This window comes from Paenibacillus barcinonensis (assembly GCF_003217495.1).
Taxonomy (GTDB): Bacteria; Bacillota; Bacilli; order Paenibacillales; family Paenibacillaceae; genus Paenibacillus; species Paenibacillus barcinonensis.
Genome location: NZ_QJSW01000008.1, coordinates 1 through 115,343, shown reverse-complemented (window position 1 = coordinate 115,343; position 115,343 = coordinate 1). Strand labels below are relative to the sequence as shown.

Below are 115,343 nucleotides of genomic sequence, written 5' to 3'. Positions count from 1 at the left end.
TGCATCAGCAATCTTGCGGATTGTTGCCGGTTTAGGCACTCCGCGCACACCATTTTCAATGCGTGAAATCTGTGAATTGCTTATTCCGGCTGCTTCGGCGAGCTGGTTGATGCTGAATCCTTGCTGTTCGCGCAGCTGTTTCATATAAGGACCAAAAGCGTGCTCCACAATTCATGCCACTCCTTCGACTCGTCACAAGTGCTTGTCATTATGAAATAAGAAAATGGTGCTGCACAGAACACTCCGCTGCCAGAACAACCTTCCGATCGCTGTTATCCCCAGATTTCTGATGAATTTTCTCCTAAGGGAGAAGTCAGAGGATAAAGGCGAACGCTTCGCTTCTTCCGGTTTGTTCTGTCCTCTTCGTTAAAGTGCTGCTCTAAACATTATCTTAATTCATAAACCACAATGGACTTATGCGAGTTCAGTAATTATCTGTACTATATCGTATATATACCATTAGGTAAAGATATTTGAATCAATTATGCCAAAAGGTATAGGAAATGAAAGCTTGGGTTTTATTTTATCGTCTAAACGAACCAAAATGAAGGTTTACTCCAATCTCCAGAAAGTGGTATCCTCTAGTATAAATACGAACATAATACGAACAAAATGTAAATGTGGATTGTTTCCAAAAGGCAATAAAACAGAAAACGTTAAGATTTATTGAATTGGAACAATTCTATAAAAGAGTCTGGTGTTGCTTTGAAGGCAGGACAAGCTGCCGCAATGCTGTGAGATGAATGGGCGAGATTTAGGAGATGAATGGTTGAGACATAAATGAACGTACACTTGGGAGGAGAACAATGATGACAAATATGGAGTTGCTATTACCGGAACTGGATCGTCGTAAAACGCAGGCTGCTGTCGAAGCTGTATTGGAAAAGTACCGGATTTACAAAACGATTGCCTTTGAAGAACGGGAGGTGCAGGTGACGGCGAGTTATACAGAACGTTTGCATGGTGCCACGAATATCACTGGAGATTCAACAGCAAGAACGGCGATTTTTAATGTGGACGTGCAGCGTGCGCGCCGGGCTTATTGTGATACCATTGACCATATCGTGTCCAGGCTTAGCGAGAAGGAACGTGTACTTGTGTCCGAGCGATACATGAAGGATGATGATGTGTTTGACTATAAAATCTATAACCATGTGTTTGATCCGCCTGTGAGCAAGGATACGTACACCAAGATTCGAACCCGTGCTTTTTATAAAATGGCGCTGGCCTTGTCCGACCGTGGACTGATGAATATGGAGCCACTATCGTCCAAGAGAAAGGAGCGGCAGAAGCTCGGCTGAGCTTTGGCCTCGAAGTTGAAGCTTTCATATCACTCAGGGATTGGTTACAATAGTTTGGACAAAAATCACGGATTGCCGCAGCGGAAGGGGAGAAGCATATGCCTGAAGAGGTTGGAATGCAAGAGATGGTAACGCTGAAAACCATTGCGGAAACGTTGAATACCTCTAACGACCTGAGTCTGATGCTGGATACGACTGTTGGCAAACTGCTTGAACTGACCGGACTAACGGCTGGCTGGCTTTTTCTCATTGACGAACGCGGAGAATACACCTGTGTCTCAGACTATAATCTGCCCCCGGCGCTGATGAGACATGGTAAAGAGCCGATGCGCGTAGGGACGTGCTGGTGTGTCAATCGTTTTCGGGATGGCCGATTGCAGTATGCGGTCAACATTATTAACTGCAAGCGACTGGAGGATGCTGTGGAATTCCAGTGGGGAGATACAGCCGATATTACTCATCATGCGACGGTTCCGCTGCGTTCAGGTGAACGAATGCTGGGACTGCTTAACGTGGCTGCCCCTGGCAAAGAGCATTTCAGCGACAATGAGCTGGCGCTTCTGCAGGCGGTGGCTTACCAGATTGGCAGTGCGATGGAGCGGATGCGCCTGTATCGTGCAGAGCAACGGCGTGCTGATCTCTATGCACATCTGGGAGAATTTGGTTCTTCATTAAGTCTTCGGGTGAACGAATGCACCGAGGCGGAAGCATTGCCGGGTACTGTTGCAGGACTGCTTGGCAAGCATTTTGACTGGCCGTTTGCTGCGCTCGTGCAGCAGATGCAAGGGAGCTTTCACTTACAAGCGGTATACGTAGAGGGCAAGGTCTGGCTGGATTCAGGAGCTCCCTTCTCAACAGAAGGTATTCATCTCCTGAAACGGGTTGTTGAGCATCATCGGGCGGTCACGCTGTCAGCAGATGAACTGATTGAAATGTTTGGTCAGTGTGTGGCGGATACGAAGTGTAGTGAACTATCATCGGGAATTGGCGTGCCAATCCCTTATCATACACCGAACGAGCCGGGGGTGCTGGTGATTGCCACAGGGATGTGCTCCCCGAATCTGCTCAGGGCAGACAGTGAGGTGCTGGAGGCTTTAACAGAGCATATTGTGGCGGCCAGAGAAAGTCTGAAGCTGGCTGATCACCGGCGCGAACTGGCAAGGCTGGAAGAGCGAAATCGACTGGCGCGTGATCTGCATGATTCCGTGAACCAGATTTTGTTTTCCTTGTCTTTAACGGCAAGAGGTGCCGAGAGTATGTTTTTAGGCACAGAGCCTCTGCACCCTGCCGCAGATGTGATGAAGGATATACGGGCGTTATCTCAGGAAGCGCTCAAGGAAATGCGTGCTCTTATTATGCAGCTTCGTCCAGCTGGACTGGAGGGAGGACTGTTAAGTGCGTTGCAGGAGTATGGGACAAAGCAAGGGCTTCAGGTGATTGCTGACCGCAAGGGGCTGCGCTCTATCCCGCGGTCAGTGGAAGAAGGACTGTGGCGTATTGGTCAGGAGGCGCTGAACAATATTCGCAAGCATGCGGGAGTAAATTCGGCTAATCTTTTGCTGGAGTTCAATGAACATGAAGCAATGCTCACCATCTCGGATCGGGGAAAAGGTGGGGCCAAGAGACGAAAGCCAGCCTCTGAAAGCTCACTTGGACTGTCCATTATGAGAGAACGTGCTCAATCCTTGGGAGGCAAACTGGACATATGGAGTTCTTCACGTAAGGGAACAACCATAATCGCTGTTATTCCACTTCCGTTTGAATCCGAATAAAGTCAGGGGGCAGGCAGCAATGCCGATTACAATATTACTTGCCGATGATCATGTGATGGTCAGACGGGGATTGCATGTTTTTCTGAGTACACAGCAGGATATGACGGTTGTTGGTGAAGCATCGAACGGGCGGGAGGCCTTGGAGCGCGCACAGGAGCTGCAGCCGGATGTTGTTCTGATGGATCTGCACATGCCAGTGATGGACGGCATTGAAACAGCCAGGCATTTGCGTGGTTTACTGCCAGGTACACGCATCATCGTGCTGACCTCATTCTCCGATCAGGATCATGTCGTGCCTGCTGTTCGAGCAGGAGTGAAGGGGTATCTGCTCAAAGATATCGAACCTGAGGATTTGGCGATGGCGATTCGCAATGTGTACTCAGGACAGGTCGAGCTTCACCCAGCGGCGGCAGGCCAACTCATGCATGCTATGGCATCAATGGATTTGCAATTGGATTCTCTGCAGGCAGGGCAGCAGGAGGGGGAAGCGCCCTTTCTCCAGCGTCTGTGTACAGAGGAAACGATTCGACAGGAGCCACAAACGCTGGACACAGTGCGAACGAGTCGGTCCCATGAATCCAGTGCTCGATCCAGTGCAGCAGGTCACAATGTGCTTACCCGTCGTGAACGGGAAGTGCTCGGGCTGATCACCGAAGGGCTTAGCAATAAGGAAATTGCAGTCCGGCTGGTGATTACGGAGAAAACGGTAAAAACACATGTAAGTCATCTGCTGGACAAGCTGGGATTTGCTGACCGCACACAGGCAGCGCTTCATGCCGTAAGGAATGGCTGGGAACTGTGAAATGGCCTGTGCTGTGCAGCTAATCCAATGTGCCCACTTGAAGCGGCTTCCGACAAATTCAGACTAAAGTCGTAGAAACTCAACCCAAAGGTTGAGTTTTTTTGTGCTCAAGTTAAGTCCATTAGCTGACGAATTACGCAGTGTTTACAAGGTAAAATAAGGATAGCAGAGAAAACAGGGCAAGAGCCGCTGACAGAATCAAATTAGAACGAAATTAATCCGACATTGGAGAGTGAAGATCATGAACATCGTTATATTGGCAGGCAGCAACCGAAAAAATGCAACCAGCACAAGACTGGGTGAATACGCTGCGGAGGTGATTCGAGGGCAGGGACATGAGGCTGTACTGTTTGATCTGTATGAGAAACCGTTACCCTTTTATGCCCCGGATGAAAAACAGGAAACGGATGAACACCTGGCTGAATTAAATACGATATTGCTCGCAGCAGATGCGATTATCCTGTCCACGCCAGAATACCATGGCAGCATCAGCGGCGTACTCAAAAATGCGCTGGACCATCTTGGTCAGGCACATTTCAGCGGCAAGCCGGTTCTGTCGATCAGCTCTGCTGGCGGGGCAGTGGGTGTAAGCTCGCTTACCCAGATGCAAACCATGGTACGTAACCTGCACGGCATCAATGCCCCGGAATGGATCTCGATTGGCGGCGCGCAGCGCAGACGTTTCGAAGCAACGTTTGACGGATACGAGGAATATGAGGGCAGTCAGGATATCGAGGAGCGGGTACAACGGGTGCTGGGATCATTTTTGAATTTGGCCCGGACGCTCACAGCAGCTAGAAAAGCATAAAGCAGTGATAAGCAAGAGATAAGAGGTGATTTGCCATGATTAAAGGCATATATGAAACACATGTGAACGTGAGGAATCTGGAGAATTCAAACCATTTTTATGAAAAGGTACTGGGTTTAGCTCATGCTTATGGGCAGCCGGAGCGAGGCAACTCCTTCTATTGGATTGGCGGGGAACGCCATGCCATGCTGGGGCTTTGGGAAAAGGAGCCTGCACAGGTGCAGCGTCAGCACTTTGCCTTTCACATCTCCCTGGAGGATATGAAACATGCAGTTGAATACCTGGAAAACAAGGGCATAGCCACCCGGAATTTTCACGATGATGATACTGGAGAGCTATATGTTTTTGGCTGGATGCCTGCGGTTTCCGTCTATTTCACCGACCCGGATGGTCATTCGCTTGAATTCATCGCTGTGCTTCCAGACGAGGCAAAGCCCGAGCTTGGGCTGATCCCTTGGAGTGAATGGGAAAGGATGCACGGGAGAGGCGTATAATCATTGCGAAGTTGTGAGCATACGAATGATTAAATAGGGGTAGAGGTAGGATTATTGAGAAGGTGTTAAAAGATGATTGTTGATGAGGTGTTATTTTATACAGCGAGGCTGGAGGAGCTGCATCATTTCTATCGAAGCACGTTGGGTATGACGGTGTCTGCTGTTGATCCTGTCAAGCAAGCTTTCACAGTACAAGCAGGGGAAACCAAGCTGATATTCAAGCAGTGGAACGCTGAAGTTAGTCAAGGGGGATACGACACTGAGCCGTTCTATCATTTTGCCTTGATGATTCCCCAGAACCGATTCAAGGAAGCGAAGCAGTGGGCGGCGTCACGAGTAACTTTGAGCAGCGATGGAAAACGGGATGAAGCCTATTCGATCAATTGGGATTCTCATTCACTATATTTTGAAGATCCGGCTGGAAACATTGTGGAGCTGATCGCACATCATCCGTTAAATAATGAACAAGAGCACACCTTCTCGGTGGCAGATATATTGCGGGTGTGTGAGATCGGACTGGTCTCGGAGGATGTGTCTGCTACCGTGAATGAATTGCAGGAGGCTGGTTTGTCGCGTTGGGGTGAGGGAAGTGATACATTTTCTCCGGTCGGTGACCGTAACGGTTTGTTTATTGTGGTGAAGAAGGAACGAGTCTGGTTTTTCTCTGAGCAAAAGGCACAGATATTTCCGCTGGAAGCAGCAATTCGTGAGGTGGGCAGATTTCAGCTCTAGGAGGAAGGTCGTGGAGCCGCGGGTTCTCTCGTAACCTTGGTGCTCGTATAAAAATTTTGTTTTATTAATATCCTGCAAAAAGGGCATAAGTGTCTGCTCTTCATCATGGTATAGAAGTAAACGCTTTATTGGAGGAAGATCAGGCAGGGCGCTTGTGATTGACGCTTTCATTAGTTAAAGGGGGATGGCAGACTTGGATCGACGTTTGTTGGAAGAGGGACTAGCGACAATGGCATCCAGTCGGGAGCGCACAGGAGATCTGTGGCATGCCCATTATGGGGCGGGCGCGATTGCAGCTTACTTCTGGGTACGGGAAAATCATCTTACGGCCCTTGCCGCCGGCAGCGTCACCGCCGAAGCCAAAGCAATGCTACGTCAGCATGGAACGCGTCCCGCACAGACCGTTGTGCCGGATGATTGTATGCCGCTGGAAGCGGCAGAAGAGCGTATTGCAGGCGCACTGGAGCGAACGATTGGAGAGCTGCACTGGGTCGGGCATCAGGCCATCTACGGAGCGATCAGTCTCAAAGCCATTCGCGAACTGGAGGGATGGGGCACAGCACAAGAAATTGAGCAGATTGCTCAATTAATCGAGTCGTTTGAACGCACAATTCCGGGCAGGTCCTGGATGAACACAACAGTGAAGGAAATTCGCCATATGTCTGTGGAAGAGAAGGATGGTTTTCCCGAGATACAGAATCCGATCCAGTTATCCCGTTTGATCCTGAAGGAGCTAGGTGCTTTTCGCACCATCTATCAGGCGGAAGCCCATCATGATCTGATCGGTCATATGCTCACCTACGGGCATGCGCTGAACATGCTATACGAGCTCGGTTATCCGGCCCTGTTCTTCAAAGGCATCCCCCCTTTTCTCAAAATGGTAAAGGCTCTGCGGCTCAGTCGTGATGTAGATAACACGCAGGCATGCACTACACTGCAATCTCCTGTGGATGTGCTGCCGCTAACACAAGCCCAGCGGTCATGCGCACTGCCGCATGAACTGGAATACTGGTTAACCGACAGGCGTTGTCGTAACTGGTATGAGGGACATGTGTTCAAGTTTCCATTCAGCTTCTACCACCATGCGAAGAACGGGCAGCCTGAGCCCGAGATTTGGGAAAATTTTCGTTACATCATTGCGTAGACTACAATTAAACGAGCACTTGCCGCTATGGCAGGTGCTCTTTCGCGATTTTCTTTTCATTAAACCGACCATAATCCAGCCTAATTCATCCCTTAACCCGTCCGCATGAGGGAGATCAGACGGTAAGATGGTAGTATCGGATCAGAAGCAAGAACAGCAGATCGCGGCCAGCGAAAAATAGCTTGCATACGAAGGATGAGACCAGCGAACGGCTGGTTTTTGCAATTCGGTGATTGTAACCTTGCTCTGATCGGGTATTGAAGAATATCAAAAACAGGAGGCTACATGATATGAAAACAGTATTGTATGTTCCACTGGACGATCGTCCGGCGAATCTGGATGACGTTATTGTACAAGGAAAAGCAGCCGGTCTTCACATCGTTACACCCAACCTGAAGGATATCAAGAATCGTCTGGATACGGAAAAAACAACCGATGGCACAACGCTGCTCGGCACTTCTACGCCTATTTACGGGAATACATCAAAGGTTCATGATTTTATTCTGAAACATGCGGCCAAGGTGGAGGGCTTCATTATTTCTACCGATATGCTGGCTTACGGCGGCCTGATCGGCAGTCGTCAGCTTCGTGACAATGGTGGGGGCACATATCCGGCGTATGATGAGCAAACGACCCGTCTGCTCGATGTCATTCGCATCATCAAAACAAAGTATCCGCGCAAACCGCTGTTTGTCATGGATACCATTATGCGGCTGGCAACGACCTCCTTTGCAGGTGGGCTGGCGCTGGATGCATATAATGAATCCCGCTCTCTGATGCAGCAACCGCGTCAGGTATATACGGAGTTCGATGATATTATTCAAGGATATAACGTTTCTCCAGATGGTGAAGAGTACGGGGAAACGACGTATTTTGATAAACAAAAATACTACAACACAAGACAGCACAAATTCAAAACCAATCGTTACATTCTGGATCAGCTGGCCCGCACGGGTTACATTGATTTCCTTGCTGTAGGTGTAGATGATGCCAACACCCAAGGAGTGCAAATTAACGAGATCAAGTATGTTGAAGCACGGATTAACGAATGGCTGGGCGGTACGGATGGGCAGAATCCGGATCGTGCCATTATTTTGCCGGATGCAGATGGCTTGGGACATGCTCTGGTCGCCCGGATGGCGAATCAGCTGCTGAGAGGCGGGGCGAGGACGAAATATGGCGTGAAGTATTACGGCCCGCACGGATCTACGATTATCAACACCTATGAATATATGGATGTACATCGGAATGTGGTGCACCATGTTGATATTGTCGGCGGTGTATTGCTGGAGGATGAAGCAGCTGCCGCAGTAGACATGGAAATTATCGCGATTACAGCACTGGATCAGGTGCAGGCGGCAGTGGAGCGCTTGGCGTTGAATGGAGAGCAGGGACTGCCTTCAATTCTGATTGATTTTGTGGGAAAAGGGCCTGCGAATGTGGATGTGGCTGAAGCGCTGCTGAACAGCTCATATACCGGGCGGTTGCTTGGTTACAGTGCCTGGAATACACCGGGGAACAAAATCGGTCTTGCCGTAGGTATGGCCCAATCCAGATATGCACTGATCACCACGGAAAAGCATGAACACAGGCTGCGGGATGCCATGAATGCTCACGGCTCGCTGTTATTCAAACGTTTCCTGAAGGACTACAGCTACAAAGCGGTAGCTATTGCTGACATTCGTACCTATTCACGGGCGCATGCACTATATACCAATGTAGCAACACTTGCGGATCAAAATATGGCATTGTTTAACTCACAAGAGGATTACACGCATCTGCAAAGTTTACTCCGTGATCTCATGCAGACGCACACTGCTGAACTGGCAAGTAAACCTGCCTTCCAGCAGGGGAATCCGGCGATTCGACAGATCTGTGACGGGCAACTGACGTATGCTGCTTATAACGGTGCCCTGCTGGAATACAACAACCCTGATTTCATCTGGGGCCGTGCCTTCGAGATTACGCTGAGTCCGCAGGTGAGATTGGAGTAGGTAGATCAGATAGCCGGTAAGGATATAAGCCATATTTGCTCGTCTTTTTACCACCCAAGCTCATGCTTTATTCACGCTGAAGTCAACCGAAGCACCATCCGCGCTAGGGGAAAAAGGCTGTAAGATAGTATTATCGGATGAATCGCAAGGGACACACCGAAAGCACATACGCTAATGTACAGACCAGCCTAAGGGCTGGTCTTTTTGATGCGGTGAAGTTGTCCCTGCATTGATCCGGTGCCCACATGGACTGTTGGGAAAAGGGGGAGGTCCCTGGCTGCCCCATGGCTGCTGCACCATGGGGATTGAATTCACTTTTGCAGCAGAGGGGGGCGAAATGAATGTGTCGATGAGTTATCAAGCCAGTAATGGAACAAATAATGAAGCAAGTAATGGAACAAATAATGAAGCGAGTAATGATACGAACCAGGATGCTAGCAATGAACAAGGAAGACGATTCAGCAATAGTGCTGGGGATACCAGTCTCAGTACACGTATCAAAAAGACGTTAAAGCATAAGCTGGTCGCCCTTGTGCCTGCGTGGGTAGGACGGGTGCAGGATGTTCCTGCTTCGGGGGAAGTGCTGTCAGGTCCGTGTGCCGTACTTTCTTTTGCCGAAGAAGTGCCCAAGTCTGCATGGGCAGGGTACCGCCGCATCATCAAAATTTCGCCATATGCCCGATCAGAGGACGGTGGAGCAGAGCAGGTGGAGGTCTGGTCGGCTGACTTGATCACAGGTCTGCATCAGGTACGTCTGGAGGATGGAGAAGGCGGGGCCTTTACCTGCATCTATCTGGGCTCCACAGACAGCGAACGTAGGGAAACCGAATCTGGGCTGGTTACGCGCAGCTTGCGTTTTGGCGTGTATGTTCCTGAACCTCAACGTGCTGCTGAATATGCTGATGCTGCGGGAGAACCTTGGCTTGCCGCCCTGAGAGAGTGGACAGCAGAGGAATTAGGCCCGGACTGGTCTGTATATACGGCTTGCTGGCCCGGAGGATACACAATGCCATCCGTGTTATGGCGCTTGACCGGGTACAGTACTGCGGTTGCGGGCACCTCGGCACTTGAAGTACGCAAACAGTGGGTCGGGCATGTTCTCACGGGTCACACAGGTCTGACCGATCAGACGGTAGGCCGTTTGGTCGAGCAGTTGGCACTTCAATCACGGCTTGCCATAACTCCGGCGGTCGAGCAAAGTAGCGGAGCTAACACAAGGGATGAAGGCAATACTCGTTATGTGACGGTAGATGAGGTGACAGCGGATGTGCAGGCAGATGCGTATTTGAACGGTCAGATCCGACTGACATTGTCGCAGCGGATTCGTCGTCCGATGACGACTTCACCGCTTATGCGAGAGATTCACCATAACAAGGAGATTCAGTAACAGGAATGCGAGAGAGGCTGCTATATACGTTTTGCGAGTGGCTTCAGATTGTGTTGATTAGAAATTTCATAGATTTACAGGATCAAAAATTCATAGGTCAACAATAGTGTGTCTTTGAAGTTAACCAACGAGGTGAGAAGCAGATGCCAGGCTCGGTGAAAAAAAAGCTGACAGTTCTCCCGCAATATACGCGGGCTGAACTGATGAATCATTCGGAAGCCCTCTTTGCCGTCAAGGCAGAGGTGCTGGCTGGTGCGCTGCACGAAGCGGCGCAGCAGACGTTTTCCATTGCAGAAGCACAGATCAGAATCAATCAATTTTTGAAAGCGAAGGTGAAGGAATAATGGCAGGTGGAACTTGGGAGCAAACGAATCGTCCGGTCCTTCCGGGCTTATATATGAATTTTCAGGCGGCAGCATCGTCGGCTATTCAGGCGGGTAGTCGCGGCACGGTTGTTGTGCCGGTGAAGGCGAACTGGGGCCCGGTGGGCACGTTTGTGGAAGTAGGCAGTGAAGCAGCGATTGAGCGTACGTTTGCGGCAAGTGCGCTGGACAATGGTACGGCATATACGTCGCTCAAGCTGGCTTTGCTGGGTGGGCCGAAGAAGCTGCTCGCTTATCGGGTAACGAGTTCATCCGCTAAAGCAGCAACGTTGACGTTGAAGGACAGCGACGGAGCTGATGTGGTACAGCTCGATGCGAAGTATCCGGGTGACCGCGCGAACGGGTTCTACGTGACGATCCAGCCTGGCGTACTGGATAACACGAAATTTGAAGTGCGTCTATTCGAAGGCAATCGCATGCTGTATGCGCTCCTGACGGCAGATGTTACGGCAGCGGCTCTTGCCAAAGAGATTAACGCCGACGAGCAAAACCTCTGGATTACCGCACAGGCGATTGGAGACGGTGCAGGTAAGGTTGCGAACGTATCGGGTGCAGCATTCAAAGGCGGCGCAAGTGGCAATGATGCACTGACCAATGCGGAATATATTGCTTTGCAGGGCGCGCTTGAAGGGGAACAGTTCGATGTGCTGGCCCTGGATCATGCGGCGGATGCGGCACTGCTTGCCAGCTTTGCGGCATGGGTGAAGCGGGTCCGTAATGAAGGCAAGCCCGTGATGGCGGTGTTCGGCGGCTCCGCAGCGGACGATACTTCCGCTACGGCAGCTCAGAAGGCGGCGGCACGTTCACTTACACTGAACCATGAAGGTGTGATTAATGTCGGTACAGGCGTACGCTTGGGGGATGCTTTCTATAGCTCTGCGCAGACTTCTGCCTATGTGGCGGGTCTTATTGCCGGACAACGTCTGAATGAATCCACAACCTATGCGGCCACACCGTTTGACGATGTGACACGCCGCTGGACGCGTGCGGAGCAGGAGCAGGCCGTGCAGAACGGCGTATTTATTTTCTTCCACGACGGTCGCCGGGTCAAGGCACTTCGGGGTGTGAATACACTGGTTACGCCAGCTGCCGGACAGAATAATGCATGGAAAAAAATCCGTTCCATCCGCGTAATGGACGCGATTAATACGGACCTGCAGCGCTCCGCAGAGGATACGTATATCGGGAAAGTGAACAATACCGAGGAAGGTCGTCAGGCACTGATTGGTGCGATGAAGGCCTATTTGGCGTTGCTGGCACAGAGCAATGTCATTGAAGCCGAAGGCTATGACGTTGTTCTGGACCCTGCATACTACGGCGCTTCACCTGTGCTTAAACCGGAAGCGGATCAGGTATTCCTGCAATGGAATGTGAAGCTGACGGATGTGATGGAGCAGCTGTTTGGTACGTTTTACGTGCAATAAGGAGATGGCCTGGAAGTAGAAGCAGGCGAGTAGATTCAGGCAGCTTTATAAAATGAAATATCTCATGTTGAGCGGTTGCGCTCAATCATCATAAGGAGGAAATATACATGTTGGATGCATCAAGAGTCATTCTCGGTACCCACGGTCAGCTGCATATCGACGGAGTGTGGCAGACGAACATTAACAAGCTGGAGGCCAGCGTTGAGATTGAGAAGCGTGAGCTGAATCTGGTCGGCAACGACTGGAAGGTTCACAAAAACGGTGCTAAAAAAGGCACAGGCACAATGACCGGTTACAAGGTAACGTCGGATATGATCCAGCGTGGGTTCACCAAATTTCAGATTATCTCCAAGCTGGATGACCCGGAATCATACGGACATGAAAGCGTGCTGCTGAAGGGCTGTATGGTGGATAAAATCCAGCTGGCGAACTGGACGGCAGGCGAGGAAGTGCCGGAGGAGACCGGGTTTACGTTTGAAGGCTTTGAATTGCTGAATCCGATTGTGGCGAATTAAGTGTTGTGAACCGATGTTGAGCTTGTTAAAAGCAAGCAAGGACATTGAACTAGGCCGAGAATCTCTCGGTCTTTTTGGTGTCTTTAAATGTTGGTGACAACCGGGGAAACACAGGCAAACGCGGAAGCAGACGACAGAAGAAAATACAGGAAAACCAAAGGAGATTACGACCGATGAGTATGAACGAAAATATGTCCGAGGAACAGATTCTGGATCAATTGTTTGAAGCGGCAGAACGCCTGCCGGAAGAAAATGTGCGCATTCAGCGCCTGGACCTGCTGCTTACGCTGCGTGGGCTTACATCCTCCAAAGTCGATCAGATTCGCGAGCGCTGTACGATTCGCAAGACCACAAAGGGCCGCACTGAGGAAAAGGTGGATACCGAAACGTTTAATGCGCTCCTGATTTCCGAGGCCACGGTAAAAATGAATGTCCGCGGACTGGAACTGTCCGGCTGGGGAGACAGCCGGATCACGGGCCGGATGAAGCTGTCGGGTGGAGAACAGGCGGTTCGCCGTATGCTTCTGGCGGGTGAGCTGGATGCTGTGGGCGATAAAGTGTTGGAGCTGTCCGGCTTCGGTGTGGAGATTGAAGACCTAAAAAACTGATTCACTCCGGCGGGATGACCACGTTCCTGTACCACATGTGGGTGCGTCATCATCTTCGTCCCGGAGAGTTCTGGTCTTTGCCGCGAGGGGAACGCTCGCTGCTGCTTGCTTTTTCGGAAGAGGAGATGGCAGCGCTAAGCGCCCAGATGAATCGTTAATTCAAACAGGCAGGAGGTGAATAACATGGCAGAAATGATTATCGGTTTATCCCAATCGAATACACAAATGAAGACCACCCTTCGTTATCTGGATCAGATTCAGCGGTCTACGGATCGTTTAAACCGGGTTCGTTATCAGGGCCTGATCAAAGTGAATAATGAGCTGAGAACAACCGGGCGTAGATTGGAAAATATCTATAGCACCGCTGTAAGGTTGAGCCGTTTGCACATCACACCGAGAATCGGATTGGATGACCAGCTAAGCCCGGCACTGGATCGCGCACTGACCAAGCTGAACAGCTTCCGCAATCAATTGGTGAAGGCGTCCGGCACGGTATCTGTGGAGGTGAAGCAGAAGGTTGAAGTGGCGATGGGGAAAATGACTCCGGCGAGTGCCTCTTCCATGTCCGTTGTGATTGGGAGTCATAATACAAATACAACGATAAATAATGTGGCTAAAGAAGATGATAATGGTCTCTTGGAAGAGATCGACACATGGTTGAATCTTGCTAACAATGCTACTGATATCGGAATGAAAATTAAAGGAGTATGGTCTGCTCTTAAAAATAAAAAAAACAAAGCCGCCAATCCAAGCGCAAGTACAGAAGTGGCAGAGAATAAGAACAGAAACCGCCCGATTCGCTCGTCCTCAAGCTCAGGAGGAGAAACGAAACGGAGTGCACCTAGCCGAAGATCAGCTGGTGGAAGAGGAAGAAGAGGGGGGATTTCCAGAGCATCCACTCCTGAATCTGCGCCGACCCCGAAGATTACTACAGATACGTCAGACCGAGCATTCAGAGAATCCCTGGATATGGATCGAAACCGAAGATTCGGGAGTGGAAAAAATTCCAAACTAATATCAGGCATCATGTCTTCTTCACCCATGGGCATGTCCAACCTTTTCTCGGGTGATGGCATGATGGGTAAAATAGGCGGAGGCTTTGCCAAAGGGGCCAAGAGATTGCTTGGTCCGATCAGCATGCTGGCGGATGTGGCTAACATCGCAAATGCACCTGCCGAGGAAAGAGGCCGGGCCGTTGGTTCGATGATTGGCGGAACTGCCGGTACGGCGATTGGCAGCGCGATTGGTAGTTTTATTTTGCCAGGAATCGGTACTTATATTGGTGGTGCAGTTGGAGGCTGGGCTGGTGGTGAAGTGGGAGGCTGGATTGGAGATAAAGCGAAGGATATCGGAAGCTTTGTATCCAATGCATCGGAAGGATTAGGTAACGCGTTATCGGGTGCTGCTGATTTTGTCTCTGAGAAAACAAAGAGTCTCACCGAAGGCATCTCCAATTTCTTCGGCTTTGGTTCGAATAAAGAAGAACAGACGGCTCCGGCTGCAACAGTCGCTGCATCACCTTCCGTACCTGCAGCACCGCAAATGCCGCCGCCATACAGGCCAGCCGCTCTGTCGATTACCGGGCCCGAAGCTTACATGAACAATCGACTTGGCTCATCCACCTCAGCGGGTCTTACAGGCACAAGCATGATGCAGTCCCAGGCTATGACGCTGAATAACAATGCTCAGTCCAATGGCAAAGCATCTCCGATGACAGTGCATATTTCGGAAGAGCAGATGAGCAGTCTGTCGGGTTACCTCAAGGATTTCAAAACCGAAACGACCAACCAGATCGCAGTGAATATCGCGCCAGGTACGGTACAGGTGACGGTGCGCGAGAACGCCATTGATTATGATGCTGTGAGCCATCAGGTGGGGCAGCGGATTAGCAACGAGTTCCGCAAAGCAATGCAAAATCGCAAAACGATTATGGCCTAAGCAGAAAGGAGGCCGCAAAGATGTCTGTACTTAAAGATGAAGCAGGACCTAACGAAATGACATTTACATTGAAAGACGGCAGCACTTCATTTCAATTCCCGGTGAACCCGGAAGAGGTCAATATCTCCAGATCAAAGGGCTACGAAACGATCCAGATGCTGGAGCATGGCGAGTTTGATTTTGCGCAGGGAGAGAAGGTGAAGGAGATCACCTTTTCTTCTTTTTTTCCTAAAGAGTATGACGAGTCCTATTGTATGGTATCCCCGGTTCCCGATCCGCGCGTAGCCATGAACATTCTGAACACCTTTCTTATCTCGAAAAAGCCGCTGCGTTTCATCATTTCGGGAACCGGCGTGAATGTACCCGTGTTTCTCGTTTCGCTGAATTCGAGCTTTCGCGGCGGGGAGACGGGCGATATCTCTTTCGACCTGACGCTGCGAACCTGGCGGGATTCCAAGGTAGAGAAGGTGGGTTCGGGTGCTGCGGCGAGCAAGTCTGGTTCACGTACGGATCTGAAAAAAACGAGCAAGACCTACACCGTCAAAGCCGGGGATTCTCTGTCCAAAATAGCCAAGCTTGAGCTTGGAAACAGTTCCAAATGGAACGAAATTTACAAGCTTAACGCCAAAATCATCGGCAGTGATCCGAATCGGATCAAGCCGGGGCAAAAGCTGGTGATGCCATGACCTACAAGGTCATTGTCGATGACAAGCATGATATCACCAAGCTGGTGGAGACGATAACACTCAAGGATTCACTCGACCAGATCGCCTATCAGGCGAATATCCGGCTGGCGGTGTCGGCATCCTCCGGGCTGCCTGCCATCTCGCCGGGAATGGCGGTACGAATCAGCGGGGTTCCTTTTGGCGGGAAATCCTTGGTGCATCTGCTGCACCCTGCTGTCATCTGGGAAGCGGAAAGCTCGAATAGCGGGACGAAACGGCTGTCCCTCACGGTCTATGACCGCATGATCTATCTGGAGAAATCAGAGGACGAATTCCTGTTTCCCAAGGATCAGACTGCCACGCAGCGGCTTAAAGCGTACGCCAAGGAATGGAAAATTCCTCTGGCTACGTTGCCGGAGGTGAAGACCAAGCTGGGTAAGGCGGTGTATCGGTCGCAGACGATTTTTTCGATGATGTTTGCCGATTTGAAGGAAACGGCCAAGTCCGGGGGAGACATGTATCATCCAAGGATGACGCCCGGCGGGCTACAGCTGTTCAAGGTGGGTAGCAATACGAAGGTGTATGCACTGGATCGGCTGATCGACTTGACACAGATGCGTACACTTGAAGGCGCGGTTACCAAAGTGAAGGTAATGGCAGCGTCGGAATCCGGGGGCAGTGGGAAAGAGGTGCCTTCAAAGGTGCTGGCTATGGAGCAGAGCGGTACAGAGCAGCTAGGCACATTGCAAAAACTGATCGAGGACGATCAGGTCAAAACAGCCGCCGCCGCGAAGAAGCTGGCAAAAAGCAAGCTGACAGGTGTTCAGGAGACGTTTACCATCTCGGCCCCGGACATCAATACGCTTCGCGCCGGAGATGCAGTCACGCTCAAAGGTCTCAAGCTCATCGTCATGTCGGTCAGCCGCGATCTGTCGACTGGGCCAGGTACGATGACGCTGGAGCTAGGCACGGCGGAGCTGGTGAAAAGGAGGTTTTATCTTGAATAATGAAGATCCGTACGGACATTTTGCCGATGTGATGCGGGGAGCGATGAGTACACATTCCCGTCAAGCCGTGAGTGGTCTGGGGGCGGTGCTCGGTACGATTACGGCGTCCGGCGTGAAGCTGGATGACTTCAAGCATGAAGTGCAGGATTATCTCGTGGCCGAGCTGCCTGGGACATTACATTTGCCCGAGCGTGAGCTGGCTGGCGCAATTTCCGGCATATCTGACGTGGCAAACGGCGGTACGACGGGCACGGGACGGTTTCTTTTGCAAAAAGGGGAAGTGGAAGAAGCGGTTTGGTCCTTGGGAAAAGGCCTCAAGGCCGGGGATCGCGTGCTGGCGATGCGTGTGAATGGTGGGAACGATATTGTGGTGCTGTGTAAGGTGGTGAGTGCCCATGCCTAGTTTGTTTCCGCAAACAGGAATGATCTGGGGAGATGAAGAGGATTTGTCTGGAGTGGCTTCGGAGGAGGTACGCTTTGGACGGAGCTGGCGTTATGACTATGATGCTGGTGATTTTGTGCTGACCCCCAGTGGCAAAGTGGCTACGGCAGATGCACATGAAGCATGGGTGCAGTGGTGTATCAAGGCGGTGAAGACGCCACGGTACAGACATGTGATCTATTCTCGGGACTACGGCTCGGAGCTGGAGGACCTGGTGGGTCAGGGGGATAGCCGTGGTGTGATGGAAAGTGAGATTGCCCGGATGGTTACGGAAACGCTACAAGCGGACCCGCGTACGGATGCGGTAGACCAGTTTACGTTTGATTGGGACCGGGAGCAGTGTGTATTTACGTGCCGGGTGACGAGTGTGCAGGATGAGATGTTTATTCTGGAAAGTGAGGTGATCTGACGGGATGGCTGAGATTCCGCGTTATTTGGAGGACCAGACGGAGGAACAGATTATGCAGCGGTTGCTGGATCGTCTGCCCGCGGATCTGGATAAGTCGGAAGGGTCGTTTTTGTGGGATGCGGAGGCCCCGGTAGCCTTTATGCTGTCTGAGGCGGCGCTTTGGGCACAGGAGCTGCTGCGGCGTGGATTTGCCAGTACAGCGGCGAGCCGTGATCCGAATTTCCGTTCGGAGGAGCTGGATTTGCGTGCTGGAGAGCACGGGATTACGCGCAGGGCAGCGGTGTATGCACAAGGAACAGTTAGATTTGCAGGTACACCGGGAAAGGTCGTGCCCTCGGGCACGGTTGTGGCTACGCTCGCAGATGAGGTGTCCGGAGAAGCATCGCTCGAATATGAAACCGTCGGTCGTGTGGAGCTTGGTGAGGATGGTTTCGGGAGTGTAGGTGTACGTGCGCTTGTTGCCGGAAAAGAGAGCAATGTGCCCGCAGGCACGGTAACCGTGCTGTCGACACCACTGAGCGGCGTAACGTCTGTGGTGAACACGGACGTGATCAAGGGCGGTGCGGACGTGGAGGCGGATACGGCGCTGCTGGAGCGCTTTTATGCCAAAGTCCGCAACCAGGGAACCAGCGGCAACAAGGCACAGTATGTGCAGTGGGCCAGTGAAGTTCCGGGCGTCGGTGCGACGCGGGTGATCCCGCTGTGGCAGGGGCCGGGTACGGTTGGACTGTATCTGCTCGATACGGACAAACGTGCGGCAGGCTCCGATCTGGTAGCCGCGGTGCAAAAGTATGTTGATCCAACGCAGGATGGACAGGGCGAAGGTGTTGCCCCGGCAGGGCCAGTGGTGACAGTGATGCCGGCAGAGGAAGTGCCGATGAACATCCAGGTGAAGCTGACGCTGGCAAGTGATGCCACGCTGGCGGATGTCCGGGCATTAATCAATCGCGGGGTGACCGCGTATCTGAAGCAGCTTGCTTTTGCCGACCCGCTCGTACGTTACACCCGCATTGCCGCGATCCTGCTCGACATCCCGCCAATTATCGATTATTCGGAGCTGACTGTAAATGGAGTAAGCGACCAGAATATCGAGATGACCGCCAGCCAGGTGGCTGTGCTGGGGACGGTGGATGTGCATGAGTAGTATGGGGGTAGAGGTTAAGAATGCTGTAGATGTTGGACTGACGAGTGAGAAAGGGCGGGAGCTGTTCTCGTATTTGCCTCGGTATTATGAAACTTCGCGTGTCATGCAGGCCGATATGCAGGCCAAAGGCGTGGAGATGGATCTGTTGTATCAGGCACTGGACGAGACGCTGGAGCAGTTTTTTGTCCGCACAGCTACGTGGGGGCTGGATTACTGGGAGCAGGAGCTTGGTATTGAGACAGATCGTCTCAAGCCTGTGGAGCAGCGGCGTGCGGTGGTAGAGTCGAAGCTGCGCGGAGCAGGCAAGTTTTCGGGAAGTCAGGTTGCAAACGTTGCTGAGGCGTATGCCGGGGGCAAGGTGGATGTTACATTCCAGCCGGAAGCGTGGAGTTTTACGGTGAGCTTTGTCGATACGATGGGCATTCCGCCCAATATGGATGATCTGAAACGAGCCATTGATGAACTGAAACCGGCCCACATGGCCGTGGAATATAAATACCGTTATCTGGTCTGGGATGATCTGGACAACAAGAAGATGACATGGGATGAACTCGATGCCGCGTCCTTGACGTGGAATGAACTGGAGGTGTGGGCGTAATGCCAAAAGATACAGATCGATTAAATCTCCCCCTGCCTTTGGGGAATGAGAATGTGACCCGAGAGAGTATTAATGCGATTTTTGAGAAGATTGATGCAGGTGTTGCAACGCAAGACGATTTGGATGCGCTTCGCGAAGCGGTGAGCAAGATGGATATCCCCGATGCGTCCTTGATGCAAAAAGGGAAGGTGCAGTTGTCGAACAAGACGGACGGGACGTCCGAGGCGGTGGCGGCGACGGAGAAGGCGGTAAGGGATGCAGCTACAGCAGCTGAAACAAATGCGAAAAATGCGAGTCTTCCGCGTGCGGGTGGTGAAATTTCAGGCCCTCTTACGATTAGTTCGTGGGGAAGTATCTCGGCAGGTACATCTGGCTTTTTCTTGATGGGGCATAACTGTTATATCCACCCGACAAACAATAAGTACTATTATAAACAAACTCATTCTAACTTGGGTGCTAGAGGTATCATTTTTAGATTAGGTCAGGCGGGTGTGTATACCTTTGAAACTGGGCCGATCTCAACGGTGAAGGATACAGAGTTTACACCAAGTTTAGTTCGAATGCCTACACAAACGGACTATGACACGCTTTTTCAATCTGGCGTTAATGCTAAACGTGGTATTGTGGACGCGCTTAACGCACTGGGAGTATCAGCGTCCACAGATGACACATGGAGTAGCTTGTCTTCAAGATTAAGTGAGGGGAACTTGTTTGGTGTGAACACAGGTATTCCAATAGAACGTATAGCAGAAGCAGAATTGAAAAGTACAATGACATTAAATACTGGGATTATAAGTAGTGATGTGTGTTTATGTCAAGATAAAGAAGGGAATATCACTTATATTTATAATGATGGAGCAAGTAATTTATATGAAATAAGAAACATATCAAGAGACGGTTTACTACGTTGGAAAGTTTCAGATCAAAGTGGTTTCTCAAAATGTGTAGTTAACGATGTTACTAATACTGTATTGGTATTGGCTTCAACCTATACAGATTCTTGGAAGTATGCGTTGCGAACTTTTAATAAAGACACAGGAGCATCTTTAGGAACGATTCCAATTTCTGCTATTGTTTCTGATATGTTGGAGCTCGATGATTATGGTAACGCTTATTTTCATTCTTGGGGAGTCTTTTTTAAATACAGTACCACTAGTGGTCAGCTTATATATAAAGTTGATACAGGGAATTCTTCTTCAAATAGGCCTTGGTCATTAGATAGAAAACTAGGTGCTTTGTATACGCATGGTTCAGGGCTAATTCGAAAAATTAATTCTAATGGAGTAGTTGATTGGGCCTATTCAATTAATGATTCTCAAATATTAGGTTTGTGTGCTGGTGAATACAATGGAAAGCGTGTTTTGTATGTGCGAAATTCGGTTTTTTTATCAGCAGTGGCTATAGGAGCAGATAGCGGAGTTTCAATAGCCAGTTTTAGTAATGCTTTTTCAGGAGGTATTTCCCATTCAAGTGAGAGGAACAAAATAAATAATTTTGTTGTTGATAATCAAGGTGGCTTTACATCCTATTCGACTTCTCCAAACCCAGAATATACTGGCAGACATATACCTACCTTGACTAGATCTAAGGAAAATAGACGTAAATTACTTACATTTACTAATCCTATTGGATGGGAGTCATACCATTACAGGGGTTCAGGTATTTTTAATGCAAGGGATATGGATGTGTCTAAAGAATTGATATTTTACTTATATGGTATTATTTATGTATATAAAATAAATTATAGAATAATATAGGGGGAATTAAATAATGTATATTATTTACGAAGAAGTAGCGAATAAGGTTGGAAAAATTAGTGTTATTGTGTATGAAGATCACGGAAGTAATCCACCAGATAATAGTATTACTGTAAGTAGTGTTCCTGATCCTCAACAAATTGATGGTAAATTGAGCGTGCCATACATTAATTTGGATTCACATGAAATTTATTATGAGTATATAGATGCTCCAGTTGTACTCGATTTAGAAGAAGAAGTAAATAAGTTGAAAAAAGAGATTATGGAAATGAAAACTATTTTGTTAAATGTTTCTTCAGAGAATAAAAATAGAATACAAGCTAGTAACTAATAGTTGGATTTTAATAATGTGTTGAAGGAACAGATAAAGGTAATTGACAATATCAAAGCATCCGAAGAGATATTTTAATTTGAAGATTTAGTGCTTTTTAAAGGAGGTGAACCATGACCACAACCCAACTTACCAACTCCATTGTCGCAACACTATCACATCACCTCCCTAATATCCCGATTCATCCCGCCACAGAAGTTAGCCCAGAAAGCCAAGGCCTAACCTACCGCTTACTCGCAGCAAAACTCACACGTGAGCGCAGTGATCGATTCGTGCAATCTCACATCTACGAGATTCGATGGCTGGATAGCAGCAATATCCCAGAAGACTTGCCAGACAAGCTCTTCGAAGCACTGGAAACAATTGAAGTGGATGGGACTCCCTATCGGGCAACGGAGTTGCGATGGAAAGCGTGGGGAGAAGCACCCAAACTGTGGGTGTATTACACGATGCGAACCACCAAAGTGTCGGAGTCCTCCAGTCCAATGCAACAGCTGGAACAGCGACCAACTGCATTGAAAACCACAAAGTAATAACTTTAGTGTTCAGACTAACGTACACACAAAACGGAGAGAAGAGAAAAAACTGGAAAAGCGAAGCGTTCGCCTTTATCACCGGATTTTCCCTTCTGAAAAGGGAGCCAAAAAAATCTGGGGATAACAGCGATTGAAGGTTGTTCTGTTCTTGGAGTGGTTAGTGTGTGTATATTGTGTAGCTGAAACCATTTAAGGAGGACCAACATGAAAGGAATAGGAGGCGCACTCGCGATGTTCACCAAGAAAGAAACAGATCGAAAGAACCATGAAGCAGATCAGCAACATAACGATACCAAATACAACAAAGCACAGTTCGCCGAAGCCCGGCAGTTTAGTCGATTGGAGAAGGATATTTTGGCAGCGGTGCTGCTGGAACAACAAACGTACACTGTGCAAGAAGCTCAGCAACACATCCAACAATTTATGAATGGGGAGGCACAATAATGGCTGGAGGAACATGGACAACTCAAAATAAGGTACGCCCTGGCGTATATATGAATTTTGCATCGGAGGGCACATTGCCCGGAACTGTTGGAGAGCGGGGAACAGTCGCCTTGGCACTTCCATTGTCTTGGGGACAAGCGGGCACAATTCTGACGGTACAAGCAGGTGAGGATGTACAAGCCAAACTCGGTTATGACTGGACAGCACCACAATTGCTGCTGATTCGTGAAGCGCTGAAGCGCGCACAAACCCTGCTTTTATATCGTCTTAATGCAGGAACGAAAGCTAAAGCAACATTGGATACCCTTACAGTAACAGCACAGTATGGCGGTGTACGTGGTAATGACCTCACTATTGTTATTTCCGCTAATATGAATGAGCCTGAGCGATTCGATGTATCTACCTTGCTCGCTGGTAAAGAAGTACACAAACAGACGGTGTCCAACATCGGTCAGCTGCAATCCAATGCATTTGTTACCTTCACTGGTGAAGGGTCCCTTACAACCACAGCTTCGCTTCCACTAACAAGTGGAGAGGATGGCACATCTACGAACCAGGAGCATGCCGATTTCCTGAGCAAACTGGAGGTGCTTGATATCAACACCGTTGGTCTGATCTCGGACGATGCCACACTCAAGTCTGTTTATTCGGCATACATCAAGCGATTGCGCGATGTGGAGGGCAAGAAGGTACAACTGGTGCTTTCCAATTATCCGGCCGCGGATCATGAAGGTGTCATTAGTGTGAAAAATGGCGTTGTGCTTGCGGATGGTACCGCGCTTACACCGAAACAAACTGTTGCGTGGACTGCCGGTGCTACCGCAGGGGCTAATATGAATGAATCTCTAACCTTCCGTGCGTACGACGATGCCGTGGATGTAAACGGACGGCTGACACATACCGAGACTGAGGCGGCACTTCGCAACGGCGAGTTTGTGTTTACAGCGAGCAGCAACCGTGCGCTGGTGGAGCAGGATGTGAACACCTTCCGTTCCGTGACACCAGATAAGGCGCGTCATTTTGCCAAAAACCGTGTGGTGCGTGTTCTTGATGGCATCGCAAACGACATGAAACGTATTTTCGAATCCTATTATATTGGCAAAGTGAATAACAATGAGGATGGACGCAGCCTGTTCCGCTCGCAATGTGTTACGTATCTGAAGCAGCTTCAGGATATTGGAGCGATTCAAAATTTCGATTCCAAAACGGATATTACCGTGCTTCCGGGCAATGAAACCGACAGTATTATGATTGAAGTGCAGGTGCAGCCTGTGGATTCCGTTGAAAAAGTATACATGAAAGTGAAGGTGGTTTAAGATGGCATTTTTAAAAGCAAGCGACACGATCTCCGGCCAAGAGGGCCGCGCATATGCAACGATTAACGGACAGACAGAAGAGATGTTCTACGTGAAAACGCTGGAAGCAACCGTGGAGAAGCAAAAAGCAGAGGTCAAAACATTGGGCCGCCGCGGCGTGCAGCACAAAGCAACAGGCTGGTCAGGGTCTGGCTCCATGACGATTTTCTACACAACTTCCCGTTTCCGTGAGCTGATGCTCCAGTACATGCAAAATGGCGTAGATACCTACTTTGACATTGAAGTGACCAACGAAGATCCATCGTCCACTATTGGCAAACAGACCGTAACCCTCAAAGGCGTCAACCTCGACAGTGTGATCATGGCATCCCTGGATACCGAGGCAGAGGCGCTGGAGGAAGAAGTGAGCTTTACGTTTGAAGATGTGGATATGCCTGTATCCTTTAATCTGCCGAAGTAAGTGAAGTGCTTGTGTAGCGCGTAAACCAAGATAAATAATCGAGCATCGGTTTTATAAAAGAAACCAGTTCAACTTGCCTGTGTTACGGGCTATTTGGCGTTCTCATATTCTTCGAGCAGATGCTCCTGATTCTTGGAGTGATGCTTTTTGTAATTTTATAAAGCCAATATTAATGGCTCTTCGCCGCTCTATGCGGCGGGGGAGTCTTAACTTATGAGGAGGAATAAACATGAGTGGATTGAGTATGTTTTTTGCACAAAACGCAGCAGCAGATACAACGGAGGAGTTTGTCGTCTCTCCACGTTTTAAAGATGACAAGGGAGCACCGGTAGCATGGAAGCTGCGCAGCATGACGGAGGATGAGAACCAGGAATGCCGCAAGGCGGCTACCCGCAAAATCAAAGGGAAAAACGGTGTCTACACACCGGACATTGATGCGAATGATTACATGGCTCGTCTGATGACGGCAAGTGTGGTGTACCCGGATTTGAAAAATACCGAACTTCAACGCTCCTATGGCGTGATGGGTGCAGAATCGCTTTTACGAAAAATGCTGTTGCCTGGAGAGTTTGCTTCGCTTGGTGAACAGGTTCAGAAGCTGAACGGCTTCAACCAGGACATGAACGAACTGGTGGATGACGTAAAAAACTAATCAAAGAGGGCGATTCCGAAGCCAATCTGGCGTATTACGCTCTCCATGAATTAAAGATATTGCCGCATGAGCTGATGGCTTTCTCGATGCGAGAACGTGCAGCTATCTATGCGATGATTTCCATCCGGGTGGAGGAAGAGAAGAAAGAGCGCACGAGAAGCCGCACACGGAAGAAATAAGAGGAAAGGAGGGAGAACTGAATGTATGCCATGTTTGCAAGGTTATATGTAATGTCCAACCGAATGATTCAGCAATTTCAACGGATGCCTGCGGCGATCAATACTGCGTTTAATTCTGCGCGTTTAAATAGTATTGCTGCTGCAGGTAGTTTGCTTCGAGAAGTATCTCAGGAGCAAGCTAAAGTGAATGCAGCTTTTGCTGAAGGGACTCAGCGAGTCAGAGCCTGGATCGGTATGATCAAGTCAGCAGGACAAGCCGTTCTGGCCCCGGCAGCGCAAGAGGAGGATCTGAAGCATCGGTATATGGCTGCAACGGGCAATGATGCTCAGGGAGAGACGATATTTAATCGTTATCGCGCGGAAGCATTCAAGAGTGGGCAGAATGTAACGGACGCTCTGCAAGGTGCGCTGTCCCTTATCCCCTATGCACAGAATACAGATCAGATGGACAAGCTGCGGGACATGGCTAAACGGATGAGCATGTTATCTCCGGATGGCAAAAACATGTCGGATGCAACTGGAGCCTTGGTTGCCGCCATGAATGGAGATAATGGCGATCTGGCTAAGTCTTTTAATATTCCAGAAGAGGTGTTAAATGGGGCAGGGCTGCAACAAACAATTGATTCATCCAATCTGGACGGGTTTATCCAGAAGCTGGACGTTATTTTGCAAAAGCAAGGCTACACCCAACAGGCCTTTGACACTATGCTGGATTCACCTCTTCAGAAGTGGAATATGCTTGTTAATCAGTTCAATGGGGTTCTTGGTCAGATTGGACATGCAGCGCTTGTTGCATTGACACCATTATTGGATCGATTAAATGAAGCTTTCGCCAACGGAGAATTCACGGGCATAATTGAATGGATTAGCAATGCATTTACGGTAGCTGCTAACGCGCTGACGATGCTTGTAGATGGCATTCTTTATATTGCGAGTGTGGTTCAGCAGAACTGGGATATTATTCAGCCGATCCTGATGGCGTTAGCGATCGTGGTTCTGGCTTTGGTCATAGCACAAGTATACAGTCTCGTTGCTGCTTGGTTGTTGCTGAATTGGCCGATTCTGCTCGCTATTGCTGCCATCGCGCTAGTTATAGGCATGCTCAGCATGATGGGAGTGTCAGGAACCGAGATTTTGGGAGCAATTATAAGTACATTTTTGCTACTTGGTGAGATGGTGAGGGTAGTCATTGCCACGATGTGGAATGCCTTCGCTGTTTTCGCAGAATTTATAGGTAACTTGTTTAAAGATCCATTCTACGCTTTACAAAAATTACTTTATGATCTGGGAATGTTCGCTTTGCAGACGTTTTACAATATTATCGTAGGCATTGATGATTTTCTCGGTAGAGCAATTGGAGCCATAGGGAAGGTGGCTTCCTTTATTAACGACACTTTTGGTACAAACTTGAGGGTGTTGTCCGAGTCCGATGTTACCATTGGTAGCAAGAGTATCGAGGGCTGGATGAATACTCTAAAAACAATGGAACCAAAGAGTGATAAAGAGGTATTTCACATTAAACGGATGAACCAGGAGTTCGATCCTAAAGTTTCTGACAAAGGACAAGGTATGGCGCAGGATCTTCTTTCAAAAATCCCTACTCCACCTTCTCCAAACTCCACAGAAAAAGATTTACCAGGTAAATTCGGTAATGGATTCGGTAAAGATTTAACTCCCAAAACACCTTCCCTACCTTCCATCCCAACGGCACCTGCTCCCGCAAACATAAACAATATGGGCAACCTAAACAAGATTAACAATATCGGACAGGTGGACAAGATCGGTGATGTGGATGGGACGGTTGACGTAACCAGTGAGGACCTGAAGCTGATGCGTGAGCTTGCCGAGATGCAGGCGATTCAGCGTTTCGTCAGTTTGACGCCAACCGTGCAGGTGACGACAGGTGATATCAACAGCGGACATGACGTGGACAGCATTATCAGCAAAATTACCGAGGGCCTGAACAGCCAGATCGTCTCCAGCGCCCAGGGGGTGTATGGATAAGTGAGCTATTCGATACAACTTAGCTTTAACAACCGCGCCGAATATATCTATTTCCCGGTTATACCGGAGAGTATTGAGTTTTCAGATGCAGGGGATGGGAGCACATTTAACGTTAGTCGCCTAGGGGAGATCAATGTGATCAAGTCCCCCAAACTTCGTGAAGTGAGCTTCAGCGGCATTTTTCCAGCGGATTACAGTCCGTATCATTACAAATACGATGTAAGGGACCAGGGAGCACAGAACGAGTTATACCGTGATCCCTATGAGTACGTGAAAGACATCATACGCTGGATGCAGACAGGACGACCTGTCCGGCTGATCTTTACGAGTGCAAGGTACACGGTCAACATGGCCGTCTCCATTGAGAGCTTCGACTGGAAGGAGACAGCGGGTACGGTGGGAGATATCCAGTATGATATCAAGCTGAAGCAGTACGTTTTTTATGCTGCCAAAAAAGTAGTACCGGTGAAGAACAGTCAGAACAAGGCTGAAGCTTCAAAAACAAAAACCAAAGCCTCCCGGCCGGATGAAAAAGTGAAACCGAAGACTGTCACGCTGAAAGCCGGGGACTCCTTATGGTCTGTTGCCAAAGCTCACTTAGGTGACGGAGCACGCTGGAAAGAGTTGCAGAAGCTGAATGGCATCAAAGACGCACAGCTCAAGAAGCTGCCCGTTGGACTTGTCATCAAGCTTCCGTGAAAGGAGTGGTGATATGCAGCAGGAGATCCATCTGGACAAAAGGCAGATCAATGAGAAGGAACAGCTACTGCTGGATGACAAACAGGGCAACATCTGGGACATCAGCGACATTGCTGGCGAGATTACCTATAAAACCTCACGAATAGGCAAGCCGTCTTCTCTGGAATTCACGTTGATCAAGGGCAGCTTGTTTCAGAATAGGAAGTTTAGCTATGAAAATGGATATGTGGTGAGGTACACCCGTGGGAATCAGGGGATTTTCTACGGATATATCTTCTCGGTGGACAGCGGCAAGGACGAAAATGTGAAGATTAAAGCCTATGACCAGACACGTTATCTCACCGCAAATCAGACGTACCAGTTCGTTAATGCAACGGCAGCGGATGTCATCAAGCGGATTGCAACGGACTTCCAGTTGAAAATGGGAGATTTGAAGCAACCAAGTTATGTCATTCCGCGTATGCTTTTTGATAATAAAAAGCTGATTGACATGATCTGTGAGGCTCTGGATCGGACGCTGATTTATGGCGGCAAAAACTATATCTTTTACGATGATTTCGGCAAGCTTGCCCTTCGGGATGTCGAAGAGATGCCCTATGGATTTGTCATCGGGGATCATAGTCTGCTTTCGGATTATAGTTATACACGGTCGATAGACGACCAGACGTATAACAAGATCAAGCTGTACCGGGATAACAAGGAAACGGGCAAACGGGATACGTTTGTGCATCAGGATTCAGGCAGCATCCGTCGATGGGGGCTGCTTTTTTTGTACCAAAAAGCGGACGATGGTCTGAATAAAGGTCAGATTGATGACATGCTGAAAACGCTGATGACCTTACGCAACCGGGAGACGCAAACGTTAAAAGTCGATGCCCTTGGCGATTTCAAGGTGAGAGCCGGAAGTTTCGTCAACATTCAGATCGAGGAATTGAAGATCAATCAATATTTTCTGGTGGACGAGTGTACGCACAAGGTACAGGGAGGTGTGCACACGATGGCACTGGATTTGAAGGTGGTGTAACCAGTTATGATGCTTGATGTGATTAAAAAGGCGGCGGTAGCCGCCGTAGATGCCAAATCTCCCGTGCAGATTATGTACGGAAGCGTGACGGATACACAGCCTTTGGAGATTACTGTGGAACAGCGGCTTGCGTTGAGCGACCCTTTTCTTGTGCTCACGGAATCCGTAGCTCAAAGAAATTGGATGCTGGGTGACACGGCTTTGTTGCTGCGTGTGCAGGGCGGGGACAGTTATATTGTACTGGATCGGCTGGTGAAGCCATGATTCCACAAGGGGCTCAGATTGGTGGAGAAGAACAGGAGGAGGTTTCCGTGCTTCCAAGCTTGACCTATGTGCTTCAAGCATCTGGACAACGGATCGGCAGACTTCAGTTGGATGGCAAAGAGGCCGTTAAACAGGCGGTGTACAAAGCTTTATGCACACGTCGTTATGAGCATTTGATCTATTCGTCCGATTATGGCATGGAATGGTCATGGGAAGGCATTGCAGGCAGAGCCATGGTGGAATCGGAACTGGAACGATGGATTCAGGAAGCTTTGCTGCCAGATGATCGAATTTCGGAGGTTTCCGAGTTTGATTTTGTGCATGAGTCGGATGGCGTCAAGGTTTCTTTTACCGTGGCAACTGATTTCGGCAATTTCAGGCAAGAGACGGAGGTGAACGTGAATGTATGAACAGGAGACATTTGAGGTCATTTTGAACCGAATGCTGGACAAAGTGCCCGATGGCGTGGATAAACGGGAGGGGAGTATCATCTATGATGCGCTCGCGCCAGCAGCGGTGGAGATGGCTCAGATGTATATTGAGCTGGATGTCAACGCCAATCTTAAATTTGCGGATACTGCCTCGGGTGAGTATCTGGATCGAGCGGTAGCGTGGTCAGGCATTACTCGCAAAGCGCCAACCAAGGCGCGTTGGTCTGCCAGCTTTCAGGATCAGGATGGCAAACCTGTGGAGATTCCATTGGCGAGCCGTTTTTCGACAGGAGAACGAGTGTATCAAGCGGTGGAGCGGATCACCGCAGGGCAATTTTTGCTCGAAAGTGAGATTGCTGGTGCAGAAGGTAACGAGTATACCGGGACCCTGTTACCCATTGATTACATTGCAGGTTTGACCACCGCCGGATTAACTAAATTGCTTGTTCCAGGGGAGGACGAGGAAACAGATCAAGCCCTGTATGATCGTTATCAGGACAAAGTTTCTCGCCCGATCACAAGTGCCAACAAGTATCAGTATGAGCTGTGGGCGCGGGAGAATTCGGGAGTTGGCAAAGCGAAGGCCTTTCCGCTGTGGAATGGGCCGGGCACGGTGAAGGTGTCTTTACTGAACAATGAGATGCACGCTCCTGCAGAGGGAGTGATTGAGGCTGTCCAGCAATATATCGATCCTACGCAGGATGGCATGGGCAAAGGAGCAGCCCCTATCGGTCCAGTTGTTACCGTCGTGGGGGCAGAAGAAGTGCCTATTGATATTGAAGTACAGGTCACGCTTGCTTCAGGATCAACTTACGAAGGCGTGAAATCCTTAATCGAGACTGGGGTAACGGCGTATCTGAAAGAGCTGGCTTTTGCTGATCCATTAGTACGCTGGACACGGATTGCTAATGTCATTCTGGATATCCCGCCTGTGATAGACTACAGCAATTTGCTGGTGAATGGCGGCATGTCCAATCTGGAAATTGCACCGGGTGCTGTCGCTGTGCTCGGGACGGTGAGGGTGACATGAGTAAATCAGATGCACTGATGAATCTATTGCCCCCGCTCTACGAAAATGTGCTGGAGATGCAGTTGCTGACACAGACCGAAGGTGCTGAATTAGACCAGCTTGCGGCTGGTGTGGAAGATGTATTACAGCAGTTTTACCCGGAATCCGCAACATGGGCATTGGATCGATATGAACAGGATTTACAGATTCAGACCAACCGTGCCAAACCGAACGATCAACGCAGGTCAGTCATCATCTCCAAAATGCGTGGCAGCGGCAAAGTCTCAGGCTCCATGCTCAAGAATGTTGCTCAGGCTTACGAAAGTGGGGGCATTGATGTATCCGTTGATTCGAGTAAGTATCGCATATTAATTCGATTTATCGACACATGGGGCTTGCCACCCAATCTGAATGATCTGAAAGCTGCGATTGAAGATATTAAACCGGCACACATGACTGTCGAGTACCGTCTACGCTATTTGACGATTGCCGAGATCGAGAGCATGACCCTGAGTGAGATTGAACAAATTCGGCAGGATAAATTTGCAGGAGGTGGAGCTTAATGAGTGAACCAAAAACACCCAATCTGGGGTTGAATAAAATTGATCGTTCTTCGCCATCGACAACCTATTTTGATCTGGATAAGTATCTGGATCAGAACTGGGAGAAGATTGATGGATTTACGGAGCAGGTGGAGGAAAAGGTTGAAGAAACGGCAACGAAGGTAAGTGGTATTCAGGAACGTTTGGATGTGGAGAAGAGAAAATCAGTAACGCTGGAGCCCGGGCTACAGATTATTCATGCGGAACGCGCTTCTGCCTTTAAGTTTGAAGGAATGAGGGGGCGTACGCTTGTAAACTTGTTGGGTCGTGATGGTGGTTTTGAGAGTATGAATGGTTGGTTTACAACAGCAGGCGTGTCGTCCGAATTGGATTGGTCACTGAGAACACAAGGTAATCAAAGTGTTAAAATTTCTTTAAAAGAAGGCAGCACCGGGGGCAGTTTATACAAATTATTAGGGCAAACTCTATCAACGAGTAAAAACTATATTGCACTTGCAGATTTGAAAAAGGGCACTTCGACGAGTATTTCCCTTTCTTTATGGAATGGCACATCAAACGTTTCGGGGACAGTTGTTACAACTGATCAGTTCTCAGCAGCAGTCTTATTGATCCCTGCTGGGAGTCTAGGGACAACGACGAACAATTTGCAGATTTCGCTTGTGGGAAGTGCAGCTGGACAATTTGGTCATGCGGATGCAGTGAGGGTATATGAGATTACATCAGAAGAATTAAAGGTTCTTTCTAATATGTCTGCTGAAAAAGTTGCAACAAAATATCCGTATGTTGATAGTGTTCAACCTGTGCATAATCCATATGTAATTCGTTATGGTGAGAACCTGTTGCCGCCGTTTTATGAATGGGAGCACACTGGACATATTTTTGGGGAGACCTCTCCGTATACCGCAAAAGGTGAGCTGATATCCGCTTCAATGGGGACAGATGCATATGCTGTAACTTATTTAAATATTTTACCCAATCAAAACTATACAATAAGTAATCCATCCAAGAGTACAGGTAAAATACGAGTAAGCGTATATGATTCATATGCAAGACTTCAAGGTATGTTTATTAATCCTGGAGAAACTAAAACAATCAAGACATACACAACTGCAGTAAGGATGGGTGTCAATTGTAGTGGAGTTACCCAATATACTGATGATTTTGATGTGAGTAAGTGGATCTGGTCTGCTGGGAACAATGCAACATTTGTACAGCCGATCATGACTTTAGGTGAAACAATTACATCGCATAAAGTACGAGAAGATGCAATTCTTGCTTTGCAATCAAGTCTATACGCTGATCCGGTAACTAATGAAAATGCTGATGAAGTATTTGAGAAAAATGGCCAGCTCTACAAAATCTCAATGTGGTCTAAAGTAAGTTTGGATAATAATCTAACTTACCGTTCAGTAGCCTCATCACCAGGTTACAAGATAGTGGGATGTACTCTTTCTCAGCCCGTTGCGGCTTATAACAGATTAATTGTTACGAAGTACAATGGGCATATACTTACTAGAAATCCTAATATGACAGGGGCTGATAATGCCTATTTCCGTATCGCCGATTTGTCAGATTTTAATATATCCATCTCAAACGCAGATAGTGGATGGGGAGACTCTTATACACCATCAATAGACGAAATCAAAGCTTATTTCATGGGGTGGGTAATGTTCAATGGATCCGCAGGTACGGGTTCGGGTAACAGCCCAGATGTTCCATCTAATAATGTATATAACGGTCTAGGTACAAAATGGTGGGTGTGTCGTTCAGACGGTAGGTCAAATAATTGGGTCAGTTCAACTAATTTGCTACCTACCCAGCCAGCCAAAAACTACACCTCGTATCAACTCGTATACCAAGTTTCCAAACCAATTATAGAGCCAATTCAAACAGAGGGATACCTCACATTTTTTGAGGGGGATAATCAGATTGAAGTAGGGTCAGGCTTGGAATTTAGGGAAGATGTTAGACCAGTGTTTACATCGAATGATTACAACTCGTACAACATTAATAATTATAATCAATCTTCTAAATTGAAGAACAAAGTAAAAAAAATAATGTCCATCTATAAAAACGATATTCAGGATTATTGGGACGTGCTTCGATTTAGTCCTGAGTCAGAAATTTATGGGAGAGAACTAGCCTCTTTACCAGCTTTGCAATTTGATTCATCAGCGCGATACTCAGTCACATATCAGAGTTTAGGTGATTTCTTTTCAGTGCCAATGACTGGATCAGTTGGAGTAAGCGAAAAAACAGTAATAGATCAATTAATAAATGATTCTTCTGGTATTTCTAAAAAGTTATCAGTGTTAGAAGGTAAAAGTAACGACAAAGAATTAAAGAATTTTGTAGAGAAGAATTATCTTAGTAAGTCAACAAGTATCATTCAAAATGATGATTTAAATAATTTCGTAAAAGAAGGTGAGTTCTATTGTCAACTTAGTAGTGTTGCTGAGACAATAAAAAATTGCCCTGTAGGAATAGCCTTCAGTCTGAAAGTAAGTAAAAATGGAACTCAGGATACAGGGAACATACCAGGAGTGACACAAACTCTAATCACTTTTCTTCCGGTAGGATTTACTACTTGGCAACGGAATCTTTACGATACATGGGGAGCGTGGGTTAAGGTTCCTTCTAGAGAGGAATTTGAGAGTTTAAAGTCCTCTGTCAGTGATGGGAAGACGGCTATCGCTGCCGCTATTACTGGCAAAGGTGTAACAGCATCAGGCAGCGATACATTTCTACAATTATCAAATAGCATTGCTAAGATAAGAATTGGTGTTAATTATAATAAGATGTCATATTATAAATCGCAGAAAGGAACTGTTCAGGGGACAGATGGTTTTTTCACTACTGATAATATTTTTACATTTCCATCAAGAACTGAAAGGATTACTTACATTACTAAACAAAAAAAGAGTTCTATAGCTTCTCTCTCTCATTCTTCTGATACTTTATTACAGGTGATAGTAGCTCTAAGAAATGTTGGTTCTAATGCAAATCCATATTCTTCAGGAAATACTGAACTGTATTCATATAATGGTTATCAAGGCAGTGGGCTAAGGTTTTTTGATATTGATTTTGTGAATCGCGAGATAACTATTCAATACGACGATGATTATCAATATATTTCAACTAATAAGATGGAAAAAAACTTAAATAATGATTCCCCTATAATTATGTACGTTGCTTTTTATTTTAGGAATGCTGCGGGTGGTTCCTATTATGTAGATCGCAGCATGTCGGTTTCATTAAATGGGCATCTTTATTATAGTTAAAGAAAAGAGTTTTTTTAGTTATATTACATCTAACTAAGATTCAAATGCTGCATGCAAAATTTTCATTAGCCATGATCTTAGCTCTAATTGGACAAATTCAATTGCTTATTATAAAACTTATCGTGATAAAAACAATCCAATTTTCAACTCTAAAAGATTGAAAAATTAGGAATGAATTGTGCAGGAGGAAAATGTTAATTCGCCGATTCATTAAAATAGGCAGGTCACCCATGTGAGCTCAGTGCAATCTTAACAGAAAAAATCAACTACTCTCGCAGAGACAAACATTCAAAATAACAAAAGGAGGTGAAACCATGGAAAGATGGGACAACCTATGGAGATGGGGGATTGCGCTGATGAGCAGCTCGGCAAACTACTTCTTTGGAGGCTGGTCAGGGGTGCTCGGCGTATTGCTAGTCTTCGTCATTCTTGACTACCTAACCGGGATTGCGGCGGCGGGCATGACGGGTAAGCTTGAAAGTAATGTTGGCATGTTTGGCATCGCACGAAAGGTATTTATATTTGCAATGGTATCGGTGGCTCATCTGGTGGACGGTGTTCTGGGAGACGGACATTTGTTCAGGGATGCGGTCGCCTTTTTTTATATCGCGAATGAGCTGTTGTCTATCATTGAAAACGGGGGCAAGCTGGGCGCTCCGATTCCACCAGTCATTCGGCAGGCGATTCAAGTACTCAAAGGAAAGGCGGGAGAGGATACATTATCTACGCCATTGCCACATCCCCCTCCATCGCAGGCTGATAACATAAGTGGAAGTGATCGCCCATCAGAAAATGAACAGTCCAACGAAAAATCCACAGATCAAGAGAATTCCGATGTTAAGAATGAAGAACAAACAAGAGATAGAATTGCTAAGTAGCGCAACAATGAGAAAAGCACCCGTTCTGGGTGCTTTTTTGACTTTCAATCATCACTTATGTTTATGCTTTTTATCTTGTAAGCCGTGTATCTCTGTCGTCTGATATCATTCATGAACTAAGGGACACGCACACAAGCACTCCCTAACCCGTCCGCATTTACTATATACAAACGGCAATTGGCCGCATAAAGGGTGTGAGAACTTTGCAAAACAGAACCCCGGGCAACACGCAGGGCATTGACGTTTCCCGGTACCAGGGCAATATCGACTGGGCCAAGGTGAAGGCAAGTGGTATAACGTTTGTGTTTATCAAGGCTACCGAAGGGCGAACCTATGTCGATCCGAATTTCGAGAAAAATGTAACAGGTGCGCTGGCGGCGGGCATGATGGTGGGAACCTATCATTTCTTCCGCGGAACAACTGTCGAGATCGCAAAGGCAGAAGCGGCGCATTATGCCAATACGCTGAACAAGGTCGGGGGAGCCAAGGCGATGCAGCTGCCGCCCGTGATGGATTACGAGAATAACCCCGGCAATCTGAGCAAAGCACAGATGAATACGGTGGCGAAAGCCTTTTTAACAGAACTGCAGCGACTTACAGGTGTTAAACCGATCATATACACAGGTAACTCCTTTGCCGGGAATTTTGATGCTTCCTTGGGCACCTACGATCTGTGGATTGCACGTTACAGTAACTCACGTGTGCCCGATGATCAGCCAGCGTGGAAGCGATGGACGTTCTGGCAGTATACGGATTCAGGGAAGGTAAACGGCATAACCGGTAACGTGGATATGAATGAATTTGAGGGGACGGCAGCACAGCTCAGGGCCAGATATGCAGCGGCTACACCGAACCCGACCAATCCAACGAACCCCACCGAGCCATCCAACCCAACCAATCCTGGCAATCCATCGAACCCAACGAACCCATCCAATCCGAATCCACCGAAAGGGGGCGAACCGATGACAGCTGAAGAGAAGGCCGCGTTTGATGCGCTTAAAGCACAGGTTGATCGTTTACAGGCACGTCAGCAGATGGAAGTTCCGGTTTGGGCAAAAGCCGCAGTCGATGCGGCACTGGCCTACGACACCAAAAATCCGCTGTTTAGCATCGATAACGGAGCAAGCTACGATTTTTATCGTTTTATAACCGTCATGCATCGTAGAGGATTGTTTAAAAAATAAATCGAATCAGCACATCGTGGTGTAAGCATATTTATTCCAAACTTATATAGAACAGAACTGAAATGTGGGGAAGCAAATGCAAGGAGCGCAGGCGATTATTGTCGAGCTGTGTTCCTTTTTTGTACATAATGTCAGTAAAAATAACGTGTCTTACAAAGTTGAAGACATAAGACTCTAAATCTCTTGTTTAATTCGTAAATGTAATGTAAAGTAAATTACACCAAAATGTTTTTCACCACGATTTTAACGATAAACCTCCCTCATCATGACAAAACCATAACATTCGAAGTTATTGTAGTGTCGTCAATCTGTTCTGTTTTTCTACTCGTATTTCTATGAATCAGACACCCATGAAAATCACTCTGTGTACATAAACAGCCCATTTCAATGAATTGTACTTCAGCGAAAGAAAACCGGTTACATGTCGTGGATCATCTATTGTCCACCTGTACGTGTGTCTTTGGTTTTTTAAAGGAGCACCTATGGATAGGATAAGGTCATAGATCAGCCATTAATTGACCTTAGTTTGAATAGGGCAACACTCAATACCTCTAATCCGTCACGATTGGAAGGGGGTTATATGTGAGTCTGAATTCAATAACGATCTGGGCTGCAATTTTTCAAAACTCTAAATCGGGTATCAAAGGCATATAAAGCCTTTAATATATAAGTCGAGCTATGTATTTACACGCGTGAACGGAGGGGACAGAAAAAACCTGAAAAAGCGGAGCGTTCGCCTTTATCACCGGATTTTCCCCTTTGGAAAAGGGGATCAAAAAAATCTGGGGATAACAGCGATTGGAAGGTTATTCTGTCATCGGAGTGGTGTGTGTAAAATCCTAACTTCAACTTATATAGATACAAGTAACCGAGGCACTCAAATTCTACGAAGATATTACCTCATGATTGGCTACAAGTTGAACTGCTCATTTACACAAAGCATCACCATCACAACATCATTGCTCACACTGCCAGAGTTGCCGTTTTTTGACGCAAGCTTCACACACATTATGAGACAGGGAAGGGTGTTGTACGTATGCGAATGAGAAAAAAATGGATGTCCGGTTTACTGACGTTGGCACTGAGCACGGTACTTGTATTGTCTGGCTGCTCCAGCAGCAAGGATGGCGGTGAGGGTACGCCGGCACCAGCGGAAGGCAATAATCCTCCTACGGAAGCAGCCGCTCAGGATACGATGATTATGGGACGTGGTGGAGACTCGGTTGCGCTTGACCCGGCTATTGTTACCGATGGGGAATCGCTCAAAATCGGGCATCAGGTGTTTGATTCACTTCTCGATTACAAGCAGGGTGGAACCGAGGTCGTGCCAGGATTGGCAGAGAGCTGGGAGATTTCGGCGGACGGACTGAAGTATGTGTTCAAGCTGAAATCCGGGGTCAAGTTCCATGATGGTACGGACTTTAATGCAGATGCGGTTGTGTTCAATTTTAATCGCTGGAGTGATTCGGCAAGTGAATATAAATTCGAAGGCGATTCCTTCGATTATTACGATTCGATGTTTGGGCCAGAGGGCAGTCGTGTGATCAAGGAAGTGAAGGCGCTGGATGAGACAACGGTTGAGTTTACCCTGAACCAGCCGCAAGCCCCTTTCCTGCAAAATATTGCGATGACCTCATTCGGGATTGCCAGTCCAACCGCAATTCAGGAGAAAAAGGAGAACTTCAAGAGCGAGCCTGTAGGCACCGGTCCATTTGTATTCAAAGAGTGGAAGCGGAATGACTCTATCACGCTGGAGAAAAATGCAAATTACTGGAGGGAAGGACTGCCGAAGCTGAACAAGGTGATCGTGCGCTCTATTCCGGATAACACCGCTCGTTTTAACGCATTGCAAAATGGCGAGATTGATGTGATGGAGGATCTGAACCCGGATGATCTGTCTATTCTGGAGAGCAACAGCGAGCTGCAGAAGATTGAGCGTCCACCGTTCAACGTGGCGTATCTCGGGTTTAATTTTAAGAAAAAACCGTTTGATAACGTCAAAGTCAGACAAGCACTGAACCATGCTGTGAACAAACAGGCTCTGATCGACGCCTTCTTTGCGGGACAGGCGAAGCCAGCGGTCAACCCGATGCCTCCAACGTTATGGGGCTACAATGATACGATTGAAGATTATACCTATGATCTGGAAAAGGCAAAAGCTTTACTGGCCGAAGCGGGCTACCCTGACGGATTGCCTGATCCGGTGACATTTTATGCGATGCCTGTATCCCGTCCATACATGCCGGATGGCAAAAAGGTAGCGGAGGCCATTCAGGCGGATTTTGAGAAAATTGGTGTAAAAACAAACATTGAATCCCCCGAGTGGGCAACCTATCTGGACGATTCCAAAGCCGGGGAGAAAGACGATATTTACATGCTCGGTTGGACGGGAGACAACGGTGACCCGGATAACTTCCTCTACACCCTGCTGGACAAGGACGCTATTCCGGGCAACAACCGCAGCTACTATGTGAATGAGGAACTGCACGGTTTGTTGACGAAAGCGCAGCAGGAGACGGATCAGGACAAGCGTGCTGAACTGTACAAACAGGCTCAGGTAATCATCAAGGAGGACGCGCCGTGGATTCCGCTTGTGCATACCACGCCGATTTTGGCTGGAAAAGCGAATCTGAAAGGATTTGTGACGTCTCCGCTGGGAACGGAATCGTATGCGGGAGCTTATTTTGAGTGAAACGAAACCAAACCAAATTAAAATCAAACAAAGCTAAGGCACAAATGACAGTGTAACCAGGGCAAATGCACTGGTGGACATGCAATGCTTGTTAGATGATTCTGCATCCTGGAAGTGACGCTCCAAAGCATGTGTGTTTGCCAGTGCTTTTTCTTATCTCGCTTATATGAATCATACGCATGATACGTTTAGGGCAGGTGATCTGGAGTTGAACAGCTATATTGTCAAACGTGTGCTGGTACTGCTGCCCGTTCTGCTGGGCATGACGCTAATCGTTTTTTCGATCATTCATGCGATACCTGGTGATCCGGCCGAGACGATTCTGGGGCAAAAAGCAACCGAACAGTCCAAGCAGGCCCTCCGGGACCAACTCGGACTTGATAAACCCTGGTTCCAGCAATACTTCGCTTATCTGGGCGACTTGCTGAAAGGGGATCTGGGCACTTCCATTCGCACCAAGGTGCCTATTGCCCAGGAAATTGGCCCTTATCTGACTGCAACGCTTGAACTCACGATGGCGAGTATGCTGTTTGCCATTATTATTGGGGTGAATGCTGGCATTATCAGTGCCTGGAAGCATAACTCCTGGTTTGATTATTGCTGTATGGTCATCGCTCTTGTCGGGGTATCCATGCCCATTTTCTGGCTGGGTCTCATGGAGCAGTGGCTGTTTGCGAACAAGCTGCAGTGGCTCCCGTCGATCGGACGCATGAATGCGCGTGATCCGGTGGATGCGATTACAGGTTTGTATGTGCTGGACACCGTGCTTGCGGGACGCTGGGATCAGCTGTGGACGGTGACCAAACATCTGATTTTGCCAAGTGTGGCACTGGGCACGATTCCGATGGCTGTTATTGCGCGGATGACCCGTTCCAGCATGCTGGAAGTGATGAGCTCGGATTATATTCGTACCGCCAAGGCGAAAGGCTTGGGGCCGTTTTTTGTCGTATACGGACATGCACTCAAAAATGCATTTATTCCCGTGCTGACCGTCATCGGTATACAGACCGGGTCGCTGCTGGGCGGTGCGGTGCTGACAGAAACGATCTTTGCCTGGCCGGGTGTTGGACGTTATATATATGAAGCAATCAGTTCGCGGGACTATCCCGTGATTCAGAGCGGAATTCTGATTGTGGCTTTCTTTTTCGTGGTCATCAACCTGATTGTAGATCTGCTGTATGCGGTGTTTGATCCGAGGATCAGTTATAAGTAAGGAGTCGAATTTGCGGGAAGAAGCTCATGTGCAGGCAGACCGCTTGAAGTAAGAAAACGGTACAATACGTAGTTCAACTTATATAAGTTCAGCAAAGGAGAACCTGTATGGCCAAATTGTCGACCAATACTGGACAAACTGTTGACGCAGTACGCACGATCAGGTCAGGCCCCTGGCGTGAGGCATGGAGGACTTTTCGGCGGAATCGACTTGCTTTGGCGGGTTTGCTTATTATTGCTTTTTTCATCATTGTGGCCTTTCTTGCACCGTATATCGCACCATATGACTACAAAGAGCAGGTGCTGAAGGACCGACTTCAGGCCCCTTCGGCAGCGCACTGGTTTGGAACGGATGATCTGGGACGAGATGTGTTCTCCCGTGTGCTGCATGGGGCACGAATATCGCTGTGGGTCGGTTTTTTCTCGGTCATTGGTTCCATCATCGCGGGAGCGCTGCTGGGGCTGGTTGCCGGGTTTTATGGTAAATGGGCGGATATGCTGATCTCCCGTCTGTTTGATATTTTGCTGGCATTTCCAGCCATTCTGCTGGCGATTGCGATTGTGGCTATTCTGGGGCCCTCACTCCAGAATGCGCTACTCGCGATTGCCATTGTGAACATTCCAACCTATGGACGGCTGGTGCGGTCACGGGTGCTCAGTTTGCGTCAGGAGGAATTTATTACCTCGGCACGCACGCTGGGAGCGGGTAATGCACGTATTTTGTTCCGGCATATATTACCGAACAGTCTTACACCGCTTATTGTGCAGGGCACGTTAGGCATTGGCACGGCGATCATTGAGGCTGCTGCACTCGGGTTTCTTGGCATGGGAGCACAGCCGCCAGACCCGGAATGGGGCAAAATGCTGTCCGATTCCCGTCAGTTTATTCAAAAGGCTCCGTGGACCCTTGTTTTCCCTGGTCTTTCGATTATGCTGACCGTGCTGGGATTCAACCTGATGGGCGATGGTCTGCGTGACACCCTTGATCCCAAGATGGCGAAGAAGTAAGTCGTGCACTGGAGCTTTAACAGTCAGCGTCTCTGGCGATCGTTAGCGAAAGTCTCCGTTTCATTGTCAGGTCTTCTGCGTCAGGTCTGGTGGATGATCTCGGCGCTAGAAGATAGAAGTATTGCTACGGATTCAGGCATAGTGCTAGAAGCTAGACAGCAAGGCTTGGAACATTGGGACCAGCCCTCGAAGCTATGCAGTAGCTCTTGAATCTAGGCAGCAGCGCATGAAGCTCTGCTGACAGCATTTGAAGCTCTATACCATTATCGCAGTTTTGCTGTTAGATCAGTAAAGCAAGTTGTTTTGCAGCCGTGTACCAGCATTGCTGCTAATGCCACTCGGTTTTACACGAACACGCTGGCTGCTCTTTCGATTATCTAGTTTTGCCATGCCGTCCCGGACTTCGCTCCGTGGCGGTTTTTGTGCTACTGAGGCAAGTGCGTTACACTGGGATATAGGATGGAGTTCGATCCACCAATGTCATGGACGGTGAAGCCCTCTTATAGGGAGGGAAGCCGGGATGAAGGCGATCAGACGGTAGTTTTCCGTCCAGTGGCACCAGTAAAATCTTAATCATTTTGTTAAAATAACCTCAATCGTATTGACACCCAATTTTCCCATATGTTATATAAAAAGAAGGGTTTAGCACTCTGGTCATTCGAGTGCTAACAGGATAAGCAAATACACCATTACATATGGAATGATATTGTTGGGAAGGCGAACGTGCTGTGCATGTCGTTATTGTCAACCTGGTCATTCGATACCCAATTCTGAAAGGAGCACTTCATTCATGGCGATTAAAAAAGAGTTTCAAGCGGAATCCAAACGTTTGCTGGATATGATGATCAACTCCATTTATACCCAAAAGGAAATTTTCCTCAGAGAGCTGATCTCCAATTCCAGTGATGCGATTGACAAAATCTATTACAGAGCACTGACCGACGATACACTCGTATTCAACAAAGAGGATTACTTCATTAAACTCACGATTGACAAGGAAAACCGCACGCTCACTCTTACTGACACCGGGATTGGTATGACACAGGAAGAGCTTGAGAACAACCTGGGTGTGATCGCGAAGAGTGGTTCCCTGGCATTTAAAAAAGAAAACGAAGCCAAAGACGGCCACAACATCATCGGTCAATTCGGCGTTGGTTTCTACTCTGCGTTTATGGTAGCGGACAAGCTGACTGTAACCAGTAAAACGCTGGGCAGCGACGAAGCATGGAGATGGGAATCTGAAGGTGCCGACGGGTATACAATTACACCTGCTGAGAAAGACAGCGTAGGTACAGAGATTGTTTTGACCATCAAAGCAAACACCGAAGAGGACTCCTATGACGAGTTTTTGGAAGAGTACCGCCTGAGATCCATCATCAAGAAATACTCCGATTTTATTCGTTACCCGATCAAAATGGATGTGACCAATCATCGTCCGAAGGAAGGTACGGAGAACGAGTTCGAGGATTACAAGGAAGAGCAAACCGTCAACAGCATGGTGCCAATCTGGCGTAAAAATAAAAGCGAGCTGACCGAAGAGGACTATACTAATTTCTATATGGAGAAACGGTACGGTTTTGACAAGCCGCTCAAACACCTGCACATTAGCGCGGACGGTGCGGTGGTATACAATGCAATTCTGTTCATCCCGGAGAACACGCCGTTTGACTATTACACCAAAGAGTATGAAAAAGGTCTGGAGTTATACTCCAATGGCGTATTGATCATGGATAAGTGCGGCGACCTTCTGCCGGATTACTTCGGTTTTGTGAAGGGCATGGTGGATTCCGAGGACCTGTCCCTGAACATCTCCCGCGAGATGCTGCAGCATGACCGTCAGCTTAGCCTGATTGCCAAAAACATCAAGAACAAAATCAAAGGCCAGCTGCAAAGTCTGCTCAAAGACGAGCGTGAGAACTATGAGAAGTTCTATCAAGCGTTTGGTCGTCAGCTGAAATACGGCGTATACAGCGATTATGGCGCAAACAAGGATACACTGCAGGATCTGCTGCTATTCACGTCCTCCAAGGAAAACAAGCTGGTGAGCCTGGATGAGTATGTTTCCAGAATGCCGGAGGATCAGAAGTACATCTATTATGCTGCGGGTGAGTCCATCAGCCGAATCGAGAAGCTTCCACAGATCGAGGGCGTATTGGAAAAAGGATACGAAGTCCTCTACTTTACGGACGATATTGACGAGTTCGCGATCAAAATGATCACGAACTATAAGGAGAAAGAGTTCAAATCTATCTCCAGCGGAGATTTGGGTATTGAAGATAGTGCCGAGAAGGAAGAGAACGAGGCACAGGATAATGACAACAAGGCATTGTTCGAAGCGATGCAGGAGCAATTGGCAGGTAAAGTCAAAGCGGTGAAGGCATCCAAACGTCTTCGCAGCCATCCGGTATGTTTGTCCACAGAGGGTGAGCTGACGATCGAGATGGAGAAGGTGCTCAAAGCGATGCCGAACAGCGGCGATGTACAGGCGGATAAAGTGCTGGAGATCAACGTGAACCATGATGTGTTCAAATCGTTGAAGGATGCTTTTGCACAGGATAAAGAGAAATTGAGCTTGTACACCAGCTTGCTGTACCATCAAGCGCTACTGATTGAGGGCCTGCCGATTCAGGACCCGGTTGAGTTCACAAACGATATCTGCAAAGTGATGGTGTAAGAAGTTAAACCCGACAGGATGTTAGTTGCCTGCCGGGTTTTCTTGCTTTTTAAATGTCAAAGCTGGCTTAGCTTTGGCTTCCAGCTTTATTTTTAATTCACATTGCGCTAACGATCCCCAGAAACGCTATTTGGCACGTTTTAGCCGATTCTTTATTCTAACGATCCGTAGAGACGTTATTTCTCTTCATAGCTCTATTTTTCTGGAGTTTTTGCGGGTTTGATGCGAAATAGAGTTTGTGGGGATCGCTAGAATCATCAACGTGTTATAAATGGCTAAATAAGCTCTCTCAGGATCGTTAGCGCTGGACAGCTGCTGGATTAGTTGCTTTCTCATATTTTGCCGCGACTTGCGAATGATCGGATTTCTTCTGCTTCTGCTCGCACACATCGTTTCTTCTACGAAACAGCGCAGTGTTCTTAATTCCATGCACAGACCATAGTCTTGCAGGGTATAATAGTTAAAGAGAGGGCTGTACATCACCAGTTGATGTAAGAAGAGATGACATGACGGTCAGGTTTTGCTTTTCGAAACCGCAGATGTTGTGTATAATCACTCAAAATAGAGACAGTCGGCTAGGAGTGATTCACATGCAATGGAATGATCTGAGAGAACATAGACAATATCCTGAATTAACGAAACTGGAGGGCGCGCGTGCTGCGTACGAACGGGACTACTCCAGACTGATACATTCACCGACCTTCCGGCGGCTACAGGGCAAATCACAAGTATTTGGAGCAGGCACCGGGGATTATTATCGAACACGTCTGACCCACTCCCTGGAGGTTGCGCAGATTGCCCGGGAAGCGGCCAGAAGTCTGCTGCGCCGTTACCCCGAGGTGGACTTTAGCAAGGCAGAGAGCCCGGGGCTCATCATTGATTCGGAAGTGGTGGAATGTGCTGCGATTGCGCATGACTTCGGTCATCCACCCTTTGGACATAAAGGAGAAGAAGTGCTGGATGGCATTCTGGATGAGCTGATCCATACAGAAGCCAAGAAGATCATGAAGAAAAGCCGTAACGCCAAAGTGCCCAAGGCCGAATCCGAGGTACGTGCGGAGCTGAAGCGGAAATACGAGCATTTTGAAGGTAACGCACATAACTTCCGTCTTATTATGTATCTGGAGAAGCGGGAGGATATCGACGGACTGAATCTCTCCGATGCTGTGCTGCTGGGCATTAACAAGTACCCTTATCCGGGAACGGAGAGCAAGAAAGGCATGTACCATCATGAGTGGCAGTATATCCGCGAGATTCGGGACCGCTGGAGCATCCCTGCTGGCAAGAAGACACTTGAAGCCCAGCTGATGGACCTCTGCGACGATATTGCGTATTCTGCACATGATCTGGAGGACGGCATCAAGGCTGGCAAAATCGAGGTGCATGAGCATTTTCTGCAGGACCAGCATATCAACCGGCTTATCGTAGATAAAGTAACCACACTGGAGGACTTGTTCTGGAAGGGCTGGACGAGGGAAGCAATTTCGGAAAAAGTGGAAGAGGTCCTTGCGTCGTTCCTGCGTGTCTGGAATGAGAAGATGCCTTTCTGTGAGCATGATTACTCGCGTACCCGTCGTGAGGTGAAGGCGTATTGGGTCAGCCTTTTTGTGGGCAGTCTTGGCGTCATTGATGATGGCGATTGGAAAAAAGTAACGTTCGTACGCGAGGGCGTGGAAGACCTCGACATGCTGCGCACGGTGAGTGTGCTCAAGAGCTTCGCGTGGGTAACGATGATTCGGGATCTGCGTGTACAGCGGCTGCAAAAACGCAGTGAATGGATGATTAAGCGCTTATGGGATGCATTCCTTGATCCGGAAACGTCCAAATCCATCATTCCATCCGATTGGTTGCAGCGTTATGAGAAGGATCAGGCCAAATCTCAGCCAATCTGGACCTGGGAGCATATGGTGATTGATTATATCGCCGGCATGACGGATGCGTTTGCCGAGAAAATTTATAATGAACTGTATGGTCTGAAGGTGGGCTCGATCTATGACCTGGATTAGTGGGTTACATCTATAATCCGGGTGATTAGGCTCATTGATGATCTGAATGAATAGAAGAAATGCTGCGCTCATAAGGAGTTGAGGGTTTGACGTTAGAAGAAAATATCAGTCTCGGCGTGCTGGATCTTGTTCCGAGGCTGAATGGTGCGACCGCTGAACAGGCGCTTCAGCAAGCTGTGCTTCTGGCTCAACGTGCCGAGGCGTGGGGATACGCCAGATATTGGACATCCGAGCATCATGACATGGCTGAGCTTGCCTCGGCTGCTCCAGAGGTGCTGCTGGCACATATTGGCGCAGTTATTCAGCTTGGTTCGGGAGCCGTCCTGCTGCCACACTACAGCCCGCTGAAGGTGGCGGAGTCGTTTCGACTGCTGGCGTCGTTGTATCCGGGCCGAATTGAGCTTGGATTAGGACGGGCTCCGGGTGGGGGGCCTCACGCTGCTATGGCGCTCAGCGGCAATTATTTGCAGCATGTTTCGAAACTGCCTGAATCCCTTGCTTCATTGACAAGGCTGCTGGAGGATCGTTATACGTATGAGGATGTTCCGGTTGTAGCTCGTCCAGTTCCCGAAGCACCGCTATCCCTGTGGATGCTGGGCACCAATCTCAAAAGTGCAGACTTGGCCGCACAGTTTGGTATGGGGTATGTGTTTGGTCAATTTATGAGCGATTCGGATGGAGTGGAGGCGGTTCGTCGTTATCGGGATCAATTTGTTCCGAGTGCTCATCTGAAGCATCCTGTGGTCATGGCGGCGATTAGTGTGATCTGTGCTGCATCAGAGAGCGAAGCTTTAGGCTGGAGCCGTGAGATAGCGGACCAACGCAGAGAGAATCAGCAGGAGCAGTCACATGGCGAGCGCCCGGATGGTTCGGATTTGAGCAGTGCGCGTGATTCAGAAGATCAGGGTGGTTCAAGTAATACTCATGTGCTGAAGCATATTGCGGGCACACCCGAACAAGTGTGGCAGCAGCTTGATCGGCTGGCGCAGAGGTTAAATACCGACAGAATACTTGTTGTAACGGCGGGGCCTGATTATGAACGCAGGTTGGAATCCTATCGCTTGCTTGCTGCGGCCAAACAGGATTGCCTGATTCGCTTTGCAAAAGTGTGAAAGTTGAATTGAAGGATTTATATAAGAAATCAAGAGCTGCAAGTCTGAGAAATATCGGATGTTGCAGCTTTTTTAGTTCGATAAATTTCAACATGATTTTACAATTTACAGCGTCAACCTGACAAAAGAATGCTATAATATTCATGGCTATTAAAAGTGTAGCTATAATATAGATGAGTGCGATTTGCAAGAGGCCGATAGAATGGTTAACCGCTTAATAGCACTGGAATTGGATTTGATGTGAAAGTTGTCATGAGGGGGAAGTTCATATGTTTAGCAGATTCAAAATCAAGAGTATCGGTCTGCGTATCAGCATCGCGTTTTACTTGTTAATCCTCTGTTTAATCATTCTAAGTGTCACCATTATTGGCCGGATGAATTCAATTGAAACGAACACAAATGATATTACCGGTAACTGGATGCCATCCATTCAGGAGATCAACCGCTTGAACTATACAACAGAGCATGTACTGTCTCTAAGTTATCGTTACTTTGATGCCGATGCATCCGACAGAGCCGCGATTAACGAAGAACGTACCAAATTTATTCGTGAAACAGCACAGGCTATTACTGCTTACGATAAATTGAGCAAGTCTGCGGAAGAGGAGGAGAACTGGTCGTCATTTAAGGACAAGTGGGAAGGGTATCTGAAAATCAACACGCAAGCGATTCGACTGAAAGACGAAGGACAGACGGGGCTTGCCAAAGAAGTTGCTATCAAAGGAGCGGAATCCTTTGATACCATGCAGGTGAATCTGGATTACCTCGTCAATTACAGTCAGCAGCAATCGGATATATCGGCAGCCCAAACGATCCGTTCTGTTCAGGATGGCAGGTTGTCGGTAATTATAGGTGTGCTGGTGATTATTCTTATCACGGCTATATTTATACCGATTATACGTACACAAGTTGTTAAACCGCTGCTTCGTGTCATCAGTGCTGTGAAATTGATCGCGGAAGGTCAGTTGAACGTACAGGATGTACATACGAAATATGAAGATGAGGTTGGTACTCTGGCCAAAGCGGTCAATGAGATGAAAGGTAATCTGACTTCAATGGTATTAAATGTGAGGCGAGTGGCCGAAACGGTGAATCGGCAAAGCAATGAATTGGCCATCGCTTCCGAAGAAGTCAAGATTGGCAGTCAGCAGATTGCGATTACAATGGAAGAGTCGGCAAAGGCTGCTGAAAGCCAGGCACAGACTGCAGTTGAATCAGCTCGCGCTGTTGAAGAACTCAATAATCATATTCAGAAACATGCGGAGCAGGGGAATCAGCTTCGGAATATGTCTAATCAAGTGCTGGAGCAAGGACAAAGTGGCCGTAGGGCGATGGAAGGCTCCGTACAACAGATGCAGCAGATTGCCAGTGCAGTGTCATCCTCTATGAGCAAGATGGAGCAGCTCAATCGTAAGAACGAAGATATCTCCAAGCTTGTGCTGGTTATTCACGACATCGCACGTCAAACCAACCTGCTGGCACTGAATGCTTCAATTGAAGCAGCGCGGGCCGGAGAGAGCGGACGTGGCTTTGCAGTTGTAGCATCGGAGGTTCGGAAGTTGTCCGAGGCTGTACAGGCTTCCGTTGAAGAGATCACAACTATTACGCAGGACATTCAACAGGACTCTCAACGAGTGGTGGACGAGCTGCGTGTGGGTGTTCAGGAGACACAGCTAGGACAGGAGCAGGTGCTTGCTTCAGGTCAGTTGTTCAGAACAATTAATCAATCGGTTGAAGGCATGGTTGAAGTCATTGGCGTCATGACAGATGGACTTGCTGGTATGGAAGAGAGCAGTGGTCAAATGAATGATTTCAGTCAGCAGATTTCTGCGGTGTCCGAGCAATCGGCTGCAAGTGTGGAGGAAGTCTCTGCTTCCGCAGAGGAACAGGTAAGCTCATTGGAAATGATCAGCAGTAATATTCAGACGTTGAAGGAGCTGTCTGACGATTTGGTTGTTTCTATCGAAAAACTGAAAGTTTAATCTGTTCTGTATACGCTGTTGTATTTATATAGAAGAAACAGGGTAAAACGGTTGTTTGAACCATGCTTGTAATGAGCAAAAAAATGCTTTTTAGGAGCAGGTACTAATCATAATATTCAGAGGGATTTCCGATGCTGGAGGTCCCTGTTTTTTTATTTTTGGATTAAAAGTAAGCTTTGTCCATTGTCTATGGAGTTGTCACTCCGCCTGACTTTGGATACAATGACTACCGAAGCTTGACGATGCTCGAAGAAGCGAAAGTACTATAAAAGCTGGGAAAAGAGAGGCATTATGGCGAATAATCTGAACAAATTTGAGGCGTATTCTGCAAGCTCTGCTGTAAATGGACGTATCGGCGAAGGAAAGAGTAAGGGACCTCAACATGTTCATGACCTGTATATTTTTGCGTGTCATGAAAATGAGATGCAATTGTGTGAGATGGAACTAAGCACCCTCCTTCAAACGGATGTAACGATATATCGTGAGGGTACCTCGTATGTGTGGTCTGAACGACGTATTTCACCGGGGAGAAGTCCCTTTATTCATGGACGGCTGGATGTGCTGGGCCAAGGTGCATCGGTTGCCGAATTGCTTCCCGTGGCCCGAGAGATTCGTTTGATGCCTGATGAGACGTTTAAGGTGGTTTGTTTAAAGGCGGGAGACGCTGTACCGGATTATGCTCAGGCTCGTAAGTTAGAAAGAGACATCGGGATGTGTATCCGGGGAACAGCACAGATGAAGCAGCCTAAAGTGACTTTCGGACTAATCAAAACAGGAGAAAAATGGCTCCTGGGTCGGTGGACAGAATCGGACAAGTCATGGCAGGTTCATCAGCAGAAGCCCCAAAATTACTCGACAGGGTTTGGGGTTGCTCTTGCGAGAGCACTTGTGAATATCGCTGTTCCAGTAGTGGAGGGACATCGTTTGCTTGATCCTTGCTGCGGAATGGGGACGGTTGTTATTGAAGCCTTGTCCATGGGCATTGATGCAAGAGGTAATGATCTGAATGCACTTGCTGTGCGGGGAGCCCGTGTGAATTTACCGCATTTTGGATACGATGCACATCGAATTACGCTGGGAGACATGAAGGAGCTTGAGGGAAGGTATGATTCGTCAATATTCGACATGCCGTACAATCTTTGCTCTGTTCTTCCCGATCATGAGCAGCGGTTAATGCTGACGAAATTACGTGAATTGTGTGGGCGAGCTGTTATTGTCTCTACAGAGTGGGTGCAGGAGCATCTATTGGAAGCGGGCTGGACCATTGAGCGGTATGGAACAGTTCGTAAAAGTGCATTTGTAAGGCACATCTGGGTGTGTTCCTGAGCGTTGAAAGCAAACTGAATGCTATGAAAAAAACTCCACCAAGGAAAAGAGTTCCTGATGGAGTTTTTTCGTTTATATGCTGGAACTATTAGCAACATATTTTGTGCCATTACAATGATGTGTCATTTAAATTATATTGCATGGGAACGTGCGTTTGTGTTAGTATTTATGACTATAATCGACAAGATTGAGCGGTAGAGTTTTGCCAGCAACGTAGGCTTCCAGATTTTTAATAAAAATATCAAGGGCGCGTTCCGTGTACTGCTCTGTACTTCCTGCGATGTGAGGTGTAATTAACACATTGTCCATTGCCCAGAGCGGGTGGTCTGAAGGAAGGGGCTCCTCTTCAAATACGTCCAGCGCTGCAAAAGCGAGTTTCCCGCTGCGAAGAGCGTCTAGCATGGCTTCTGTCTCTACACTGGGGCCACGGCCTACATTGACGAAACAAGCTCCCGTTTTGAATTGATCAAATGTATTTTGATTGTAAATATGACGTGTTTCATCGGTCAGTGGCAAAATGTTGATGACATAATCGCCTTGACGGAGAGCCTCATGTAGTCCAGACATATCGTACATAGTATCTATATTGGGCACATCCTTGCCTGAACGCCGGACCCCGACAGTGTGCATACCAAGAGCTTTCAGGATGCGTGCTGTCTCGGTGCCGATCTCGCCAACGCCGACGATCACTGCTGTTTTGCCATGCAGTTCCGGTAGCGCTTTGCCGGGTGCCTTCCATTCGGCCTGATGCTGATACAGCATGGCTTGTCTCAGCCAGCGGCTGTGGGATAACATCATGCCCAGAATAATTTCCGTAATGGGGATGGCATGAACACCATTCGCACTGGTTATTTGAATCTGTTTATGCTGAAGGTCCTCCATCGGAAGATGATCAACACCAGCCGACCAGACCTGAATCCATTTCAGTGGACTGTCCTCATTCAGTACATGTTCGCGTATAAGGGAAGACCATCCCAGTATAATCTCTGCTTTTTTTAATTCAGCCGGATCGAGGTCCTTGGCCTTGCCAATCTGGATGGTGTACCCTGGTGCGGCTTGCTGTATCCGCTGTTGCTGCTCTTCAGATAATGTTGGAAAACATATGATTTTGCCCATAAAGTGTATTCCTCCTGAGATCAATGGATTCGTCTTTTCAAGTGTATCAGATTAGGCATACGGCGTGCACAAAGATAGAAAATGCAGGAACGAAGCCTTATATGCAAATGATGCTCTTTGTGTCACTCTATATTTACCCAGCTTGAAATGCTATGCATATTTATGAAATAATAGAGCGAACTTTAGAGAGGTGTATGGAATGAATACTCAAGTACTTCAAGAACATGCATCCCGGCGGGAACGTCTTTTTATCGCTGTGCGGTTGCCTGAAGATATTCAACAGTTTCTTCAGATGCAGGTACAGCCCATACGGAACAAACTGGATTTTCGCAAATGGACGGACCATAGGGATTATCATATTACATTGCAGTTTCTGGGAGATACGTTGATGAGTGATGTGGGTCATCTTCGAGCAGCCCTGCGTACGGTTGCTGCTGAATTCAATGCATTTGCTCTGCGGCTTGATACCTGGGGCACATTTGGTCTGGAACATTCGCCCAAGGTTCTATGGAGAGGTGTTAGCGGAGAGGTAGAGCGCTTACATCATCTGCAAGAGGCTATTGTTCAGGCGACGAAGGAACTGGGCTTTGAAGCAGAGCTGAGACCGTATCGTCCACATGTGACCGTAGCCAGAAAATATGTTGGACACCTGCCTGAAATGGATAATAATGGATTATCGGGCGTTGTTACAGAACCTGTTTCTTATGGGGATTCATGGACTGTAGAAGGGTTTGTACTTTATGTGACAAGGCTTGCACAATCGCCCATGTATGAGACGCTGGATACGTTCTCATTTTCCTGAAAAACTTTTATATACCATAAAATCACATTGACATTGTGTTTATCCCTATGTAATATTAGCCATCGTTATTCAAATTCTTTTTTTTGGGTTACTTAGTTTAGGGAATTGTTTCGACAGGAGGAATCTTCGAATGGAAATTATAAGCAAGAATCGTTGGGTAGCACCGATGTTATCTGTGCTGCTTGTATGTATAGTGGGGGTAAATGTCGTTCAAGCGACTGGGAAGTGGAACGAAGCGAGTGATAGCAAACAGATGACGGAGCTTGCGGCTTCGGCACATAATAACCCGGCTTTGTCTCAGGAGCAGAGGCGAATGACTGAAGATGGGACAAGTCTATCTTCTTACACGTCTAAATCATCGGTAACATGGACTGCTGCGTTGCCAGCCGGAAACTGGCTTGTGTCTGCTCAACATGAGCAGGAACAGAAGCAGGCTGCAGCCCAACGCAAAGCGAAGGCCATTGCTGACGCAAAAGCTAAAAAAGAAGCTGCCTTGAAACTGGCTAAATTGGAACGTGCCAAAGCAGCAGCAGCTGTTTCAACTCCCCCCCAAAAACTTTACTTTACGCGGACCGAACTTTTGAAGCAGGACGATGCGAAACTCGCGACCTGGTCTTACAGTGTGTCCGATAAAGAACTGTTTCTGCTACAGAAAATCGTCATGGCAGAGGCAGAAGGTGAACCGTACGAAGGCAAAGTTGCAGTTGCCAACGTTGTCTTAAACCGGCTGCGGTCAGCCAATTTTCCCGATACCATATATAAGGTCATCTATCAGAAATCCCAGTTCAGTCCTGTGGCGAACGGCCGTTTGAAGCGGGTGACGCCGAATGAGGACAGTATCAAAGCGGTAAATGCTGCCTTGAACGGACAGAAGCAAGTTTCTGATGATACGTATTATTTCCTGTCCTTGACGCTTGCGGATGATCTGACAGTGGCTCGTACGAAGAAAGAAGTGAAAAGAATCGGTCATCATACTTTTTACAAGTAAAAGGCCTTGAAATTCTGCAAACAGGCAGGGTAGTTAACGTTGTGAGCTCACATCAGCCCTGAAAATGTAATGATGCAGTTTTATTTCGTCGTATTCTGAGCGAATCGACCGTCATAGTTTACTCATTTTTCTGGAAGAGTATGCGGTGAAATGCAGTTAAAATTAAAGGGTTCCCCTTCGTTAGTGAAGAGGAACCCTTTTTGTTGTTTTTTTATTATTATGCATTATGTTTATGAGTATACATTGTTAATCAAGCTCTCAGGCCGATTCTAAGGCTCATTAGAGGCGTTATAAAGGCAGTCTGGTACCAGACAAGGGTCTAGTGGATATCCCGGCTTTAAACCGCTCTGGAGACGCAGTTGTAACCTCCGTAGTTGCTGGGAACAATAAATCATGTACAGCCTGAGCGCAAAGCGTCGGATCATAGGCCGCAGATGTCCCTGGTTGATAATCCCTACGATGAGGTGTTGTCTCTTGATCGTGCTGCCCGTCACATAGCTCTTGGAAACAGTTCGTTATGATGTCAGCGGAGTCAATGATCTGCCCATATCCAGCTTGTACAAAATATTCGCAGTTTTCCTCTTCCTGACCCGGATGTGGTGGGATAAACAGCATAGGAAGACCTTTAGCCATTGCTTCCGTGCACGTCATGCCTCCAGGCTTCGTGATCAGGACATCCGATACATCCATAAGCTTGCTGACTTCCCGAGTGTACCCCAGAATTCGAATGTTCGGATGCTGAAAGCACGTATTTTCCTTCATCTTGTCAACCATCTTCTGATTGCTGCCCAGACAGAATACCAGCTGTACCCGATCTGCCCAGGATGCGAGAGCCTTCATGTGTTCCTCGTCAAAAGAAAGCCCCCAGCCGCCTCCCATAAGCAGGGCAGTTGGCATGTTATGAAGTCCCATTTCTGTTCTCAGTTTGACCTTGTCACCCGTCTCCCAGAAGTCGGGATGCACCGGGATGCCGGTAATCTGAATTTGCGAGGCAGGAACCCCCCGTACCTCCAGCATGTCTTGAACCTGAGGTGTAGAAACGAGATATTTGTTAACCTCAGGATTAATCCAGGTGCCGTGCACATCATAATCCGTAATTAATGTGTAGAGCGGAATGTTGAGTCCCTGACGTTTAAGTCTGGAAATGACCGCGTTGGGAAACGGATGCGTGCAGATGACAATGTCCGGTCTGAGCTGGGCAATGACCTGGGCCGTTTGTGTATAGAAAATACGGTGCAACGCCAGTTTGGTAAAGCCGTTTAACGATTTGTTGTACTGAGTGCGGTACAACAGGCTGACAAGCTTGGGTTGAACCGATAGTGTCTTTCGATATGCAGTAAAGATAAGTGGAGCCACGGTTGGATTCAAAAATTTCCCGAGTTCAATAACACGACTATGAACATGCGGACTGACCTTTTTGATTCCGTGTGCCAAGGCGTGAGCCGCCTGCGTGTGACCAGTACCGAATCCTTCTGATAATAAGAGCACTCTTGGTTTTCGCATGAGTTCACCTTTATTCATAAGTTTGAGTTTAAATTTAATTTGAATTTTGATATACAGCAGTTGGGATCGTGAGTAAACTTGAGACGGCGCTGCAAGGGTGGTATTACATGAATATACGAAAAAGTATGGAATCATGTTTCATCCTTGAATATTTACACCATCCTTCATGTTTTGAGACATCAAACTTCATGTATAAGCGGACTGTTTGAGTCATCTTACACTATAGACGACCAAGCTTACAGTTTCCACTGCATTTCGGTTAAAAAATAAATACAATTTTTTGATAGCTAGGCTTGCAATCTTAATTTGAAGGTGATATTGTAACTTGTGACCGAATGACCGATTTATATTTTTGGTCAGTTCTGAAAGAACGACAGCATCACTCATCATATTCGAGCGATCTACGAGAAGCAAGGAGGAGATACAATGGCTCCGATTGACAGGAGACAACAGGTTATACATGCAGCCGCTCAGTCGTTTGCTATGTTTGGATACAAAGCGACCACGATGGATCAAGTTGCCAAGATTGCGAATGTAGGCAAAGGCACGATTTATACCTTTTTTACGAATAAAGAGCAGCTGTTTGATCAAATTCTGATTGAAGTCATTCAGGAGATGAAAAAGATTGCCGATCGTGAAGTACGTAAGGAGAGCAGCTTTTTTGAAAATCTGTTCCGGGTACTGGATGCGCTCTTGGAGTTTCGCCGTGACCATGAATTGCTGGTTAAGCTGTCACATGAGTTGAAAGATTTTGGTACGCTACAGGCCAAAGCGGGACTGGACAAGGTGGAGAAAGTGATTTCCGATTTTCTGGCAAATGAGCTGGAGAGAGCAAGGGACGGCGGAGAGATTCGGGATTGTGATCCGCAAGTCGTTGCGTTTATGATGATTCGTTTGTATACGGCATTGACTACGGATTGGAGCAAGTATCATGAACCGCTTAGCAAGGATGAGATTAAAAGTTACTTTCGCCTTTTCCTGATGGAGGGAATAGCGTTTGATAACAAAGCCAGCTGAGATGATCAAGGCGGTAAATATGTAGTTGGATGGCTGTGTTCAAATGCGAAAAACAGTAAAACTTGTCGGAGGGCAAGTTTGTTTTTTGCCCTGAATTGACCGTTTGAGAATTATGGTCATCACGTATTTCGGTAAAAATTCCAGAAAATTTCATTCTGTTTTCATATTAGTTATTCCTGCTAGTGAGCAGAGAGGTTAAGGGGAGAAAATGACATGAAATCTTTATCCGTGTTTTTCAAGGATGTGGGATCGGCCGTGAGAAACCCGAAGGTGTTGATCCCTGTAATTGCTATATTATTTATACCGATCCTGTATAGCGGCATTTATCTGGCTGCCTATTGGGACCCGTACGGTCATGTGGATAAACTGCCGGTGGCCGTTGTTAATCTCGATAAAGGTGCCGAATTGGAGGGCAAATCACTCCATGTAGGGAACGACCTTATTGATGAACTGAAGAAAAATAAAGATTTCAAATGGGAATTTGTCAGTGCTGCCAAAGCAAAGGAAGGTATGCAGAACGACAAGTATTACATGAAAATCACCATTCCGGAAAATTTCTCATCAAAAGCAACAACATTGCTTGATGACAAGCCTGCACCGGCAGAGCTGATCTATGAGCCCAATGGAAGCTATAACTTTGTTGGTGCACAGATCGGCAAAACGGCTATTAAGGATCTGAAATCCAAAGTTTCAGCCAAGGTGACGGAATCATATGCGGAGACGCTGCTGGACAAGTTCTCGGAGGTGTCTGACGGCTTGGCAGAAGCCGGCGACGGTGCAGGGGATCTGAAGAGTGGAGCAGGCAAGCTGGATGACGGAGCTGTGAAGCTGAAAGACAATCTGGAGAAGCTTGCCTCTGGAACTTTGAAGCTTCAAGATGGCTTGTCTCCATTGAGCAACGGTGTGAACGCATTGCATAATGGGGCGTCCAAACTCGAGAGCGGTACATCGAGTCTGGTTTCAGGCTTACAGCAGCTGCAAGAGGCTGCTACAACCCAGCTTCAAAGCGGTGCTGACCAGTTGAAAACGGGTAGTGATAAACTGGCCACAGGCCTGCAGTCCTCGCTTGATGGTACGAGCAAGCTGCAAGCGGGCCTGCAATCGTCCGAGCAAGGCAGTGCGAAGCTGTCTGACGGGCTGCAAACGGCAGTACAGGGCAGCGGATCGCTGGCTACAGGCCTGCAATCTGCTGTAGACGGCAGCAGCAAAGTAGCCGATGGCGCTCAAAGCGTTGCCGCGGGATTGAAACAGCTTGCCGCAAGCAACCCTGAACTGGCTGCAAGTGCGGACGTTCAGAAGCTGATTGCTGCAAGTCAGGCTGTAGCTGACGGCAGTGCACAGCTGCATGATAGCGAGCAGAAGCTGGCACAAGGTGCTAATCAGCTCCATCAAGGCAATCAGCAGCTGGCTGCTGGTGCGACTGAGCTCCATGGAGGTCAGCAGCAATTGCTTGCTGGTGCAAACCAGCTGGTGGATGGACAGAAGCAGCTGCTTGCCGGTGCTGGACAGCTTAGCCAGGGAGGAGCGAAGCTCTCCGATGGACTGAAGCAATTTAGTGGCAAGCTGGGTGAAGCCGCAACAGGTGGTTCTCAGCTGGCAGCAGGTGCGAAGCAGCTAGGCTCCGGTACAACTGCTTTACAGACAGGTGTAGGTAAACTCAGCGGCGGCGTGTCTTCACTGGCCGATGGTTCTAAACAGCTGGGCGAGGGAGCAGGTAAATTGGCCAACGGTCTGTCGGAACTGAAAGACGGCTCAGGTAAGCTGGAAACTAAGCTGACTGATGCAGCAAAGAAAACATCTGAAGTGAAGAAAACGGATGATGTCGTGAATATGTTTGCAGAACCGGTCAATTCTTCCGAGAACAAGGCGGAAAATGTGAGCAACTACGGAACTGGTATGACACCGTTCTTTCTGTCCATCGGTTTGTTGGTGGGATCACTGATTTCCACCATCGTTCTGAAAATGCGTGAAACTTCTGTGCCAGGTGTTTCGGGATGGAATCGCTTTGTTAGTCGTACGCTTGTGTTTGGTTCGGTGAGCATACTTCAGTCCGTTATCGTAGCGAGCTTTATGTTGTACGGGCTCGGACTGGAGACACGCAGCACAGGATTATTTTATCTGTTTACGATTATAACGGGCCTGACGTTTATGCTGATTGTTCAGGCGCTGGTTACCTGGCTTGATCTTCCTGGCCGTTATGTTGTTATCCTGCTTCTGGTCTTCCAGCTTGCGGGGAGTGCGGGAACCTTCCCGGTAGAGTTGATTCCAACCTGGTTGCAGTCGATTAGTCAGTGGCTGCCGATGACTCACAGCATTGTTGGTCTCAGAGCCGTTGTATCCAGTGGCAACTTTGATGTAATGTGGCATCAAGCAGGTATTCTGAGCATTTATGCTGGTGTATCTATTATTCTTACACTGACATATTTTCTCTGGAGTGGCCGACGTTCGAAGAAAGAAGCGGATGTATCTGAAGTCGGTCAGGCTGCGACTATTTAATAAGAAAAGACTCAGAAATTCGGACAACTTTTGCAAAAAAAAGTAAAAGCTCTTGTATCGGAATTATGCAATATAGTAGTCAAATAGTGCAAATAGCCTGCGGCTCAAAAATGAGCCGCAGGCTATTTTGTATACAATTGTATGAAAACGGAAAGCTTTGTTGTAAGCTTTGACATGAAAATTGCGAAAATCTGGTCAAACGCAGGCGGGATATGGAACGATTTTCTTTTATCAGTAATTAAAATCAGTTGTACTCTGTCTTAAAATGTGTATAATTATTCGAAAAAGAGATGTTTTTAAACGTCATCACACTAAAGCTGTACTGCAAAGCATTTCTTATCGGAGGTATTAAAAAGTTTAAATTGCGCTGATGTTAGGTCGGTGTTAAAATAATAGAACTATATCAAAAACCGTCGCTCCATAATGCGTAGCCGTGCCAACGGTTGCATGTTGTTGTATATATGCTGCTACGGGATTACGGGCAGCAGTCCTTCGCAATACGCGGTCATCGCCGCAATATCAGGTAATGAACAGACAGGTTATACTGTCACCTCTTCATCCAGCAGGCAGGCTTATCACAAGCGGAATGCCGGCTCCCCCCGTTTTACTGTTGCCTGTTGCTATGTTCTTGATCTTTCCGAAATACTTCATTATAGAAAGGTTGCGTTCCATGAGACACATCGGATTACCTCCAAAACAGGGTCTATATGACCCGCAGTTCGAAAAAGATGCATGCGGAATGGGCTTTGTTGCCCACATTAAAGGAAAACCTTCACACGATATCGTTAGTCAGGCGTTGACCATGCTCAGTAACATGGAGCACCGTGGTGGACAGGGGAGCGAGCCGAATTCCGGTGACGGAGCAGGGATCCTTATTCAGATTCCACATCGTTATTTTGCTCAGGAAGCGGTACGTCTTGGTTTTGAATTGCCTGAACAGGGATTCTACGGCGTAGGTATGCTGTTCCTTTCTCATGATCCGCAGGTTCGCGCAGCGCATGAAGAGAGCTTGAAGAAGATTATTGCAGATGAAGGACAGACCTTCCTCGGCTTCCGTGATGTGCCGACATTTGATGAGATGCTGGGCCGTTCTGCATTAGCAGCCAAACCGTATGTTCGTCAGGTATTTATTGGAAGATCGGCTGATGTAAAGGATGAGCTTTCCTTTGAGCGCAAGCTGTATGTTATTCGCAGACGTGCTGAACTGGCTATCCGTTATTCGGCAGATGAGGCTGAAGGTGAGTCATTTTACCTGCCAAGCTTGTCCTGTCGTAAAGTCGTTTACAAGGGCATGCTGACAACCGAACAGGTAGGCGAATTCTATCTGGATCTGCAGGAAGAACTGGTGGAATCGGCGATTGCACTCGTGCACTCCCGTTTCAGTACGAACACCTTCCCGAGCTGGGAACGTGCTCACCCGTATCGCTTTATGATCCACAACGGTGAGATCAACACGATGCGTGGTAACGTGAACTGGATGCATGCGCGTCAGTCTCTGTTCGAAAGTGAATTGTTTGGCGAGGATATCGCTAAAGTAAAACCCGTTATCAACCCGGATGGTTCGGATACAGCCATGTTTGATAACACACTGGAGTTCCTGTATCTGAGTGGACGTTCTCTGCCACATGTAGCCATGATGATGGTTCCTGAGCCATGGAGCACGGATGAAAATATGGACCCTGCCAAAAAAGCATTTTATGAATACCACAGTACGATGATGGAGCCATGGGATGGACCGGCTGCGATGGCATTCACAGATGGTTTGCAGATCGGGGCTACTCTCGACCGTAACGGCTTGCGTCCTGCCCGTTATTATGTAACAAAAGATGACCGAATCATCTTGTCTTCCGAGGTTGGCGTTCTGGATATCGCACCGGAAGATATTCTTTATAAAGATCGTCTGCGTCCAGGGCGTATGTTGCTGGTAGACACGCAGGAAGGCCGTATCATCTCTGATGAGGAAGTCAAAGCGATCATTGCTGCCGAGAACCCTTATCAGGACTGGCTGGATGAGCATTTGATGGACCTGAGTGAGCTGCCGGAAGCACCGGAGCTGCCAGATCCTAAACATGACAATGTAACACAGCTTCAGCTGGCTTACGGATATACATTTGAAGAGCTGCGCAAAGTGCTGGAGCCGATGGCTTCCACAGGTATGGAAGCGACAGGCTCCATGGGTTATGACGCACCGCTGGCTGTTCTGTCGGACCGACCGCAGCGTCTTTACAATTACTTCAAGCAGATGTTTGCACAGGTAACCAACCCGCCGATTGATGCGATCCGTGAAGAGATCGTTACATCGACAGCGACAACGATTGGACCTGAGCGCAACCTGCTGAACCCTGAGCCGGAGAGCTGCCGTCAGATTCGTCTGGATACACCGGTATTGTCTAATGAAGATTTTGCGAAAATTCGCCATGTTCGTCGTCCGGGCTTCCGCTCGATGACGATTCCGATCTTCTTCACGGCTGCGGAAGGCGCGGAAGGCTTGCGTAAATCGATGGACCTGCTCTTTGAAGCGGCAGACCGGGTTATCGACAAGGGGCATAACATTTTGATCCTGTCTGACCGCGGCGTAGATGCCGAGAATGCGGCTATCCCGGCTCTGCTGGCTGTTGCAGGACTGCATCACCATCTGATTCGTCAGGGAACAAGAACCAAAGTCAGCATCCTGCTGGAATCGGCAGAGCCGCGTGATATTCACCACTACGCGCTACTTCTGGGTTATGGTGTAAGTGCGGTCAACCCATATCTGGCATTTGAGACGCTGGATGATATGATTCAGCAAGGGCTGCTGCGTGGCATCTCTCACGAGAAAGCTGTTAAAAACTATATTAAAGCCGCAACAAAAGGCGTTATCAAAATATTGTCCAAAATGGGTATCTCGACGATTCAATCGTATCGCGGTGCTCAAATCTTCGAAGCCGTTGGCTTGAAATCTGAATTTGTAGATCGTTACTTCACATGGACGCCTTCCCGCATCGGGGGAATTGGTCTGGAGGAAGTGGCCGCAGAAGCATTGACACACCACAACCGTGCCTTTACGGACAAGGATGGCAATGACAAAGTGCTGGATTCCGGCGGAGAATACCAATGGCGCAATGATGGGGAAGAGCATTTGTTCAACCCGCAAACGATCCACACACTGCAGCACGCTGTGCGTACTGGTGATTACAAGCTATACAAAAAGTACTCCAAGCTGGTACAGGGTGAGAATGATCAGCTGCTGACGATTCGTTCAATGCTGAAGCTGAAGCCGGTTGGACCATCCATTCCGCTCGAGGAAGTGGAGTCTGTAGAGAATATTATGCGTCGTTTCAAAACAGGCGCAATGTCCTTTGGTTCAATTAGTAAAGAGGCGCATGAGGATCTCGCTATCGCGATGAACCGTGTAGGTGGTAAATCCAACACAGGTGAGGGCGGAGAGGACCCTGCTCGTTTCGTAAAAGACAGCAACGGCGATTCCCGTCGCAGTGCGATCAAACAGGTTGCATCGGGACGATTCGGCGTAACATCCAACTATCTGGTGAATGCAGATGAAATTCAGATCAAAATGGCACAAGGTGCTAAACCGGGTGAAGGCGGGCAGCTTCCAGGCCGTAAAGTGTACCCTTGGGTAGCTGAAGTTCGCGGCTCTACACCAGGTGTAGGCTTGATCTCTCCGCCGCCGCATCACGATATCTATTCGATCGAGGACTTGGCCGAGCTGATCTATGACTTGAAAAATGCCAACCCGCGTGCTGAAATTAACGTGAAGCTGGTATCCGAAGTCGGAGTCGGAACGATTGCTGCAGGTGTAGCAAAAGGCCGTGCAGATATTATCCTGGTCAGCGGTTACGATGGAGGTACAGGAGCTTCTCCACAAGGTTCCATCCGTCACGCCGGTATGCCATGGGAGCTGGGGCTTGCCGAGACACATCAAACGCTGATGCTGAACAATCTGCGTGATCGTGTTGTGCTAGAGACAGACGGCAAAATGCTGAATGGACGCGATCTGGCGATTGCTGCCCTGCTTGGCGCGGAAGAGTATGGTTTCTCGACTGCACCACTCGTTGCGCTTGGTTGTATCATGATGCGGGTCTGCCAAATGGATACATGTCCGGTTGGTGTAGCTACACAGAACCCGGAGCTGCGTAAAAATTATATGGGTGATCCGGCACATGTCGTGAACTTCATGCGTTTTGTCGCGGAAGACATGCGTGAGATTATGGCCGAGCTTGGTTTCCGTACGATTCAAGAGATGGTTGGACGTACAGATTGTCTGGAAGCCGTAGAAGCGGTAGATCACTGGAAGAAAAAAGGTGTGGATCTGTCTGTATTGCTGCATGTGCCTGAGATGCCGGAAGGCTCTGCACGTTACCGCACACAGCATCAGAATCACCAATTGGAAGAGACGCTCGATATGCAGCAGCTCGTACCTCTGGCACAGCCTGCAATCGAATCCGGTCAGCCAGTTGAGGCGGTTCTGCCAATCACGAACGTGAACCGTGCTGTAGGTACCATTCTGGGTAGTGAAATTACACGGAAATATGGCCTTGCCGGTTTACCAGAGGATACAGTTAAATTCAAATTCGTTGGCTCAGCCGGACAAAGCTTTGGTGCTTTCGTACCTAAGGGTATGACCCTCACCGTTGAAGGCGACTCTAATGACTATGTGGGTAAAGGCTTGTCAGGAGGCAAACTGGTCGTTATGCCTTCGCCAAAAGCAACGTTTGAAGCGGAAAATAACATTATTATCGGTAACACTGCGCTGTATGGAGCTACGAGCGGAGAAGCGTATATCCGTGGTATTGCTGGTGAACGTTTTGCCGTGCGTAACTCGGGTGCCAAAGTGGTCGTTGAAGGTGTAGGCGATCACGGATGTGAATACATGACGGGTGGACGTGTTGTTGTACTCGGTGATACAGGCCGTAACTTCGCAGCAGGGATGTCTGGTGGTATCGCTTATGTGTATGATCCAAAAGGAACTTTCCTGCAACGCTGCAACCTGGAGATGGTTCTTCTGGAGCGCATTGAGGATGTTTCCGAAAGCGCGGATCTACGCGGTATGATTCAACGTCACGTAGCACTTACAGGAAGTGCGGCGGGTCAGCGTATTCTCGATACATGGCAGGATTCCCTGAATCAGTTCGTACGTGTCATTCCAAAAGACTTCAAACGTATGACTGAACAGATCGAGCGTATTCAAGCGACAGGTCTGACAGGTGAAGCTGCTTTGCTCGCAGCATTTGAAGCCAACATGCGTGAGCTTGCACGTACCGGAGGTTAATGCTTTATTAGTTCCGGGATGTCGTATAAAAGATGAAAACAAAAGGAGCCTTACAGCCGTTAAACTGGCGCTGTAAGGCTCCTTTTTGCTTTCGACAAAATTAGAACCCGCTCCAAAAACACTATCGCCATGAGACGACAACATCAAGGAACGTTCTCAAGTATAATTAGGCTTAGTTTTGGAGTGAAGAGAAAGTATAAGATAAGAGAGGTTAGCGGAATGAAGATGAAGCATCCAAACATGGGCGATCCTAAGCCGGCAGGTAAACCAGTCGAAGCCACCCAGATGGACATCATGAAAGTTTTACTACAATGCGGAATCGACCCGGAGCGTTTGAACCATTTCGTTTCCTCCAACATCAAGCGTTCTTGACCCAGTACACATTTGTGAATGGAGGGAATTCAAGATACACAAAAAGACCCAGATACCGGAGGATGAAGCGCTCGGAAGCTGGGTTTTCTTTTCGGGTGAGAGGATGGGGTTAATCCATACTGCGTTCCATTCGAACAAACGCGATAAAACGGCGCGCTTCTTCCTCGGTTAAAGGTTTGCCATCAATCATCAAATCAAAGCGCTCCAGCACTTCTTTATCAGATAATTCAAGAGCATCCACAAAATCACGCACATCCTCATCCATGACCATATCACTTTGCTTAGTACGTCCAATCAGATAATCGATGGACACATCAAAGATGTCAGCAAGCCTTGTTAACACCTCGAAATCCGGTTTGCGCCGGTTTTTCTCATAGTGGGAGAGGGCCGCTCTGGTAATATGAATGGAGCTCGCAAGTTCTTCTTGAGTAAGTCCCCGCTGTTCTCTTAATTCAGCAATGCGATTTCCGTAGCTCATAAGCTATTTCCCCCTGAACACTATCATATATATAGAAACCATCCTGAGCCAAGTTTTTGATCAGGGCAAGCTTTCCTGCAAATGTACTACGCCTCATTCGTCTCATAAACTTCATTTGTAAATAGGTCTGTCTAAGGACATCTCATATTGTCGTAAATCAAAAGAACCATGTCCAAATACTGCTTGACATGATACGTATTGTATCGTAAATTGGACGTATAGAGTTACAAAATGTATCATTTGAATATTTAAAGTATTTCCACATTGCCTGTCTGCTATACCCGTGAGAAGGAAGAGGGCAAACATGAAAATGAATTGATTCTAAAGGAATGAAACCATGCATTCAAAAGTTGTTCAGGAATGGGCCAATTTGCAACCAAATGCCCATATGTACATTCAGGAGCTTCATGGGAAAAGGGTAGACCGCAAAAGACGTCCCGTCCTGTTACTGGGTATGGACATACACGCGATTACCTTCCTAAGTGACCTGAACTTGCCAGTATTATCAGAATTGCTCATAGGTTTGGATGTAGAAGACAGCCATGTATGCGTCAGACTTCCTGCAAAGCTTCAATGGAAACAGCCCTTCGGAGAGCTCATCATGTATCATTCGAACCTGCATATTCAGAAAGAACAGACACTATATATAACTGGACAGTTAAACCGAATGCTTGCTGAAGTAGAATTTGAGGCGGTTTCACGGATTCCTTACGAGAAGGCACCGAACCATTCTCCTCCGTATAAACCATATCACTACATTGATTTTACCATATAGGACGAAGTTTAATCTGAACATTTTCTGAACAAGCATGTACTTAACGCCATTTTACTATATTTCATAGCGTTATGCATTAGTTCTTTAACACCAAAAGCATTTGCGCAATGAATAACAGGGCGGGGAGGAACATACATTGAGGAAGTTTGGATATGGTTGAAATACACTGCCACATTTTATCCGGTCTGGATGATGGTCCTGTTCGAATGGAGCAGTCCGTTGCGATGGCTGAGAAGGCGGCAGCCTCAGGAATTACCTCCATTATTGCAACTCCGCATCACCTGAACGGATATTACCACAATGAACCAATGGTAGTAAATCAGGCTGTTCAACTGTTACGTGCCGAACTAAGCAAACGAAATATTCATTTGCAGATTGCTCCTGGTCAGGAGATCAGAGTGCACGACAGGCTGATTGAAGACTTGTATGCAGGCAAATGCTGCACACTCGCCGGTAGCCGTTATATGTTGCTGGAACTGCCCTTTGGTCATATTCCCTCACAGTTCCCCGAGATACTGCATGAGTTGCGAACAGCGGGAATCATCCCCATTATTGCTCATCCTGAACGCAACCTTGTTATTTTGAAAAGGCCATTGCTGCTAAACGATTATTTGAGTCAGGGCGGGCTATGCCAACTCACGGCCGGATCTTTTACTGGACTTTTCGGGCGAAAAGTTCAGAAATGGTGTTTTCATTTTTGTAAAGAAAACGGGTTTCATTTCATTTCATCAGACGCGCATGATACAAGTCGTCGCGATTTTAGGCTGGACACGGTATGTTCATTGCTGGAAAAGCGGTTTGGGCGTCGTTACATTCAACGCTTGCACGATAATACCCGATCCATATGGGAGAATCAATGTATTTTGACTGAAAGGCCGATGAGCAGGAAGAAACACTTTTTGTTCTGGTAAACATCTAACATGGTAACAAATGATGGCCACGATCAATATCATAGCTGACTTGAATGGAGGAATACAGCATGGAACTCAAGGAATATATACACATATTGCGAAAACGAATTTGGATCATCATTGCCTTTGTCGCTGTGGCTTGTATTGGTGCAGGAGTCAAAAATTATTTCTTTACGGTACCTATCTATGAAGCAAACGCCAAATTAATCGTTAATCAGGCTTACAATGCCCAAGGCGTCCCGAGTTTGGATATCAGTACAATTCAGACCAACATCAAAGTGATCAATTCTTATATGGAAATTATTAAATCCTCCGCCATTCTTGATAAAGTGGCAGCCACATATCCTGAGCTGGGCATGACTGGCAATCAGATCGGACAGAGCATCCAAGCTTCCACTGCCAATGAATCTCAAGTTATGAATATAACAGCTTCGGGTCTATCTCCAGATCAAGCTGCAAAAACTGTAAATGCAGTGGCCAACGTGTTCAAAGCTCAAATCCCCGTAATTATGAAGGTAGACAACGTAACGATTCTTAGTGAAGCGAAATCTGCGGATTCCTCCAAACCTATCAATGTCAATCCCATCATCAATATTCTAATCAGTTTTATTGTCGGACTGTTATTGGCAGTTGGCTTTGTGTTCCTGCTCGAATATCTGGACGACACGATTAAAAAAGAAGAAGAACTGGAAAAAGAATTAAACCTGCCTACACTTGCAGTCATATCCAAAATCAGAAAAGAAGAAAGCCGTGGTTCCAAGCAATCCTCAACATCTCAAAAACAGGTGGGTGATGGACAGTATGTCACGATTAACCAATGAGAGAGTAAGTCTGGTTACGATGGCTAATCCCAGATCTAATTCTTCGGAGGCCTATCGAAAGCTCAGAACCAATATTCAGTTTTCGTCGATCGACAATCAGATTCAAACGGTGATGATTGCCTCTGCATCATCAGGTGAAGGAAAAACGACTACGATTGGCAATCTGGCAGTTACCTATGCACAGGAAGGGAAAAAGGTACTGCTTGTGGATACGGATTTACGTAAACCGGCAGTGCATCTCATGTTTAATGTCCCGAACCACATTGGGCTGACCAGTGTGTTATCCAGTCAATATAAGGTCACAGAGGTGCTAAGGGAGACGGGGGTAGAAGGGCTGCATGTGCTTTCTTCCGGCCCCATTCCTCCTAATCCTTCGGAGATGATCGGTTCGCGCAAGATGACGGCACTGCTTGAGGATTTGAAGCAGGACTATGATGTTATTTTGTTTGATACTCCGCCAGTTCTGACCGTAACAGATGCCTTGATTATCAGCTCATTATGCGATGGTGTCATTCTTGTCGTGAGTGCGGGCAAAGTGAAGAAAGATTTGGTCAAAAAGGCCAAAGCCCATCTGGAGCATGTAAATGCACGTATTCTGGGCGCCGTGCTGAACAATGTTCAGACACCGAAAAGCCGGAATGTGAGCTATGGCGAAAAGTCATAACGTATCAGCCTCAACATCTGAGATGTATACATCATTGTAAAAGGTCATGTCTACTATACCTCTATCAAGGTAGGCACTCGGTCACACTGTGGGTAGTGTACCTTAGACGTGAATCGTCAAGGGTGTGATGTGAGGAGGGGTTCAATGCCCTATGATGTATTATTCATTTCATGTTTTCATGGTTTCGTGAAGTTAAATAAAAAAATGGATAGGGTGATTTCGATGACAAAGGTGAGAAAAGCGATTATTCCTGCTGCCGGATTGGGAACCCGATTTTTGCCTGCCACTAAGGCGATGCCGAAAGAAATGCTCCCTATTGTGGACAAACCAACGATCCAGTACATCGTTGAGGAGGCTGTTGCTTCCGGTATTGAGGATATTATCATCGTGACGGGGAAGGGCAAACGTGCGATTGAGGATCATTTCGACAGCGCGTTTGAACTGGAGCATAACTTGCTTGAGAAGGGCAAGCTCAGTTTATTGGAAGAGGTCCGCAAGTCCTCCAACGTGGATATTCATTACATAAGGCAGAAGGAAGCCCTTGGACTTGGGCATGCCGTCTGGTGTGCTCGAAACTTCATAGGCAATGAACCCTTTGCTGTACTGCTTGGTGATGATATTGTCGTTTCGGAAGTACCCTGTCTGAGACAGCTTATCCAGCAGTATGAACGGGTTCAGCAGTCTGTGCTAGGTGTGAAGACAGTCAGTCCAAGTGAAACATACCGCTATGGCATTATTGATCCGTTGCATACAGAAGGTCGATTATCTTCTGTAAGCAGTATGGTTGAAAAACCGCCTTTGGGTTCCGCGCCTTCCAACCTGGCAATTATGGGACGATACATTTTGACCCCTAAAATTTTTGAATACCTGGAGGAACAAAATGTAGGCGCGGGTGGCGAAATTCAGCTGACGGATGCACTACAGAAGTTAAACCATGATGAAGGAATCAGCGCCTATGACTTTGAAGGGTCCAGATATGATGTAGGCGAGAAGCTTGGATACATTCTCACAACACTGGATTTTGCACTCAGGAACAAAGAGCTGCGTGCACCTGTTCTGATGGCCATTGAAGAGATTTTGATGAAAGAGCAAATGGACCAAATGCTCGTGGCTGGAGGGGATAGTCTGTGAGTTTTTCAGGACAGGAGACCTTTGGAAGTGCGGAAATGCTGGTCAAAGAAGGTAATGCAGCATCACTTGAGCAGCCTTACTCACGACGTGTTGGCGGGTATACAGATGTGATCAAGCCGCTGGCTGATTTTGTGTTAGCCGTTCTGCTACTGTTAGTGACCTTACCGATTATGGTGCTTTCGGCTATGCTGATTAAGCTGGATTCCAGAGGGCCTATCATCTTCAAGCAGGAACGGTATGGGAAGAACGGAGTCAAATTTAACATCTATAAATTCAGAACGATGCGTACAGACGCACCGAAATATGGCCTGTCTCCAACGGACAGCTATGATCCACGGATTACGCGATTAGGGCGAATACTACGTAAGACGAGTCTGGATGAGCTGCCTCAGCTGCTTAACATCATTAAGGGAGATATGAGTTTTATCGGGCCAAGGCCTGAGATGAAGCGGATTGTGGAGGAATGTTACACCGATCTGGAACGCAGACGTTTTCTGGTGAAGCCCGGAATTACAGGCTTGTGGCAGGTCAGTGAGGCGCGTAAGGAGCCTATTCATCACAATTTGCAGTATGACTTCGACTATATTTCCAACGTCTCCATCAAAATGGATATCACGATTATTTTTAAAACCATTCGTGTGATGATTAAAAGTAATACCTTTTGACCATTCTTGATTAACTGCTGGAGTGTGATCTAATGAAACATATTGTTGTGACTGGTGCTGCGGGATTTCTAGGCTCTCATCTTGTACAGTCCTTAATCCACCAGGGACACCGGGTTACAGGCATAGATAATCTATCCACAGGCATACTACGCAATCTGGAAGAAGTCATGGTGAATCCTCGGTTTGTGTTTCATCAAGCGGATGTTACACAGCCGGATTCATTGGACATATTGGCTGATCAGCAGGTACATGAAATCTATCATCTGGCTTCACCTGCTTCCCCGAAGTTCTATCAAGCTGATTCCATCGGCACGATATGGGTGAATACCCAAGGAACCTATCATATGCTGGAGTTGGCGCGGAAGAAGGAAGCCAGGTTTCTGTATTCAAGCACAAGTGAAGCATATGGAGACCCGGAGATTCATCCGCAGCCGGAGAGCTACCGGGGCAATGTGAATACATGGGGACCGCGGGCCTGTTATGATGAAGCCAAGCGGCTGGGCGAGGTTTTTTGCTACGAATACTACACGAAACAACAGGTTTCCGTGCGCGTTGCACGTATATTTAACACATACTCTTCTGGTCTGCGGAATGACGATGGCCGGGTGATATCCAATTTTGTCACACAGGCGCTGACAGGTCAGGATATTACGGTTTACGGGGACGGGTCACAGACACGCTCCTTCTGTTATGTGGATGACAATATCCGGGGGTTACAAGCCTTGATGGCGGAGGACAAGGCGGAAGGAGAGATTATCAATATCGGCAATCCCACCGAATACAGCATTCTTGAGGTTGCCTATTTGGTGAAGCAACTGACTGGCTCGGACAGCAACATTGTCTTTCTACCACTTCCCGAGGATGATCCTAAGGTTAGACGGCCTGTCATTGATAAAGCCAGAGAGATATTGAACTGGGAACCGAAGATTGCTCTGGAAGAAGGATTGGGACGTATGATCCAGCATTATCGGACTATGCTGCTGCAAGAGCGAGTGCAAGTACAGGAAACCTCATCAAACAGATGCTAAATAAAGTGAGTTGAGATGCATGCCCAAAATACTGATCGCCCACAGCTTATATCCTCCACACATCATCGGAGGAGCCGAGATATCCACACAGATTCTTGCCCAGACATTGGAGCCACGATATGACGTTGAAGTCATTACTGTCGGTGGACATAAGGACGGCGGAGTGCAGACCGATAAAATTAACGGGATCGAGATTTCCAGGCTTCCGTTTAACAATCGGTACTGGATCGGGGATACCGCAAGACAGACCAGCACTTCGGATAAAGTGTTATGGCGTATTCAGGACATTTTTAATGTGAGACAGTATCGGCATATTAAAGAATATCTTATGCTGAAACGTCCAGCCTTGATCCACACTCAGAATATTCCTGGACTCAGTCTCGCGGTTTGGAAAGCGGCATTTGAACTGAACATCCCGGTTGTGCATACGCTTCGGGATTTCTCGTTAATTGAGCCGATTGCGATTGCAGCATATTCCAGATTCTACAGACAGATTTCCAAACGATACAGCCGCAGAGTTTCTGCCGTGATTGGCATATCCGAGCATGTGCTCAGGAAGCATACAGAGCTTGGATTCTTCGCGCATGCTTCTCCGTATGTCATACACAACATTGTAGAGAAGGGGAATCAGGCTCAGCCCTGGAACAGGGGCAAAACGGTTCGCCACCATCAGCCGCTTCATATTGGATATTTCGGGCAATTGACGGAAGTCAAAGGGGTTCATTATCTGATTGAAGCAGTGCAGAAATTGGATGAACGGCTTGTGGGCAATTTGTATATTCACGGGCATGGTCCAATGCTGGATGCGTTGAAAGAACTGGCTGGAGAGGATTCCCGTATTGTATTCATGGGTAAAATCGACAAACAGGCGATTGCTTCACAGATGGAAAAAATGGACCTGACGATTGTACCGTCCACTTGGGATGAACCCTTCGGCAGGGTTGTAATTGAATCGTATCAAGCCGGCACCCCCGTCTACGCTTCAAGAGTAGGTGGCATGCCCGAAATTTTGCTGGATGCAGAGACCTTCTCCTTTACTGCCCATAGTGCCGATGCAATTCGTGAGAAGATACTTCACTACTATGAATTATCCGAAGCGGATAAACAGGAGTTAATGCTGCGATGCTGCAAACACAGTTTATCCTTTAATGAAGATTATCTTCTCACGAGGCATACGGGCGTTTATGAGAAGTTAATCGGGTGTGGAGGTTAGGATGTACATGACTTCTTTGAATGTCAAATCACATGTGTTAATACAGGCGAGATCCGAAACTTCGCCCGCTGTGCTGATGGTGCTGATTCATTTTTTGCTGCTGTATTTATCCGTTTATGGGTTGATCTCCATCTATGTGGATAATATCGTCATTCGTTCACTGAAGGATGCCGGCATGCTGCTGCTTGCATTTTATACACTGATCCGGGTATATCGGCAGCAGATCGACTTTATGAACTTGTTCCTGTTTGTATTGGCGTCCCTGGTCATATTGGGTTCTCTAAATGTACTGGTCGGTTCTAGTGTGGTGACTTTAATCTATGGCATCAAAATTACCTTGTTGCCGCTCGTCATGCTGTTTACGGGCATGTTTATGGCTCAGCATAACAGAGTGTTCGCATTTGCCAGAACCAATCTGGTTATTTTTATTATGCTCATTGCAGGGTGGTGTGTTCAATATGCGCTGGGCATAGAAAAGCTAATCACGATGGGATTCGTGTATGGGGTAAACATCAAAAACTATCTAGAAGGTGTTCCCCGTTTATCCTCCATTACGTATTCACCAGATGGTTATGCGTACGCATTGCTCATGACAGGCATCATTGCGGAACGAACCAAATTGGCTGTAAACCACCGAAGCTTCCGTATCCTCATTCAACTGCTGACCATCAGCTTTTTGCTGTTATCCACCATTCGATCGGCTTTGCTGCTGTGGTGTGTATATCAGATGGTTCTTTTTATGATGAGTATGCGCAGGTACAGCAGGAGAAATATTCTGATTCTAGCGTTTGCTTTTATGGCAATGCCTGCAGCAGTTTTTCTTGGAGGCAGGCTGCTGCAATCTAAAAATCTGCTCTCCAGCTCCTCTCTACTGGATCGGCTCCAGACATGGGGGAGCAGTCTGACATCACCTTTCACCATGAATGGCATGATCGGCAATGGCATCGGCTCAGTGGGTGCCGCAAGCCGCCGTACACATATGATCGGTCTGAACTCAAGCAATTTTGCGGTAGACAATCAGTACTTTTCTCTATATGAACAGACAGGATGGATCGGACTCGTGTACTTTTTGATTCTATTTATGCTGCTGTTTATTACGCTTGTTAAACGAATGAAGGCTCCGTCCGAACCGGGAGTGTCCACACTTCCTCAGGCGGCTATTGCAATGGGTGCAGGTGTGGCAGCAGCCAGCCTGACGACCAATGTTCTGGAGTTATTTCCTGCCAACGTTTTTTTCTGGATGTTTATAGGCATGGCTCTATATCAGCATCGTCGTGCAGGTGAGATACCTTATAAAGCGGGTGAGCAGGGATGAAGGTTTTGCACATCGGAGAATATGTCGTGGGTGGCGTAGCCACGTATGTAAACGAGCTGGTATCTTACCAGCGTGACCGGTTTGAGGTCTATGTATTGATGAGTGATTATAATTCGGCCAAGGATTTTGATCTGGAGCCAGAGCGCATTTTGCGTTACAGCTACAAGCGCAGTCCCAGACACTTTCTCTCGGCGATGAGACAGATTCATCAGGCCATCCGGCAGATCGAGCCGGATATTATTCATGTTCACAGCTCATTTGCAGGCATGCTTGCAAGGGGCTTGTTTTTTTTTACACGACGTAAAGCGAGTATATTTTATTGCTCACACGGCTGGTCTTTTTTGATGGATACCAAACCATTGCGTAAAAAGGCTTATTTTATGATTGAAAAAATACTTGAGCTCAAAACCGATTTTATCGTTAACATCTCAAAATATGAGATGCAGCAGTCCATCCGTGTAGGCATGTCTCCTGCCAAATCCCGATTCGTTTACAGCGGCCTGCGAGACCGCAAGCCTGAACAGCGCGAGCGTGGGGAGCGGACGCCGGTGCTGCTGCCGCAGCATGAAGATTCCGAGCAGAATGCAAGTATGATCAAGCTTTTGTTTGTGGGCAGATATGATCGGCAGAAGGGGCTGGATTTGCTACTTGATGTATTCAGGCAGTACCCGGTGCTTCAGCAGCACATTCAGTTATACATCATCGGCGATCGTGTGCTGGAACAAAATGAATGGACCTTTACGGACAATATGATTCGGTTAGGGTGGGTCAATAACGCGGAGATTGATCACTATTACGAGCAGTGTGATGCGATTATTATGCCATCCAGATGGGAAGGGCTGCCTCTGGTTGCACTGGAGGCCATGAAAAATCGTAAGCCGGTCATTGCAAGTAATCGCTCTTCGCTTCCAGAGCTTGTGACTCATGGCGTAAATGGTTATATTTTCGAACTGGAACAGCTTGAGGGTTTGAAGGACATTCTGCTACAGCTCGACAAATCCACGTTGGTGGCAATGGGAGAAGCGGGTCGTCAACTGTATAAAGAGAAGTTCAGCTCGGATCGGATGAATGAAGAGTTTGTGAGTCTCTATTATGAAGCGAGGAATGTGGAAGTGAGCTTCCAGACGGCGGTGACTGCGCCAGCTTCACGTTTGGAAATTTCAAAAAGGAATGGAGATTAACATGATCACAATATACATTAATGCCCGTTTTCTGACACAAACCGTGACCGGGGTACAGCGCTATGCGATTGAACTTGTGAAGGAAATGGATCATCTGATTGATGTGGGAGAGGTGGATGGCTCCCAGGTAGAATTTTGCTTGCTTTCACCAGCCAATGTTGTTACTCAGCTCGAACTGAAGCATATCCGTCACCAGATTGTAGGCAGACTGAAGGGTCATGTGTGGGAGCAGCTGGAATTGCCGTTTTATGCGAAAAAGGGAATGCTGATTAACCTGTGCAACACGGGCCCGGCGTTCAAACGGAATCAGGTGGTGACGATTCATGATGCCTCTGTGTTCAGTTATCCCAAGGCATTTTCCTTTGCCTTCCGGTCATGGTATCAATTTTTGACGGTTCGATTAGGCAAAATTTCGAAAAAGGTGATTACCGTATCTCATTTTTCCAAGGGTGAATTGATTCAGCACTGCAAAATTGCCGCTCAGAAAGTATCGGTTACCCATCTGGGCATTGATCATATCCATCACAGACAGGCCGCTCAAGGAACACTTGAGAAGTATGGCATCAAGTCTCCATATGTGCTCGCGGTCAGCACGATGAATCCTTATAAAAACTTCAAATTAATTCTGGACATCTTACCCGAAGTGAAGGCGCAGAATCTGAGTGTTGTCATTGTTGGATCAAAGAACAGCAAGGTGTTCAGCAACCATGCCGTGAGCGAATCGGAGGATGTCAATTGGGTGGGCTATGTAACGGATGAAGAGTTAAAGGCGCTGTACGAACAGGCTACCGGCTTTATTTTCCCCTCCTTGTATGAAGGCTTTGGCTTACCTCCCCTGGAGGCGATGGCGCTCGGTTGTCCAGTGATTGTATCCTCTCGTGGCTCGATCCCGGAAGTGTGCGGAGAGGCGGGGCTTTACTTTGATCCTCATCATCCGCAGGAAGCGGCTTCTCGTCTCGTAGAGATGATGTCCGATCCGGAGCTTGGGCAGCGAATGTCCATTCAGGGCAGAGAGCATTCGGCCTTTTTCTCATGGAACAAGTGTGCCAAGGATACGGTCAATATTATTATGAGCACGGTGTGAGCAGCGGAAATGTATGCATGCGAGGGAGATAAAGCTATGAACAAAGTGTTTGTTGCCATTGACTTCCCGCCTGACAAGGGAGGGATTCATGATTATGCCTACGGGCTGATCTCACAGATGCCAGCAGAAGAGATAACGGTGCTGACGAATAAAACCAATCATGCCGCAGAGTCAGAGCGATTCGATCAGACCAGCAATTTCGAGATTATTCGTAAACGAATTTTCTGGAATTCAAACAAATGGCTCCTGCTGCTCTCACAGCTTATTCTTGTGGTGCAGCTGATTTTGCTCCAGTGGCGCAAAAAAACAAATGAAATCCATTTTGTGAACATATTCCCGGTAGGGCTGGCAGGTCCATTTATGAAATGGCTCTTTAAGGTGAAATACTTTCCTTATGTTCATGGGCTGGATGTGATGGGAATGGTCAACAGCAGATTATTTCCACTTCTGTTGTTCATTCTTAAACGAGCTGACAAGGTAATTGCCAACAGTCAGTATACGAGGTCGAGGCTGGTGGAACTGGGAGTACCAGAGACCCGAATCGTCATTATTCCACCGGGGCTGAATGTCAGCAAGCTGGGCGGGGATACAGGTCTGCACGACAATATTCGGGATACGTATGATCTGCATGGAAAAAAAGTGATGATTACCGTCTCGCGACTTGTAGAGCGCAAGGGACATGATGTCACCTTGAAAGCGGTGAGTGAGGTCATTACACGTATTCCTGATCTCAAATACGTGATATGCGGAGATGGGCCATATAAGGGCGAGCTCGAACGACTGGTCAAGCAATATGGACTAGAGTCTGTCGTTGTTTTTACAGGGCGTACAACAGACCATGAGCTGCATCAGTTATATGAATGCTCAGACCTTTTCATTATGCCCAGCCGTGATATCAAAGAGAAGGGCGACGTGGAAGGGTTCGGTATTGTATTTCTGGAAGCGAACTATTATCGGTTACCTGTCATTGCAGGCAATAGCGGCGGTATCCCTGATGCGGTCAAGGATCATATTACGGGCTACCTTGTAGACCCTTTGAATGACCGAGAGATTGCGGCACGGATCGAGGAATTAATGACAGATGAGGGGCTTGCCAGAACGATGGGGGATAACGGATATGACTGGGTGACCAATCATTGTTTATGGTCGCATCGCGGTCAGCTGCTCAAGCAGCTGATCTGATGAAGATGTATCCACGATCTTCATGTCCTAATGTGGGAGGATTAAGCATGAGAATATGTATCGTCACTCACCGGGTTGTCAAAGGGGAGGGTCAAGGCAGAGTCAACTATGAGATTGCAATCGAAGCGTTAAGGCAGGGTCATGAAGTTGTGATGATATCCAATGAATTAGAGCCAGAGCTGCTGGAGTACAAGGGAGCCGTGTGGATAAAGGTCTTTCCTTCGCTCAGGCTGCCTCGGCTGCTCCGATACCAGATATTTGCCTTTCAAAGTGCAGCTCACATTCGCAAGCTAAGAAAAACAAAGCAGGTTGATCTTGTTATGGTCAATGGGTTTATCACCTGGGCTAGAGGGGACATCAATTCGGTTCACTTTGTGCACAGTACATGGATAAAATCCCCCGTACATAGCTTCCGTGTACACCGCTCCTGGAAACGGTGGTATTTTGGTCTGTACACGCTGGTGAATGCATATCTGGAACGCTTCGCCTTTCGCAGAAGCGGTAAAATCATTGCAGTTTCCGAGAAAGTGAAGAAGGAATTAATTCAGTTGGGGATTGAACAGGATAAGGTGCTGGTCATTCATAATGGAGTGGATGTGCACGAGTTTCATCCCAGAGATGCCGCGCTGAAGACTCGAATAGGAGTTACCTCTGGCCGGGTTACAGGTTTGTTTGCAGGTGACATCAGCAGCCCAAGAAAAAATCTGGATACGGTGCTGAGGTCCATGGTGTCTGTTCCCGAGGTAGAGCTTGTTGTGGCGGGTTCTACGGATCGAAGTATTTATCCTGAGATGGCTAAAGCATTGAAGATTGAAGATCGGGTTCATTTTTTAGGTTATCGAAAAGATATGGGAGAGCTCATGCGTAATGTGGATCTCTTTATCTTTCCTTCGCGTTATGAAGCCTGCAGCCTGGTTGTTCTGGAGGCTCTTGCCTCAGGAATACCTGTTGTTATAACAGAGCAATCTGGCGTGACTGAAATGATAGCAGCTGTTCAAGGGGAACATCAGGCTGGATACATTATGCAAAATTCGGATGATGCTGTGGAGCTTTCAAATATATTGGCTCGATTTGTTCAAGCACCAGATGAATTGAAAAGGATGGGGGAAATCGCCCGTGAAGTAGCTCTGAATAATACTTGGACGACGATGTCCCAGAAGTATCTGCTCTCTTATGAAGAGGTGATTCGTCATGACGGCCGATTAGGGAGAGGGCAGAAGGTAAGCAGTAGTGTTGAAGTGCAGTAATGAGAGGCGGAGTATCAGATGAGCATTGCTATCTCTAAAGGACACAGACCTCAAAGTATGATTAAGACAATCCTCATGACCAGCATCATCAATATTCTGATCATGGGCATTACCACCATTACCTCGATCCTGACAGCCAGGGCATTTGGAGCAGAAGGCAAGGGAGAATTAGCTGCCATCTTATTTTGGCCAGGGTTCCTAACCAATCTGGCAACATTGGGATTACCAACGTCATTGATCTATCATATCAAAAAAAATAAAGATCTGACTCCAATGTATACCGGTATTGGTTTTATGATTCAAATTCCAGTCAGCATCATCATTGGTATTATAACCTGGTTCGGGATATCCTCCTGGTTATCCAATTATTCGGCAGATGTGATCTATATTGCGAAAGTGTACATTCTCTCTCTGACGCCTGTTTTTCTTTTGGCTGGCGTGCTGGCAGCCACTGCACAAGGAACGGAAAAATTCCATATTTTCAATCTGGCAAGACTGTTTGCGGTGTTAATTAATTTATGTGGACTGCTTTTGTTATGGCTCAGTGGGACCCTCTCTTTGGAACGGGCGATCCTCGTGAGTTTCATGTCTCATGCTGTCGTATTGGTATTTTATTGTTATACATTACGAATGCACATTTCTACACGCATGAAGCAATTCCAGATCCGATCCAAATTATACTTGTTTTCTTTTGCAGGAAGAGTAAGCGGGGTCGAGCTGTTCAATACGTTATATAACCAATTTGACAAGATCATCATTTTGGCTTTGCTAACGCCGCGTGATTTTGGTTTGTATTCTGTCGTTTATGCCCTATCCCGCATGTTTAACGTTATTCAGACGGCCATTGCCAATGTGATTTTCCCCAAAGCTGCGGGTCTCGAGAAGGAGAGGGTCTTCAGTCTTGTCGGCAGATCATTCCGAAGCAGTATGGTTCTGATGATCATTATTGTTATACCGAGCCTGTTTATTGGTCGGTATTTAATGGGACTTTTATATGGAAAAGAGTTTTTGGAAGCAAGTTTTGTCTTTTATTTGCTTTCCCTGGAGTGCATCGTTGCTGGAGGTGCCGGTATTCTGGCCTCTTCATTTAATGCACTAGGTCGACCGGAAATAATTCTTGTCGGGCAGGTTACTTCAGTGTCAGTTATGATTTTTTTGTTTTTCTATATTACTCCAACTTTAGGTTTAAACGGTGTCGGGATCACACTGCTCGTTGGTTCCATTATACGAATGTTTGTGTCCATGCTGGCTTTAAAAATGATTTGTAAAATTCCTCTGAAACAGATTATGTATGACAAGGGGGATTTTGAATTTTTACGAGAGCGTTTGTATGAGAAAAACATATTAAAGAGAAACAGAAACATCAAAAATGTCATGAAATAGAAAAAGAATGGAGTGAACACATGAGAATCGTACTTCTCTCCGGCGGATCAGGCAAAAGGTTATGGCCGTTGTCCAATGACACGAGGTCCAAGCAATTTTTGAAAGTGCTCGACGGTGAGCATGGGCAAACAGAATCCATGGTACAGCGTGTATGGAGACAGTTACAGCATACTGGACTGAGCAAACAAGCAACGATTGCAACGAGTAAACCTCAGGTGGAGATTCTGCGAAGTCAGCTCGGTTATGAAGTTGATCTGGTTGTTGAGCCTGAACGCAGAGATACGTTTCCGGCTATAGCTTTGGCTGCGGCATATCTGTACTCGGTACAGGGGGCCAGCTTGAATGAAACCGTGGCGGTACTGCCGGTGGACCCCTACGTAGAGGAATCCTTTTTTCATAAAGTGACAGAGCTGGAGGACGTGCTGCATGAATCCGGTGCAGAGCTTGCCTTGATTGGTGTGAAGCCAACCTATCCTTCAGAGAAGTACGGATACATCATTCCAGAGCAGTCTGAACCGAAACCGAATACACGTTACGCCAAAGTATCCCGTTTCCAAGAGAAACCCCGTGAAGCTGAAGCGGCAGAGATGATTCAACAATCTGCCCTTTGGAATTGCGGGGTTTTTGCATTCAAGCTGAACTATCTGATCAACCTGCTCATTTCGCTTGAGCTGCCCATTCAGTATGAGGAAATGCTTAAGCAGTATGGGAGACTGCAGAAGATCAGCTTTGATTATCAGGTGGTCGAGAAGGCGCAGTATATCGTGGTCACACCGTATGAGGGGTATTGGAAAGACCTCGGTACCTGGAACACACTTACGGACGAGATGAGCACTAATATTGTCGGTAAGGGAGTCATGACAAATAGTACGGTAAACACACATCTGATCAATGAATTGAACATCCCGGTATGTGTGCTGGGCGTATCCAATCTGATTGTAGCGACAAGTCCAGACGGCATCCTGGTCAGTGAGAAGGAGGCAAGCCCGCAGATCAAAGAGGTGCTGAAGGACAGTACAGAGCGGCCGATGTATGAGGAACGCCGCTGGGGCTGCTACAGGGTGCTTGATTATACACGCAATGATAAAGGCGAAGAGGTGTTGACCAAACGCATCATCATTGAGCCGAATAAAAACTTTTCGTACCAGTATCATCTGAAAAGGAACGAAGTATGGACCGTTGTTTCTGGCCAGGGTGAACTCATTATCAACGGTGAGCTGAGATCGCTGCATCAAGGGGATGTCGTTTCAATTCCGGCAGGTGGTAAGCACAGTGTAAAAGCATGGACAGAGCTCGAAATTATCGAGGTGCAGATGGGCAGCGAGCTGGTCGAAGAGGATATCGTGCGCATTGAGATGGAATGGGAAGATATTTTACAAAATTGCGTGAATTGGGGGAAAACAAGATGAATATTACGGTGATTGGAACAGGGTACGTTGGTCTTGTCTCAGGAGTATGCTTCTCGGAGATTGGGAATCAGGTCATCTGTGTGGATAATAACGAGTCCAAAGTAGAGATGCTTAATGAGGGCGCCGTTCCAATCTATGAACCTGGACTGAAAGAGTTGATGGTCTCCAATATGCAGGCAGGTAAATTATCGTTTACGTCCAACATCGGCGAGGCGATACAGCAGTCGGATATTATCTTTATTGCTGTAGGTACCCCTTCCCTACCAAACGGCGAGGCCAATCTGAGTTATGTTGAGCAAGTGGCGATCGAGATTGGAACGCACCTCGAAAGCTACAAAATTATCGTGACCAAAAGCACCGTTCCTGTAGGCACCAATGACCGCATTCGGGATCTTATTCGCAGCATATCTCAACAGCCCTTCGACGTGGCCTCGGTTCCCGAGTTTCTGCGTGAAGGATCAGCGATCAAGGATACACTGAACCCTGACCGGATTGTCATCGGAACCAGCAGCGACCGGGCAATTCAAACGTTAAAGAAGCTGCATCGGCCATTAACCAACAACCTGGTCATTACGGACATCCGCTCAGCCGAAATGATCAAGTACGCATCCAACGCATTTTTGGCAACCAAAATCTCGTTTATCAATGAAATTTCGAATATTTGTGAAAAGGTTGGGGCAGATGTGACCCGTGTAGCCGAGGGCATGGGGTATGACAAGCGTATCGGTTCTGCCTTCTTGAAGGCAGGCATCGGCTATGGAGGCTCCTGTTTTCCCAAAGATACGCAGGCATTAATCCAGATTGCAGGTATGGTGGACTATGATTTCAGGTTGCTGAAGTCCGTTGTAGAGGTAAATCAGGACCAGCGTATGCAGGTGATCCACAAGTTGCAGGAAGCACTGGGGTCATTGGCAGGCAAAACCATTGCAGTATGGGGACTCGCGTTCAAACCGGATACGGACGATGTGCGTGATGCACCGGCCATTGATATTATCCAACACCTGATTGATGCAGGAGCGTATGTTAAGGCCTATGACCCAATTGCAACAGATAATTTCCGTAAAGAGCTCGACACGGCTTCTATTTCGTGGCAAGACACCCCGATTCATGCTGCTCAGGGAGCCGATGCACTCTGTGTGCTGACGGAATGGAAGGAGTTTGCTCAGGTTGATCTCCAGGTGTTAGCCAAAATGATGAAGGAGCCTGTCATGATTGACGGTCGCAATGTGTACAGCGCAGAACAGATTCAAACCTCTGCCTTCCAGTATTATTCTATCGGACGTCCGGGGCTGATGAAGCTGGAGGGGAAAGCACAAGCAATCATCTAGGGCATGTCTGAGAACGCTGTACGTCAGTAGGTTTCAGACACGCCCTGGTCTGCCAGAGAATATAACGAATACGAGTGAGGAAGATCCCCATGAAAAAGTGGATGAAATGGACAGTGTGGATGGTTTCCCTGTTTATCATCGTTGTATTTGGATATGCCATATATCTCTATCAATCGGTCAAATCAACCGCAGATCAGATTTATGAGCCGCGAATCCCCGTGAAGCCTGTGTCGGTTACGGATGTTACAGGTGGTCAGCAGGTTGATTTTGAACGCAAAGAGTCCTTCAACGCACTGATCCTTGGCGTGGATGAGCGTGAACATGACCGAGGACGTTCGGATACGATGATTGTATTAAGTATAAATCCAGGGAAAAAGAAATTGCTTATGTTTAACATTCCACGAGATACCCGGACGGAAATTGTCGGGCGCAGCACCGAGGACAAGATCAATCACGCGTACGCCTTTGGAGGTGTGGATATGTCCGTGGCGACTGTGGAACAATTTCTCGGCGTACCTATTCATTATTATATGAAGGTGGATATGAAGGGTTTCTCCAAAATGATTGATCTGGTTGGCGGGGTGGATGTGAATAATCCATTTGCCTTTGACTACGAAGGGAAGCGATATGAGCAGGGGAATATTCATCTGGATGGCGCAGCAGCTCTTGGGTTCTCCAGAATGCGTTATGATGATCCCAAGGGTGACCTGGGCAGGAATGATCGTCAACGTGAGGTATTGAAGCAGATGCTGAAAAATACAATGCAATTCTCCAGTGTAGTGAACTTACAAAATGTGCTTGATGAATTAGGTACACATGTCAGGACCGACCTGACATTTGAAGAGATGAAAGAGCTGATTCTCGATTATCGGAATGATCTGGAAGAGATTGATACGGTAGAGATTAAAGGCACAGGCAAGAAGATCAACGGTATTTATTATTTTATCGTGAATCAGCAGGAAAAGGAGCGCATCCACGGGATATTGAAGCAACATCTGGAATCGTAAGGAGTTCATGTGGTATGGGCTAGCAGGGGAAGTGATGAATATTATGCTAAAGGTGAAGGAGTGGGAGACGAGGAAACGAAAGCATCAACGGAAACAACGCTCATATCGAGGTGTCTTACAGCTGCTGCTGGTTATCATCTGGATTGCAATCATCTGGTCCATGTCCGCACAATCCTACCAGCAGCAGGATATACAGCCTTGGCTACAGAAGCTATCACAGAGGATGCACATCGGGCTTATGCTGCCTGATGTGCATTTCACATATAGCGGGCATGTGTATTCATTAAAGCAGAGGCCTTATGCTTTTGTGGAGTTTTTCTTCCGAAAAACGGCACATGTATTTGTCTATGCTGTGCTTGCTGCGCTAGTATACGGCGGGCTTCGATACAAACGTGTCAATATCCAGAGGGCTATTCTGCTGGCATTGATTGTGGTTGTGCTTATCGCCTGCATTGACGAGTATATTCAGCAGTTCAGTTCAGAGCGAACAAGCTCCATCAGGGATGTCGGTGTAGACTTGCTTGGTGGCTGCTTGGGGATCGCAATCTATGCAACAATGCGGGCTTTGTTTAGGAAAAAATAGAAACGATTTCCCAGGAAATGCAGATTCCGGCTCCGTCACGCTTCTACTTGTCTGTTAACCATCATAGATATGGGGTAGCAGGAAGCAGGACAAGGGGGCTGGGAAATGCTGAGAAGAAGGAATCGAAATGTATTGCTTCAGAAAATAGGCTTTATTCTGTTTGCACTGCTTTTGCTATGGTTAATGGTCAGAAGTGTACCTGCATTGTTCCGTGCGGACGCGCCGACCGATGCGGCAGCCGTAGCAGAGCAGTTTTACAAATACGAGCAAATGGGTGATTTCGGAAGCTCATGGGAGCTGTTTCATCCTCTAATGAAGGAACGATTTCCAAAAAGTGCTTATGTGCAGAATCGGGCACATATCTTTATGCAGCATTTTGGAGTAAAAACGTTCGAATTAGAAATGGAGCCGCCGGAGCGGGAATTCGATGTTGAAATCATTCAGGGTGTGAAGCCTTTTCCAGAAGCCTATCGTATTAAAGTGACCCAAACGTATTCGGGAACATTTGGTCAATTCGATCTGGTGCAGACCTGTTATCTTGTAGAAGACGGCAAGCAATGGACACTTCTATGGTATTATCCTGAGCAGCAGGGGAGGCAAGACAAAGCTTCGGCTGTATGATAGAGAATTGTACATATTTAATTTGATATTTAATATTACATTATATGTAATGTATTTGAAGGTTGATCAAACCAATTCGTATCATCAGTCCCGAATATGACGCTATAAATGCGAGACTTTTGTCGCATTTATAGCGTTTTTTTTGAATTCCATCCTATTTGTGTGCTTAAAAAGCTTGACAATAGTCCCGGTGTCAAGTAAATTACGAATTAGGATACAAAATGTATCAATTTTCAGCGCCTAACGACAAATAACAGGGACCAAAGGCTCTCTGTGAGGGGAAGGTATTCCATTGAATGAAACGGGCCGCTTTTACTGTGTCAGTTGTGGGATGATTGTGCCGATCGCCAGTGACTTTACCGGAAAGGAAGAGGGCTATGGAGGCAATCACGTGTTTCGGACCGGATTTTACCGGAGTGAAATGCCGCTTGGATGCTGTGAAGCGTGTGTAGTTGAGTCAAAAGGTGAAGGGAAATCCCAGTTCGCAGGACAATATACTAAAGATTATGATACACTATGTTCATATGAGAAACGGGCATGAATTATGTCCGTCCATGAAGGAGAGGATGGAATGCAGCAGGAGCCGGTTGTCCGACTTCAGGGCGTCAGCAAAATCATTTCCTCCCGATCATTGGTCAGCGACCTGACCCTGGATATTTCTCCGGGGCAGGTTTTTGGTTTTTTAGGGCCTAATGGTGCGGGGAAAACAACAACGATTCGAATGATGGTAGGGTTGATGTCCATTAGTAAAGGAGATATTTTCATCTCCGGACACAGTGTGAAGAACAATTTTGAACAGGCGATATCCCAGGTCGGGGCGATTGTAGAAAATCCCGAGATGTACAAGTTTCTGACAGGATATCAGAATCTGGTACACTTTGCGCGCATGTCGCCAGGGGTTACCAAAGAGCGTATAGCAGAGACCATTGAGCGTGTAGGGCTCAGTGCTCGTATTCATGATAAGGTGAAAACCTACTCATTGGGTATGCGTCAGCGTCTTGGTGTTGCGCAGGCTATATTACATAGACCCAAGCTGCTTGTACTGGACGAGCCTACAAACGGTCTTGACCCTCAAGGAATAAGGGAGCTTAGAGACTATCTGCGGCTTCTCACTCGTGAAGAGGGCATTACCGTTTTTGTTTCCAGCCATCTATTGTCCGAGATGGAATTGATGTGTGACACCGTCGCGATCATTCAGAACGGTCAATTGATTGATGTTCGAAATCTGCGGGATGAACAAGCTACAGATGCTTTAATTGACGTTGCTTTTGAAGTTGATGATGCGGAACGTGCCGCTCAGCTTCTCGGCGGTGAGTTCGCGATTCAGGGGAATGTTATTGTTATACCGCTCTCACGGGAACAGATACCTGCAACGAACGCTAACCTGGTTCAGGCGGGGGTGCAGGTGTACAGCATTCGTAGTGTGACTCGTACGCTTGAAGATCAATTTTTGCAGGTAACTGGAGGTGGCAGCATTGGGTAATCATTTTGGAAAGCTGTTACTGAATGAAAATATGAAGGTATTTCGTCGTGTGCGTACCTGGGTCATGCTGGCTATTCTTGCACTAATCTCAATATTGATACCTGTGTTAATGCGGGAAGGCCTTGGGTCGAGCGAGGTCGTATATTGGCAACCAGCGGATACGGCGGTGCGGGTTTCATTTTTCCTCAACACCATCTTCTGTGTAGTTATTGCAGCGGAGTCAGTCGCAGGTGAGTTTACCTGGGGAACCATCAAGCTGCTGCTGATCCGTCCATGGTCGCGCAGCAAAATTCTGGCTTCCAAATATCTGACGGTGGTCGGATTTAGTATAATGAGCACACTGCTGGTCATCGGCATGGCTATGCTGACCTCATACATTCTGTTCTCTCATGACGCACCGTTAGGAAACGGCTTAACAGCGGCTAACGCGTTTACAATGTGGGGGTATCTGTATATTGATCTGTTCATTACACTAGCGATTGCCTTTATGGTATCCTCGGTATTTCGTTCGGGCGCTCTTGCCATTGGGCTGTCACTGTTTATTATGTTTACACAGAATATATTCTCACTGATCTTTAATCCAGACCGTTATGCATGGGCTAAATATGTTTTGTTCAACAACATGGATTTGAGCAAATATATGCATACTTCATCGGATATGGGGCTACTTAACGGTCCAAGTGACGGCATGACGCTAGGCTTCTCCTTGGCAGTGCTGGCCGTTTATTATGTAATCTTTATGGTTATATCCTGGGTTGTGTTCAGCAAAAGAGATGTGGCAGGTTGATCCCTGCCTCTTTTTTGTGCTCGTCTGAAGCATAGCTGTTCAATCAGCGTACATGCTGGTATTGTAAAGCTAGATATATATTATCGCCGCAGTCCAATTCATATGGCAGCGCACGGAGGGATCACACTGCTTGATAAACAACAAATTTTACCGCGTATGCACAGCCATTATTTTGCTTCTACTGATTGTGTACCTGGGGGATAAAGTCAACTTTATTTTCCGCCCTCTTACTTCGCTGATTCATATCATCATTATTCCACTGCTCATTGCAGGTTTTTTCTACTACTTGCTGCGACCGCTGGTGGATTTTATGGAGCGGCACAAGATCAAGCGTGCTCTGTCTGTTCTGATTATTTATGTAGCCGTGGGGCTCTTGATTGCAGGTTTCAGTGTTCTTGTATGGCCGTCTCTGCGGGATCAGCTGTGGAATTTCATTGAAAATGCACCTGCGCTGATGTCTTCTCTGGTAGAGCAGATCAAGGCGCTGGAGAGCAATCGCTTCCTTGCCCGATATTTACCTGAGAATTCGGATATGTTTACGAGATTCTCTCAATATTTAAGTCAGGGCATTACGCAGGTTACGGACTACGTCTCGGGTTTGTTTTCTGTAGTGTCCAATCTGGTGGTTATTTTGGCGACGTTCCCGATCATGCTGTATTACATGCTGAAGGAAGGCCATAAATTTGGTACAAATCTGACGCTGCTGCTGCCAAGACGTTACCGAAAAGACGGGGAAGAAACGGTTCATGAGATTGACGAGGCGCTAAGCAATTATATCGTAGGCCGAGTGATTGTTAATGTAGCGCTGGGTACTCTTATGTTTATCGGCTTTATCATTATAGGCTTGCCTTATGCGCTGTTGCTAACAGTTGTGTCTATTATTTTGAATTTTATTCCCTATGTTGGAGCATTGCTGGCAGCGATTCCTGTTGTGATCGTGGCTTTTATCGACTCTCCTTCGATGGCGTTATGGTCCCTGATTATTATCGTCATCGCACAGCAGATTCAGGATAATCTGATATCGCCCTATGTATATGGCAAACAGCTCGATATTCATCCGTTGACTATAGTCATTCTGCTGCTTGTAGGAGCTGATCTGGGTAACATTCTCGGCATGATTATCATTATTCCGCTGTATATGATTCTGAAGATTATATTTCGCAAAATACAGAACCGCATCGTTGAGGATAAAGCCACAGACAACTGAGTTGTTAGTCTGGTGAATCTGCAGAGCCATGCTGGTGTGGCTGCTCGATTCAACATAATAAAAGGTCTGTCCTTTCGTCGTATAAGACGATGGGACAGACCTTTATTATATATTATGCGTGAGCTTCCTTTTCGTCCTCGTCTGTGTAGTCTGACATGTTCAATGGTTCTTTAGGCACGATCGCAACCTTGTAGAAACGATTTTTATCTTTTTCCAGCAGGACAAAGGTCAGATTTTCATACTCGTACTCTTCCTGTTCATTCATCTCCGGACGGTGGCTGTAAAGCCAGCCGCCAATCGTATCCCACTCATCTGCATCGAGAGAAGACATAAACATATCATTGACCTTCGATAGTGATACCTTGCCATCCATTATGACATAGTGCTCATTAACAATCTGAATTTCTTCCTCTTCGTCTGCGTCGAATTCGTCCCGAATCTCGCCAACAATCTGCTCCAGCACGTCCTCGATGGTTACAATACCAGAGGTGCCTCCGTATTCATCCACAAGCACCGCGATATGCACGCCGTCCTTCTGCATTTTCTTGAGCAAGTCCTTGACCGGCGTGGTCTCATGAACAGCTGATACGGGTTGAATCAGGGAAGACAGGTCCACGGGTGCTGTGTTGCCATACAGCTCCAGGAAAAATTGTTTTGTATTGATAATGCCGATAATGTCGTCCTTGCTCTCGTTAACTACCGGGAAACGGGTGTACTGCTCTTCCCGAATGATCTCAAGATTTTCCTCGTTCGTTTTATTTAGATAAAGGCAGACCATATCGGTCCGTGGAACCATGATCTCTTTGGCGAGCATCTCATCAAAAGCAAAGATTCGGCTTACATAGCCAAACTCCGCCTGATTGATTTTGCCACTCTCAAAGCTTTCGTTAATGATGATCTGCAGCTCTTCTTCGGAGTGAGCATCTTCATGTTCGGAAGCTGGCTTGATGCCAAAAAGCTTGACCAATTGGTTCGCAGAGCCGTTTAATAGCCAGATAAAAGGATACATCACTCGGTTAAACAAAATGATAGGACCGGACGTCAGCAGTGCAACGGTCTCTGCTTTGCGGATCGCAATCGTTTTGGGTGCAAGCTCACCCACAACTACGTGCAAATAAGTGATCGCTACAAAAGCGATAACAAATGACAGGAAGGAAGCAAGCGCATCCGGGATATTCATGCTCTCAAACACAGGGTGCAGAATCTTCTCAACCGTTGGCTCACCGAGCCAGCCTAGTCCGAGAGACGTAATGGTAATCCCCAGCTGACAAGCAGACAGATATCCATCCAGATTAGCAACAGCCTGCTTGACCGCAAGTGCGCGTTTGTTCCCTTCAGCAATCATTTGATCAATCCGGCTCGGACGAACCCGCACCAGAGCGAACTCCACTGCCACAAAAAACGCTGATAAACCTATCAAAAATGCAACTAAAACCAAATTTAACGCATACCTCTCACTGTCCATTCACTACTCTTCTCCTTTTAAGTCATAAGTTTTAACGAGTATTATATCTAATTTTACGTAAGAAGACCACCTTTCCCGGAGAAAAGAGGAAGAGTCTGGAAGGGGGAAGCAGGCAAAACGTCGCATCCACAAGGTTTTATTGCCGATTTCAGGGGACGAGAAGGCGGGGTATGTAATTTTTTATCTAATCATCCGTTACGGATAATCCCTTCATGGGGTATGTATGATTAGCTGTATGCAATATCGTCAAAGCTGGTTAAAATGAAAGCGCGGCATGACGATCCATGAAAGGATAGCTACACAGGCCGAAAATGCTTGACGTTATGGATGAGAGGGTTTCAGAAAGTATGACATAGAGGGGGAGCCACATGTTTTGGCTGGTCATCATTTTAGTTGTATTTATTTTTCAGGCTGCCACAATTCTGTTGTTCGAATTTCGTAATCCGGCTAAAGCGGTGGCGTGGTTGTTTATATTGTTTTGCGTGCCTCTGGTCGGGTTCGTCGTGTATTATTTCGTAGCTCAGGACTATAGCAAACGAAAAAAGCTTCGCAAGGGCGGGTCACGAATCTTTCGGGAGATGCGCGAAACGATCTGGAAGCAGGCACACATTGTCGATGATATTGCCCAGATGCCTGGAGACAGGTATGACCATCAGCATCGACTGTTTAATCTGCTCTCTCATCTGTCCGAGAGCCCCATTACAGGCTGTAATCGGAGTAAAGTGCTAACTAATGGCGAAGAGGCATTTGCAGCCATGTTAAGGGAGATGGAGAAGGCTGAGCATCATCTGCATGTCGAGTTTTATATTTTCCGAGATGATGTCATCGGGACCCGCTTTCAAGATGTGATGATTCGCAAAGCGCAGGAGGGGGTCAAGGTGCGATTCATCTGCGATGGACTCGGCAGCCACAACATGAGCTGGAGTTTTATTCGCAAGCTTTATGACGCAGGTGTGGAGTTTCATTTTTTCCTGCCACCGCTCATTGCAACGATTGATCGCCGGGTTAATTACCGTAACCACCGTAAAATTGTGGTGGTGGATGGCAAGGTGGGTTTTGTTGGCGGGATTAACGTGGGAGATGACTATTTGGGGCAATATCCGAAGGTGGGCTTCTGGAGAGATACCCATGTACAGATTGAAGGAGATGCAGTTTATTTCCTGCAAAGCACGTTTCTTAATGACTGGAAGCTGGCCTCGGGAAAACGAATTACGGAGCCGCAGCTTGCAGAATTGTTTCCGCCGCATATTTGCAGTGGAGGAGAGCGTATCCAGATTCTGGCGAGTGGACCCGATCAGGATTGGGATGCGATTCAGGAAATGTGTTTTGGGGCGATATCGGTTGCTTGTGAGCGAATCTACATTACGACGCCGTACTTCATTCCTGACCCTGCTCTGTATGAGGCTCTCAAAACGGCTGCGGTCAGCGGGGTGGATGTACGCATTATTATTCCATACGAATCGGATTCGAAGCTGGTGCACCTGGCATCACTATCCTACCTTGAAGAGCTGCTGCGAGCCGGGGTAAAGTTCTATCAATACAGAAAGGGCTTTGTTCATGCCAAAGTGATGATTGTGGATGAGCTGCTGGCCACGGTAGGTACAGCGAACATGGATATGCGCAGCTTCTTCTGTAACTTTGAATTAACGGCTGTATTGTTCGAAAGCTCTTCGATTCATCGTCTGCTTGAGGATTTTGAACGTGATTTGGAGGAATGCAGTCAGATTGATACACAACAATTTCAACATCGCTCACGCTGGCAAAAAGGGGCTGAAATGCTTTCTCGCATGCTTTCTCCGCTTCTTTAGCCGATTTAGGGCAGATTTCCGAAGATAAATTCACTTTTTGAGAATTTATCTTCTTTTTGCTAACTATTTTGCTCTAGTTTGATCTTTTATGATATAATAGTTATATAAATCATGTCTTGGCGAAGGAGGGGAGTCTGCGGGAAAACAGGCTCCCTTTTGCTCTCTTTTGGAAGTGTGATCCGGCAAGAAGTACATCTTGAATCTATTTTATATCGCCTTTAGATGCCCCGTTTGGCTGTTGGGTTAGAGTACATGCAGAATCAAGCGCTGCTCGTTTTCTACATGGAATTACCCCGTGGAGTCATTTAATGGATATATAAAATGGATTCACATTCTGATTTTACGGGGGGGATACCATGTCCAATGTAACGGTGAAAGAATTAACAGCCAAGCAAGCTGACCGCGGCGTCAGAAGCTCGGTGTTCACGCTGAAGTTTTTGCAGCGTATCGTCATGATCCTGGTTGGTGCTGCGCTCATGGCTGTATCGCTTGAAGTATTCCTTGTGCCAAATGGCGTTATTGATGGTGGCATCACGGGCATCTCGATTATGGTGTCAGAGCTTACCCATCTGCCGCTGGGGATATTTCTGACACTGCTCAATCTGCCGTTTCTGATTCTGGGTTACAAGCAGATCGGCAAGACGTTTGCGCTATCCACATTACTCGGGATTGTTGTGATGTCCATCGGGACATCTCTACTCCACGATGTTCCGGCACTTACACCGGGTGAGCCGCTTCTCGGCGCTGTATTTGGTGGATTGATTCTGGGTGTAGGGGTAGGCCTTGTGATTCGTTCTGGCGGTTCACTTGACGGCACGGAGATTGTAGCAATTCTGTTCAGTGAGAAGTCACCGCTGTCTGTCGGACAGATCGTTCTGATTATTAACGTATTTATCTTTGCGGGTGCCGGATTTGTATTCGGCTGGCCGAACGCTTTGTATTCCATGATTGCTTATTATATTGCGATGAAGATGATTGATATCGTGAATGAGGGGCTGGATCAGTCCAAGTCGGTATGGATCATTAGTGAGAAATATCGTGACATTGGTTCGGCATTGACGGATCGTTTGGGACGTGGAGTAACGTATCTGGACGGAGAGGGTGGTTTCAGCGGAGATGAGAAGAAAATTATCTTTGTTGTCATTACTCGTCTGGAAGAAGCCAAGCTGAAGACCATTGTTGAGGATTGGGACCCGCAGGCTTTCGTAGCGATCGGTAACATTCACGATGTGAAGGGCGGACGTTTCAAGAAAAAAAGGTATCCACTAGAGATTCCTTTCTTGGTCATCATGATTCATATGTGTATGCAAATAGCCGGTATCCTGAGTGACAGGGTATCGGCTATTTTTTCTTCAGATGTTTCAGAATCAGCTCCACCCGCTGCGGAGGAACAGTTGCGATCAGATCGCCAACAAGGTCCAGACGTTCAATAATATTCATCAAGTGATAATCCTGAATGGAGACATCACGGCGTACCTCATCCCAGGTCAGCGGGGTGGAGACGGTCCCTCCTGGCTTGGCACGAGGTGTGTAGGGGGAGGCGAGCGTTTTGCCACCGTAATGCTGCAGATAATCAAAATAGATTCGATTTCCGCGCTCCTTTTTCAGCCGTTCCAGTGTAAATAATTCCGGATGCTTTTGTGTGACATACTTGCCGACAAAGTAACCGATATCTCGCAATTCATCAAATGTTACGCCGGGGGTAACGGGCACAATGATCTGAACGCCTGTGGCACCGGATGTTTTCGGAATGGATTGCAGTCCGAGCGAGGATAATGTCTCGCCTACAATGAATGCGGCCTGCATGATTCGGGGCTCGTGCTCCACGGAAGGGTCCAGATCAATCATCCACTCACATGGAAGTGCGCTGTTGATGGCATGTAGTGAAGGGTGGAATTCAAGAGCAGCCAGGTTTCCGAGCCAGAGCAGCTGAGGCAGCTCATTCATGACGATGTATCGGATGCCTTCATAGTTCTGCGTGTGCACAAAATCAGGAACAGGCTCAGGTGCGTTCTTTTGATAGAAGAACGTTCCTCCCACGCCATGTGGATATCGAATGGTTGTCAGCAAGCGGTTGCGTGTATATGTCAGCAGATACGGAGCCAGCGCGGCCAGCTTTTGCAGATAGATGGCTTTGGTAACGCCAGCTTCCGGCCATAACAGCTTGTCTGGATTGGTGACGGTGAGTTCCACGCCCTCAACCATAATGGAGCCTGTAACTTTTTGTGGCATAGAAGCACCTCCTGTTTATTGAGCGATTCGTAAATGAACAAAGTGAACGTACAGAGGTCAGAGCTGCTGGGCGGACTACCTCCGATAGCTTAATGTTCGAGCTGGCTTATCGGGCAATCTTCAGGATTCACGTCGGCAAAGGTCTGAATGCTGGGATGTCGCAGTGTACGATGATGAGTCAGCTCCATATACTGCACCTTGAGGCCAAGCCGAGGTGTAATCCAGGTTGTCTCTGCACTGCGTTCAGGAGTGTTGTAGAAGGGCCTGTCATTTGTAATGAGCGGCTGGATCTGTGCTGTGAGCTCGCGCCAGCTGGTGGAGTTCAGCTTGCCCGTTCCAACATGACCGATATAGATAAAACGAGGTCCATCATATACACCAACAGCCACGGCATTGACAATTCCGCTGCGATACGTCACCCCTCCGATCATGGCGTAGAGGTCATGCATGATTTTGACCTTCTGCCAGCGTGCATCTTTTCCATGAATTCCGTAGGTGCTGTTGAGGTCCTTCATCACGATGCCCTCCATCTGATGTTGCCTCATGACCGTGAGCAGGGCAGCGGCATCCGGTGAGTTCGTCACTTCCTGCACATGTTTGCCTGTACAGAGCACCTCATGCAGCAATTTCTGACGTGAAGCCAGCGGCTGATCTGTAACCCATTTCCCATCATGAAAGAGAATATCAAACACCATATAAGTGATCGGAATCTGATGCACGGCTTGTGTAATTCCATCCGGCTTGCTCATGCGATCCCGACGAAGCACATGATAAAAGGAAGGCCGTCCTGTATTTGGATCTAGCGCTATAATCTCTCCGTCGAGAATATAAGAGGAGGCGGAGCACAGGCTGCGCGGCTGTACCAGTTCGGGATATTGCACTGTTCGGTTATGTAATCTCCGATTCACCAGCTGCAGCTTCTGTCCGTTCTCATAGGCCAGCATACGTACACCATCCCACTTAATCTGAGCAACCCACTGTGAACCTGAAGGCAGTATGTCTCGAGATACTGGTTCAAACGGAATAATGGGTTTCAACATGACTACTCCTTTCCTTAACGGCTGCCTGATTAGAGTCAAACGTGAGTACGTGGAGGGGTTAATGTTTTTGCGGGCGAAGTTTCATATGATGGATCAGCAACAGCAGCAATGGCAGAAAAATTCCGCAGGTCAGGTCCCAGTCAATCCAGTACGGAATGATCACTTTCAGATAGAAGGTTTCATTTGGTGAAATCAGTATAGAGAGGGCTAATATAAGCAGTGAACTTGGCAGAATCAAAATCCGGTAGCTGCACAATCGAAACAGATGAGCCAAGCCTAGTGCAAAGCTGTAAAAGAAGAGCACTGATTTGAAAAAAACAGCGATGACCCAGACGGAAGCCATAATGGCTTCAATCCGTTGCAGAAAATTTCCGATGTTAATCATTCGGGACAGATTGAAGGAGGTAAACCAGTTATGCTGTGTCATAAATGGCCCCATGACGAGCAGACATATACTTAATGTTAGCGTTAGCAATAAACCGCCAATCATACCCATGAGCAGAAAATCTCTTTTCAGATGGGGTCTACGCTCGGTGTAGGGCAAGATCATCATGAAAATGCACATTTCACAGTACGGATAGGTTAACACGGCAATAAAACCTTTGAAGGGGCTAAGAAGACCCTGTCCAAGAACGGGCTTCACGTTCTCAAGTTCTGCTTTGGGCAACAGGCAGAGCACTAGAATGATCAAGAATAGAACGACCAGAGGTAAAAAAGCTTCTCCTGTTCTGCCGATGTTAGACAGCCCCGAATGCAGCCCCCATGCGAGCGCGAAGATAAACGTTAGATGCAGCGCCCATAACGGTGAATTTTTCAATATTTCTGACCCCACAAAATCGCCCATTTCACGGATAAAAGTTGATGAGCTGATCAGAAAATAAAAAAGATAGAACACACTAACGCTTGCTCCAATCCATGGACCCAAAATTCGAAGCACATGTTCAATCAGATTCAGTCGCGGGTTGATATTATAGACAGCCAGCATGATCATGAGCACGCCAGTTCCTCCTGCAACGCCAACTAAAGAGGATATCCAGGCATCTTGCTGGGCATAAGATGTGATCATGGAAGGGAAGACAAGAATCTGCTCCCCAATTGTGCAAAGGAACATGAGCGAAGCGAGCTGCCTGACGGTCAAACGTCCCTTTTCAATCATTCGAAAAATCTCCTTCATCGATCATGGTCTGGAGGTTAGGATGTGCCAATATTTTGATTTTTATCAATTGCATAGAAAAAAGCCTGATCCGCTCATTCTCTGCATAATGCTTGTTAGAGATGAGGGTCAGGCTTGTTTGGCTGTAACCTGTGGTGACAGGAAACAGGTTTAGAATAAAGCAGATGTCAGTAACGAGCAGGAGATTGCGTATATAGATGTCGCTGTCTGCCTTGATTACGGCGATGAAACGTGTGCCTTGCGTAGTAGCAGGTCGCAGCTTACGCTTCAGCAATCAGGCGAATGCGGATATTCTGTGGATCAGTTGCATACCAGGTTTCACCGTCACGGCTAATCTCAACGCCTGATGCAAGCAAACGCTGTGCTGCTTGCTCAGCTTCATGGGCATGGGCGTAAACAATGGTGAAATAGTCGATGCCTGTAGCGTTGACAGGATTAATCGGAGCATTCACCCCTGCCCAGATGTTCAGCCCGAGATGGTGATGGTAACCGCCCGCAGATATGAATAATGCAGACATGTTGGCGAAGTTGCCTACAACATCAAATCCCAGAACGCCTGAATAGAAGCTGCGTGCTTCTTCCAGACTGCGAACGTGAAAATGAACATGACCAATCACCGTGCCAGCAGGCAGGCCACTCCAGATTGCGTCTGCTGAAAGATCAAACAGACTTTGTACATCGACGGGATCACTGGCCATGATGTAATTATTATCTGCATCACGTCTCCACGTGTCACGTGGGCGGTCGGTGTAGATTTCAATTCCGTTCAGGTCAGGATCGGAAATATAGAAGGCTTCACTCACCAGATGATCTCCTTGACCAATGTCTATGCCTGAAGCTACGAGGTTACGAACCGCAAGTCCAAGCGACTTGCGGTCAGGCAGAAGAATGGCAAAGTGATACAGGCCGGCATGAGTGCGTTCAGGCAAAGTGATGCTGTTGCTCACCTCTTCAAGGCGTAGAAGAGAATGATGTCCGTCTGCGGTCATCGTTGCGATTTGATCTTGTCTTGTCAGCAGCTTTAAGCCGACAACGTCCGTATAAAACTGGATGGAACGCTCCAGATTGCTAATTTTCAGACTGACTTCACCCAGATGGGTGGTTGCTGGAATTTGATAAGTGGCGCTCATAATAATTCCTCCCGGAATGTTTAGTTGGATTAATGTAATGCGGAATCAAGCAAGCATGAAGTGAAAATCGAGCTAATGAGTATAAAGCAGCCAAGTAAATAACAAGAAAACGCTGAAATCAAGCTATATAAATATAAATAAGTTACTTTTTATAAGTTAATATAAAATATAAACTTGTTTTCGTCAACGTAATTTTCACAACAGTGTTAAATTAACGATTTGTGTTTGTTTATTATGATGCGAAGCAGTAACACAAAAAAAAGCTCATCAGCTACGGGGCCGACAAACTTAGTCACGAATGGAAGGAAGCGAAAGTCCCATGTTTTTTTGTTGAGTTAAACGTATCAAGGCTACCGACCCAAGCCTGCTTATGAATAGAGGGGATTATGTTTTTGGCTTGGAGGATGCCTTCTTGCGTTTGGGTGTGACAGCTGCATCGTTTTCTCCCCCGGCAGCGGCTTGAGTGGCTGTTTTACGCGGAGTGCGTTTTTTTGGCTTGGCCGTCGTTGTACCAGGGTCTGCAGCAATGGGCTTAACTGCTTCGATACTGGCTTGAAGGGCAGCCATCAGATCCATGACATTTGCTTCAGGTTTTGCAGGTGCAATCTTAATCTCTTCTCCAGCAACCTTATGCTGAATAAGATCAAGCAGCTTTGTTCGGTAATCATCATTGTATTTGTCAGGCTCAAATGGTGTGGATAACTGGTCGATTAACAGCTTGGCCATGGTCAGTTCCTTTTCATTGACATTCTGAACTTCAGGAAGGTTGGGGACCTGGGATACCGGGCGAATCTCGTCCGGGTAGAATATAGTTTCCATCGCCAAACAGTTCTCCAGCACACGAATGGCGGCGAGACTGCTTTTGGAGCGAATCGAGACCTTGGCAATGCCGATTTTACCTGTGTCTCGCATGGCGTTCATCAGCAGCTGATAAGCGTTGCTTCCAGCCTGATCAGGAGAAAGATAATAGGTTTTCTGAAAATAGATGGGGTCAATTTCAGTTAAGTCTACAAAATCCAGAATGGTTATGGTTTTGCTGCTGGACTCATTTAATGCTTCCAGTTCTTCTTTTTCGAACAGAACAAATTTACCCTTTTCATATTCATAGCCTTTGGTGATCTCTTCCCACTGGACATCCACCTCACAGGAGGGGCACTGGCGAACATAAGCGAGCGGACTGCCGCAGACCTTGTGAATATATCGCATGGAGATATCCTTGTCCTCGGTGGCTGAGAACATTTTAACCGGGACATGAACGAGACCGAAACTGATGGCGCCTTTCCAGACTGTATGCATAATGACACTCCTTTCAAATTTCTGTTTGATCATAGTATGGTCAGCTGAGATAAGGGATAGTCCTGTGTTCGCGGATTGTATGGTTCTGCACGAGTCGGGGATGATAACAGAAGCCAGTCTCATAACAGAAACCAATCTGGGGAGGTGCCATATGAAGGACAGGCGAGATGAGGAAGAGGCGCACAAGCATGCATTTACACCTTATCCTCTACAGGATGCCGAAAGTGCAGAGGAGTTCTATACCCCTGCAGCGGCGGTGAACTGGGAAGCAGTCACGGCGGAGGAATTGCCGCTGGATCGGGAATCGTTCATGCTCGACATTGATCGGATGGTCAATGAGGGGTTAGGCGGAGGTCAGGTCACGGAGGATAATGGCTATATTGGCGAAAGTACGACGGATACGATGGTTCAGGAGGCTCATGACGAAGACCCGGAAGGAGACTACGAATAATATGATGGATGCCAAGCGAGCTAAAGCGATTTATGCTTCCAAGGATACGATTGCAGTGACGCTTGAGGGAGAGCCTGTCTGGATTGAAAATGTAGATGAGGCGAATGGGATGGCCACCGTTCAGGTAGGCAGCAGACCAGGGAATACGCAAACTGTGCGGGTGGATCGACTGGAGGAATAGAGGAATAGAGGGGGTTGGGCGAAGCTGTGTGATATCAGGTATACATGTCACAGGGATACCGGTAAATTGATATACCCTGATTATCTATCCGATTGATCCAGCTTCAAGCTTAACTTGAAACAACCGGTACCTGAGTGGTGCCGGTTGTTTTGTTATGTTTTTTTGCATGATAAGAACGATGAAGAATGGGTATGAGGTCTAGGGTTTCCAGCAACTCCCTTTGATGTTGCGGGCGAGGAAAGGGACCGATATAATAAGGGTCAAAGTGAACTCAGGCGGGAAACCGTCAAAGGTGGGGCATATATTGAATCAAACGCATGAGCAGTGGGTATACCACTCGCATAACCTTGCAGATACAGAAGCGCTTGCGTCCGCACTTGCAGTGCAGGCACACGCGGGAATGGTGATTGCACTGGATGGTGATTTGGGCGCGGGTAAAACGGCATTTTCACAGAAGTTTGCTTGGCATTTGGGCGTAAGGGATGTCGTAAGCAGTCCAACGTTCACGCTGATTAAGGAATACGAGGGGCGTCTACCGTTGTATCACATGGATGTGTATCGCATATCCCTTGAAGAAGCGGACGAGCTCGGACTTGAAGAATATTTTTACGGGGCAGGCGTCAGTCTGGTAGAATGGTCCAGCATCATTCCCGAACTGCTGCCACAGGAGCATCTTCATGTGCAGATCGAGACAACGGGCCCGGAGGATCGAATGATTACACTGGATGGGTATGGTGAGGCATATGCCGCATTGTGTCGACAGTTCAGACAGAACGGAGTTATCGCATGAATGGAGATTTGCTAAAGAAAAGCTTGACTGAGGATTTACGGGAAAAGAGCATGAATCACGATTTGCAAAATAAACCGCGGCAGCGGTTTTTGGTGTTGGACACATCTACCGCAGTAATGGCTGCAGCAGTGATGGAGGAACGGTCGCTGCTGGAGGAGCGTAATGAACGTGCCGAGCGCAATCACTCGGTACATGTGGTGCCTGTGATGGAGCAGCTGCTGGCTGCCAGCAGCACGGAACCAGGCCAGCTGAACGGCATCGCCGTCGGCATTGGCCCAGGCTCGTACACGGGCATCCGCATTGCGGTGACCGCGGCGAAGACACTGGCCTGGGCATGGGACATCCCCGTTGCAGGGGTGTCCAGCCTGCAGGCCCTCGCCTGGGGCGGCTGGCACAGCGGCCTCGCCGCCAAGGCGCAGGCTGCGGCAGATGATGCCGCAGCCGGGGCTGGCGGAACGCCATCCGCGGACCAGGGCGGCACCAGTGCCGCCCCTGTCCACTGGATCGTTCCGCTCGTGGATGCGCGGCGCGGTCAAGCCTATACCGCGCTGTTCGCCTCCGCCGGCGGCGATGCACCCCGCCGGCTGGCGCCGGATGCCATCCGCCGAATGGACGGATGGCTGGAGGAGCTCGCCGCCCGCATGGCGGAGGCGGCGCCGGAAGAGCGGCCCGCTGCCGTCTGGCTGGTCGGCGAGACGGGCCCGCATGCGGCAGCAGCGGCAGAGCTTCGCTGCCCCGCAGGAACGGCGCTCCAGCTCGTCCCGTATGAGCTGGAGGGCCGCTGGATTGGGCGCCTCGGCGCCGAAGCGCTGCTTGCAGGTCAGCGTGACGACGTACATGCCTTGGTGCCAAACTACACCCAGCTGTCCGAAGCGGAAGCGAACCTGCTGCGCAAAGGCTGAAGGGAGAGGGAGAACGGATGGGTAACACAGCGATGAAAGGACAGGATGATCTGTTTCAGTTCAGACTCATGACGGTGGCGGATATTCCCGACGTGATGGAGATTGAACATGAGGCATTTACCCTCCCTTGGACGGAAGAGGCTTTTCACAATGAATTGAAGCATAATCATTTTGCTAAATATATGGTCATGGAGCTGGATGGCACAGCCATCGGCTATGCTGGCATGTGGACGATTATGGACGAGGCTCACATCACCAATATCGCGGTGAGAAAAGCGTTTCAGGGCCGCAAGCTGGGCGAGAAATTGCTGGACGAGTTGATGAAAACAGCAGCATATCTCGGCATGGAGCGAATGACGCTGGAAGTCAGGGTATCCAACATTGTGGCCCAGAACTTGTATCAGAAAAAAGGGTTTGAATCGGCAGGTCTGCGCAAAGGGTACTACTCCGACAATGGAGAGGATGCAATGATCATGTGGGCGGTACTGCCGCCTGTCAGCCGGAGCGGCGAAGAGGAAGGAAGCGTACAGGATTCATGAACGATCTTATAGATAAGCAAAGCTCTGTCCCATCCTACATTTTGGCGGTGGAGACCAGCTGTGATGAAACATCGGTAGCGGTGGTCAAGGATGGACATGTAGTGCTGTCCAACCTGATCTCCAGTCAGGTCGAAACACATAAAGCGTTTGGCGGAGTCGTTCCCGAGGTAGCTTCGCGTAAGCACGTTGAAGTTATCACACTGATGCTGGAGCAGGCCATCGAGCAGTCCGGCATTCGTCCGCGTGATCTTAGCGCAATTGCGGTTACACAGGGGCCCGGCTTGGTCGGCGCTCTGCTTGTAGGGATTGTAGCGGCGAAAACGCTCGCTATGGCCTTGGGTAAACCGCTCATCGGCACACATCATATTGCCGGTCATATTTATGCGAATCGCCTTGTGCGTGAACTGCAATATCCAGCGATGGCTCTTGTGGTGTCAGGCGGTCATACGGAGCTTGTGCACCTGGAGTCGGAAGGCAAGTTCAAGCTGATTGGCCGCACGCGGGACGATGCTGTCGGTGAAGCGTATGACAAAGTGGCTCGTGCTCTCGGGTGTCCTTATCCGGGTGGGCCGCATGTAGACCGGATGGCATCCGAAGCGGAGGACGTTGTTCCTCTGCCGCGGGTATGGCTTGAAGCAGGATCCTATGACTTCAGTCTCAGCGGATTGAAATCGGCGGTGCTCAATGCACTGAATCAGGCCAAAATGCGTGGTGAAGCCTTGGAGCCATCTGCGGTTGCGCGCGGTTTTCAGGAAGCGGTCGTTGAGGTTTTGGTGGAAAAGGCGGTGCGTGCCGTTCGTGAATATGGCTCGCGTCAGCTGCTCCTGTGCGGTGGGGTCGCAGCGAATCGTGGCTTGCGCGCGGCGTTGCAGGAACGCTGCGCGAAGGAAGGGCTCGAGCTGGTCATTCCGCCAATGGAGTATTGTACGGATAATGCAGCGATGATTGGTGCAGCCGCTTATCTGAAATGGATTCGGGGCGAAGGTACTGATTTTGACGCGAAGGCAGACCCTGGACTTTCACTGGAAGCGTGGTCGGTGCAATCCGAAGCATGAAACAAACAGTTGACAATGATTTAGGAAGAATGTATATTAGTTACAAATTTAAGGAGGTTTCCTCCTGAACTGATGAACTACTAAAACAGACAAACGCAATGAACAGGAGCAGTAAGGTTATTCCCGGTCATTAGAGAGCTGCGGGCTGGTGCAACGCAGACGAAGGACACCTGAAACTCACCTGGAAGCGGAACGATGGAACGCAGTTATGCGAGCAGAAGCCTAAAGCTGAGGCTGGCATGCAGTATATCGTTACGATTTGCCCCCGTGAAAGGGCCGTTGTGATTGATATTCTTATCCAAGCCGGACCGGAGTTGCTCCGTTGCCTGCGCTTAGTTCAAGAAAATCAAGCGCAATACAGAGGGGATTTCCAGCCTTTCAATGATTTCGATATCATACAGCGCAATGATGTGCCAGCGATAACGGAATTGAACAGGAGGAGGTCAACAAGAGTGGTACCGCGAAGGTGAACAGCCTGTCGTCTCTTGCATTATTGCAGGGGAGGGCAGGCTTTTTTGATTTATTAATGAACAAATGAACAATATCAGCAAAAGTGATGAACGGGAGCAGTAAAACGGCTAAGGCGCTCAGAGAGCTGCGGGGATGGTGCGACGCAGTGGCTGAAATCGTTTGAATCTCGCCCGGGAACAGAGCTTTGGAAACCATGAAGATTTGGAACGCCCTCCGATACAAGATAGTGGGCGAGGCAGTCATTCAGGAGTACAGAGCAACGGCTGACCCCCGTTAGAGGGTAGTTTTCTTGAATTCAATGGGCTGGATTCGCTGACAATTGCGTAGTCCGCAGTACAATGAATTGGGGAGAACACGAGGTGGATGGTGTCAGCATAAGCTGGGCCATCAAGCGAGAGTGGTACCGCGGAGGGGAGAATAACCCGCCGTCTCTTTGATGAGATGGCGGGTTATTTGTATTTTTTGCTGCCGGCAGCAAGTCGGGCGGGGGAACAACCATATGGTGCAAGTTGAAGCGGGATGCATGCAAGTCTGATCAGAGCCTTTGAAGCAGATCGGAGTGTAAGTCGACGTACACTCTGATACAGACAACCAACTAAAATGGAGGCTGATAAATATGACGACCAATCCGAATAAACGTATGATTGACATTTTTGATACAACCCTGCGTGATGGAGAGCAGGCACCGGGGGCGAGTCTTCAGCCAGAGCAAAAAATTGAACTGGCGCACCAGTTGGCTTCGCTTGGCATTGACGTCATTGAGCCTGGATTCCCGATCTCCAGTCCAGGGGAGTTTGCGGCGGTTCAGGCGATTTCGAGACAATTGCAGCAGGTAGAGATTTGCGGGTTTGCACGTGCAGTCAAAGGAGACATTGACGCGGCGGTTCAGGCGACGGCAGATGCCGCGCGGCGACGAATTCACCTGTTTATATCCTCGTCGGATATTCATATCGAGCATCAGCTGCGCCGTCCGCGCAGCGAGGTGGTTGCCACTGCAAGAGAGATGGTTTCGTATGCACGCCAGTTTACCGATACTGTCGAGTTCACCGCGATGGATGCTGCGCGTACCAAAATGGATGATCTGATCGAGATGGTTGAAGTGGCCATTGAAGCGGGGGCGAGCATCATCAATCTGCCGGATACCGTTGGTTATGCACTTCCTCATGAGTACGGCGAGATGTTCCGCCGAGTGCGCGAGGGGGCAAGAGGCGGTGATCAGGTTCGATATAGCGCGCACTGTCATAACGATCTGGGCCTTGCTGTAGCGAACAGTCTGGCGGCTATTGCGAACGGGGCATCACAGATCGAAGTAACGATTAACGGAATTGGGGAGCGAACCGGCAACTGCGCATTGGAGGAGCTGATTATGGCACTGGAGACCCGTGGAGATGTGATCGGCGCAGCGACCAATATCAAGCTCAACCAGCTGTATGAAACATCCCGTCAGATCAGCCGGGCGATGCATTTTCCAATTGCCTATAACAAGCCGGTTGTTGGACGCAACGCCTTCCAGCATGAATCGGGCATTCATCAGGATGGCTTGCTGAAGAACCGTAATACGTATGAGATTATGGACCCGGAAGCACTGGGCATTCCGCGCAGCATGATTATTTTGGGCAAGCATTCCGGCCGTCACGCCTTGAAGGATCGGGTACGCAAATACGGCTTCGAACCGGATGAGCAGCAGATGGAACAGCTGTACGAGGTGTTCAAAGAAACTGCGGATCAACAGAAGGTGGTAAGTGATGACCAGCTGCTGCAAATGGTCAGCCAGACGATGAACATCCCAGCACAGGATTATGAATTGATTGAACTGCAGGTGACTGCGGGCAGTATGACGGACCGTATGGCTGCGGTGCGCATTCGCACAAGTTCAGGTGAACATTCGTATTCGGCAGTTGGCAGAGGGCCGGTTGATGCGACAATTCAGGCCATTGGTCAGTGTATTTCAGATGACATTACGTTTGTGGACATGGAGATGCATGCGCTCAGCGGTGGAGAGGGAGCCAGTGCCGAAGCCGTGATTACGGTCGAACGTGCGGGGCGTGAATTCCGCGGTAGTGCTACACATCATGATATCGTGATGGCGGCAGGACTGGCGTATGTTGCCGCATGTAATGCAGCCGGGCTGAAGGCCGAGTCGGCAGAGAGTGAAGAAGCATCTGTTCATTAAAAGTAACAAAGTTTCAGTTGATTAGAAGTCCAGAAGTCTCCGTGAATTAGAAGTGAAAAAGAGTTTGTTTATCAGGGTAAAAACGCTATAGCTATACGAAGGGCTCCTGTTGTCATGACTTGACGACAGGAGCCCTTTTGCATCAAGCAATCTGCAATGCGCTTGTGGAATATATGTTTTTAACAGAGCTTACTAAGATAGATGAATTATTCTAGCTCAAGGTAGGTAAACACACGTGAGAAGTCGCCACGCCTCGTATCCTTGAGGTTGGCGAGAAAGATAAACTCGCCATAATCCTCGAACTGAAACCCGGCTCTGCCGCCAGATTGCAGCGCAAGCAGGATGAACCAGTCTTCGGCCCGAGTTAGCTCCTGCCACCCGTTTTGCTTCGCGTGGACTATAGCACGCTCGGTAGCGCGAACAGTGGAACGGTGATGACCGAGCATCTGGTGCTGCGGGCCGTCGCCAACGTGCATATGTTCTCGAAGGGCTGCGATGGCCTCATCTGCGTCAGATAGTTCCAGATTGCTGTATACCTCACTGGAGTAAGGAAAGGTGAGCGTGGGGAAGATCCGCATCATCTGAGACTCCTGACTGATCTCATATTCCGAGGCAAATGCAAGTACAGGCTGTCCCGAGCGCTCAAAGGACAAGGTGCCATCTGCTGCGGTATGTGCTCGCAGATCAAGCAGCTCATTCCGGCTGACCACAAGTCGCTGATCTTCTGTGCTCCAGATCAGCATCTGCATGACCTTGTTTGCGATGTCTTCCGCATACGCAGGAAGCGGATGGTGCACCCATTTGTAGCCGTCAGGCCAATAAAATACTTTACCCTCTTGTAAATCAGTATCTGACATAAAGGTTAAACAGCCGTTTGCAGGCAGATAATCAATGGATTCAGGCAAATCAGACAGGCTGATCTGCGCGAGGAAGTTATAGTGCAGTCCAGAATGATTACGGGGCCAATCCACACCTTCCGGCAAATCCGGCCCACCGCCAATACGTGTAGCAGGCTGTAGGCTGGCAGGAACGGGTCCTGCTTCGATCAGAGCAAATCCAGCGTAAGCGATAGTATGCAGCGTATCTTCATGCTCTTGTAAGCGAGTGTGGGTCAAAGCAAGCTGAAAGCGCTCCTGAACATTAGGAGACTGGCCTTTATCTTGTCCTTCCAGCCCAGACAATCGTTCCGAATCATGATTTAACCTTTGCATCTGTTCAATCTGCTCCATTCGCTGCATGGCTGTATAAAGCAAATGCTCCTGTAACTCATGATTCTGTATTTTGAATTCCGTGTTCTCTCCCGAGTCGGAGTCTGTACTTGCATATTGGGCATGAGGTCTGAATGAAGCGAGTGTCTGAAAGAAGGCTTGTTCAATTCCCTCAAGTTCTGCTGCTGAACACATCGCTGTGGCTGAGAGCATATTCGGACTTTCCTTCAGAGAAAACATGGCGCGCAGACGATACCATGGCACATCTATACCGTCTTCTTCATCAATCAGTCGATCCAGCTGCTTCACATATTCGCCCGTCAGTCCAGCGCTTTCCAGTTCATACCGTTCCACGATATCACCATATCCGTCAGTGATACGCGATAATCTGGACGAAAGAGCATCCGGCTGCTCCATGTCCTCCTCTTCCATGATCCAGACGCTCATAGAGGGGGAGAGCAGTGTGATCGGCGTACAGCGAGCAATTACACTGGAGCCGAACACTTGTACAGAAGAGAAGGGGGCTTGAACAACAATAGTAAATTCGGGCGTGGTGGCTGTGTACATACGATTCCTTTCCTGGGCTGCACATGAACAGGTTCCCATTGTGATAATTGAATTTGTCAAGGTGTGAGTATAGTTATCCACATATCCAGTATAATTTGTTGATAACCAAGGCGAAAGCCTGCAATTAAAGTTTTCGAAACATGCTTCATGCAGGGGATAGATAACGGTGGTTTTACTCACAGTATTGTGGATAATGTGGATAACATGGTGGATAAATATGGTTTTTTCATGAAAAACTTATTCTACCAATGTTTAATTACATGAAAACAAGGCTTGAGTTTCTTTCAGACTTGTGGATAAAGGTGAAGTGAGACTCTGGAAATTTATTTTACGAGAATCGAGAGGATTTGACAAATGTGAAAACATGAGGATGAGCTGCTTATTCAAAAAGGGCCCACGTTACGAATGTAACGCTAAGCCCCAATTGTTTGTCTTCTTTGAATTTACGTTAACCGCAGTCATGGTGTTGATTACGCCTGAGCTCTTAATCCATAGCGAGCATTTCCCATTCTTCATATGCCTGTGCAAGCTGGGTTTTGTGCTCCTCCGTGGATTGCTGCAACTCTTGTAGCTTCATATAGTCCTGATAAACTTCCGGCAGGGCCATCTGTTCTTCCAAGCCCATAATTTCCGATTCCAGCTCTGCAATCTGCTTCTCCAGTGCTTCCTGTCTGCGCTGTCTGTTCCGCTCCTCGCGTTTCGCCTGTTTGTCCGCTTCGAAGGAGGCTGCACCCGATTTCTCGGAGGCTGAAGGGGGAGCTGCTGCAGAAGCTGACTTGGAAGATGCCTGACGAGCTTCCGCTGCTTCGCGTGCAATCTCCTCCAGCTCCAGCTTTTTCTCTACATAATCATCATAGTTACCGAGATATTGCTCTGTTCCGCCTGGATGAAGTTCAACGATTCGTTCTGCCATTTTGTTCAGGAAGTAACGGTCATGGGAGATAAACAGCAGTGTACCCTCGTAATCCATCAATGCGGCCTCAAGCACTTCCTTGGCAAAGAGGTCAAGATGGTTCGTTGGCTCATCGAGAATAAGCACATTGGCTTCCTTCAGCATGAGCTTGGAGAGAGAGACACGTGCTTTCTCCCCGCCGCTGAGCGAGGATATTTTTTTGAGCACATCATCACCGCTGAACAAAAAGTTGCCGAGAACAGTCCGAATCCGTGCTTCCTCCATCCCTGGGTAAGCACTCCACAGTTCCTCCAAAACGGTGTTGGAAGGGTTAAGTCCCGTCTGCTCCTGATCGTAATAACCAATCTGAACCTTGGTGCCCCACTGAATGTCACCTTTTGCAGGACGAAGACTGCCTGTAAGGCATTTCAGCATCGTGGATTTTCCGATTCCGTTTGGTCCAATGAGCGCAACCGTTTCTCCCCGGCGCAGATCAAAGGACACGTTGCGGAACAGTGGCGAGCCCTCGTCATATGCAACAGACAGCTGGTCCACACGCAGCACTTCCTTGCCGGACATAACGGCAGTTTCGAATGAGAAGTGCGCTTTCTTGAGATCGCCGAGAGGTTTGTCGAGTCGATCCATTTTCTCTAGCGCCTTGCGGCGGCTCTGGGCACGTTTTGTAGTTGAAGCGCGCACGATGTTTTTTTGCACAAAATCTTCCATCTTTGCGATTTCATCCTGCTGCTTCTCATACTGCTTCATCTGAATTTCGTATTCGGCAGCCTTCAGTTCCATGTAACGGCTGTAATTGCCCGTGTATCGCTTGGAGCGATGACGTTCGATTTCGACAATAGTAGTGACGAGTCTGTCCAGAAAGTACCGGTCATGCGATACAACTAACAGCGAGCCGGAATATCCTCTGAGATAGTCCTCCAGCCATGTCAATGTAGCGATGTCCAGATAGTTTGTAGGCTCGTCCAGCATGAGCAGATCGGGAGCTTGCAGCAGAATGCGAGCTAAAGCGAGCCTCGTCTTCTGACCGCCGCTGAGGGTGCCGATAGGTGTGTCGGGTGAAAAGTCACCAAAGCCCATACCGTGCAGCACGCTTCGAATACGCGTTTCCATCTCGTAGCCGCCGTGATCCTTGAACCAGTCCGAGCGTCTTGCGTAGCGCTCCAGCAGGTCGGCATATTGCTTTTCATCCTGCATCAAGGCAGGATCGGCAATATCATGCTCCATCTGTCTGAGCTCTGCCTCGGTCTGGGTCAGATGTGCAAAGACATGCAGCATTTCATCCCAGATGCTGCGCTCGGACTGCAGTCCACTATTTTGCGCAAGGTAACCAAGCGTGGTTTCTTTGGATTTGAAAATCTGTCCTCCATCATAGGACATCTCGCCAGCTATAATTTTGAGTAAAGTCGATTTACCTGCGCCATTCACACCAACGAGACCAATACGCTCGCGTTCTAATATTTGTAAGTTAACGCCGTCCAGAATCGGATCGACACCAAAACGTTTAATAATTCCGGATACTTGCAGCAACATAGAATTAAGTTCCTCCATAGGTCGAGTTCTTGATTAGGGCGAGTTTCAAGATAGGCCCTAGACACTTACCTCCAGTTTACATGAAATATGGAGCAAATGCACCGATTGGGAAGGGGGGAGGCTTGTAGTCTTTTTGGTCAATCAATGATAAACTGAAAGAAGACATGTTATTACATGAGCATTTTGCAGAAAATGAAACATTTCAAGCTGGTCATCCAGATGACATCTTGTCATAACATATAAGCGCAATGAACTGAATGATTTTATTTACCTTCCAGATCAACAGGAGGTTTGTCAGCATTATGCAGGATCATGCGGAACAGAAGCAGCAGCTCAGGGCACGGCTCAGACAGCTGCGTGAACGAATGGACGAGCAGATGCGTCAGCAAGCGGTCAACCGGATGAATGAAGGGTTGAAGCGAGAGCTGGAACGTCTGCGGCTGAATCCGGACAGACAGGTGTCCGGGGCTCTGGTGATTTTCAGTTATCTTTCGTATGGAAGTGAGGCCTCTACCACTTTTCTTTTTGAAGAGGGATGGAAAAAGGGAGATGTCATGCTTGCACCCAAGGTGCTTGCTGATCCGCCACGCATGGAGCTGCGGCGAGTGAAGGGACCTCAGGATATTGAACCAGGCATTTGGGGCATACCTGAACCTAGAGCATCTTGCGAGGTGCTGCCTCCTGAACATTGGCCGGATATTGATCTGGTGCTGGTACCCGGGCTGGGCTACGATCTTGCCGGTGGCCGCATCGGATATGGGGGCGGTTATTATGACCGCTTTGCAGCGCGTCTAGATCTGCACTGTGCTAAGCAGGGGAGAAGGCCGCTTATGGCTGCACTGGTCTTGCCAGGCCAACTGGAGACGGACATTCCGATGGAGCCGCTTGATCTGCGGCTGGATCTGTTGATAACACCCGAAGGTATAGTACATATCGAATAAAGGGTTGTGATGTGATTGAACTCAGAAATAAATAAAGGTCAGTCCTCCAGCGGAAAGCTGACTCATTTTAACGAGCAGGGACGGGCCAGGATGGTAGATATTTCAGGCAAGGATGTGACGGTGCGTACCGCTGTTGCGGTTACCAAAGTTACAATGAGCCCGAAGACACTCGAAGCTATTCGTCAAGGGCGAATCGGCAAAGGGGATGTGCTGGCGGTTGCTCAGATTGCCGGCATTCAGGGGGCGAAGAAAACGTCTGACTGGATTCCGATGTGTCATCCGCTTGCGCTGAATGGTGTGGATATTCGCTTCCATGATAACGGAGAAGACGAGCTTCATATTGAAGCGACGGTCAAAACCGAAGGCAAGACAGGTGTAGAGATGGAGGCACTCACGGCAGCGTCGGCCGCAGCACTTACGGTTTATGATATGTGTAAGGCGATGCAAAAGGATATGATCATCGGTCCAACGCTGCTGATGACCAAAAGCGGCGGTAAAAACGGTGATTACAACCGATAAAGAGTATTTATTTTCATAGAGGAGAAGGGTGATCTTTATGGTGTGGAGAACAGCAATCCTGACTGCCAGTGACAAAGGGGCCCGCGGAGAACGTGAGGATACGAGTGCACAAGTCATTCGGGAGCTTGTGGAGGAGGAGCTGGGCGGTCAGATCGTGGAATATCGGATTGTTCCTGACGAGCCGGACGAGATTATTGCGGCTTTGATTGAGATGACGGATTATTTTCACGCCGATCTCGTACTGACAACGGGGGGCACTGAGCTGGCCATTCGGGATATTACACCGGAAGCGACCAGACGTGTCATTGAGCGCGAGGTGCCTGGAATGGCTGAAGCGATGAGATACAGTGTGATGAGCAAAAATCGCTCGGCCATGCTGTTCCGCGGTGTATGCGGTATTCGGGGGCGCACGTTGATTGTGAATCTGCCGGGAACACCAAAGGGTGTACATGAGCATCTTGCTGCCATTATGGATCAGCTTCCTGAAGCGCTTCTGATGGTGACGGGCCAATTTAAACAATGAGCTCTGCCCGCTGGATGTCTCTATCTGAAGAAAGTTGTGACAGTTGAGCATTTTACGGGTTATGTAAGTGGTTACATCTGTGGTATGATGGGCATAAATTCAAATGCAGCTCAGATATCTGATGGACGTGACTTCGAAGTATGAACATTTTATAAGCTTGTAACGAGGAGGAAGATCAATGTTAAGTTCAATTGGACCAACAGGTTTTATTTTGCTGGCCGTGATTGCACTGCTGTTGTTTGGGCCGAACAAGCTGCCGGAATTAGGACGGGCTGTTGGACGTACGTTCCGCGAGTTCAAGGAAGGCGCGCGCGATATTATATCGGATGATGATGCTTCCAGCCGCAAAGAGCAGGAAAAAGCGACACCGGTGGCAGTGGAAACAGCAACTCCTGAGAAACCTGCGGATAAACGTCTGCCGGAATAATGTCTTAGGCAATGAAAGAGAGATCCCTTCCTGCCGGAAGGGTTTTGTATTTTAAAGCTGAATTCCAGGGGAGGCAGGCATGACGCAGCAAAATGAAGAAATGACGCTTTCGGACCATCTGAGTGAGCTGCGTAAGCGGCTGATCTACGTATTATGTATTTTTATTCTCGGGCTGATCGCAGGGTTTTTCGTGGCAGACCCGGTTTACCGTTATCTGACCCAGGCGGAGACGGCTCGGGGCTTTGTATTACATGCCTTTTCCTTCTGGGACGGGATTGGCATCTACATGAAGATTGCCGGACTTTTTTCCATCGTAATCACGCTGCCGTTTACGGTATATCAGATTTGGAAGTTTGTTAGCCCTGGTCTTCGGCCGCAGGAGCGCAAGGCGTCTCTGAAGTATGTGCCCTATGTGTTTTTATTGTTTCTGGTCGGTGTGGCCTTCTCGTATTATGTTGTCTTTCCGATGGCACTGGCGTTCACCTCCACCATCACGGAGAAAATGGGGCTGGTCGAAACCTATGGTATGAAACAGTATTTCAGCTTCATGTTCGGTATTGTGCTGCCGGTGTCTTTGCTGTTTGAGCTGCCCCTACTCATCATGTTCCTGACAGGGCTGCGGATTCTGAATCCGATACGTCTTCGTAAAATGCGCAGAGTGGCCTATTTCGTACTGATCTTTATCGCGGTGGTTGTTACACCGCCGGATTTCATATCCGATCTGCTGGTGATGATTCCGCTGCTGCTGCTGTATGAGATCAGTGTGTTTCTGTCAGCGATTGTGTATCGCAAGCAACTCGCGGCTGATCAGGAGATTGAATCAAGGTACGTGCGTGAAGAGGATAAGCAGCATGCGGGTTAGGGTGAGAAGACAAACGGTTTGCAGCCTGATAAAAATATAGAAGCGCGAGTGGAGAGGTCGTTCATTCGTTAAGAGACCCTGGGAAGACATTATGTTCTGCCCGGGGTCGTTTACTATCCTTTGCAAAGCGAGAGTAGAACCTGGACATGCAGGCATATTATGGCGGGGAGTGGATACAATGGAAAAGGGGGTTAGGGGACAGGTTTGCATGTGGACTCGTAAATCTCGTAAAATAGAAAGCGTAACAATGTAACATTTCTCCAGCTGTTCCAGCTGTGATTGTCCTGCTAAGAGTGTGAGATTTGGCTTAATGGATGTTAAGCAGGCGTAAAATCTCGCAACAATTCATCAAAAAGACTTGAAATCATGCTTCAAGTTGAGTATCATAAAGTTGGTTGTTAGCACTGAACACTGTCGAGTGCTAATACATATGGCTGCAACCTACAATGCAAGGCTATATAATTTCAATAAGGAGGCTATTTTTCATGATCAGACCTTTAGGTGAACGCGTATTGGTAGAACCACTGGAGCAAGAGCAAACGACTTCTTTCGGGATCGTACTTCCGGACTCCGCCAAAGAAAAACCGCAAGAGGGTAAAATCATTGCAGTTGGTGCGGGTGTATTGAAAGACGGCGTACGTGTAGCTCTGGAAGTGAAAGAAGGAGACCGCGTTATTTTCTCCAAATATGCCGGTACAGAAATCAAATACGAAGGTAAAGAATATTTGATTATGAAAGAGAGCGATATTCACGCGATTCTCGACTAATTTCAAATTTTATTCGGTTAACCGAACGATATAGCAGTACCACTTTACACAATATACCAGGGAGGTTTTCTTAAATGGCTAAAGACATTAAATTCAGTGAAGACGCTCGTCGCTCCATGCTTCGTGGTGTGGATGCATTGGCTAACGCAGTGAAAGTAACGCTCGGACCAAAAGGCCGCAACGTGGTTCTGGAGAAAAAATTCGGAAGCCCGCTTATTACCAATGACGGTGTAACGATTGCTAAAGAAATCGAACTGGAAGATGCATTCGAGAACATGGGTGCACAACTGGTTAAAGAAGTAGCAACCAAAACAAACGATGTTGCCGGTGACGGTACAACAACTGCAACTGTATTGGCGCAAGCGCTGATCACAGAAGGCTTGAAAAACGTAACTGCAGGTGCTAGCCCAATCGGTATCCGCAAAGGGATCGACAAAGCGGTTAAAGCTGCGGTTGCTGAGCTGCAATCCATCTCCAAACCGGTTGAGACTAAACAATCCATCGCACAAGTAGCGGCAATCTCTGCAGCTGACGAAGAAGTAGGCGAACTGATTGCTGAAGCTATGGAAAAAGTGGGTAAAGACGGCGTAATCACTGTTGAAGAATCCCGCGGGTTCGCAACAGAGCTGGAAGTGGTTGAAGGTATGCAATTCGACCGCGGATATATCTCTCCTTACATGATCACAGATACGGACAAAATGGAAGCTGTTCTCGACAACCCGTATATCTTGATCACAGACAAAAAAATCTCCAGCACGCAAGACATCTTGCCATTGCTTGAGAAAATCGTTCAACAAGGCAAACCACTCGTACTGATCGCTGAAGATATCGAAGGCGAAGCTCTGGCGATGCTGGTTGTGAACAAACTGCGTGGTACATTCAATGCTGTAGCGGTTAAAGCTCCAGGATTCGGTGACCGTCGTAAAGCAATGCTGCAAGATATCGCTGCTCTGACTGGCGGCCAAGTAATTACGGAAGAACTGGGTCTGGACCTGAAATCCGCAGTTGTGGAGCAACTGGGTACAGCTCGTCAAATCCGTGTAACCAAAGAAAACACAATCATCGTTGACGGTGCGGGTAACAAATCCGATATTGATGCACGTGTTAGCCAAATCCGTACACAACTGGAAGAAACCACTTCCGAGTTCGATAAAGAGAAACTGCAAGAGCGTCTGGCTAAATTGTCCGGCGGCGTGGCGGTAATCAAAGTCGGTGCGGCAACTGAAACTGAATTGAAAGAACGCAAACTGCGTATCGAAGATGCCCTGAACGCAACTCGCGCTGCGGTTGAAGAAGGTATCGTATCCGGTGGTGGTACTGCGCTTCTGAACGTATATCATGCTGTTGCTGGTGTAGCATTGTCCGGTGACGAGCAAACAGGCGTAAACATCGTGCTGAAAGCTCTGGAAGCGCCAATCCGCACAATTGCGGCTAACGCTGGTGAAGAAGGTTCCGTAATCGTGGAACGTCTGAAAAAAGAGCAAGTTGGCGTAGGCTTCAATGCTGCGACTGGCGAGTGGGTTAACATGATCGAAGCAGGTATCGTTGACCCTGCGAAAGTAACACGTTATGCATTGCAAAACGCGGCTTCCGTAGCAGCAATGTTCCTGACTACTGAAGCGGTTATCGCTGACAAGCCAGAACCAGCAGGCGCTGCTGGCGCTCCTGACATGGGTGGCATGGGCGGTATGGGCGGCATGATGTAATTGAGGTGTAAAACCTCGGTTATGCCGACAGAGGTACGAGCTCCAAAATGAACAAAAAAGCAGGTCATCCCAAAAGGTGGCCTGCTTTTTTTTGCGAAAAAACCTTAAATAGCTGTTTTCTTTTTCCTCGTCTGTTACTCCGACAGCACCATTTCTTTAGTGACCATTTCATATTGTCTATTTAATGAAGTGGTCTGATAGGCTATACGTGTTTTATCTCGTCCTTTTTACTTTTCTTAGCTGTCATACGAATGTAGCATATTTTTCGGGTAACCTCAGTATATCACTAAAAAAAAGACTAGTTAAACAACGCTAGTCTTAAACAAACTCATTCAAAGAAGTCTTTCTTTAATTTTATTTGTAATTTTGAATTAAGAACTTTACCTTGAAATTGCGGAAAGCGACTGAAAAAATCTTCACCAGTAGTAAGATAAAAGTTTGTAATTTTTACTTGACCTTCTTCAATGACACCATAGAATACTGCATATCTTACATCACACAATCTAACACGATTTCCATCAATTTGTCGAATATCAAGAATGCTTGTACTATCAGGGCTAAACAGTCCAAGATCAATAGTAGGTGATGTTTGTAGCTTTACTTCTAACAATTGATGTTTTACGTCAGGAAATCTACCGTCATCTTTATAAGTTGAATAACCCAATTTTTTACAAACTAATTTATGTAATGCTGCACCTCTGTTACGTTCTTGATCTGAACCAGCGTCAGTAAAACTTGAACCGACTATACTTTTTAATTTGTTATAAAGGGTTTCAATGGGTAGCAATGAGTTGCTATTTGGATAGTTTGTGGGACTGACTGTTTTTAAAATGACGGATTGTAATATGAAGTGCGACACCTACTGGAAATAAATAAAAAATGGCCCATGGCCGGATTCGTGTAGAATGAAGTCACCACAACAAACATTCACACAAGGAGAATCCACCATGAGCTACACACATCTTAGCATAATCGAACGCAGCAAGCTAGAAATCCTCCACCAGCAGGGGAAAAGTACC

At 47.7% G+C, this 115,343-nt stretch carries 102 protein-coding genes, 2 pseudogenes and 1 other annotated feature (1 of these 105 running past the window's edge); of the genes and pseudogenes, 90 read left to right on the top strand and 14 right to left on the bottom strand.

Features of this window, described 5'->3' with window-relative positions; all coding sequences use genetic code 11:
* On the bottom strand, positions 1–171 hold the 5' end (the start) of the coding sequence (locus DFQ00_RS14425; RefSeq protein ID WP_110897180.1) for a helix-turn-helix domain-containing protein. The gene continues 273 nt to the left of window position 1, outside the view; only the first 171 of its 444 coding nucleotides appear in the window; it begins with the start codon at positions 169–171; its stop codon lies beyond the left edge, outside the window.
* A gap of 647 nt (positions 172–818) precedes the next feature.
* Between DFQ00_RS14425 and DFQ00_RS14420 the strand changes: the two genes are divergently transcribed.
* From DFQ00_RS14420 to DFQ00_RS14195, 46 genes and pseudogenes are all read left to right on the top strand, one after another.
* The gene (locus tag DFQ00_RS14420; protein WP_110897300.1) at positions 819–1,301 is read left to right on the top strand and encodes an ArpU family phage packaging/lysis transcriptional regulator; all 483 of its coding nucleotides are present in this window, start codon (positions 819–821) and stop codon (positions 1,299–1,301) included.
* Positions 1,302–1,399: 98 nt separating this feature from the next.
* Positions 1,400–3,073 (top strand): GAF domain-containing sensor histidine kinase, encoded by a 1,674-nt coding sequence (locus DFQ00_RS14415; protein ID WP_110897179.1) that lies wholly within the window; start codon positions 1,400–1,402, stop codon positions 3,071–3,073.
* A gap of 19 nt (positions 3,074–3,092) precedes the next feature.
* A complete protein-coding gene (locus DFQ00_RS14410; RefSeq protein WP_110897178.1) occupies positions 3,093–3,875 on the top strand; it encodes a response regulator in 783 nt (260 codons plus the stop codon).
* A gap of 241 nt (positions 3,876–4,116) precedes the next feature.
* Positions 4,117–4,683 (top strand): NADPH-dependent FMN reductase, encoded by a 567-nt coding sequence (locus DFQ00_RS14405; protein ID WP_110897177.1) that lies wholly within the window; start codon positions 4,117–4,119, stop codon positions 4,681–4,683.
* Positions 4,684–4,718: 35 nt separating this feature from the next.
* Entirely contained in the window at positions 4,719–5,177 is a 459-nt protein-coding gene (locus tag DFQ00_RS14400; RefSeq protein WP_110897176.1) for a VOC family protein, read from the top strand.
* A 72-nt stretch (positions 5,178–5,249) separates the two neighbouring features.
* On the top strand, positions 5,250–5,909 hold the full coding sequence (locus DFQ00_RS14395) for a VOC family protein (RefSeq protein ID WP_110897175.1): 660 nt from the start codon (positions 5,250–5,252) through the stop codon (positions 5,907–5,909).
* Between the two features lie 184 nt (positions 5,910–6,093).
* The gene (locus DFQ00_RS14390) at positions 6,094–7,053 is read left to right on the top strand and encodes a hypothetical protein (protein WP_425271025.1); all 960 of its coding nucleotides are present in this window, start codon (positions 6,094–6,096) and stop codon (positions 7,051–7,053) included.
* A 290-nt stretch (positions 7,054–7,343) separates the two neighbouring features.
* Positions 7,344–9,047: a DUF4127 family protein gene (locus DFQ00_RS14385; protein ID WP_110897173.1), complete on the top strand. Its 1,704-nt coding sequence runs from the start codon at positions 7,344–7,346 to the stop codon at positions 9,045–9,047.
* Between the two features lie 298 nt (positions 9,048–9,345).
* The gene (locus DFQ00_RS14380; RefSeq protein WP_110897172.1) at positions 9,346–10,434 is read left to right on the top strand and encodes a hypothetical protein; all 1,089 of its coding nucleotides are present in this window, start codon (positions 9,346–9,348) and stop codon (positions 10,432–10,434) included.
* Positions 10,435–10,577: 143 nt separating this feature from the next.
* On the top strand, positions 10,578–10,778 hold the full coding sequence (locus DFQ00_RS14375) for a YqzN/YkzM domain-containing protein (protein WP_110897171.1): 201 nt from the start codon (positions 10,578–10,580) through the stop codon (positions 10,776–10,778).
* Positions 10,778–12,241, top strand: a complete 1,464-nt coding sequence (locus tag DFQ00_RS14370) for a phage tail sheath subtilisin-like domain-containing protein (protein WP_110897170.1) — start codon at positions 10,778–10,780, stop codon at positions 12,239–12,241. Before DFQ00_RS14375 ends, DFQ00_RS14370 begins: the two co-directional genes overlap by 1 nt.
* Positions 12,242–12,348: 107 nt before the next feature.
* Entirely contained in the window at positions 12,349–12,756 is a 408-nt protein-coding gene (locus DFQ00_RS14365) for a phage tail tube protein (protein WP_110897169.1), read from the top strand.
* Positions 12,757–12,929: 173 nt separating this feature from the next.
* The gene (locus tag DFQ00_RS14360) at positions 12,930–13,364 is read left to right on the top strand and encodes a phage tail assembly chaperone (RefSeq protein WP_110897168.1); all 435 of its coding nucleotides are present in this window, start codon (positions 12,930–12,932) and stop codon (positions 13,362–13,364) included.
* 14 nt (positions 13,365–13,378) lie between these two features.
* Positions 13,379–13,522 (top strand): hypothetical protein, encoded by a 144-nt coding sequence (locus tag DFQ00_RS29200; RefSeq protein ID WP_167433730.1) that lies wholly within the window; start codon positions 13,379–13,381, stop codon positions 13,520–13,522.
* A gap of 25 nt (positions 13,523–13,547) precedes the next feature.
* Positions 13,548–15,302, top strand: a complete 1,755-nt coding sequence (locus DFQ00_RS14355) for a hypothetical protein (protein ID WP_110897167.1) — start codon at positions 13,548–13,550, stop codon at positions 15,300–15,302.
* A 56-nt stretch (positions 15,303–15,358) separates the two neighbouring features.
* Entirely contained in the window at positions 15,359–15,988 is a 630-nt protein-coding gene (locus DFQ00_RS14350) for a LysM peptidoglycan-binding domain-containing protein (RefSeq protein WP_110897299.1), read from the top strand.
* Positions 15,985–16,974 (top strand): XkdQ/YqbQ family protein, encoded by a 990-nt coding sequence (locus tag DFQ00_RS14345; RefSeq protein ID WP_110897166.1) that lies wholly within the window; start codon positions 15,985–15,987, stop codon positions 16,972–16,974. Before DFQ00_RS14350 ends, DFQ00_RS14345 begins: the two co-directional genes overlap by 4 nt.
* A 31-nt stretch (positions 16,975–17,005) precedes the next feature.
* Positions 17,006–17,377 (top strand): hypothetical protein, encoded by a 372-nt coding sequence (locus tag DFQ00_RS14340; RefSeq protein WP_110897298.1) that lies wholly within the window; start codon positions 17,006–17,008, stop codon positions 17,375–17,377.
* Positions 17,370–17,825 carry a DUF2634 domain-containing protein gene (locus DFQ00_RS14335; RefSeq protein WP_110897165.1) on the top strand — a complete coding sequence of 152 codons (456 nt, stop codon included), beginning with the start codon at positions 17,370–17,372 and terminating at the stop codon, positions 17,823–17,825. Before DFQ00_RS14340 ends, DFQ00_RS14335 begins: the two co-directional genes overlap by 8 nt.
* 4 nt (positions 17,826–17,829) lie before the next feature.
* Entirely contained in the window at positions 17,830–18,969 is a 1,140-nt protein-coding gene (locus DFQ00_RS14330) for a baseplate J/gp47 family protein (RefSeq protein ID WP_110897164.1), read from the top strand.
* Positions 18,962–19,567, top strand: coding sequence for a YmfQ family protein (locus DFQ00_RS14325; RefSeq protein WP_244213844.1), 606 nt, complete (start codon positions 18,962–18,964; stop codon positions 19,565–19,567). Before DFQ00_RS14330 ends, DFQ00_RS14325 begins: the two co-directional genes overlap by 8 nt.
* On the top strand, positions 19,567–21,324 hold the full coding sequence (locus tag DFQ00_RS14320; RefSeq protein WP_110897162.1) for a tail fiber protein: 1,758 nt from the start codon (positions 19,567–19,569) through the stop codon (positions 21,322–21,324). Before DFQ00_RS14325 ends, DFQ00_RS14320 begins: the two co-directional genes overlap by 1 nt.
* A 13-nt stretch (positions 21,325–21,337) precedes the next feature.
* Positions 21,338–21,655: a hypothetical protein gene (locus DFQ00_RS14315; RefSeq protein WP_110897161.1), complete on the top strand. Its 318-nt coding sequence runs from the start codon at positions 21,338–21,340 to the stop codon at positions 21,653–21,655.
* Between the two features lie 113 nt (positions 21,656–21,768).
* Positions 21,769–22,188, top strand: a complete 420-nt coding sequence (locus DFQ00_RS29195) for a phage tail terminator family protein (RefSeq protein ID WP_110897160.1) — start codon at positions 21,769–21,771, stop codon at positions 22,186–22,188.
* Between the two features lie 207 nt (positions 22,189–22,395).
* Complete coding sequence (locus DFQ00_RS14305; RefSeq protein WP_110897159.1) at positions 22,396–22,635, top strand: YqzN/YkzM domain-containing protein; 240 nt, start codon at positions 22,396–22,398, stop codon at positions 22,633–22,635.
* Positions 22,635–23,951 carry a phage tail sheath family protein gene (locus DFQ00_RS14300; RefSeq protein WP_110897158.1) on the top strand — a complete coding sequence of 439 codons (1,317 nt, stop codon included), beginning with the start codon at positions 22,635–22,637 and terminating at the stop codon, positions 23,949–23,951. Before DFQ00_RS14305 ends, DFQ00_RS14300 begins: the two co-directional genes overlap by 1 nt.
* Before the next feature lies 1 nt (position 23,952).
* Positions 23,953–24,411, top strand: coding sequence for a phage tail tube protein (locus DFQ00_RS14295; protein ID WP_017690162.1), 459 nt, complete (start codon positions 23,953–23,955; stop codon positions 24,409–24,411).
* A gap of 229 nt (positions 24,412–24,640) precedes the next feature.
* Positions 24,641–25,063: a phage tail assembly chaperone gene (locus DFQ00_RS14290; RefSeq protein WP_110897157.1), complete on the top strand. Its 423-nt coding sequence runs from the start codon at positions 24,641–24,643 to the stop codon at positions 25,061–25,063.
* Positions 25,064–25,263: 200 nt separating this feature from the next.
* Complete coding sequence (locus DFQ00_RS14280) at positions 25,264–27,246, top strand: hypothetical protein (RefSeq protein WP_110897155.1); 1,983 nt, start codon at positions 25,264–25,266, stop codon at positions 27,244–27,246.
* On the top strand, positions 27,247–27,945 hold the full coding sequence (locus DFQ00_RS14275; protein WP_110897154.1) for a LysM peptidoglycan-binding domain-containing protein: 699 nt from the start codon (positions 27,247–27,249) through the stop codon (positions 27,943–27,945).
* A 13-nt stretch (positions 27,946–27,958) separates the two neighbouring features.
* The gene (locus DFQ00_RS14270; protein WP_110897153.1) at positions 27,959–28,969 is read left to right on the top strand and encodes an XkdQ/YqbQ family protein; all 1,011 of its coding nucleotides are present in this window, start codon (positions 27,959–27,961) and stop codon (positions 28,967–28,969) included.
* A 6-nt stretch (positions 28,970–28,975) separates the two neighbouring features.
* Positions 28,976–29,233, top strand: coding sequence for a DUF2577 family protein (locus DFQ00_RS14265; RefSeq protein ID WP_174812246.1), 258 nt, complete (start codon positions 28,976–28,978; stop codon positions 29,231–29,233).
* Positions 29,230–29,643, top strand: coding sequence for a DUF2634 domain-containing protein (locus tag DFQ00_RS14260; protein ID WP_110897152.1), 414 nt, complete (start codon positions 29,230–29,232; stop codon positions 29,641–29,643). The genes DFQ00_RS14265 and DFQ00_RS14260 overlap by 4 nt, the downstream gene beginning before the upstream one ends.
* Entirely contained in the window at positions 29,636–30,694 is a 1,059-nt protein-coding gene (locus DFQ00_RS14255) for a baseplate J/gp47 family protein (RefSeq protein WP_110897151.1), read from the top strand. The genes DFQ00_RS14260 and DFQ00_RS14255 overlap by 8 nt, the downstream gene beginning before the upstream one ends.
* Entirely contained in the window at positions 30,691–31,236 is a 546-nt protein-coding gene (locus DFQ00_RS14250; RefSeq protein ID WP_110897150.1) for a putative phage tail protein, read from the top strand. Before DFQ00_RS14255 ends, DFQ00_RS14250 begins: the two co-directional genes overlap by 4 nt.
* Positions 31,236–34,517 carry a pyocin knob domain-containing protein gene (locus DFQ00_RS14245; protein WP_110897149.1) on the top strand — a complete coding sequence of 1,094 codons (3,282 nt, stop codon included), beginning with the start codon at positions 31,236–31,238 and terminating at the stop codon, positions 34,515–34,517. The genes DFQ00_RS14250 and DFQ00_RS14245 overlap by 1 nt, the downstream gene beginning before the upstream one ends.
* Positions 34,518–34,831: 314 nt before the next feature.
* A pseudogene (locus DFQ00_RS14240) lies at positions 34,832–35,227 on the top strand (phage holin family protein); the annotation flags it as partial.
* Positions 35,228–35,598: 371 nt separating this feature from the next.
* The gene (locus DFQ00_RS14235; protein WP_110897148.1) at positions 35,599–36,579 is read left to right on the top strand and encodes a glycoside hydrolase family 25 protein; all 981 of its coding nucleotides are present in this window, start codon (positions 35,599–35,601) and stop codon (positions 36,577–36,579) included.
* 1,042 nt (positions 36,580–37,621) lie between these two features.
* Positions 37,622–39,271, top strand: a complete 1,650-nt coding sequence (locus DFQ00_RS14230) for an ABC transporter substrate-binding protein (protein ID WP_110897296.1) — start codon at positions 37,622–37,624, stop codon at positions 39,269–39,271.
* Positions 39,272–39,479: 208 nt separating this feature from the next.
* The gene (locus tag DFQ00_RS14225) at positions 39,480–40,484 is read left to right on the top strand and encodes an ABC transporter permease (RefSeq protein WP_110897295.1); all 1,005 of its coding nucleotides are present in this window, start codon (positions 39,480–39,482) and stop codon (positions 40,482–40,484) included.
* Between the two features lie 107 nt (positions 40,485–40,591).
* A complete protein-coding gene (nikC, locus tag DFQ00_RS14220) occupies positions 40,592–41,491 on the top strand; it encodes a nickel transporter permease (protein WP_110897147.1) in 900 nt (299 codons plus the stop codon).
* Positions 41,492–42,281: 790 nt separating this feature from the next.
* Positions 42,282–44,165 (top strand): molecular chaperone HtpG, encoded by a 1,884-nt coding sequence (gene htpG / locus DFQ00_RS14215; RefSeq protein WP_110897146.1) that lies wholly within the window; start codon positions 42,282–42,284, stop codon positions 44,163–44,165.
* Positions 44,166–44,755: 590 nt separating this feature from the next.
* Positions 44,756–46,171 (top strand): deoxyguanosinetriphosphate triphosphohydrolase family protein, encoded by a 1,416-nt coding sequence (locus tag DFQ00_RS14210; RefSeq protein WP_110897145.1) that lies wholly within the window; start codon positions 44,756–44,758, stop codon positions 46,169–46,171.
* Between the two features lie 86 nt (positions 46,172–46,257).
* Complete coding sequence (locus DFQ00_RS14205) at positions 46,258–47,283, top strand: MsnO8 family LLM class oxidoreductase (RefSeq protein ID WP_110897144.1); 1,026 nt, start codon at positions 46,258–46,260, stop codon at positions 47,281–47,283.
* 269 nt (positions 47,284–47,552) lie between these two features.
* Positions 47,553–49,265, top strand: a complete 1,713-nt coding sequence (locus tag DFQ00_RS14200) for a methyl-accepting chemotaxis protein (RefSeq protein WP_110897143.1) — start codon at positions 47,553–47,555, stop codon at positions 49,263–49,265.
* Positions 49,266–49,688: 423 nt separating this feature from the next.
* On the top strand, positions 49,689–50,591 hold the full coding sequence (locus DFQ00_RS14195) for a TRM11 family SAM-dependent methyltransferase (RefSeq protein ID WP_425271027.1): 903 nt from the start codon (positions 49,689–49,691) through the stop codon (positions 50,589–50,591).
* A gap of 159 nt (positions 50,592–50,750) precedes the next feature.
* On the opposite strand, the gene DFQ00_RS14190 is transcribed toward DFQ00_RS14195, so the two are convergent.
* Complete coding sequence (locus DFQ00_RS14190) at positions 50,751–51,707, bottom strand: D-2-hydroxyacid dehydrogenase (RefSeq protein ID WP_110897141.1); 957 nt, start codon at positions 51,705–51,707, stop codon at positions 50,751–50,753.
* A gap of 199 nt (positions 51,708–51,906) precedes the next feature.
* On the opposite strand from DFQ00_RS14190, the gene thpR reads away from it, so the two are divergent.
* Both thpR and DFQ00_RS14180 read left to right on the top strand, forming a co-directional pair.
* On the top strand, positions 51,907–52,509 hold the full coding sequence (gene thpR, locus DFQ00_RS14185; protein ID WP_110897140.1) for an RNA 2',3'-cyclic phosphodiesterase: 603 nt from the start codon (positions 51,907–51,909) through the stop codon (positions 52,507–52,509).
* Between the two features lie 130 nt (positions 52,510–52,639).
* Complete coding sequence (locus tag DFQ00_RS14180) at positions 52,640–53,497, top strand: cell wall hydrolase (protein ID WP_110897139.1); 858 nt, start codon at positions 52,640–52,642, stop codon at positions 53,495–53,497.
* 288 nt (positions 53,498–53,785) lie between these two features.
* On the opposite strand, the gene DFQ00_RS14175 is transcribed toward DFQ00_RS14180, so the two are convergent.
* Complete coding sequence (locus DFQ00_RS14175; RefSeq protein ID WP_110897294.1) at positions 53,786–55,000, bottom strand: MGDG synthase family glycosyltransferase; 1,215 nt, start codon at positions 54,998–55,000, stop codon at positions 53,786–53,788.
* 426 nt (positions 55,001–55,426) lie between these two features.
* Between DFQ00_RS14175 and DFQ00_RS14170 the strand changes: the two genes are divergently transcribed.
* The 4 genes from DFQ00_RS14170 to DFQ00_RS29190 all read left to right on the top strand — a co-directional run bounded on the left by DFQ00_RS14170 (position 55,427) and on the right by DFQ00_RS29190 (position 64,154).
* Positions 55,427–56,017 carry a TetR/AcrR family transcriptional regulator gene (locus DFQ00_RS14170; RefSeq protein ID WP_110897138.1) on the top strand — a complete coding sequence of 197 codons (591 nt, stop codon included), beginning with the start codon at positions 55,427–55,429 and terminating at the stop codon, positions 56,015–56,017.
* Between the two features lie 213 nt (positions 56,018–56,230).
* A complete protein-coding gene (locus DFQ00_RS14165) occupies positions 56,231–58,513 on the top strand; it encodes a YhgE/Pip family protein (protein WP_110897137.1) in 2,283 nt (760 codons plus the stop codon).
* 670 nt (positions 58,514–59,183) lie between these two features.
* Entirely contained in the window at positions 59,184–63,782 is a 4,599-nt protein-coding gene (gene gltB / locus DFQ00_RS14160) for a glutamate synthase large subunit (RefSeq protein WP_110897136.1), read from the top strand.
* Between the two features lie 219 nt (positions 63,783–64,001).
* Positions 64,002–64,154, top strand: coding sequence for a hypothetical protein (locus DFQ00_RS29190; RefSeq protein WP_167433729.1), 153 nt, complete (start codon positions 64,002–64,004; stop codon positions 64,152–64,154).
* A 109-nt stretch (positions 64,155–64,263) separates the two neighbouring features.
* On the opposite strand, the gene DFQ00_RS14155 is transcribed toward DFQ00_RS29190, so the two are convergent.
* Positions 64,264–64,632 carry a helix-turn-helix domain-containing protein gene (locus tag DFQ00_RS14155; RefSeq protein WP_110897135.1) on the bottom strand — a complete coding sequence of 123 codons (369 nt, stop codon included), beginning with the start codon at positions 64,630–64,632 and terminating at the stop codon, positions 64,264–64,266.
* Between the two features lie 337 nt (positions 64,633–64,969).
* Between DFQ00_RS14155 and DFQ00_RS14150 the strand changes: the two genes are divergently transcribed.
* The 22 genes from DFQ00_RS14150 to DFQ00_RS14040 all read left to right on the top strand — a co-directional run bounded on the left by DFQ00_RS14150 (position 64,970) and on the right by DFQ00_RS14040 (position 87,657).
* Positions 64,970–65,407: a hypothetical protein gene (locus DFQ00_RS14150; protein WP_110897134.1), complete on the top strand. Its 438-nt coding sequence runs from the start codon at positions 64,970–64,972 to the stop codon at positions 65,405–65,407.
* Positions 65,408–65,559: 152 nt separating this feature from the next.
* Complete coding sequence (locus DFQ00_RS14145; RefSeq protein ID WP_110897133.1) at positions 65,560–66,318, top strand: tyrosine-protein phosphatase; 759 nt, start codon at positions 65,560–65,562, stop codon at positions 66,316–66,318.
* A 68-nt stretch (positions 66,319–66,386) separates the two neighbouring features.
* On the top strand, positions 66,387–67,139 hold the full coding sequence (locus DFQ00_RS14140) for a YveK family protein (RefSeq protein ID WP_110897132.1): 753 nt from the start codon (positions 66,387–66,389) through the stop codon (positions 67,137–67,139).
* The gene (locus DFQ00_RS14135) at positions 67,120–67,803 is read left to right on the top strand and encodes a CpsD/CapB family tyrosine-protein kinase (RefSeq protein WP_110897131.1); all 684 of its coding nucleotides are present in this window, start codon (positions 67,120–67,122) and stop codon (positions 67,801–67,803) included. Before DFQ00_RS14140 ends, DFQ00_RS14135 begins: the two co-directional genes overlap by 20 nt.
* Before the next feature lie 222 nt (positions 67,804–68,025).
* Positions 68,026–68,934, top strand: a complete 909-nt coding sequence (gene galU / locus DFQ00_RS14130) for a UTP--glucose-1-phosphate uridylyltransferase GalU (protein ID WP_110897293.1) — start codon at positions 68,026–68,028, stop codon at positions 68,932–68,934.
* Positions 68,931–69,599 carry a sugar transferase gene (locus DFQ00_RS14125; RefSeq protein ID WP_208643784.1) on the top strand — a complete coding sequence of 223 codons (669 nt, stop codon included), beginning with the start codon at positions 68,931–68,933 and terminating at the stop codon, positions 69,597–69,599. Before galU ends, DFQ00_RS14125 begins: the two co-directional genes overlap by 4 nt.
* 32 nt (positions 69,600–69,631) lie before the next feature.
* Positions 69,632–70,627, top strand: coding sequence for a UDP-glucuronic acid decarboxylase family protein (locus tag DFQ00_RS14120; RefSeq protein WP_110897130.1), 996 nt, complete (start codon positions 69,632–69,634; stop codon positions 70,625–70,627).
* A gap of 19 nt (positions 70,628–70,646) precedes the next feature.
* Positions 70,647–71,840 (top strand): glycosyltransferase family 4 protein, encoded by a 1,194-nt coding sequence (locus DFQ00_RS14115; protein WP_110897129.1) that lies wholly within the window; start codon positions 70,647–70,649, stop codon positions 71,838–71,840.
* A gap of 7 nt (positions 71,841–71,847) precedes the next feature.
* On the top strand, positions 71,848–73,155 hold the full coding sequence (locus DFQ00_RS14110) for a hypothetical protein (protein WP_146236173.1): 1,308 nt from the start codon (positions 71,848–71,850) through the stop codon (positions 73,153–73,155).
* Positions 73,152–74,336, top strand: a complete 1,185-nt coding sequence (locus tag DFQ00_RS14105) for a glycosyltransferase (RefSeq protein WP_110897127.1) — start codon at positions 73,152–73,154, stop codon at positions 74,334–74,336. The genes DFQ00_RS14110 and DFQ00_RS14105 overlap by 4 nt, the downstream gene beginning before the upstream one ends.
* The gene (locus DFQ00_RS14100) at positions 74,326–75,420 is read left to right on the top strand and encodes a glycosyltransferase family 4 protein (protein ID WP_110897126.1); all 1,095 of its coding nucleotides are present in this window, start codon (positions 74,326–74,328) and stop codon (positions 75,418–75,420) included. Before DFQ00_RS14105 ends, DFQ00_RS14100 begins: the two co-directional genes overlap by 11 nt.
* A 36-nt stretch (positions 75,421–75,456) precedes the next feature.
* Positions 75,457–76,602, top strand: coding sequence for a glycosyltransferase family 4 protein (locus DFQ00_RS14095; RefSeq protein ID WP_167433727.1), 1,146 nt, complete (start codon positions 75,457–75,459; stop codon positions 76,600–76,602).
* A gap of 47 nt (positions 76,603–76,649) precedes the next feature.
* Entirely contained in the window at positions 76,650–77,849 is a 1,200-nt protein-coding gene (locus DFQ00_RS14090; RefSeq protein ID WP_167433726.1) for a glycosyltransferase family 4 protein, read from the top strand.
* 18 nt (positions 77,850–77,867) lie between these two features.
* Positions 77,868–79,232: an oligosaccharide flippase family protein gene (locus tag DFQ00_RS14085; protein ID WP_110897123.1), complete on the top strand. Its 1,365-nt coding sequence runs from the start codon at positions 77,868–77,870 to the stop codon at positions 79,230–79,232.
* Positions 79,233–79,252: 20 nt separating this feature from the next.
* On the top strand, positions 79,253–80,641 hold the full coding sequence (locus DFQ00_RS14080; protein ID WP_110897122.1) for a sugar phosphate nucleotidyltransferase: 1,389 nt from the start codon (positions 79,253–79,255) through the stop codon (positions 80,639–80,641).
* The gene (locus tag DFQ00_RS14075; RefSeq protein ID WP_110897121.1) at positions 80,638–81,969 is read left to right on the top strand and encodes a UDP-glucose dehydrogenase family protein; all 1,332 of its coding nucleotides are present in this window, start codon (positions 80,638–80,640) and stop codon (positions 81,967–81,969) included. The genes DFQ00_RS14080 and DFQ00_RS14075 overlap by 4 nt, the downstream gene beginning before the upstream one ends.
* A gap of 89 nt (positions 81,970–82,058) precedes the next feature.
* On the top strand, positions 82,059–82,976 hold the full coding sequence (locus tag DFQ00_RS14070) for an LCP family glycopolymer transferase (RefSeq protein WP_110897120.1): 918 nt from the start codon (positions 82,059–82,061) through the stop codon (positions 82,974–82,976).
* Between the two features lie 34 nt (positions 82,977–83,010).
* The gene (locus tag DFQ00_RS14065) at positions 83,011–83,559 is read left to right on the top strand and encodes a VanZ family protein (RefSeq protein ID WP_167433725.1); all 549 of its coding nucleotides are present in this window, start codon (positions 83,011–83,013) and stop codon (positions 83,557–83,559) included.
* Positions 83,560–83,664: 105 nt separating this feature from the next.
* Positions 83,665–84,180: a hypothetical protein gene (locus DFQ00_RS14060; protein ID WP_110897118.1), complete on the top strand. Its 516-nt coding sequence runs from the start codon at positions 83,665–83,667 to the stop codon at positions 84,178–84,180.
* A gap of 571 nt (positions 84,181–84,751) precedes the next feature.
* Positions 84,752–85,663 (top strand): ABC transporter ATP-binding protein, encoded by a 912-nt coding sequence (locus DFQ00_RS14050; RefSeq protein WP_110897116.1) that lies wholly within the window; start codon positions 84,752–84,754, stop codon positions 85,661–85,663.
* A gap of 31 nt (positions 85,664–85,694) precedes the next feature.
* Positions 85,695–86,450 carry an ABC transporter permease gene (locus DFQ00_RS14045; protein ID WP_425271026.1) on the top strand — a complete coding sequence of 252 codons (756 nt, stop codon included), beginning with the start codon at positions 85,695–85,697 and terminating at the stop codon, positions 86,448–86,450.
* A 130-nt stretch (positions 86,451–86,580) separates the two neighbouring features.
* Complete coding sequence (locus DFQ00_RS14040) at positions 86,581–87,657, top strand: AI-2E family transporter (RefSeq protein WP_110897114.1); 1,077 nt, start codon at positions 86,581–86,583, stop codon at positions 87,655–87,657.
* Positions 87,658–87,769: 112 nt separating this feature from the next.
* Here the strand turns inward: DFQ00_RS14040 and DFQ00_RS14035 are convergent, their stop codons facing one another.
* Complete coding sequence (locus DFQ00_RS14035) at positions 87,770–89,122, bottom strand: hemolysin family protein (protein WP_110897113.1); 1,353 nt, start codon at positions 89,120–89,122, stop codon at positions 87,770–87,772.
* Between the two features lie 368 nt (positions 89,123–89,490).
* On the opposite strand from DFQ00_RS14035, the gene cls reads away from it, so the two are divergent.
* Positions 89,491–90,930, top strand: coding sequence for a cardiolipin synthase (gene cls / locus DFQ00_RS14030; RefSeq protein ID WP_110897112.1), 1,440 nt, complete (start codon positions 89,491–89,493; stop codon positions 90,928–90,930).
* 356 nt (positions 90,931–91,286) lie between these two features.
* Positions 91,287–92,186: pseudogene (locus DFQ00_RS14025) on the top strand (YitT family protein); the annotation flags it as partial.
* An 85-nt stretch (positions 92,187–92,271) separates the two neighbouring features.
* Here DFQ00_RS14025 and ligD read toward each other — a convergent pair.
* From ligD to ku, 6 genes are all read right to left on the bottom strand, one after another.
* A complete protein-coding gene (ligD, locus tag DFQ00_RS14020) occupies positions 92,272–93,162 on the bottom strand; it encodes a non-homologous end-joining DNA ligase (protein WP_110897111.1) in 891 nt (296 codons plus the stop codon).
* Between the two features lie 89 nt (positions 93,163–93,251).
* Positions 93,252–94,202 carry an ATP-dependent DNA ligase gene (locus tag DFQ00_RS14015; RefSeq protein ID WP_110897110.1) on the bottom strand — a complete coding sequence of 317 codons (951 nt, stop codon included), beginning with the start codon at positions 94,200–94,202 and terminating at the stop codon, positions 93,252–93,254.
* A gap of 58 nt (positions 94,203–94,260) precedes the next feature.
* On the bottom strand, positions 94,261–95,358 hold the full coding sequence (locus tag DFQ00_RS14010; protein WP_167433724.1) for a GerAB/ArcD/ProY family transporter: 1,098 nt from the start codon (positions 95,356–95,358) through the stop codon (positions 94,261–94,263).
* Positions 95,351–95,650 (bottom strand): hypothetical protein, encoded by a 300-nt coding sequence (locus DFQ00_RS29520; protein WP_146236172.1) that lies wholly within the window; start codon positions 95,648–95,650, stop codon positions 95,351–95,353. Before DFQ00_RS29520 ends, DFQ00_RS14010 begins: the two co-directional genes overlap by 8 nt.
* Positions 95,637–96,506, bottom strand: coding sequence for a VOC family protein (locus DFQ00_RS14005; protein WP_110897108.1), 870 nt, complete (start codon positions 96,504–96,506; stop codon positions 95,637–95,639). The genes DFQ00_RS29520 and DFQ00_RS14005 overlap by 14 nt, the downstream gene beginning before the upstream one ends.
* A 384-nt stretch (positions 96,507–96,890) precedes the next feature.
* The gene (gene ku / locus DFQ00_RS14000; protein WP_110897107.1) at positions 96,891–97,802 is read right to left on the bottom strand and encodes a non-homologous end joining protein Ku; all 912 of its coding nucleotides are present in this window, start codon (positions 97,800–97,802) and stop codon (positions 96,891–96,893) included.
* A gap of 151 nt (positions 97,803–97,953) precedes the next feature.
* Between ku and DFQ00_RS13995 the strand changes: the two genes are divergently transcribed.
* The 7 genes from DFQ00_RS13995 (at position 97,954) to DFQ00_RS13965 (ending at position 104,364) form a co-directional block, all read left to right on the top strand.
* Complete coding sequence (locus tag DFQ00_RS13995; RefSeq protein ID WP_244213843.1) at positions 97,954–98,253, top strand: hypothetical protein; 300 nt, start codon at positions 97,954–97,956, stop codon at positions 98,251–98,253.
* A 4-nt stretch (positions 98,254–98,257) separates the two neighbouring features.
* Positions 98,258–98,434 carry an H-type small acid-soluble spore protein gene (locus tag DFQ00_RS13990; RefSeq protein ID WP_110897290.1) on the top strand — a complete coding sequence of 59 codons (177 nt, stop codon included), beginning with the start codon at positions 98,258–98,260 and terminating at the stop codon, positions 98,432–98,434.
* A gap of 304 nt (positions 98,435–98,738) precedes the next feature.
* Complete coding sequence (gene tsaE / locus DFQ00_RS13985) at positions 98,739–99,224, top strand: tRNA (adenosine(37)-N6)-threonylcarbamoyltransferase complex ATPase subunit type 1 TsaE (protein ID WP_110897106.1); 486 nt, start codon at positions 98,739–98,741, stop codon at positions 99,222–99,224.
* Positions 99,225–99,274: 50 nt separating this feature from the next.
* A complete protein-coding gene (gene tsaB, locus DFQ00_RS13980) occupies positions 99,275–100,126 on the top strand; it encodes a tRNA (adenosine(37)-N6)-threonylcarbamoyltransferase complex dimerization subunit type 1 TsaB (protein ID WP_110897289.1) in 852 nt (283 codons plus the stop codon).
* A gap of 17 nt (positions 100,127–100,143) precedes the next feature.
* Positions 100,144–100,665 carry a ribosomal protein S18-alanine N-acetyltransferase gene (rimI, locus tag DFQ00_RS13975; RefSeq protein WP_244213842.1) on the top strand — a complete coding sequence of 174 codons (522 nt, stop codon included), beginning with the start codon at positions 100,144–100,146 and terminating at the stop codon, positions 100,663–100,665.
* Positions 100,662–101,720: a tRNA (adenosine(37)-N6)-threonylcarbamoyltransferase complex transferase subunit TsaD gene (tsaD, locus tag DFQ00_RS13970; RefSeq protein WP_110897105.1), complete on the top strand. Its 1,059-nt coding sequence runs from the start codon at positions 100,662–100,664 to the stop codon at positions 101,718–101,720. The genes rimI and tsaD overlap by 4 nt, the downstream gene beginning before the upstream one ends.
* Positions 101,721–102,267: 547 nt before the next feature.
* Positions 102,268–102,627, top strand: a binding site (T-box leader).
* A 180-nt stretch (positions 102,628–102,807) separates the two neighbouring features.
* On the top strand, positions 102,808–104,364 hold the full coding sequence (locus DFQ00_RS13965) for a 2-isopropylmalate synthase (protein ID WP_110897104.1): 1,557 nt from the start codon (positions 102,808–102,810) through the stop codon (positions 104,362–104,364).
* Between the two features lie 206 nt (positions 104,365–104,570).
* On the opposite strand, the gene DFQ00_RS13960 is transcribed toward DFQ00_RS13965, so the two are convergent.
* Complete coding sequence (locus tag DFQ00_RS13960; protein ID WP_167433723.1) at positions 104,571–106,139, bottom strand: DUF1963 domain-containing protein; 1,569 nt, start codon at positions 106,137–106,139, stop codon at positions 104,571–104,573.
* 484 nt (positions 106,140–106,623) lie between these two features.
* Entirely contained in the window at positions 106,624–108,579 is a 1,956-nt protein-coding gene (locus DFQ00_RS13955; RefSeq protein WP_110897102.1) for an ABC-F family ATP-binding cassette domain-containing protein, read from the bottom strand.
* Between the two features lie 302 nt (positions 108,580–108,881).
* On the opposite strand from DFQ00_RS13955, the gene DFQ00_RS13950 reads away from it, so the two are divergent.
* From DFQ00_RS13950 to groL, 7 genes are all read left to right on the top strand, one after another.
* The gene (locus DFQ00_RS13950; RefSeq protein WP_167433722.1) at positions 108,882–109,520 is read left to right on the top strand and encodes a 5-formyltetrahydrofolate cyclo-ligase; all 639 of its coding nucleotides are present in this window, start codon (positions 108,882–108,884) and stop codon (positions 109,518–109,520) included.
* A 15-nt stretch (positions 109,521–109,535) separates the two neighbouring features.
* Complete coding sequence (gene moaC, locus DFQ00_RS13945; RefSeq protein ID WP_279630412.1) at positions 109,536–110,039, top strand: cyclic pyranopterin monophosphate synthase MoaC; 504 nt, start codon at positions 109,536–109,538, stop codon at positions 110,037–110,039.
* A gap of 37 nt (positions 110,040–110,076) precedes the next feature.
* Positions 110,077–110,562, top strand: coding sequence for a MogA/MoaB family molybdenum cofactor biosynthesis protein (locus DFQ00_RS13940; protein ID WP_017690080.1), 486 nt, complete (start codon positions 110,077–110,079; stop codon positions 110,560–110,562).
* A 178-nt stretch (positions 110,563–110,740) separates the two neighbouring features.
* On the top strand, positions 110,741–110,989 hold the full coding sequence (locus DFQ00_RS13935; RefSeq protein WP_110897100.1) for a twin-arginine translocase TatA/TatE family subunit: 249 nt from the start codon (positions 110,741–110,743) through the stop codon (positions 110,987–110,989).
* 79 nt (positions 110,990–111,068) lie between these two features.
* Positions 111,069–111,851 (top strand): twin-arginine translocase subunit TatC, encoded by a 783-nt coding sequence (tatC, locus tag DFQ00_RS13930; RefSeq protein WP_110897099.1) that lies wholly within the window; start codon positions 111,069–111,071, stop codon positions 111,849–111,851.
* Positions 111,852–112,336: 485 nt separating this feature from the next.
* Positions 112,337–112,618, top strand: a complete 282-nt coding sequence (gene groES, locus DFQ00_RS13925; RefSeq protein ID WP_110897098.1) for a co-chaperone GroES — start codon at positions 112,337–112,339, stop codon at positions 112,616–112,618.
* Between the two features lie 74 nt (positions 112,619–112,692).
* The gene (groL, locus tag DFQ00_RS13920; RefSeq protein WP_090918203.1) at positions 112,693–114,324 is read left to right on the top strand and encodes a chaperonin GroEL; all 1,632 of its coding nucleotides are present in this window, start codon (positions 112,693–112,695) and stop codon (positions 114,322–114,324) included.
* Between the two features lie 328 nt (positions 114,325–114,652).
* On the opposite strand, the gene DFQ00_RS13915 is transcribed toward groL, so the two are convergent.
* A complete protein-coding gene (locus DFQ00_RS13915) occupies positions 114,653–115,111 on the bottom strand; it encodes a hypothetical protein (protein ID WP_244213841.1) in 459 nt (152 codons plus the stop codon).
* Positions 115,112–115,343: the final 232 nt, after the last annotated feature.

Coding starts and splice junctions, on each gene's coding strand:
- DFQ00_RS14320 (WP_110897162.1), top strand. CDS start 19,567: ATGCCAAAAGATACAGATCGATTAAATCTCCCCCTGCCTTTGGGGAAT.
- DFQ00_RS14335 (WP_110897165.1), top strand. CDS start 17,370: ATGCCTAGTTTGTTTCCGCAAACAGGAATGATCTGGGGAGATGAAGAG.
- DFQ00_RS13995 (WP_244213843.1), top strand. CDS start 97,954: ATGAAGGACAGGCGAGATGAGGAAGAGGCGCACAAGCATGCATTTACA.
- DFQ00_RS14080 (WP_110897122.1), top strand. CDS start 79,253: ATGAGAATCGTACTTCTCTCCGGCGGATCAGGCAAAAGGTTATGGCCG.
- DFQ00_RS14300 (WP_110897158.1), top strand. CDS start 22,635: ATGGCTGGAGGAACATGGACAACTCAAAATAAGGTACGCCCTGGCGTA.
- DFQ00_RS14365 (WP_110897169.1), top strand. CDS start 12,349: ATGTTGGATGCATCAAGAGTCATTCTCGGTACCCACGGTCAGCTGCAT.
- DFQ00_RS14075 (WP_110897121.1), top strand. CDS start 80,638: ATGAATATTACGGTGATTGGAACAGGGTACGTTGGTCTTGTCTCAGGA.
- DFQ00_RS14410 (WP_110897178.1), top strand. CDS start 3,093: ATGCCGATTACAATATTACTTGCCGATGATCATGTGATGGTCAGACGG.
- ligD (WP_110897111.1), bottom strand. CDS start 93,162: ATGCCACAAAAAGTTACAGGCTCCATTATGGTTGAGGGCGTGGAACTC.
- DFQ00_RS14260 (WP_110897152.1), top strand. CDS start 29,230: ATGATTCCACAAGGGGCTCAGATTGGTGGAGAAGAACAGGAGGAGGTT.
- ku (WP_110897107.1), bottom strand. CDS start 97,802: ATGCATACAGTCTGGAAAGGCGCCATCAGTTTCGGTCTCGTTCATGTC.
- DFQ00_RS14115 (WP_110897129.1), top strand. CDS start 70,647: ATGCCCAAAATACTGATCGCCCACAGCTTATATCCTCCACACATCATC.
- DFQ00_RS14400 (WP_110897176.1), top strand. CDS start 4,719: ATGATTAAAGGCATATATGAAACACATGTGAACGTGAGGAATCTGGAG.
- DFQ00_RS14100 (WP_110897126.1), top strand. CDS start 74,326: ATGGAGATTAACATGATCACAATATACATTAATGCCCGTTTTCTGACA.
- groL (WP_090918203.1), top strand. CDS start 112,693: ATGGCTAAAGACATTAAATTCAGTGAAGACGCTCGTCGCTCCATGCTT.
- nikC (WP_110897147.1), top strand. CDS start 40,592: ATGGCCAAATTGTCGACCAATACTGGACAAACTGTTGACGCAGTACGC.
- DFQ00_RS14210 (WP_110897145.1), top strand. CDS start 44,756: ATGCAATGGAATGATCTGAGAGAACATAGACAATATCCTGAATTAACG.
- DFQ00_RS14070 (WP_110897120.1), top strand. CDS start 82,059: ATGAAAAAGTGGATGAAATGGACAGTGTGGATGGTTTCCCTGTTTATC.
- tsaB (WP_110897289.1), top strand. CDS start 99,275: ATGAATCACGATTTGCAAAATAAACCGCGGCAGCGGTTTTTGGTGTTG.
- DFQ00_RS14170 (WP_110897138.1), top strand. CDS start 55,427: ATGGCTCCGATTGACAGGAGACAACAGGTTATACATGCAGCCGCTCAG.
- DFQ00_RS14180 (WP_110897139.1), top strand. CDS start 52,640: ATGGAAATTATAAGCAAGAATCGTTGGGTAGCACCGATGTTATCTGTG.
- DFQ00_RS14355 (WP_110897167.1), top strand. CDS start 13,548: ATGGCAGAAATGATTATCGGTTTATCCCAATCGAATACACAAATGAAG.
- cls (WP_110897112.1), top strand. CDS start 89,491: ATGTTTTGGCTGGTCATCATTTTAGTTGTATTTATTTTTCAGGCTGCC.
- DFQ00_RS14405 (WP_110897177.1), top strand. CDS start 4,117: ATGAACATCGTTATATTGGCAGGCAGCAACCGAAAAAATGCAACCAGC.
- galU (WP_110897293.1), top strand. CDS start 68,026: ATGACAAAGGTGAGAAAAGCGATTATTCCTGCTGCCGGATTGGGAACC.
- gltB (WP_110897136.1), top strand. CDS start 59,184: ATGAGACACATCGGATTACCTCCAAAACAGGGTCTATATGACCCGCAG.
- DFQ00_RS14360 (WP_110897168.1), top strand. CDS start 12,930: ATGAGTATGAACGAAAATATGTCCGAGGAACAGATTCTGGATCAATTG.
- DFQ00_RS14095 (WP_167433727.1), top strand. CDS start 75,457: ATGAACAAAGTGTTTGTTGCCATTGACTTCCCGCCTGACAAGGGAGGG.
- DFQ00_RS14395 (WP_110897175.1), top strand. CDS start 5,250: ATGATTGTTGATGAGGTGTTATTTTATACAGCGAGGCTGGAGGAGCTG.
- DFQ00_RS14270 (WP_110897153.1), top strand. CDS start 27,959: ATGCAGCAGGAGATCCATCTGGACAAAAGGCAGATCAATGAGAAGGAA.
- DFQ00_RS14165 (WP_110897137.1), top strand. CDS start 56,231: ATGAAATCTTTATCCGTGTTTTTCAAGGATGTGGGATCGGCCGTGAGA.
- DFQ00_RS29190 (WP_167433729.1), top strand. CDS start 64,002: ATGAAGATGAAGCATCCAAACATGGGCGATCCTAAGCCGGCAGGTAAA.
- DFQ00_RS14385 (WP_110897173.1), top strand. CDS start 7,344: ATGAAAACAGTATTGTATGTTCCACTGGACGATCGTCCGGCGAATCTG.
- DFQ00_RS14250 (WP_110897150.1), top strand. CDS start 30,691: ATGAGTAAATCAGATGCACTGATGAATCTATTGCCCCCGCTCTACGAA.
- DFQ00_RS14345 (WP_110897166.1), top strand. CDS start 15,985: ATGACCTACAAGGTCATTGTCGATGACAAGCATGATATCACCAAGCTG.
- htpG (WP_110897146.1), top strand. CDS start 42,282: ATGGCGATTAAAAAAGAGTTTCAAGCGGAATCCAAACGTTTGCTGGAT.
- DFQ00_RS14305 (WP_110897159.1), top strand. CDS start 22,396: ATGAAAGGAATAGGAGGCGCACTCGCGATGTTCACCAAGAAAGAAACA.
- DFQ00_RS13960 (WP_167433723.1), bottom strand. CDS start 106,139: ATGTACACAGCCACCACGCCCGAATTTACTATTGTTGTTCAAGCCCCC.
- DFQ00_RS29200 (WP_167433730.1), top strand. CDS start 13,379: ATGACCACGTTCCTGTACCACATGTGGGTGCGTCATCATCTTCGTCCC.
- DFQ00_RS13965 (WP_110897104.1), top strand. CDS start 102,808: ATGACGACCAATCCGAATAAACGTATGATTGACATTTTTGATACAACC.
- DFQ00_RS14195 (WP_425271027.1), top strand. CDS start 49,689: ATGCAATTGTGTGAGATGGAACTAAGCACCCTCCTTCAAACGGATGTA.
- DFQ00_RS14415 (WP_110897179.1), top strand. CDS start 1,400: ATGCCTGAAGAGGTTGGAATGCAAGAGATGGTAACGCTGAAAACCATT.
- DFQ00_RS14315 (WP_110897161.1), top strand. CDS start 21,338: ATGTATATTATTTACGAAGAAGTAGCGAATAAGGTTGGAAAAATTAGT.
- DFQ00_RS14325 (WP_244213844.1), top strand. CDS start 18,962: ATGAGTAGTATGGGGGTAGAGGTTAAGAATGCTGTAGATGTTGGACTG.
- DFQ00_RS14035 (WP_110897113.1), bottom strand. CDS start 89,122: ATGGACAGTGAGAGGTATGCGTTAAATTTGGTTTTAGTTGCATTTTTG.
- DFQ00_RS14010 (WP_167433724.1), bottom strand. CDS start 95,358: ATGATTGAAAAGGGACGTTTGACCGTCAGGCAGCTCGCTTCGCTCATG.
- DFQ00_RS13955 (WP_110897102.1), bottom strand. CDS start 108,579: ATGTTGCTGCAAGTATCCGGAATTATTAAACGTTTTGGTGTCGATCCG.
- DFQ00_RS14200 (WP_110897143.1), top strand. CDS start 47,553: ATGTTTAGCAGATTCAAAATCAAGAGTATCGGTCTGCGTATCAGCATC.
- DFQ00_RS14140 (WP_110897132.1), top strand. CDS start 66,387: ATGGAACTCAAGGAATATATACACATATTGCGAAAACGAATTTGGATC.
- DFQ00_RS14155 (WP_110897135.1), bottom strand. CDS start 64,632: ATGAGCTACGGAAATCGCATTGCTGAATTAAGAGAACAGCGGGGACTT.
- DFQ00_RS29195 (WP_110897160.1), top strand. CDS start 21,769: ATGACCACAACCCAACTTACCAACTCCATTGTCGCAACACTATCACAT.
- DFQ00_RS14380 (WP_110897172.1), top strand. CDS start 9,346: ATGGGGATTGAATTCACTTTTGCAGCAGAGGGGGGCGAAATGAATGTG.
- DFQ00_RS14245 (WP_110897149.1), top strand. CDS start 31,236: ATGAGTGAACCAAAAACACCCAATCTGGGGTTGAATAAAATTGATCGT.
- DFQ00_RS14340 (WP_110897298.1), top strand. CDS start 17,006: ATGCGGGGAGCGATGAGTACACATTCCCGTCAAGCCGTGAGTGGTCTG.
- DFQ00_RS14135 (WP_110897131.1), top strand. CDS start 67,120: ATGTCACGATTAACCAATGAGAGAGTAAGTCTGGTTACGATGGCTAAT.
- thpR (WP_110897140.1), top strand. CDS start 51,907: ATGAATACTCAAGTACTTCAAGAACATGCATCCCGGCGGGAACGTCTT.
- DFQ00_RS14065 (WP_167433725.1), top strand. CDS start 83,011: ATGAATATTATGCTAAAGGTGAAGGAGTGGGAGACGAGGAAACGAAAG.
- DFQ00_RS14060 (WP_110897118.1), top strand. CDS start 83,665: ATGCTGAGAAGAAGGAATCGAAATGTATTGCTTCAGAAAATAGGCTTT.
- DFQ00_RS14230 (WP_110897296.1), top strand. CDS start 37,622: ATGAGAAAAAAATGGATGTCCGGTTTACTGACGTTGGCACTGAGCACG.
- DFQ00_RS13935 (WP_110897100.1), top strand. CDS start 110,741: ATGTTAAGTTCAATTGGACCAACAGGTTTTATTTTGCTGGCCGTGATT.
- rimI (WP_244213842.1), top strand. CDS start 100,144: ATGGGTAACACAGCGATGAAAGGACAGGATGATCTGTTTCAGTTCAGA.
- DFQ00_RS14175 (WP_110897294.1), bottom strand. CDS start 55,000: ATGCGAAAACCAAGAGTGCTCTTATTATCAGAAGGATTCGGTACTGGT.
- DFQ00_RS14350 (WP_110897299.1), top strand. CDS start 15,359: ATGACATTTACATTGAAAGACGGCAGCACTTCATTTCAATTCCCGGTG.
- DFQ00_RS14110 (WP_146236173.1), top strand. CDS start 71,848: ATGACTTCTTTGAATGTCAAATCACATGTGTTAATACAGGCGAGATCC.
- DFQ00_RS14330 (WP_110897164.1), top strand. CDS start 17,830: ATGGCTGAGATTCCGCGTTATTTGGAGGACCAGACGGAGGAACAGATT.
- DFQ00_RS14190 (WP_110897141.1), bottom strand. CDS start 51,707: ATGGGCAAAATCATATGTTTTCCAACATTATCTGAAGAGCAGCAACAG.
- DFQ00_RS14105 (WP_110897127.1), top strand. CDS start 73,152: ATGAAGGTTTTGCACATCGGAGAATATGTCGTGGGTGGCGTAGCCACG.
- DFQ00_RS14090 (WP_167433726.1), top strand. CDS start 76,650: ATGAGAATATGTATCGTCACTCACCGGGTTGTCAAAGGGGAGGGTCAA.
- DFQ00_RS14005 (WP_110897108.1), bottom strand. CDS start 96,506: ATGAGCGCCACTTATCAAATTCCAGCAACCACCCATCTGGGTGAAGTC.
- tatC (WP_110897099.1), top strand. CDS start 111,069: ATGACGCAGCAAAATGAAGAAATGACGCTTTCGGACCATCTGAGTGAG.
- DFQ00_RS14150 (WP_110897134.1), top strand. CDS start 64,970: ATGCATTCAAAAGTTGTTCAGGAATGGGCCAATTTGCAACCAAATGCC.
- tsaD (WP_110897105.1), top strand. CDS start 100,662: ATGAACGATCTTATAGATAAGCAAAGCTCTGTCCCATCCTACATTTTG.
- DFQ00_RS14295 (WP_017690162.1), top strand. CDS start 23,953: ATGGCATTTTTAAAAGCAAGCGACACGATCTCCGGCCAAGAGGGCCGC.
- DFQ00_RS14420 (WP_110897300.1), top strand. CDS start 819: ATGGAGTTGCTATTACCGGAACTGGATCGTCGTAAAACGCAGGCTGCT.
- DFQ00_RS14390 (WP_425271025.1), top strand. CDS start 6,094: ATGGCAGACTTGGATCGACGTTTGTTGGAAGAGGGACTAGCGACAATG.
- DFQ00_RS14370 (WP_110897170.1), top strand. CDS start 10,778: ATGGCAGGTGGAACTTGGGAGCAAACGAATCGTCCGGTCCTTCCGGGC.
- DFQ00_RS14120 (WP_110897130.1), top strand. CDS start 69,632: ATGAAACATATTGTTGTGACTGGTGCTGCGGGATTTCTAGGCTCTCAT.
- DFQ00_RS14375 (WP_110897171.1), top strand. CDS start 10,578: ATGCCAGGCTCGGTGAAAAAAAAGCTGACAGTTCTCCCGCAATATACG.
- DFQ00_RS14280 (WP_110897155.1), top strand. CDS start 25,264: ATGTATGCCATGTTTGCAAGGTTATATGTAATGTCCAACCGAATGATT.
- DFQ00_RS13990 (WP_110897290.1), top strand. CDS start 98,258: ATGGATGCCAAGCGAGCTAAAGCGATTTATGCTTCCAAGGATACGATT.
- DFQ00_RS14255 (WP_110897151.1), top strand. CDS start 29,636: ATGTATGAACAGGAGACATTTGAGGTCATTTTGAACCGAATGCTGGAC.
- DFQ00_RS13940 (WP_017690080.1), top strand. CDS start 110,077: ATGGTGTGGAGAACAGCAATCCTGACTGCCAGTGACAAAGGGGCCCGC.
- groES (WP_110897098.1), top strand. CDS start 112,337: ATGATCAGACCTTTAGGTGAACGCGTATTGGTAGAACCACTGGAGCAA.
- DFQ00_RS14290 (WP_110897157.1), top strand. CDS start 24,641: ATGAGTGGATTGAGTATGTTTTTTGCACAAAACGCAGCAGCAGATACA.
- DFQ00_RS14145 (WP_110897133.1), top strand. CDS start 65,560: ATGGTTGAAATACACTGCCACATTTTATCCGGTCTGGATGATGGTCCT.
- DFQ00_RS14085 (WP_110897123.1), top strand. CDS start 77,868: ATGAGCATTGCTATCTCTAAAGGACACAGACCTCAAAGTATGATTAAG.
- DFQ00_RS14265 (WP_174812246.1), top strand. CDS start 28,976: ATGATGCTTGATGTGATTAAAAAGGCGGCGGTAGCCGCCGTAGATGCC.
- DFQ00_RS14015 (WP_110897110.1), bottom strand. CDS start 94,202: ATGTTGAAACCCATTATTCCGTTTGAACCAGTATCTCGAGACATACTG.
- DFQ00_RS14045 (WP_425271026.1), top strand. CDS start 85,695: ATGAAGGTATTTCGTCGTGTGCGTACCTGGGTCATGCTGGCTATTCTT.
- DFQ00_RS13950 (WP_167433722.1), top strand. CDS start 108,882: ATGCAGGATCATGCGGAACAGAAGCAGCAGCTCAGGGCACGGCTCAGA.
- DFQ00_RS14050 (WP_110897116.1), top strand. CDS start 84,752: ATGCAGCAGGAGCCGGTTGTCCGACTTCAGGGCGTCAGCAAAATCATT.